This is a genomic window from Clostridium simiarum (assembly GCF_018919175.1).
Taxonomy (GTDB): domain Bacteria; phylum Bacillota; class Clostridia; order Clostridiales; family Clostridiaceae; genus Clostridium_L; species Clostridium_L simiarum.
Genome location: NZ_JAHLQL010000007.1, coordinates 1 through 115343, shown reverse-complemented (window position 1 = coordinate 115343; position 115343 = coordinate 1). Strand labels below are relative to the sequence as shown.

General features: G+C 30.7%; 111 protein-coding genes, 2 pseudogenes and 3 riboswitches (1 of these 116 running past the window's edge). Of the genes and pseudogenes, 85 read left to right on the top strand and 28 right to left on the bottom strand.

Features of this window, described 5'->3' with window-relative positions; genetic code table 11:
• Positions 1–319: the final stretch of a hypothetical protein gene (locus KQI89_RS15770; protein ID WP_216457894.1), read on the top strand. The gene continues 386 nt to the left of window position 1, outside the view; 319 of the gene's 705 nt are visible here — the last part of the coding sequence; the start codon falls outside the window, past its left edge; it ends in the stop codon at positions 317–319.
• A gap of 48 nt (positions 320–367) precedes the next feature.
• On the opposite strand, the gene def is transcribed toward KQI89_RS15770, so the two are convergent.
• Positions 368–820 (bottom strand): peptide deformylase, encoded by a 453-nt coding sequence (gene def, locus KQI89_RS15765; RefSeq protein WP_216457893.1) that lies wholly within the window; start codon positions 818–820, stop codon positions 368–370.
• Positions 821–1057, bottom strand: a complete 237-nt coding sequence (locus KQI89_RS15760) for a helix-turn-helix transcriptional regulator (protein ID WP_216457892.1) — start codon at positions 1055–1057, stop codon at positions 821–823.
• 340 nt (positions 1058–1397) lie between these two features.
• Here KQI89_RS15760 and KQI89_RS15755 point away from each other — a divergent pair, with 340 nt between their 5' ends.
• Genes KQI89_RS15755 through KQI89_RS15745 form a run of 3 tightly spaced genes read left to right on the top strand, consistent with a single transcriptional unit; the run spans position 1398 to position 3950 of the window.
• Positions 1398–2363 carry an ABC transporter ATP-binding protein gene (locus tag KQI89_RS15755; protein WP_246583155.1) on the top strand — a complete coding sequence of 322 codons (966 nt, stop codon included), beginning with the start codon at positions 1398–1400 and terminating at the stop codon, positions 2361–2363.
• On the top strand, positions 2360–3163 hold the full coding sequence (locus tag KQI89_RS15750) for an ABC transporter permease (protein ID WP_216457890.1): 804 nt from the start codon (positions 2360–2362) through the stop codon (positions 3161–3163). The genes KQI89_RS15755 and KQI89_RS15750 overlap by 4 nt, the downstream gene beginning before the upstream one ends.
• A 4-nt stretch (positions 3164–3167) precedes the next feature.
• The gene (locus tag KQI89_RS15745; RefSeq protein WP_216457889.1) at positions 3168–3950 is read left to right on the top strand and encodes an ABC transporter permease; all 783 of its coding nucleotides are present in this window, start codon (positions 3168–3170) and stop codon (positions 3948–3950) included.
• A 163-nt stretch (positions 3951–4113) separates the two neighbouring features.
• Here KQI89_RS15745 and KQI89_RS15740 read toward each other — a convergent pair whose 3' ends face one another.
• On the bottom strand, positions 4114–5469 hold the full coding sequence (locus KQI89_RS15740; protein ID WP_216457888.1) for an aminotransferase-like domain-containing protein: 1356 nt from the start codon (positions 5467–5469) through the stop codon (positions 4114–4116).
• A gap of 134 nt (positions 5470–5603) precedes the next feature.
• Between KQI89_RS15740 and KQI89_RS15735 the strand changes: the two genes are divergently transcribed.
• From KQI89_RS15735 to KQI89_RS15720, 4 genes are all read left to right on the top strand, one after another.
• A complete protein-coding gene (locus KQI89_RS15735; RefSeq protein ID WP_216457887.1) occupies positions 5604–6539 on the top strand; it encodes a DMT family transporter in 936 nt (311 codons plus the stop codon).
• 648 nt (positions 6540–7187) lie between these two features.
• Positions 7188–8057, top strand: a complete 870-nt coding sequence (locus KQI89_RS15730; RefSeq protein WP_216457886.1) for a methionyl aminopeptidase — start codon at positions 7188–7190, stop codon at positions 8055–8057.
• A 232-nt stretch (positions 8058–8289) separates the two neighbouring features.
• Positions 8290–8613: a hypothetical protein gene (locus KQI89_RS15725; RefSeq protein ID WP_216457885.1), complete on the top strand. Its 324-nt coding sequence runs from the start codon at positions 8290–8292 to the stop codon at positions 8611–8613.
• A 140-nt stretch (positions 8614–8753) separates the two neighbouring features.
• Positions 8754–9263 carry a hypothetical protein gene (locus KQI89_RS15720; protein ID WP_216457884.1) on the top strand — a complete coding sequence of 170 codons (510 nt, stop codon included), beginning with the start codon at positions 8754–8756 and terminating at the stop codon, positions 9261–9263.
• 63 nt (positions 9264–9326) lie between these two features.
• Here KQI89_RS15720 and KQI89_RS15715 read toward each other — a convergent pair whose 3' ends face one another.
• Positions 9327–10331 (bottom strand): hypothetical protein, encoded by a 1005-nt coding sequence (locus KQI89_RS15715; RefSeq protein WP_216457883.1) that lies wholly within the window; start codon positions 10329–10331, stop codon positions 9327–9329.
• A gap of 571 nt (positions 10332–10902) precedes the next feature.
• Here KQI89_RS15715 and KQI89_RS15710 point away from each other — a divergent pair.
• Both KQI89_RS15710 and KQI89_RS15705 read left to right on the top strand, forming a co-directional pair.
• Positions 10903–11079, top strand: coding sequence for a hypothetical protein (locus KQI89_RS15710; RefSeq protein ID WP_187117423.1), 177 nt, complete (start codon positions 10903–10905; stop codon positions 11077–11079).
• A 727-nt stretch (positions 11080–11806) separates the two neighbouring features.
• Positions 11807–13135, top strand: a complete 1329-nt coding sequence (locus tag KQI89_RS15705) for a family 4 glycosyl hydrolase (protein ID WP_216457882.1) — start codon at positions 11807–11809, stop codon at positions 13133–13135.
• A gap of 264 nt (positions 13136–13399) precedes the next feature.
• Here KQI89_RS15705 and KQI89_RS15700 read toward each other — a convergent pair whose 3' ends face one another.
• On the bottom strand, positions 13400–13843 hold the full coding sequence (locus KQI89_RS15700; protein ID WP_216457881.1) for an OsmC family protein: 444 nt from the start codon (positions 13841–13843) through the stop codon (positions 13400–13402).
• Between the two features lie 311 nt (positions 13844–14154).
• Positions 14155–14406, bottom strand: coding sequence for a hypothetical protein (locus tag KQI89_RS15695; protein ID WP_032123037.1), 252 nt, complete (start codon positions 14404–14406; stop codon positions 14155–14157).
• Between the two features lie 497 nt (positions 14407–14903).
• Between KQI89_RS15695 and KQI89_RS15690 the strand changes: the two genes are divergently transcribed.
• The 11 genes from KQI89_RS15690 (at position 14904) to KQI89_RS15640 (ending at position 24663) form a co-directional block, all read left to right on the top strand.
• Entirely contained in the window at positions 14904–15380 is a 477-nt protein-coding gene (locus KQI89_RS15690; RefSeq protein ID WP_216457880.1) for a GNAT family N-acetyltransferase, read from the top strand.
• 45 nt (positions 15381–15425) lie between these two features.
• Positions 15426–16421, top strand: a complete 996-nt coding sequence (locus KQI89_RS15685) for a DUF4003 domain-containing protein (protein WP_216457879.1) — start codon at positions 15426–15428, stop codon at positions 16419–16421.
• A gap of 341 nt (positions 16422–16762) precedes the next feature.
• Complete coding sequence (locus KQI89_RS15680) at positions 16763–17302, top strand: GNAT family N-acetyltransferase (protein ID WP_216457878.1); 540 nt, start codon at positions 16763–16765, stop codon at positions 17300–17302.
• A gap of 129 nt (positions 17303–17431) precedes the next feature.
• Positions 17432–18247, top strand: coding sequence for a GNAT family N-acetyltransferase (locus KQI89_RS15675; RefSeq protein ID WP_216457877.1), 816 nt, complete (start codon positions 17432–17434; stop codon positions 18245–18247).
• 688 nt (positions 18248–18935) lie between these two features.
• Positions 18936–19241: a CD3324 family protein gene (locus KQI89_RS15670; protein ID WP_216457876.1), complete on the top strand. Its 306-nt coding sequence runs from the start codon at positions 18936–18938 to the stop codon at positions 19239–19241.
• Positions 19242–19604: 363 nt separating this feature from the next.
• Positions 19605–19754: a hypothetical protein gene (locus KQI89_RS15665; RefSeq protein ID WP_216457875.1), complete on the top strand. Its 150-nt coding sequence runs from the start codon at positions 19605–19607 to the stop codon at positions 19752–19754.
• 1098 nt (positions 19755–20852) lie between these two features.
• The gene (locus KQI89_RS15660) at positions 20853–21125 is read left to right on the top strand and encodes a PqqD family protein (RefSeq protein WP_216457874.1); all 273 of its coding nucleotides are present in this window, start codon (positions 20853–20855) and stop codon (positions 21123–21125) included.
• Complete coding sequence (locus KQI89_RS15655) at positions 21118–22152, top strand: radical SAM/SPASM domain-containing protein (RefSeq protein ID WP_216457873.1); 1035 nt, start codon at positions 21118–21120, stop codon at positions 22150–22152. Before KQI89_RS15660 ends, KQI89_RS15655 begins: the two co-directional genes overlap by 8 nt.
• Positions 22136–23767 carry an ATP-binding cassette domain-containing protein gene (locus KQI89_RS15650; protein ID WP_216457872.1) on the top strand — a complete coding sequence of 544 codons (1632 nt, stop codon included), beginning with the start codon at positions 22136–22138 and terminating at the stop codon, positions 23765–23767. Before KQI89_RS15655 ends, KQI89_RS15650 begins: the two co-directional genes overlap by 17 nt.
• A gap of 19 nt (positions 23768–23786) precedes the next feature.
• On the top strand, positions 23787–24020 hold the full coding sequence (locus KQI89_RS15645) for a radical SAM protein (protein WP_216457871.1): 234 nt from the start codon (positions 23787–23789) through the stop codon (positions 24018–24020).
• Positions 24021–24171: 151 nt separating this feature from the next.
• The gene (locus KQI89_RS15640) at positions 24172–24663 is read left to right on the top strand and encodes a helix-turn-helix domain-containing protein (protein ID WP_246583147.1); all 492 of its coding nucleotides are present in this window, start codon (positions 24172–24174) and stop codon (positions 24661–24663) included.
• A gap of 1036 nt (positions 24664–25699) precedes the next feature.
• Here the strand turns inward: KQI89_RS15640 and KQI89_RS15635 are convergent.
• The 5 genes from KQI89_RS15635 to KQI89_RS15615 all read right to left on the bottom strand — a co-directional run bounded on the left by KQI89_RS15635 (position 25700) and on the right by KQI89_RS15615 (position 31140).
• A complete protein-coding gene (locus KQI89_RS15635) occupies positions 25700–27616 on the bottom strand; it encodes a BglG family transcription antiterminator (RefSeq protein ID WP_216457870.1) in 1917 nt (638 codons plus the stop codon).
• A gap of 122 nt (positions 27617–27738) precedes the next feature.
• Positions 27739–29181: a glycoside hydrolase family 1 protein gene (locus KQI89_RS15630; protein ID WP_216457869.1), complete on the bottom strand. Its 1443-nt coding sequence runs from the start codon at positions 29179–29181 to the stop codon at positions 27739–27741.
• On the bottom strand, positions 29181–29549 hold the full coding sequence (locus KQI89_RS15625; RefSeq protein WP_216457868.1) for a PTS sugar transporter subunit IIA: 369 nt from the start codon (positions 29547–29549) through the stop codon (positions 29181–29183). Before KQI89_RS15625 ends, KQI89_RS15630 begins: the two co-directional genes overlap by 1 nt.
• Before the next feature lie 25 nt (positions 29550–29574).
• Complete coding sequence (locus KQI89_RS15620; protein ID WP_216457867.1) at positions 29575–30798, bottom strand: PTS sugar transporter subunit IIC; 1224 nt, start codon at positions 30796–30798, stop codon at positions 29575–29577.
• Between the two features lie 30 nt (positions 30799–30828).
• Positions 30829–31140 (bottom strand): PTS sugar transporter subunit IIB, encoded by a 312-nt coding sequence (locus KQI89_RS15615; protein ID WP_032123028.1) that lies wholly within the window; start codon positions 31138–31140, stop codon positions 30829–30831.
• A gap of 467 nt (positions 31141–31607) precedes the next feature.
• Positions 31608–31787: riboswitch (cobalamin riboswitch) on the top strand.
• A 241-nt stretch (positions 31788–32028) separates the two neighbouring features.
• On the opposite strand from KQI89_RS15615, the gene KQI89_RS15610 reads away from it, so the two are divergent.
• Genes KQI89_RS15610 through KQI89_RS15590 form a run of 5 tightly spaced genes read left to right on the top strand, consistent with a single transcriptional unit; the run spans position 32029 to position 36995 of the window.
• On the top strand, positions 32029–33609 hold the full coding sequence (locus KQI89_RS15610) for an ABC transporter substrate-binding protein (protein ID WP_216457866.1): 1581 nt from the start codon (positions 32029–32031) through the stop codon (positions 33607–33609).
• A gap of 3 nt (positions 33610–33612) precedes the next feature.
• Positions 33613–34557, top strand: a complete 945-nt coding sequence (locus tag KQI89_RS15605) for an ABC transporter permease (RefSeq protein ID WP_216457865.1) — start codon at positions 33613–33615, stop codon at positions 34555–34557.
• Positions 34554–35381, top strand: a complete 828-nt coding sequence (locus tag KQI89_RS15600; protein WP_216457864.1) for an ABC transporter permease — start codon at positions 34554–34556, stop codon at positions 35379–35381. Before KQI89_RS15605 ends, KQI89_RS15600 begins: the two co-directional genes overlap by 4 nt.
• On the top strand, positions 35375–36319 hold the full coding sequence (locus tag KQI89_RS15595; RefSeq protein ID WP_216457863.1) for an ABC transporter ATP-binding protein: 945 nt from the start codon (positions 35375–35377) through the stop codon (positions 36317–36319). The genes KQI89_RS15600 and KQI89_RS15595 overlap by 7 nt, the downstream gene beginning before the upstream one ends.
• A complete protein-coding gene (locus KQI89_RS15590; RefSeq protein ID WP_216457862.1) occupies positions 36312–36995 on the top strand; it encodes an ABC transporter ATP-binding protein in 684 nt (227 codons plus the stop codon). The genes KQI89_RS15595 and KQI89_RS15590 overlap by 8 nt, the downstream gene beginning before the upstream one ends.
• Here the strand turns inward: KQI89_RS15590 and KQI89_RS15585 are convergent.
• A complete protein-coding gene (locus KQI89_RS15585; RefSeq protein WP_216457861.1) occupies positions 36963–37295 on the bottom strand; it encodes a hypothetical protein in 333 nt (110 codons plus the stop codon). The genes KQI89_RS15590 and KQI89_RS15585 overlap by 33 nt on opposite strands.
• A gap of 156 nt (positions 37296–37451) precedes the next feature.
• Here KQI89_RS15585 and KQI89_RS15580 point away from each other — a divergent pair, with 156 nt between their 5' ends.
• Together KQI89_RS15580 and ade are read left to right on the top strand one after the other, a co-directional pair.
• Positions 37452–38024: a restriction endonuclease gene (locus KQI89_RS15580; RefSeq protein WP_246583152.1), complete on the top strand. Its 573-nt coding sequence runs from the start codon at positions 37452–37454 to the stop codon at positions 38022–38024.
• 188 nt (positions 38025–38212) lie between these two features.
• Positions 38213–38314: riboswitch (purine riboswitch) on the top strand.
• Between the two features lie 31 nt (positions 38315–38345).
• Positions 38346–40082 carry an adenine deaminase gene (gene ade, locus KQI89_RS15575; RefSeq protein WP_216457859.1) on the top strand — a complete coding sequence of 579 codons (1737 nt, stop codon included), beginning with the start codon at positions 38346–38348 and terminating at the stop codon, positions 40080–40082.
• Positions 40083–40168: 86 nt separating this feature from the next.
• Here the strand turns inward: ade and gap are convergent, their stop codons facing one another.
• Positions 40169–41215: a type I glyceraldehyde-3-phosphate dehydrogenase gene (gene gap, locus KQI89_RS15570; RefSeq protein WP_216457858.1), complete on the bottom strand. Its 1047-nt coding sequence runs from the start codon at positions 41213–41215 to the stop codon at positions 40169–40171.
• Between the two features lie 405 nt (positions 41216–41620).
• Between gap and KQI89_RS15565 the strand changes: the two genes are divergently transcribed.
• Positions 41621–43054: a Mur ligase family protein gene (locus tag KQI89_RS15565; RefSeq protein WP_216457857.1), complete on the top strand. Its 1434-nt coding sequence runs from the start codon at positions 41621–41623 to the stop codon at positions 43052–43054.
• A gap of 295 nt (positions 43055–43349) precedes the next feature.
• On the opposite strand, the gene KQI89_RS15560 is transcribed toward KQI89_RS15565, so the two are convergent.
• Together KQI89_RS15560 and KQI89_RS15555 are read right to left on the bottom strand one after the other, a co-directional pair.
• Positions 43350–44384 (bottom strand): ribonucleotide-diphosphate reductase subunit beta, encoded by a 1035-nt coding sequence (locus KQI89_RS15560; protein ID WP_216457856.1) that lies wholly within the window; start codon positions 44382–44384, stop codon positions 43350–43352.
• 16 nt (positions 44385–44400) lie between these two features.
• Positions 44401–46656, bottom strand: coding sequence for a ribonucleoside-diphosphate reductase subunit alpha (locus KQI89_RS15555; protein WP_216457855.1), 2256 nt, complete (start codon positions 46654–46656; stop codon positions 44401–44403).
• A gap of 376 nt (positions 46657–47032) precedes the next feature.
• Here KQI89_RS15555 and KQI89_RS15550 point away from each other — a divergent pair, with 376 nt between their 5' ends.
• The 3 genes from KQI89_RS15550 to KQI89_RS15540 all read left to right on the top strand — a co-directional run bounded on the left by KQI89_RS15550 (position 47033) and on the right by KQI89_RS15540 (position 49712).
• Positions 47033–47638 carry a histidine phosphatase family protein gene (locus tag KQI89_RS15550; protein WP_216457854.1) on the top strand — a complete coding sequence of 202 codons (606 nt, stop codon included), beginning with the start codon at positions 47033–47035 and terminating at the stop codon, positions 47636–47638.
• Between the two features lie 374 nt (positions 47639–48012).
• On the top strand, positions 48013–48906 hold the full coding sequence (locus KQI89_RS15545; RefSeq protein WP_216457853.1) for an ABC transporter ATP-binding protein: 894 nt from the start codon (positions 48013–48015) through the stop codon (positions 48904–48906).
• A complete protein-coding gene (locus KQI89_RS15540; protein WP_216457852.1) occupies positions 48903–49712 on the top strand; it encodes an ABC transporter permease in 810 nt (269 codons plus the stop codon). The genes KQI89_RS15545 and KQI89_RS15540 overlap by 4 nt, the downstream gene beginning before the upstream one ends.
• A gap of 37 nt (positions 49713–49749) precedes the next feature.
• Here the strand turns inward: KQI89_RS15540 and gltS are convergent, their stop codons facing one another.
• Positions 49750–50931 (bottom strand): sodium/glutamate symporter, encoded by a 1182-nt coding sequence (gltS, locus tag KQI89_RS15535; RefSeq protein WP_216457851.1) that lies wholly within the window; start codon positions 50929–50931, stop codon positions 49750–49752.
• A 687-nt stretch (positions 50932–51618) separates the two neighbouring features.
• Here gltS and KQI89_RS15530 point away from each other — a divergent pair.
• Complete coding sequence (locus KQI89_RS15530; protein WP_216457850.1) at positions 51619–52287, top strand: hypothetical protein; 669 nt, start codon at positions 51619–51621, stop codon at positions 52285–52287.
• A 586-nt stretch (positions 52288–52873) separates the two neighbouring features.
• Here the strand turns inward: KQI89_RS15530 and KQI89_RS17805 are convergent.
• Positions 52874–52975 (bottom strand): annotated as a pseudogene (locus tag KQI89_RS17805) (GNAT family N-acetyltransferase); the annotation flags it as partial.
• Positions 52976–53340: 365 nt separating this feature from the next.
• On the opposite strand from KQI89_RS17805, the gene KQI89_RS15525 reads away from it, so the two are divergent.
• The 24 genes and pseudogenes from KQI89_RS15525 to KQI89_RS15420 all read left to right on the top strand — a co-directional run bounded on the left by KQI89_RS15525 (position 53341) and on the right by KQI89_RS15420 (position 72069).
• The gene (locus KQI89_RS15525) at positions 53341–54222 is read left to right on the top strand and encodes an acyl-CoA thioester hydrolase/BAAT C-terminal domain-containing protein (RefSeq protein ID WP_216457849.1); all 882 of its coding nucleotides are present in this window, start codon (positions 53341–53343) and stop codon (positions 54220–54222) included.
• A gap of 116 nt (positions 54223–54338) precedes the next feature.
• On the top strand, positions 54339–54815 hold the full coding sequence (locus tag KQI89_RS15520) for an ASCH domain-containing protein (RefSeq protein ID WP_216457848.1): 477 nt from the start codon (positions 54339–54341) through the stop codon (positions 54813–54815).
• A gap of 445 nt (positions 54816–55260) precedes the next feature.
• Positions 55261–55455 carry a hypothetical protein gene (locus KQI89_RS15515; RefSeq protein ID WP_216457847.1) on the top strand — a complete coding sequence of 65 codons (195 nt, stop codon included), beginning with the start codon at positions 55261–55263 and terminating at the stop codon, positions 55453–55455.
• A gap of 1 nt (position 55456) precedes the next feature.
• Positions 55457–56437, top strand: a complete 981-nt coding sequence (locus tag KQI89_RS15510; protein WP_216457846.1) for an ATP-binding cassette domain-containing protein — start codon at positions 55457–55459, stop codon at positions 56435–56437.
• A 10-nt stretch (positions 56438–56447) separates the two neighbouring features.
• Positions 56448–57230 carry an ABC-2 family transporter protein gene (locus KQI89_RS15505; protein ID WP_216457845.1) on the top strand — a complete coding sequence of 261 codons (783 nt, stop codon included), beginning with the start codon at positions 56448–56450 and terminating at the stop codon, positions 57228–57230.
• A complete protein-coding gene (locus KQI89_RS15500; protein WP_216457844.1) occupies positions 57220–58020 on the top strand; it encodes an ABC transporter permease in 801 nt (266 codons plus the stop codon). The genes KQI89_RS15505 and KQI89_RS15500 overlap by 11 nt, the downstream gene beginning before the upstream one ends.
• A gap of 82 nt (positions 58021–58102) precedes the next feature.
• The gene (locus tag KQI89_RS17955; protein WP_281418335.1) at positions 58103–58237 is read left to right on the top strand and encodes a hypothetical protein; all 135 of its coding nucleotides are present in this window, start codon (positions 58103–58105) and stop codon (positions 58235–58237) included.
• A 215-nt stretch (positions 58238–58452) separates the two neighbouring features.
• Positions 58453–59523, top strand: coding sequence for a GNAT family N-acetyltransferase (locus KQI89_RS15495; RefSeq protein ID WP_216457843.1), 1071 nt, complete (start codon positions 58453–58455; stop codon positions 59521–59523).
• 257 nt (positions 59524–59780) lie between these two features.
• Positions 59781–59948: pseudogene (locus KQI89_RS17800) on the top strand (GNAT family N-acetyltransferase); the annotation flags it as partial.
• A gap of 76 nt (positions 59949–60024) precedes the next feature.
• Positions 60025–60786, top strand: coding sequence for a class I SAM-dependent methyltransferase (locus tag KQI89_RS15490; RefSeq protein WP_032123006.1), 762 nt, complete (start codon positions 60025–60027; stop codon positions 60784–60786).
• 182 nt (positions 60787–60968) lie between these two features.
• A complete protein-coding gene (locus KQI89_RS15485; protein ID WP_216457842.1) occupies positions 60969–61886 on the top strand; it encodes an ABC transporter ATP-binding protein in 918 nt (305 codons plus the stop codon).
• Positions 61887–61904: 18 nt separating this feature from the next.
• Entirely contained in the window at positions 61905–62699 is a 795-nt protein-coding gene (locus KQI89_RS15480) for an ABC transporter permease subunit (RefSeq protein WP_216457841.1), read from the top strand.
• A 555-nt stretch (positions 62700–63254) separates the two neighbouring features.
• Complete coding sequence (locus tag KQI89_RS15475; protein WP_216457840.1) at positions 63255–63431, top strand: DUF6440 family protein; 177 nt, start codon at positions 63255–63257, stop codon at positions 63429–63431.
• Between the two features lie 145 nt (positions 63432–63576).
• Positions 63577–63951, top strand: a complete 375-nt coding sequence (locus KQI89_RS15470; protein ID WP_216457839.1) for a VOC family protein — start codon at positions 63577–63579, stop codon at positions 63949–63951.
• A gap of 262 nt (positions 63952–64213) precedes the next feature.
• Positions 64214–64657 (top strand): hypothetical protein, encoded by a 444-nt coding sequence (locus KQI89_RS15465; RefSeq protein WP_216457838.1) that lies wholly within the window; start codon positions 64214–64216, stop codon positions 64655–64657.
• Between the two features lie 108 nt (positions 64658–64765).
• Positions 64766–65242, top strand: coding sequence for a GNAT family N-acetyltransferase (locus KQI89_RS15460; protein WP_246583150.1), 477 nt, complete (start codon positions 64766–64768; stop codon positions 65240–65242).
• Between the two features lie 175 nt (positions 65243–65417).
• Positions 65418–66041 (top strand): chloramphenicol acetyltransferase, encoded by a 624-nt coding sequence (locus KQI89_RS15455; protein ID WP_216457836.1) that lies wholly within the window; start codon positions 65418–65420, stop codon positions 66039–66041.
• A gap of 200 nt (positions 66042–66241) precedes the next feature.
• Entirely contained in the window at positions 66242–66697 is a 456-nt protein-coding gene (locus KQI89_RS15450) for a GNAT family N-acetyltransferase (protein ID WP_216457835.1), read from the top strand.
• Positions 66698–67095: 398 nt separating this feature from the next.
• Positions 67096–67815 carry a phosphatase gene (locus KQI89_RS15445; protein WP_216457834.1) on the top strand — a complete coding sequence of 240 codons (720 nt, stop codon included), beginning with the start codon at positions 67096–67098 and terminating at the stop codon, positions 67813–67815.
• A gap of 511 nt (positions 67816–68326) precedes the next feature.
• Positions 68327–68770, top strand: coding sequence for an NUDIX hydrolase (locus KQI89_RS15440; protein WP_216457833.1), 444 nt, complete (start codon positions 68327–68329; stop codon positions 68768–68770).
• Positions 68771–69353: 583 nt separating this feature from the next.
• The gene (locus tag KQI89_RS15435) at positions 69354–69833 is read left to right on the top strand and encodes a hypothetical protein (protein ID WP_216457832.1); all 480 of its coding nucleotides are present in this window, start codon (positions 69354–69356) and stop codon (positions 69831–69833) included.
• A gap of 456 nt (positions 69834–70289) precedes the next feature.
• A complete protein-coding gene (locus tag KQI89_RS15430) occupies positions 70290–70856 on the top strand; it encodes a GNAT family N-acetyltransferase (RefSeq protein WP_216457831.1) in 567 nt (188 codons plus the stop codon).
• Between the two features lie 33 nt (positions 70857–70889).
• Positions 70890–71438, top strand: a complete 549-nt coding sequence (locus KQI89_RS15425) for a GNAT family N-acetyltransferase (protein ID WP_216457830.1) — start codon at positions 70890–70892, stop codon at positions 71436–71438.
• A 52-nt stretch (positions 71439–71490) separates the two neighbouring features.
• Entirely contained in the window at positions 71491–72069 is a 579-nt protein-coding gene (locus tag KQI89_RS15420; RefSeq protein ID WP_216457829.1) for an NUDIX hydrolase, read from the top strand.
• 61 nt (positions 72070–72130) lie between these two features.
• Here the strand turns inward: KQI89_RS15420 and KQI89_RS15415 are convergent, their stop codons facing one another.
• On the bottom strand, positions 72131–72700 hold the full coding sequence (locus KQI89_RS15415) for a hypothetical protein (protein WP_216457828.1): 570 nt from the start codon (positions 72698–72700) through the stop codon (positions 72131–72133).
• Positions 72701–73320: 620 nt separating this feature from the next.
• Here KQI89_RS15415 and KQI89_RS15410 point away from each other — a divergent pair.
• From KQI89_RS15410 to KQI89_RS15385, 6 genes are all read left to right on the top strand, one after another.
• Positions 73321–74280 (top strand): helix-turn-helix transcriptional regulator, encoded by a 960-nt coding sequence (locus KQI89_RS15410; protein WP_216457827.1) that lies wholly within the window; start codon positions 73321–73323, stop codon positions 74278–74280.
• 197 nt (positions 74281–74477) lie between these two features.
• Entirely contained in the window at positions 74478–76277 is a 1800-nt protein-coding gene (locus KQI89_RS15405; RefSeq protein ID WP_216457826.1) for an ABC transporter ATP-binding protein, read from the top strand.
• A complete protein-coding gene (locus tag KQI89_RS15400; protein ID WP_216457825.1) occupies positions 76270–78015 on the top strand; it encodes an ABC transporter ATP-binding protein in 1746 nt (581 codons plus the stop codon). The genes KQI89_RS15405 and KQI89_RS15400 overlap by 8 nt, the downstream gene beginning before the upstream one ends.
• Before the next feature lie 301 nt (positions 78016–78316).
• Positions 78317–78937, top strand: a complete 621-nt coding sequence (locus KQI89_RS15395) for a nitroreductase family protein (protein ID WP_216457824.1) — start codon at positions 78317–78319, stop codon at positions 78935–78937.
• A gap of 378 nt (positions 78938–79315) precedes the next feature.
• Positions 79316–79537, top strand: coding sequence for a hypothetical protein (locus KQI89_RS15390; RefSeq protein ID WP_216457823.1), 222 nt, complete (start codon positions 79316–79318; stop codon positions 79535–79537).
• 179 nt (positions 79538–79716) lie between these two features.
• On the top strand, positions 79717–80277 hold the full coding sequence (locus tag KQI89_RS15385) for a nitroreductase family protein (protein ID WP_216457822.1): 561 nt from the start codon (positions 79717–79719) through the stop codon (positions 80275–80277).
• A 145-nt stretch (positions 80278–80422) separates the two neighbouring features.
• Here KQI89_RS15385 and KQI89_RS15380 read toward each other — a convergent pair whose 3' ends face one another.
• The 4 genes from KQI89_RS15380 to KQI89_RS15365 are packed head-to-tail and all read right to left on the bottom strand — an operon-like array spanning position 80423 to position 83356.
• Complete coding sequence (locus KQI89_RS15380) at positions 80423–81268, bottom strand: cysteine ABC transporter substrate-binding protein (RefSeq protein ID WP_216457821.1); 846 nt, start codon at positions 81266–81268, stop codon at positions 80423–80425.
• Positions 81268–82026 carry an amino acid ABC transporter ATP-binding protein gene (locus KQI89_RS15375; protein ID WP_216457820.1) on the bottom strand — a complete coding sequence of 253 codons (759 nt, stop codon included), beginning with the start codon at positions 82024–82026 and terminating at the stop codon, positions 81268–81270. The genes KQI89_RS15380 and KQI89_RS15375 overlap by 1 nt, the downstream gene beginning before the upstream one ends.
• A gap of 12 nt (positions 82027–82038) precedes the next feature.
• Complete coding sequence (locus tag KQI89_RS15370) at positions 82039–82716, bottom strand: amino acid ABC transporter permease (RefSeq protein WP_216457819.1); 678 nt, start codon at positions 82714–82716, stop codon at positions 82039–82041.
• Positions 82697–83356, bottom strand: a complete 660-nt coding sequence (locus KQI89_RS15365) for an amino acid ABC transporter permease (RefSeq protein WP_216457818.1) — start codon at positions 83354–83356, stop codon at positions 82697–82699. The genes KQI89_RS15370 and KQI89_RS15365 overlap by 20 nt, the downstream gene beginning before the upstream one ends.
• A gap of 198 nt (positions 83357–83554) precedes the next feature.
• Between KQI89_RS15365 and KQI89_RS15360 the strand changes: the two genes are divergently transcribed.
• From KQI89_RS15360 to KQI89_RS15330, 7 genes are all read left to right on the top strand, one after another.
• On the top strand, positions 83555–84001 hold the full coding sequence (locus KQI89_RS15360; RefSeq protein ID WP_216457817.1) for an RrF2 family transcriptional regulator: 447 nt from the start codon (positions 83555–83557) through the stop codon (positions 83999–84001).
• Positions 84002–84917: 916 nt separating this feature from the next.
• On the top strand, positions 84918–87374 hold the full coding sequence (locus KQI89_RS15355; protein ID WP_246583145.1) for an HAD-IC family P-type ATPase: 2457 nt from the start codon (positions 84918–84920) through the stop codon (positions 87372–87374).
• 585 nt (positions 87375–87959) lie between these two features.
• A complete protein-coding gene (locus KQI89_RS15350) occupies positions 87960–88742 on the top strand; it encodes a Cof-type HAD-IIB family hydrolase (RefSeq protein WP_216457816.1) in 783 nt (260 codons plus the stop codon).
• A 248-nt stretch (positions 88743–88990) separates the two neighbouring features.
• A riboswitch (cobalamin riboswitch) is annotated at positions 88991–89180 on the top strand.
• A 260-nt stretch (positions 89181–89440) separates the two neighbouring features.
• A complete protein-coding gene (locus tag KQI89_RS15345; RefSeq protein ID WP_216457815.1) occupies positions 89441–90577 on the top strand; it encodes an ABC transporter substrate-binding protein in 1137 nt (378 codons plus the stop codon).
• Between the two features lie 70 nt (positions 90578–90647).
• Positions 90648–91727 (top strand): FecCD family ABC transporter permease, encoded by a 1080-nt coding sequence (locus KQI89_RS15340; protein ID WP_216457814.1) that lies wholly within the window; start codon positions 90648–90650, stop codon positions 91725–91727.
• A 14-nt stretch (positions 91728–91741) separates the two neighbouring features.
• Positions 91742–92533 (top strand): ABC transporter ATP-binding protein, encoded by a 792-nt coding sequence (locus KQI89_RS15335; RefSeq protein WP_216457813.1) that lies wholly within the window; start codon positions 91742–91744, stop codon positions 92531–92533.
• A gap of 204 nt (positions 92534–92737) precedes the next feature.
• A complete protein-coding gene (locus tag KQI89_RS15330; RefSeq protein ID WP_216457812.1) occupies positions 92738–93577 on the top strand; it encodes a class I SAM-dependent methyltransferase in 840 nt (279 codons plus the stop codon).
• 82 nt (positions 93578–93659) lie between these two features.
• Here the strand turns inward: KQI89_RS15330 and KQI89_RS15325 are convergent, their stop codons facing one another.
• Positions 93660–94613: a 2-hydroxyacid dehydrogenase gene (locus tag KQI89_RS15325; RefSeq protein WP_032122977.1), complete on the bottom strand. Its 954-nt coding sequence runs from the start codon at positions 94611–94613 to the stop codon at positions 93660–93662.
• Positions 94614–94888: 275 nt separating this feature from the next.
• Between KQI89_RS15325 and KQI89_RS15320 the strand changes: the two genes are divergently transcribed.
• Positions 94889–95047 carry a hypothetical protein gene (locus tag KQI89_RS15320; RefSeq protein ID WP_216457811.1) on the top strand — a complete coding sequence of 53 codons (159 nt, stop codon included), beginning with the start codon at positions 94889–94891 and terminating at the stop codon, positions 95045–95047.
• Positions 95048–95286: 239 nt separating this feature from the next.
• Here the strand turns inward: KQI89_RS15320 and KQI89_RS15315 are convergent, their stop codons facing one another.
• Positions 95287–95712, bottom strand: coding sequence for a hypothetical protein (locus KQI89_RS15315; RefSeq protein WP_216457810.1), 426 nt, complete (start codon positions 95710–95712; stop codon positions 95287–95289).
• Positions 95713–96002: 290 nt separating this feature from the next.
• The gene (locus tag KQI89_RS15310; protein WP_216457919.1) at positions 96003–96320 is read right to left on the bottom strand and encodes a YmaF family protein; all 318 of its coding nucleotides are present in this window, start codon (positions 96318–96320) and stop codon (positions 96003–96005) included.
• 342 nt (positions 96321–96662) lie between these two features.
• Here KQI89_RS15310 and KQI89_RS15305 point away from each other — a divergent pair, with 342 nt between their 5' ends.
• The 6 genes from KQI89_RS15305 to KQI89_RS15280 all read left to right on the top strand — a co-directional run bounded on the left by KQI89_RS15305 (position 96663) and on the right by KQI89_RS15280 (position 102396).
• On the top strand, positions 96663–96845 hold the full coding sequence (locus KQI89_RS15305; protein WP_216457809.1) for a hypothetical protein: 183 nt from the start codon (positions 96663–96665) through the stop codon (positions 96843–96845).
• Positions 96846–97933: 1088 nt separating this feature from the next.
• Positions 97934–98569, top strand: a complete 636-nt coding sequence (locus KQI89_RS15300; protein ID WP_216457808.1) for a metal-dependent transcriptional regulator — start codon at positions 97934–97936, stop codon at positions 98567–98569.
• Between the two features lie 14 nt (positions 98570–98583).
• Entirely contained in the window at positions 98584–99525 is a 942-nt protein-coding gene (locus tag KQI89_RS15295; protein WP_216457807.1) for a metal ABC transporter solute-binding protein, Zn/Mn family, read from the top strand.
• A 27-nt stretch (positions 99526–99552) separates the two neighbouring features.
• Positions 99553–100293 (top strand): metal ABC transporter ATP-binding protein, encoded by a 741-nt coding sequence (locus tag KQI89_RS15290; protein WP_216457806.1) that lies wholly within the window; start codon positions 99553–99555, stop codon positions 100291–100293.
• Positions 100294–100302: 9 nt separating this feature from the next.
• Positions 100303–101268, top strand: a complete 966-nt coding sequence (locus KQI89_RS15285; protein ID WP_216457805.1) for a metal ABC transporter permease — start codon at positions 100303–100305, stop codon at positions 101266–101268.
• Positions 101269–102396 (top strand): metal ABC transporter permease, encoded by a 1128-nt coding sequence (locus tag KQI89_RS15280; protein ID WP_216457804.1) that lies wholly within the window; start codon positions 101269–101271, stop codon positions 102394–102396.
• A 250-nt stretch (positions 102397–102646) separates the two neighbouring features.
• On the opposite strand, the gene KQI89_RS15275 is transcribed toward KQI89_RS15280, so the two are convergent.
• Positions 102647–103237, bottom strand: a complete 591-nt coding sequence (locus KQI89_RS15275; protein ID WP_216457803.1) for a serine/threonine-protein kinase — start codon at positions 103235–103237, stop codon at positions 102647–102649.
• 68 nt (positions 103238–103305) lie between these two features.
• Positions 103306–104205, bottom strand: a complete 900-nt coding sequence (locus KQI89_RS15270; protein WP_216457802.1) for an AraC family transcriptional regulator — start codon at positions 104203–104205, stop codon at positions 103306–103308.
• Between the two features lie 350 nt (positions 104206–104555).
• Here KQI89_RS15270 and KQI89_RS15265 point away from each other — a divergent pair, with 350 nt between their 5' ends.
• The 7 genes from KQI89_RS15265 to KQI89_RS15235 all read left to right on the top strand — a co-directional run bounded on the left by KQI89_RS15265 (position 104556) and on the right by KQI89_RS15235 (position 111655).
• The gene (locus KQI89_RS15265) at positions 104556–106019 is read left to right on the top strand and encodes a UDP-N-acetylmuramoyl-L-alanyl-D-glutamate--2,6-diaminopimelate ligase (protein ID WP_216457801.1); all 1464 of its coding nucleotides are present in this window, start codon (positions 104556–104558) and stop codon (positions 106017–106019) included.
• A 5-nt stretch (positions 106020–106024) separates the two neighbouring features.
• The gene (locus KQI89_RS15260; protein ID WP_216457800.1) at positions 106025–107260 is read left to right on the top strand and encodes a dicarboxylate/amino acid:cation symporter; all 1236 of its coding nucleotides are present in this window, start codon (positions 106025–106027) and stop codon (positions 107258–107260) included.
• 409 nt (positions 107261–107669) lie between these two features.
• Positions 107670–107975, top strand: coding sequence for a CD3324 family protein (locus tag KQI89_RS15255; RefSeq protein ID WP_216457799.1), 306 nt, complete (start codon positions 107670–107672; stop codon positions 107973–107975).
• 357 nt (positions 107976–108332) lie between these two features.
• Complete coding sequence (locus tag KQI89_RS15250) at positions 108333–108818, top strand: 50S ribosomal protein L7ae (protein ID WP_216457798.1); 486 nt, start codon at positions 108333–108335, stop codon at positions 108816–108818.
• Positions 108819–108924: 106 nt separating this feature from the next.
• Complete coding sequence (locus KQI89_RS15245; RefSeq protein WP_216457797.1) at positions 108925–109464, top strand: GNAT family N-acetyltransferase; 540 nt, start codon at positions 108925–108927, stop codon at positions 109462–109464.
• 248 nt (positions 109465–109712) lie between these two features.
• Positions 109713–110129 (top strand): NUDIX hydrolase, encoded by a 417-nt coding sequence (locus KQI89_RS15240; RefSeq protein ID WP_216457796.1) that lies wholly within the window; start codon positions 109713–109715, stop codon positions 110127–110129.
• 380 nt (positions 110130–110509) lie between these two features.
• The gene (locus KQI89_RS15235) at positions 110510–111655 is read left to right on the top strand and encodes a L,D-transpeptidase (RefSeq protein ID WP_216457795.1); all 1146 of its coding nucleotides are present in this window, start codon (positions 110510–110512) and stop codon (positions 111653–111655) included.
• A 376-nt stretch (positions 111656–112031) separates the two neighbouring features.
• Here KQI89_RS15235 and recQ read toward each other — a convergent pair whose 3' ends face one another.
• Positions 112032–114170, bottom strand: a complete 2139-nt coding sequence (gene recQ / locus KQI89_RS15230) for a DNA helicase RecQ (RefSeq protein ID WP_216457794.1) — start codon at positions 114168–114170, stop codon at positions 112032–112034.
• 210 nt (positions 114171–114380) lie between these two features.
• Here recQ and KQI89_RS15225 point away from each other — a divergent pair, with 210 nt between their 5' ends.
• Complete coding sequence (locus KQI89_RS15225) at positions 114381–114803, top strand: MarR family winged helix-turn-helix transcriptional regulator (RefSeq protein WP_032122957.1); 423 nt, start codon at positions 114381–114383, stop codon at positions 114801–114803.
• Positions 114804–115343: the final 540 nt, after the last annotated feature.

Here is a 115343-nt window from a genome sequence, read left to right as displayed (position 1 = left end):
TTTTGGACCAATGAGTTCTTTAAAGGTATTATTAAAAACCTTACCAACAATTTTTTTTATGGGATCCTTTACTTTATTAGTAGTAGTTATCACAAGAAAGATTTTTTATACCTTATCAATTGCTTTAGGGTATTACTTTTTTGAACTTCTATCAAGAGGCATGTTTACAAAGAAATTCATGCTTTTTATAAATAACTTTAGTGGCTATAGTGATGATACTATTATAAGAAGTAGGATGGTACTTTTTATAATAGGGGTGGTTTTCTTGATTGTGAGTTTAGGGGTTATTAAAACAAAGAAATATGTAATATCAGGTTAAAAATAAGGAGGTAAACAAACTTGTATAAAACAAATTTGTTTACCTTTATTATTCTACATATTCAGTAACTAGATCAGTAAAAAGAATACCTTCTAAATGGTCGATTTCATGGCAGAAACATTTTGCTAAATCTCCTGTAGCTGTTAACGTAATCTCTTCACCATTTTCGTTTAATGCTTGTACAGTGACCTTTGCTGGTCTTTTTAGCTTTCCCCATGTATTTGGTATACTTAAACATCCCTCTAAGACTTCTTGCTGACCTTCCTCTTTGATTATCTTTGGATTAACTAGTTTTATAAGTCCTTCACCCATATCTATTACAACTAATCTTTTTAATATACCTACTTGTGGAGCTGCTAAGCCTGCTCCATTTTCTGCATTATACATAGTATCCGCCATATCATTTAGTATTTGCCTTATTCTATCATCTACCACTTCAACTACTTTACTCTTTTTCCTCAATATTGGATCATCAAAAAGTCTAATTTGTCTTAATGCCATTTAAACCACCCCTTTACTTCTATTAGATCTTGATTTTCTTTCACTTTGTTCAAAAAGAAAAACTTCCTCTATAGAACAGTTAAATACTTTAGAAATATCATAAGCTAACCATATGGAGGGTTCAAATTTTTCAGTTTCAATAGCATTGATAGCTTGCCTTGAAGCCCCCACAAGTTCCCCCAGTTGCTCTTGGGTTAATCCAAGAGATTCACGAAATTCTTTCAACTTATTTTTCATTAATAATCACCTCTGTAAAGTTTACCTTACACTATAAATATATTATTATTTCATTTGCCTGTCAAGTAAACATTACATAAGCAGAGAACCAAGATCTACGATCTTGTGTGAGTCACTTAAGCAGGTACTCAAATTTATGATTTGGTGATAGTCGGTTAAGCAGAGAACTAAGATTTTAAATCTTGTGTGAATCGCTTACTCATCTGAAGACATGGAGATGAGTTTCCTATAAAACACTAACCAAGGAATAAAAACTCTTTATTAATAATTAAAAAAATGGTATAATGAAGTTTCGACCCAAAAATTAATAAAAAGTAATGAGGTGATGAAAGTGATTGCAATGAAAGGCATATCAAAATCTTTTAAGGTCTCTAAAAGAAGTCCCGGACTTACAAAGGCAGTTAAAGCTCTGTTCAAGCGAGAGTATGAGGTGATTAATGCTTTAGATGACGTATCCTTTAATATTGATGAAGGGGAGATGGTAGGGTACATAGGACCTAATGGAGCAGGAAAAAGCACTACTATTAAAATAATGAGTGGAATTTTGTATCCAGATAAGGGACAGTGCATTATAAATGGTAAAACTCCTTGGAAGGATAGGATAAGCCATGTAAGGGATATTGGCGTTGTCTTCGGTCAAAGAAGTCAATTGTGGTGGGACGTTCCTGTTGCAGACTCCTTTGAACTTTTGAAGGACATATATAAAATACCAGACAATAAATTTAAAAATAACCTAAACATGCTTACCGAACTACTCAATATTGGAGAAATCATTAAAGTTCCTACAAGGCAATTAAGTCTTGGCCAGCGTATGAGATGCGAAATAGCAGCCTCTCTTATACATAGTCCTAAAATATTGTTTTTAGATGAACCAACCATAGGACTAGATGCAGTATCTAAAATTGCAGTTAGAGATTTCATAAAAACCATTAATAAAGAAAATAAAACTACAGTTATACTTACAACTCATGACACTCAAGATATAGAGGCTTTAACAAAAAGGATTATTCTTATTGGACGGGGTAAGGTTCTACTTGATGGTAATTTAGATGAGCTAAAACAAAGATTTAATAAATCTCGTACAATAACTGTAGAATATTCAGGGCATATTAATGAATTACCAAAGGGAATGTGTATTATAGAAAAGTATACAGGCCGTGCAGTTATTTCTGTTAATACAGAGGTACTTTCTATTTCAAAAGCTATATCTCATCTAGCAGAAAAGGTTGAAATTAATGACTTTAGTGTAGGATCTGTTACAGCAGATGAAGTAGTTGTAGGGCTTTATAAGGAGTATGAGATATGAGAGCCTATGTATCTTTTTTTAAAATGAAATTTATACATGGACTTCAATATAGAGCAGCTGCTTATGCTGGAGTTGCAACACAGTTTGCTTGGGGTTTTATGTATATAATGCTATATAGCACTTTTTATAGTAGTAATCCTCAAAATGCACCTATGGAATTTTCACAGCTTTCAAGCTATATTTGGCTTCAACAAGCTTTCTTGGCACTTTTTATGACCTGGTTTTTGGATAATGAAATCTTTGATTTAATAACCGAAGGAAATGTGTCTTATGAATTGTGCAGACCTCTTGATATTTACAATATGTGGTTTGCTAAAAACTGCGCTAATAGACTTTCAAAAGCAATTTTAAGATGTTTTCCAATACTGATTATAGCCTATCTTCTACCAAAACCATATAAATTTAATCTACCAAGCTCCTATGCATCAGGCATTTTATTTATTTTGTCTATGGTTTTAGCTTTTATAGTAGTTATTTCCTATAGCATGTTAATATATATTTTAACTTTTTATACCATCTCGCCTATGGGAGTTAGACTTACCCTTGTTATGATAGCAGATTTTCTTTCAGGAGGTCTTGTACCGCTACCTTTTTTACCAGAATGGCTTACTAAATATATTTATCTTTCACCCTTTGGATCCATGCAGAATGTTCCATTTAGAATCTATAGTGGCAATATTTCTTTAAAGGAAGCCTCTTTTGCTATGGTCTTACAAGTATTTTGGGCAGTAGTACTTATTGTGATAGGTAAAGTTATGATTTCTAAAACTTTAAAACGTGTAGTGGTACAAGGAGGTTAGAAAAATGAAGTTATATATGAAATATTTTTCCATTCATTTACGTTCGGCTATGGAATATAAAACATCATTCATACTTACTGCCATAGGTCAAGGATTAACAACATTTTTTTCCTTCTTAAGTATGTATTTTCTTTTTAATAGATTTGGAAGCATTAAGGGCTATACTTTTAATGAGGTTTTATTATGTTTTAGCACCATGTTCATATCCTTCGCATTGGCAGAATGCTTTGGAAGAGGGTTTGATACATTTTCAAGTATAATATCTAATGGTGACTTTGATAGAATTATGGTAAGGCCCCAAAGTGAAATACTACAGGTACTTGGGTCAAAAATTGAACTTACTAGAATTGGAAGGCTTATACAAGCAGTTGTTATATTTGCTTATGCAATAATTACCTGCGGTGTTGAGTGGAACAAAGAAAAGGTATTAACCCTTACTTTAATGATATTAGGAGGGGTTTGCGTATTTTTCTGCCTGTTTGTGATATATGCTGCTATATGCTTTTTTACCCTAGAAGGACTTGAATTTATGAACATATTTACTGATGGAGGCAGAGAGCTTGCTCAATATCCTTTAGATATATATAAGGACTGGGTATTGAAATTTTTCACATTTGTTATTCCGCTTTCATTTATAAACTACTATCCATTTTTATTTATCATAGATAAGTATGAAGGAAGTAAGAGTTTTCATATGCTATCTCCTTTGGTTTCTTTTTTATTCTTTATTCCAAGTTTCCTTCTTTGGCGCTTTGGTGTAAGGCATTATAAATCAACAGGATCTTAAAATAAGACCCTTGGGATAATGACAATTCCCAGGGGTCTTTAAATTTACATTTAGTCAAGTGGTTTTTAGATTTTAATGGAACTTTAACTTAAGTAATTTCACGATGTTGTTATTTGAAGTTATGAAGATGAGTTTCATTTAAAAATAATATTATGGCTTTTAATTAAGTAATCTTTCCCATACTTACAATCTCTTTAATTATAAGAGTGATTCCTTCCTCAATATAATCTTCACCTAGATTTGATACATTTAACTTTAGCATTGGCTCCTTTTCAAAGGAGGTTAAATAATGCCCTTTTTCTGTGGCAACCATAATGGATTTCTTTTTTAAGCTATTTACAAGTTTTTCGCTGGATAGGTTATCAGATAATTTTATGTATGTGTGAATACATGGAGTTTTAGGCATTTTATATTGAAAAATATCCCTATGGGTTTTAAATTGTTTTTGTAAGGAAGAAGCTAAAGACTTGCTTCTTAAAGCATAAGAATATTTAATCTTTTCTTTGTGACGCTGAAACATACCACTTTTAATATATATTTCTAAGGCGGCTTGTGAAATCATAGAACTATCTATGGACATAAGTGTTTTATACTTACCAAAAGTTTCAATGAGCAGGCTAGGTATAACAGCCATACCAATGCGCAAGCCTGGGAACATGATTTTTGAATAGCTCTTTAAATAAATAACTTTAGAGGAATCATCATAGGAATATATGGGATCAGCCTTAGAATCTTCTTCTAAATCAGCTAAGTAGTCATCTTCTACAATAAACACATCATATTTTGATGCTAGTTTTGCAATTTTCTTTTTTTCCTTTTGAGAATAGGAAGTTCCTAAGGGATTATGAAATCTTGGCATGGTATAAAAAAATTTAATACTTTCTGTTTTAAATAATCTCTCAAGTTCAGATAAATCAATCCCTTCACCGGTTCTTTTTATACCTATGGTAGGAATTTTATAAGTTTCTAGATAATCTATAAATAAATGATAGCTAGGTTGTTCTATTAAAACAGTTTCTTTTTTATTTGGAAAATCCATTGTGGTTAATATTGATAGTGCCTGCTGAACTCCAGATGTAATAAATATGTTATCTTTATTAGTAAAAACTTGATAATTAGCCAGTTTCTTTTGTGCCACATCAATTAAAGAGGGCAATCCTTTAGAAGTTCCATATATAAATAAATCATTTTTATATATGTCAATTGCTTGATTAATGCAATGCTGAAAATCTAAATAGGGAAAAATCTCTGGGTCAGGTGAAGATGATTCAAAGTCCAGTAAGGTTTTTTTATTACTATTTTTATTACTTTTTCCATTCACAACATAATATCCACTTTTAGGAATAGAATAAACCATATGTTGTTTTTCTAATTCCTCTAATGCTCTTATAACTGTGCTTTTATTACATTTATAGTGTTCAGTTAAATTACGAATAGAAGGGAATTTATCTCCAGATTTGTACTCTCCGCTTTTAATTAAGTTCTCCATATTATTTAATAGCTCTAAATATTTGTACATATCATCACCTCTTCATTGAAATCTGTCCCGGTATAGATGTAGTTTATTTATATTGTATCATATTTTACAATCCACTAATATATAAGTGTACCTTATGGTAAGTTTAAAAGATTTTCTTTAGGAGGAATGTATAAATGGAATTTTCACATAAAAAAAAGGCTTACATTGCCGCTATAATATACGCTTTTATTATAGGTTTTTCATTTTTATTTGCAAAACTAACTTTAACTGTAACAGAACCTCTGGATGCATTGGCTCATAGGTTTACAGTGTCCTTTATATTTATTTCTGTGCCGGTTTTATTAGGTTGGATAAAGGTAGATATAGATAAAAAGGATATACCTGTTATTCTTCTATTATCACTATTTTACCCAACTATGTTTTTTACTTTTCAAATCTTTGGACTAGTCTATATTTCATCTTCAGAGGCAGGTATTATTCAAGCAACAATTCCTATTTTTACAATGATATTTGCAGCAGTTTTTTTAAAGGAAAAATCCAGTACTTTACAGAAAGCATCACTAACCTTATCTGTAGCAGGAGTTATCTATATCTTTTTTATGAAGGGTATAAATCTTAAAAGTGATGTTTTTATGGGGGTAGTATTTATTGTTTTATCTGCTCTTTCCTCTGCTTTTAATACTGTACTAGCAAGAAAAATGACGAGAAAATATAAACCTATATGCTTAACTTATATGACCACTGTTATAGGATTTTTATCTTTTAATGTGATGTCTTTTATTAATCACAGTTTAAAGGGAACCCTCAACCTTTATTTTAAACCCTTCACAAGTCCAGTATTTGTGGGATCCATACTCTATCTAGGCATATTGTCATCCCTTGTTACTTCACTACTACTAAACTATTCATTATCTAAAATAGAAGCATCTAAGATGAGTGTGTTTAGCAATCTTTCTACATTAATAACTATGATGGCTGGTGTAATATTTTTAAAAGAGAAGCTAGAGTATTTTCATATTATTGGAGCAATCATGATCATTCTTGGAATAATCGGGACAAACTTTTTAGATAAGAATAAAAGCTCTTTAGGTAACAAGAACACTCTTTAGATAGCGGTAAACTCTTTAGCTAAGAGAGGAAATTTTTCACATAAGAGAATAACTCTTTTAGGTAACAAGCGGAATTCTTAGGATAAGAAAGTAATTTTTTAGATTAAGAAGGTAAACTCTTTTAAATAAAAAGGAAACTCTTTAATTAACAGAAGAGGCTCCTTACATAAGATGAAAACCTTTTAGTAAACAGGATAAGTTTTTAGGTATATGTAGGAAGGGAAGCTTTTTAGGTAAGAAAACAACTCTTTTAGATGAGAAGAGAAAGTCTTTAGGCAACAGGAGAGGTCCTTTTTAGATAAAAAAGAACTATTGAGATAAGCAGGGGAACTCTTTTAGATAAGAAAAAACTTTAAGCAACAGGAGAAGTTCTTTTTAGATAAGAGGAAAAAAATTTTCAGAAGTTAGAATAGGTTTATAATAGATAGATAAAGAACTCAGGGATTCAGGGATTCAGAGGTTCAGGTGGAGTTTCATTATAAAAATTATTTTTATTTGTCTAAACAGGGTACTTTAAAAATTATTAGAAATGGTAGCAATGGGATAAAGCAAGTTCCAAAATCATATCTAAAGGTGTATAATAAAAAGTATAGTAGTAAAACTACTATAAATAGATAAGTAAAGAGCATTAGATTAAGGAGAGGTAAAATGACTTTAGATAGAAATAGCAAGTGTTGGTGCGGAAGTGGATTAAAATATAAAAAGTGCCATTTAAACTTTGATGAGAAACTAGAATCTTTAGAATTACAAGGCTATGAAGTGCCTTCAAGAGATATTATTAAAAATAACGAGGATATTGAGGGCATAAAGAAAAGTGCCGAAATTAATAACGGTGTTTTAGATTTAGTTGCTGAAAATATTAAGGAAGGTATGAGCACTGCAGAAATAGATAAGTTAGTTTATGAGTATACAGTATCACACGGTGCAATACCAGCTCCTCTTAATTATGAAGGTTTTCCAAAGAGTGTTTGCGTATCAATTAATGATGTGGTATGCCATGGAATACCAAGTGAAGATAGGATTCTTAAAAGTGGAGACATAGTAAATGTTGATGTATCCACTATACTTAATGGATATTATTCAGATGCATCAAGAATGTTTATGATTGGTGATGTGAGCGAAGAGGCTAAAAAGTTAGTTGAAGTTACTAAAGAATGCTTAGAGAAGGGGATAGAAGCAGTTAAACCTTGGGGGTTCCTAGGTGATATAGGAGCAGCTATACAAGAGCATGCGGAAAGCCACGGATATTCTGTAGTTAGAGATTTTGGAGGTCATGGAGTTGGACTTCAGTTCCACGAAGATCCTTTTGTCTATCACTATGGAGAAAGAGGACAGGGAATGATTTTAGCTCCAGGGATGGTATTTACCATTGAACCTATGATAAATGCAGGTAGATATGAAATATTAATCGATGCAGATGATGACTGGACAGCTTATACAAAAGATGGATCTCTTTCAGCCCAATGGGAGCACATGTTGCTTGTAACTGAAGAGGGAGTAGAAATAATAGCTAAATAATTAAAGCCCTTTAAAGGTAATTTCAGAGTGTGGACAATAAAGTCCACACTCTACTTTTTTCGTTATTTTAAGCACGAATTTTGTAGAAATACATAATATGTATAGAGGGGCTTTAGCTAATTATTAATATACTTTCACATTTAATTTAGTAGTTGTGTATGTTATTTCATTATATTATTAATTAGTGCTACCTTATTTAGATTTAATTTAAATTTAGAGAGGTGTATTTATTATGACATGCAATCAAGCAAGACCAAGTAGAGGTTATCCACAACAAAATGATGAAAATTCAGCAAAAGTAATAGCAAAAAACATGGCAGAGCAAAAGAATGAAGCTACCAATTCTAATTTTAATAATTGTGCAATGGCTCAATTTAATAATTCTACTCAAAGTATTAGTCAGGCAGGCATTGCTCAGGATCCAGATATATATGCTTATAGAACCATGAATGGTTTAAAAGATATGGCAGTGGAAATAACAAAGGATGGTATTAAGGTTAATGGTAAGCCAATTGATTTAAAAGAGAATATGGAAGATGTAAAAGATAAGGAATAAGTTTATTAAACCTGAAAGTATAAGCTCTTTATATTAAGTTTCAAGATTAAGCTTTAGGTGGTTGTACAATTGTGCGCCACCTAAACATTATTTAATAAATATATTAATAGATTATTTATAGTAAGAAGAGGTGTTTATGTATGTCAGTATCTTCAGATGGAAGGCGTACAAATAATTTGTCAAAAACTGATAGGGATTGTGTAATTAATATTGGAGGAGCTTTAGCTGAAAACTCTGCAAAGGGAAGTAATGAAGCTAATTATAGTAATTTTAATGAATGCGATGGTCAGAGAATTGAAATTGCTCAGAGTGCTACTGCTATTGTTAATAATTACACAGTAGTTATGATAGGTACACAAGCTCAGGCTAATTTAATATTAAATGATGCAGACAAGGTGATAAATATTGAAGTTACAGAAGATGGAGGGGTAAGTCTAAATGGAGAAAAGATGGATATAAAGGAATTAAAAAATGGGGTTAAAGTAATGCTTATAAACAATGAGTTTAAACAAGAAACAATTAATAAAAAACAGTTTAAAAATGAGATTAATGGTGATAAGGAAAACAAAGAAAGCATAGAAAACAAAGAAAGCATGGAAAATAAAGAGAGTAAGGAAAATGGTGGGGGAAGTAAAGAAAATACAAATTAAAAATATATCGGGAAATACACCCCCGGGGGTCATTTCCCGATATATTTACCATTGTTAATTCACTTAAATTTTTGTACCAGTTGTATCTCTCACTTCTATTTCATCTACTATATCTAGTATTATTTTAGCATCTTTTCGACCTATTATATGAATTTTGTAGCTTCCTTCTGGCAGGAGTATATCCTCATCTATAGCATAACTCACCTGAAAGTATTGATCTACCACTTTTTCATCAAAGTAAACAGGAACTTCAGCAAAGGCTTCTCCTTCAAAGTACCAAGTGCATATGAAGTCTGTACCTTTAGAAAGATTATTTATTTTAAATGAATAATACATTATGTCTTCATCTGAATTAAAATGATCTACTTTTTCTAAGGGTTCAAAAGTATTTATGTCTATTTTTGTTGCAAAAACGCCTTTTTCTACAGAGATGGAATCATTAGTACTTACATTATATTTAATATTTTCACTGCTGCTATCGGTATCTTCATCTAAAGAAGTCAATACAGGAACTGAAGTTGTAATCAAAAATGTACCTAATAAAGCAAATATAAGTAAAGCTTTATTGACATAAAGTTTTTTTCTTAGAACTATTAAAAGAATAAAAATTATAATAGATATTACAGCACCAGAAATGCTTTTGCTACCAAGTAAAAGTAGGAAATTAAAATTTGCTATTACCACAAAAAGTATCCAGAAAATCACAGCTGAAATGGTTGTTTTAGATTTTACATTCATATTTCTACGATAAAACCCGTTAGTAGGGCTATTTCCTGGAAAGTTATAACCTTTATATTGATTATTTTTTTCGTAGTTAAGATTATTAGGTTGTCCGCTATTTTCATAGTTAGAATTATTAGCTTGTTCATTATTTTTATAGTTAGAATTATTGAAGACATTACTTCTTTTAGAATTGATGGTATTATGCATATTTGTTTTAGTAGCAGCATTATCATAGCTGGAGCCCATTGAGTTATTTTTTATATATTTATTCCCTGAGTTTTCAGAGTATCCTGGTACGCTATTTTCGGTATCTTGTACATTGTTATGTTGAAAAATTTTACTCACGCTATTACCTCCTCTAGTAAATTAAAGTATATTGTTAGGTTTAGTTTATGGACTATATGTGTATATATGAATCTAAAAAACTTTATGTAAATAATATAAATTCTTAGTCTATATCTAAGTACATATGAAGTATATTTAGTTATGATTATTATAAGGATTATACCACAAAAACCCCCATATATCACCAAAATTTTACTTTTAATATGTAGAAATTTATATAAACAGAGTTCTTGCCTTTAGAGGGAGTTTTTTCTCCTTCTAAAGCTTAGAAATCGTTATTCAGGGAGGTAGCCGCTCTTTATTCCCACTTTGAAGAAGATGGGGGTATTAGAGCTGGTAGTCATGGGATAAAAAATAGTTATATGGTATATTGCTTAAAGATAAAAATATGTGTATAAAACATAGTTTTATCACTGGAGAATTTAAGCTTTGTAAAACCTTAAAATATCCTTACAGAATTGTTATATATAATTGTTATATTGTAATCTACTTCAATGGTTGAAAAACTTACAAACCACTATAATTAAAGCATAAGGTAACAGAACAGAAAAAAATTAGAGGAGTGGTTTAGATGTTAAAGAGATTAGGAAATATTATAGATAGATTATTTGAGGCAAGAGAAGAGGACTTAATTGCTATAGAAAACTTAACTAAAATAGATGGAACATATGAAAGAATGGTTTCTGAAATGGAGCTTTCAATGCAAAATAGTCTAGCTTTTCAAGAGTTAAACAGTGTAGCTTGGTAATTTTAGAAAAGAAGAGTTAGCAGGTAACCAATGGTTAGATATTCAAGATTATTAAGGAAAAAGTCTTATATTAACTGAGAATTAATAGTTAAATAGTCTTTACGTAGAAGGTTTAAAGGTATAATTACAATTAGGTTTTCCTATAGTATTAATAAATAAAAATTGAGGATAGTGAGTTAGGTGAAAAAATGATTTTAAAAATTAAGTCATAGATAAGTGTGTGGTAGACATGAGCCATGCACTTTTTTTATTTATAAAAACTATTTCTAAATAATTATTCTAAAGGGCTATTTTTAAAGGAATGCTCCTAAGTGATCATTTTTTATGAGTAAAAATGGTGAAAGTACATTTTGGTCATAAAAACTTACCTAAGTAGAGAAACTATTATATGGTAGGAAACAAGCCATTTCTATTGAAGTTTAAGTTTCTAGGTGTGATACTAATAAGTAATGAAAGCAATGATAGACCCCCGGGGGTCATTTCCCAAATATATTTCCCAAAGTTATTTATAGTGAAACAAAAATAAAGTAACATCAAGTTATTCTAGGGTTAAGATGGAGTTTGGCTATGAGGAATATACCTTTAGCTGAATCTTATGAGAACTTATCTAGCTGTAGATATCAAATATTATCCCTCGGGGTAGTATTATGGATTATAGCCATGGAACAGATATGAGGTTAATTAGAAAATATATAGTATAAATATTTATTGAAAGGAAGTAATTTAAATGGAACGAAAAAAGCAAGTGGTAACCATAGTAGGGGCAGGGAGCACTAGAATTCCAGCCTTAATAGGTAGCTTAATACATTACAAGAAAGAGTTTCCTTTACAGAAGTTAGTACTATTTGATATAGACATGAATCGTATAGAGGCTCTAAGACATTACATTGAGTTAACTATGGAAAAATATTATGAGGGTGTGGAGTTAGTATTTACAGATAAGGAAGATGAGGCTTATATTGGAACTGACTATGTATTCTGTAACATGCGTGCTGGAAATTTTGAAATGAGGAGTCTAGATGAAAAGATTCCATTAAAATATGATTTAGTTGGACAGGAAACTTGTGGTCCAGGAGGCTTTGCTTATGGTATGAGATCCATAGGTGCTATGATAGATATGGTTAAGAAGGTTAGAGAGCATTCAAAGGATGCTTGGATATTAAACTATACTAACCCTGCAGCTATAGTGGCTGTAGCTTTAGATAAGGTATTCCCAGAGGATAAAAAGATATTAAATATCTGTGACCAACCATACTCTATGATTAGATCCTTCGCTAAAATTTTAGAAGTAGACATGTATGATATAGAGCCTAGATACTTTGGATTAAACCACTTTGGATGGTTTACTAAGCTATATTATGCACCAACAGGAGAGGATTTAATTCCAAAGCTTAAAGAGTTTTTAATTGGAAATGAGTTCAGACCTTATAACGCAGAACAAAGGGAGCAATCTTGGTTAGATACTTATAAAAATGTAAATAAGATGTTATCATTTTTCCCAGAGTATCTGCCAAATACATATCTTCAATATTATTTCTTCCCAGAGGAGATAGTTAAGGGAAGTAATCCAAACTATACTAGATCTGATGAGGCTTTAAATGGAAGAGAAAGAGAAGTACTTGAATTATGCAAAAAGGCAAAGGAGCAAAATTCTTTAGATGGAATTCCTTTATTAGCTGGTGCTGTTCATGGAAATATGATGGTAGAGGTAGCGGAGTCTATAGCTTATGACTTAAAGAAAGTCTTTGTTATAATGACAAGAAACGAGGGTATAATACCAAACCTTCCAAAGGATGCTATGATTGAGGTTGCTGGAGAATTAACTAAAACAGGTATAGATCCTTATGAGGTAGGGGAAGTGGATACTTTCTACAAGGGATTAATAGAAGGACAATATGCTTATGAAAAACTAACTGTAGAATCTGTTTTAGAGTGTAATTATGAAAAGGCACTACAAGCGCTTACTCTTAACCGTACAGTAGTGAATCCAGTTAAGGCAAAGGCTGTACTAGATGATTTAATGGAAGCTAATAAAGACTATTGGTATTTAAAGTAATGATAGACCCCCGGGGGTCATTTCCTAGATATATTTCCCAAGGTTTTTTAGCATATTGCTAGAAGCATTAATATTCCCATCTTTTATAAAAGTGGGAGAGGAGCACTGCTATGCATCTTTATAAGTTGTTCTAAGGATGAGGAATATCAACTTTATTTATGATGATATTTCTTTGCCTTAACCTTGGAAAAAATTATACAATGAGTATTACAGCCGTAATATCCGACTAAAGTTAGATATTACGGCTGATATTAGTTGTATAAATTACTTTTCTACTACTATCTCAGAAGACATACTTGGAGCGCTTGTTATGCTATCATATACAGGACAAGTAGCTTCTATGAATTGAATAAATTTTTCTATGTCTTCCTTTGAGGAAGTTGATTTTATATGTATTTTACTTCTTATTGATTGAAATCCAATTTTAGCATCTTTGTTTTTACCTAAAAATCCATCTGGATCAAGGTCGCCTTCAAGTTCTATCCAGAAATCTTGAAGATCTATTCCTTTTGCTTTTGCAAAACATTTAGCTACGATACATTGGCAAGCACCTAAGGAGCATAATAATGCTTCCACAGGATTCATACCAGTATCTGATCCACCTAAAGGTTTAGGTTCATCCATTATTATTTTGTGATTTCTAGATGAACATTCAATTCTCATGCCTTCTGTTACTTTAGTAGTACTTTTGAAAACTTCTATTGCCATTTTAATACCCCCTTGTAAAATTAATGTAAATGTATACATCTTCATTATAATATTGTTAAAAATTTAATCAACACCCCCGGGGGTATATTTCCCACTGGGGGTTTGACATAGGATGAGTGAAATTCAGGGGTTATCTGGGATTTTGTTGCGGGAAATAAAAATATAAAAAATAAAAATATAAAAATATAAACTATAAAAATATAAAATATAAAATATGCAAATATGACTTCAAATGATTTTTACATTTAGATGTAAGTGGTTTAAACCTAGTATTAGGTGTGTTAGTTATTGGATAAAGGATAGTTATTGAGCTATTTACTTAATTCTTCCAATATTTTTTTAGCAATAGCATCTTCATCAATATTTTCATCCACTTCTAACCTTACATATTGGCTTTTTCCGGCGGCTTCTCCTGTAAGATACAAAATCTCTCCAGTAGTATCATCAATTTTCTTTAATACTTGAGCTCTATCTCCTTTTCTTACAAGAGCTGTACCGCCACTTTTAACATTTATTTTATGATCAGTTTTGAATGTTATTATCTGTCCTATTTTTGCTTTCATGTAAGCATCTCCTTTATTGTTTTTTCCTCTGTTAATTATATCGATATTAATTAATGTAGCTGTAGTGTTTAAATTAATAATTCTTTCAATGATGTAAGACCTTGATTAAGTCTTTCCTATCCTAAATTAAGTTTAAACTAAAAATGCTCTTTTAATAAAGTAATTTTTGAATGAAAAATCTAATAAAATAATCCCTATAAATGTCTAAAAAACCCCAATGGTCTGTTGAAAAATTTTCATAGGTTTTTAAATTGTTAATTAAGGTTTATATGGATAGCTATTTACATAAAAGATTTAATGTGCTATTATAAATATATAAACAGTATAAAATACTACATAAAGCAGTTTATAAAATGAGATAACTTGTAGATTTTTATTAAAAAGATATAGATTTAGATTTAGATATAGATATAGTGTTAAGAAGATTATTATAAGAAGTTTGTATTATGATTTTCTTATAGGTTCATATAATGATATAAAAGGGAGATAGGTTTAGTATGGATAAGAAAATAGTATATTTAAAGATAAGTCCCAGTGATTATGAAATATTAACAAAGATAATGACTTTAGCCTTTAACGAAGATACATCTATGCATACTGATCTAAAAGAAGACGGACCTACAGGGTACAATGATGGTAGCCTAATTAAATGGCTTAATGAACAGGAGAATTTTGAAAGCTATAAAATAGTTTATGGAGATAAAACCATTGGGGCTTATACTGTTGAAATTAAGCCTAACAATGAATACAGCTTGGAGATGTTATTTATTAATCCAGAGTATAGAAAATATAATTTAGGAAGCATAGTATGGAAATACATAGAAGAAAAATATAAAGATGCAAAAAAGTGGACAGTTGAAACTCCTGATTATTCAAAAAGAAATCATCATTTTTACACAAAAAAGTGTGGATTTGTATTTCAAAGGGAAAATATACATGACAACGGTTCTAAATCTTTTGTTTTTGAGAAATAGAAGTAATGTAATAAGAATTATTTATTAGAAAAAGGGGATATAATTATGGATGTTTTATTAAAGAAAAAGGTAGACTTAATGGTAGAAAATTATTATGAACTTAAAAAAGCTTTCAAATGGGAATATACTTTAGTGCATCATTTTGGGGCTATGGTTAATGCCATGGGGGAAAAGGCTGTTGACAAGGATAAAATTGAGGAAATAAAAAAGTATATAAAAGCAGAAACTAAGTGGTCATCATACTTTAGGGGAGTTAATAGTTATATCATTGCTAATCTTTTATGCTCTGAAGAGGATTATATGAGGACTTTTCAAAATATATTAGAGGTGTATGAGTATATGGAGAGGATAGGCTTTAAGAATAGCAACTACTTACCTTTAGCTGCCTATACCTTAGTTAAAGAAGTTCCAAGAGATCAGTGGAATTATAGGATTAAAAGGATGAAGGAATTTTATGAAAGCATGAAAAAGAACCATTTTTGGTTGACTTCTCATGATGATTATGTTTTTGCGGCAGTATTAGCTACTACAGATTTAGAGGTAGCTAAGACTTCAGAAAAAATAGAGGACTGTTATGGTACTTTAAATAAAAAAGGTTTTTACAAAGGAAATGATCTTCAAACCCTTTCTCATATACTAGCGCTTGGAGAGGAAGGAATAGAGGAAAAGTGTAGTAAAGCTATAAAATTGAATGCTGCGCTATTGGATAAGGAATGTAAATTAAAATATACTGGATTAGCTACTTTAGGAGTACTAACCCTTATAACCACTGATATAGATAAGATGGTTTATGAAATAAAGGAAGTTTATGATTATTTATATGAAAAGGATGGGTATGGTTTCTGGAGCCTTGATAAGTCTATGAGAACAGTATTAGCGGCAAACTTAGTGGCTGACTTTTATGTAAATGGCATTAAAAATGGAATTTTAAAAGTTACTTTAGGTAACAGTATAAATGCCATAATAATCGCTCAGCAACAAGCAACTATAGCGGCAGTTTGTGCAGCAAGTGCGGCGGCTGCTTCATCTTCGAGTTCATAATGCTTATTAAAGAAAAATAGAGCTTCGTATTAAAGATATCAAGAAAAAACAATTATAAAAATTCTTTCCATTGAGAATATATACCTTATATGAAATAATATAGTTGACCGGTTAAATAAATGGAAAGGGGATGATCGTTTTGAATAAAAAGTGGAGGTGTCTATTAGCCTAATAAGGGTTAATGGATGACTATAAGAAGTGAGAGGGCATAGCCCTCTCATATTATTTTATAGGATCACCCTAGAAATGTAGAAATTAATATTATAATTATCATATAGATAATCTGTAATTTGATATATAATTGAAAAATATTTAAGAGGGTTATGAGGGGGAATAAAATAATGAAGATAGGGTTTAAAGAATTTAAAGATGAAATTGATATTCTTGTAGAGTTTTTAACATCAGATACTTGGGAGTTTTATGGAACACCCAACTTAAATCCAGAAAGGATTAGAGCAAGTTATGAAAACCAGTATTATACTGGGGATGACTGCAAAACATTTTGGATTATTTTAGATCAGGATACAAAAGTGGGAATGATGAGAATTTATGATTTACAAGATGGTACACCATTGTTTGATATAAGAATTTTACGCAAGTACAAAGGTATGGGGATTGGGACAAGTGCTATAAATTGGCTTACTGATTATATATTTAATAATTACTCTGATAAGGATAGGATAGAAGGTAATACAAGGCAGGATAATTATGCTATGAGGTGCGTATTCCATAAGTGTGGTTTTGCTAAAGAAGCACACTATCGAAAAGCATGGGTGGGTCAAGATGGGAAACCATATGATGCAATTGGCTATGGCATTACAAAAGAGGATTGGCAAAATGGAAAAACTACTTCAGTAAATTGGAATGACTTTAAGTGTTAAGTATATAGAAAGAGTTCTTGCTCAATTAAACAGTGTTGCAATATCAACACTGTTTTAAAGCATAGGCAGACTAATGATATAGATGGCACAGGACAGTATTTAATAATTTATTGAGATGGAGTGAGAAGAGTGGAGAAAGTATTTAATAAAGCACAAAGTTATAAATATAATTCAGTTATGTATAAGGACTTAGAAGATATAGGGGATATTCATGAAGAAAATATAGTAGAAATAGCGGATGCAGTATTTATTATTAAAGAAACCTTTAAGGAAGTAATAATCTATTGGGGAGCTCAAACAAAAGAGAGCTTTTTTCATGGTTTTAATAAAGTTATTAACATTATAAGTAATAAAAATATTAAACAAAATAGACTTTTTATAGAATTTATTCCTGAAGATTTTATTGAAGGAATGGAAGATTTAGGATTTAGGGTGGTTAGTGAATGGACTGATTACTGGGTAGATAATTTACAAAGCATAAAAGTGCCAGCATCTCCTTTTGAATCAGTTAGACTTTTAAATGCTGATGAGTTTCATAGTGCAGCAAAGGTACTTCAATCTTGTGAAGGATATTCTAGAGAATTTACGGGCGAAAGTGATGAGTGGGTTAAAGAGTGGAATGAGGATGAAAATTCTTGCGTACTTGTTGCAGAAGAAAACAGCGAAATTATTGGGGTATGTTGCTTAAATATATATGGGTTTTATAGTGAAAAAGGTCCAGTGTTATGGTTAAGGGAGATAGGGGTAATGCCAAGGTGGCAGGGTAAGGGCATAGGATATGCTCTTATTAATAAAGCTTTTAAGTGGGGAGAGGAACATGGTGCAAAGCGAAGTTTTTTAGCTTGTGACATAGAAAATTGCAATGGAATAAGGTTATACGAGAAGTTTGGGTATAGGAAGAAAGAAGGAAGAGGCCAAATTAATATGGCCAAAGAGAATAAGTGAGCTATCTCAGGGGTATAAAAGTTACTAGGGGCAAAATAGTAGAAAACAAAGAATTAAACTTTCTGTTGATACCATAATATAAATAGAGTTTTGCTTAAGATGGAGGTTTTACTCCATCTTAAGATAGAAAGATGAGATTTCTTAAAAAACATTAGGACAGGTAGTGGTAGTATAAAAATTAGGTTTAGAAAGGATATAACTTATTAGGATAATATTGACAAAAACAGTATTATAGCATAAAATTAAATTGTATAGAAAATTCAGATGAAGGAGGAATTATATAATGATGCATTTAATATTTGATTTAGAGGTAAGTAATAAATAATTGAATATCTTCGAAAGTGACATAAATTTATATGATAACTTGATTATTTTGAGGCCATAAAGTTTAAATTATGTACTTAGGGCTGTTTATTTGTTGTGCTTTCGAAAAATGGTAAAAATAACCGTCATCTGAAACATTAAAATGGATTTAAAGTGTGGAATTATGCAGGAGGTTATCCTGTATTTTTTATTGCTTTTTTAAGATCCCGTGGATGGTTACTTGTCCACGGGATTTTTATGTCCAAATTTAATATAATCACAGATTATAATGTGTATTTTAATAATTAATAGGGGGGTGTATTTTCAATGAAAAATTCTGAAATTTTGGTAAAGAACATTGAAAATAAAGGAGAGGATTTTAACATTGTGTTACAAGAATGGGAAGGATATATTACCAGCAAAGCTGTTAAAAGAACTTCAAAACTATATTCAAGGGGAGATAATATATATACCTAAGTCTGAAGGAAGAAAGGCTTGGGGGGAAATGAACGGAACCCGTGAGGCTATTAGGAAGCGAAATTTAGAAATATATAAGCTCTATAAAGATGGTTTTAAGGTTATGGAGTTGTCAGATAAGTTTAATCTTTCCGAGGACAGTATTAGAAAAATAGTATTTAAAATAAATACTATGATTAAAAGAAATGATGAGGAAAGAAAGATACTAGAATAATTTAATTGATAGAATTCTAGTAAGGAAAACTTTTACTTTAAGTTTTATAGTGAAGAATTAATGTCATTCATAAGCATTGATATAGATTTCATAATTATTAGAGATTGTATTTAGGGTATTTCAAAATAAGCTTACTGCAAGGGTAAGCTTGTTTTCTTACTAAAACATTAGTAAATTCAAGTATTAGGTAAGGTAAAATTTCAAAATATTAAATAGTGATATTATCCTTACAAAACTGTAATGGTGAAATCTATAATTGTAATCTAAAGAAATGGTTAAATCACATTATAGGTACTATAATTAAATCATAAGGTGAAAGCAAACAAAAACAAAAACAAAAACAAGATTAAAGGAGTGGTTTCAATGTTAAAGAAATTAGGAAATATAATAGATAGATTATTTGATGCAAGAGAAAATGAAATAATAATAGAAGATGGATTCATAATGGACAAGGACTATGAAAAAGAAGCTTGTGAAATTTTAACTTCAATGCAAAGTAATATAGTTATGTAGGCAATAGTTATAAGTATTATATAGTAGGGCTTATTATAAATATAGCTAAGTATTATTTAATATACTAAGCATTATATGATGGATATATATTGTAGAGTAAAGAAGCAATAAATCTGTTAAAAATTTATATAATTTAATAATTCATAAAGTGAGGAAGTTAAATTGAATAAAGAGTTATAAAAAAAGTCTGTGGTAGAAGATTTGCCATGGGCTTTTTATTTTTAGTTAATATAGTTTCTTCTAAATGTCTTATTTGTGGCTTAGTTAGTTATAAATCAAAAATTAATTCCTTAAAAAAATTGTATATTGATAATTCATAAATGTTTTTTTATTTTACTCAACTGTAAAATTATTCAAGCATTTTTGCACTATCATAGTAATATAAATATACTTATGCAACTATCTCACATTATGGTATTGCTATGAACTTTATAGTATTTTAGACCATGCTAGTTATATGGATAATATGGACTTAAGCAAAGATATATTCAAAGGTAAAATTTTTACGGAAAATAATTGATAACTTAAGTATATAGATTAATGTTTGATTTGGTTTAATAATGTATATTTATAGTGATTAAATTATTATAACTCATCTATAATCATATCTTGAGAAAATAGAAATAATGTATAAAACTGTCTAGGGAAAATGTTTCTAAAAATTATATATAATAGCATATAATGTAAATATACACTTTCAACTTGGAATAACAATGCATGGGTTTAACTTTATATGAGCAATGTAAAAAGATTATTAAAAAGAAAGTAGCGTTAATATTACTGCTATTTACCATAGTTTTAGTACTTACAATAAATTCTCGATAACCTGTTAAGCGCATTGTTGAGAAGTATCTTACCAGGTTGATTAGACACTGATTACAATAAACATACACAATTGATTTTATAGTATTCCTTTAAGAATGATAGAGGCGTAGTAAAAAGGAAAAACATTAATCAAGAATATGAAATCTGATTTATATTTTTAAAAACAGTGTTATGCTTTTTACTATATTTATTTTCATATAAGTCAAATAAATATTAAAATATAAAATTTATGAGGTATATGAATTAATAAAACAAGTTTTAGGGGGAGTTTTGATGTCATCTTATAAATTAGCGAAAAATATTGCATGGCAGATACAACCAACAATAGAATTAGTTTATATATTAAACATTACTACTAATGAATTTATATATTTTGACGGGGTATCTAAGGATATTTGGCTTCTTTTAGCCAATAACTATCATACGGACTATATAGCAGATAAAATAAGTAACGATTATAATGTTGATAAATCTATGGTATACAATGATATTCATGATTTCTATAATCAGCTATTAGAAAAGGGGGTAATAATGCAAAATGATTAACTCTATAGATGATATATACAATATATCTAAGGAAAATAATGATTTAACTAGAGCTACAATAGAGTTGTTAACTAAATGTAATTGGAGATGCAGACATTGTTACATACCAGAGCATAATAATAGTGGATTAGAGATTGAAATTATATTTGAATTATTTTATAAATTAAGAGATATGGGCTGTTTTGAACTTGTTTTTACTGGGGGAGAGCCGTTCTTTAGAAAAGATATACTAGATATTTTAAGAAAGGCACGTGATATGCATTTTAGTGTAATAATATTTACCAATATATCTTTACTTAATGAAGAAATTATAAAACAATTATCTTCGTTGAATATTTCATTGATTTCCTGTAGCATTTTTTCACTAGATAATAATATCCATGATTATATCACAGGTGTTAACGGATCATTATTAAGTACACTAATGAACGCTAACTTATTAAAAAAGTATAATATTCCCTTGCAAATTAAAACAAGTCTAATGAAAGACAATTATAAATCATATAGGGATTTGAAATGTTATTGCGATAAAAATGGTTTTTTCTATAAAGCAGATCCAGTAATATTCAATAAAATTAATGGAAATTCAGAACCTTTGAATTTTAGGATGTCCACAGAACAGCTTAGTAGTGTTTTAAAAGATGTAGATACTTTAAGTGGAGTTGAAACAAGAAAACATAATAATCAGAATTTAATTTGCAGTGACACTAAACATTCTATTTATATCGATTCTAAAGGGGATATATATCCGTGCAATCGTTTACTGATAAAGACAGGAAGTGTATATAATAATGACCTATCTGATATTTGGAACAATTCACCCATATTAAAGATCTTTCAAGAAATGACATGGTCTAGTTCTCCAGATTGCGTTGATTGTGAGTATGAGAGTTCGTGTGTTCGATGCCCAGGCAATGCACTTTTTGAAAATGGCTCAATATTTAGCAAATCAAATATTTCTTGTGACATTGCTAAAGAGCGATTTAATTACCATAAGGAGATATACAGTAATGAAGAAATATATTAAAAGCATAAAGAAGTATTTATTTATTCAAATAATCTGTAGTACAATAGCTACTTTGTCATTGGCGTTATTGCCATATATACAAAAGGAGCTATTTGATTCTATTATACTTGAGGAACAATTTAATGTTTTTTTCTATGTACCAATATTTATTATAGCAACTATAATAAGTTTATTATTTGATTATTTAGAGACAATTGCTACATGGAGAGGGAATATCAAATTTGAATTTAATTTGAAAAAGGATTTTTTTTCATCAATAATAAATCGTGATTATGAAGATTTTATTAGTAGAGATATTGGGGAATATATCTCTTTACAGGGAAATGAAATAACACAACTAGAGATGGATTATTTAAATCCAGCAGTTGCCATTATAAAAACAATTATTACAGTACTTATTTATTCTGTCATATTATTTGTTTTAATAGATTGGAGAATAGCTATTACAATTATAATAACTTCAATTATGGCAACTGTTATCTTCCCAAATATTACAGCTAAGGAGTTATCCAAACGTAGGAAAAACTATACTACTAAAATTGGAACCTATGTAAGTTTAATAACAGATCTACTTCAAGGATTTAATTTAGTAAACCAAAACACCAAATACAATATTTCAAAAAAACATAATAGAGTGTTGCAACAAACTGCTGATTCTAGATATACCTTTGGACATTTAAAAACAGTTACTGGAATAATCAATGGTTTTTCTATTTACTTAATAGATATAATATCTTTTGGATTAATTGCATTTTTATTGGTTCAAAAAGAAATTACTATTGGTACTGCTGTTGCTACTTTAGGATATGTTGGTTCTTTTTTAGATCCAATCCAGTGTCTGATTGCTGATATTAATACTGTCAAGTCAACAAAACATATTAAAGAAAGAGTATTATCTATTATCAATTATAATGATTCTAAGGATTTAATAGATAAAAGCACTTTTGATTCTAATATCGTTTTTGATAATGTTAATATTCATTATGATAATTTCAAAATAAATAATTTTTCTTTTACCTTTGAGAAGGGAAAAAAATATGCTTTAATAGGACATAATGGATCTGGAAAATCTACAATATTAAAGGCTTTGGCTAAACGCAAATTATTTTATGAAGGTGAAATTAGAATTGATAATATAGAGATTTCTAAATTAGATACTGATAATATTATTTATTATATGCACCAAATAGACCATATATATAAAGATGATTTTCTTAATAATGTAACAGTATTCTCATCCTATGATTATAGTTTTGAAAATATTAAAAATCTAGAGATAAAGAAAGAGAAATTAGATAAGATCATGGATATAAAAGATACCACATTGCTTAGTGGAGGTGAAAAACAAATAGTTTCAATCATTAGACTATTGTTATCTAACGCAGATATATGGTTATTGGACGAACCATTCTCGGATGTTGATAAATCTACAACTCAAAATATCATTAGAAAATTGCCTCAAACTGACAAAACTGTAATTATGGTTACTCATGATATTAGTAGCAATTTGTCTTTATTTGATGAGGTAATTTTGTTGGAGAATGGATCAATAGTAGCTACTGGTACGTATGATACCATCTGCAATTTAAATTCTTTTAAGACATTAGCATCATAAAAAATGGAGGGTTTAGATTTTGAAAGTAGACTTATATCAATTGGCTAAAGATAACAACATTTTAAATAATGCGACTATAGAGTTGTTAACTAGATGTAATTGGAGATGTCAGCATTGTTATATACCAGAGCATAATAATAGTGGACTTAGTACGAATGAGTGGTTTAACATTTTGCATCAACTTAGAGCTATCGGATGCTTTGACATATTATTTACAGGAGGGGAGCCATTTTATCGTGATGATATAATTTGAATAAAGAGTTATAAAAAAAGTCTGTGGTAGAAGATTTGCCATGGGCTTTTTATTTTTAGTTAAACTTTTATTACCTTTGCATATTTAATGGGCGAAAGATATTTTTTATCTTTACAAAAGCCTAATTAAGTATAGTAAGGAGAGTTTTATAATGGGTTACACAAATATAGATAATAATATAATGAATTATAATATATCAGGGGGAGCTTTTAAGCTTTATTTCTTGCTTCAAAGCATGTGCTACAGTGAAAAGACTCAATGTTTTCCATCTCAAAAGTATTTAGCTGAAAGGTTAAACAAATCTGTTAGAACTATACAAAGATATTTAGATGAATTAATAAAGGCAAGGCTTATAGAAAAAAAGAGAAGAGGCAGTATCTCTAATCTTTATACTGTAGCTTTAAAGGTTATATCTCAAAAGACAAATGACCTGCTAGATAGGGTAAAGAAGATTAAAGATAAGAATTCAAATCAAAATAATGCTTATAATTCCAGCAATAATTCAAAGGGTTATAGATCTTACAATTCCTATAATAAAAATACAAATAATTGGAATATAGAAAGTAGAAATTATGATTTTCAAAACTTAGAGGACATGCTTCTAGGTTATGAAAGATATGATGCCAATAGATTATATAAATGAATCATATAAATAAATTAAGAATTAGCACCCAAAAGATTTTTAAAGGAAGACACATTACTAATCTCCATAGAAAATAGGTTTCTATGATTTTAGTGATTAACAAGGTTTGAAGGATATAGGTACTTTGAGGTTATTGACAGCCAAAGTAGCAATATTTTTTACTTAAAGCTTTTCCTTTAATCAAAGTGTTTTCATCGGTGAATCTTAACCTAGTGGAGCTTATGCTTTATATTACTAAATATTATTTTATCTAATAAGGTTGTGAAGCTTAACCTAGTGAGATTATGCTTTATATTATAAGGCGTTATTTTATCGAATAAGATTGTTAAGCTTAAACCTAACTGAGGTTACCTCTTAGATAGGTAAGTTCTGGTGCTTGACTTTAAGGGTGCAGGTAAAAAATTCTTGGTTAAACTTTAATTTAAAAAACCCATTGATGGGTTTATTTCTGATTCCTAAAATCGCTGAGATTTTTTAAGGTCTTGGTGATTTTTTATTTTTGCCTATTAAAATACCAAGTTATTAGTTATGAACTGTCCCTAATCTTAAGTAATAGTTATGAACTGTCCCCTAAATTTTTAAATTAGAGTTTTAGAGGTGAGATTTGAACCTATATTAGTGAGAGATCTTTAACAGAGGGCTTAATTATTAAAGGGATGTCGCATTAGATGAGACATCCCTTTAGTTTGTTATAAGACAGGGCAGGCCGCCTAATAACTAAAAGATAAAGAAATAAAAGAATAACAATATTATAAATAGTAACTTCTCTTGCAAGTTGAAGGTTACTATTGTTTATATGATAAAATATAGTAATACCCTTTATATAAGAAACTAGAATTATATATTATGGAATATTACTAAAGCTCTATTTTTAATTTAATTAAATCCATAGTGGTAATACCTTTAGATAGAAAAAGTAAAGTCTTCATATTTGCTTATAACATTTCATTAGCTTTAAACCATCTTAAATATCACTATAAAATATCACTTAGCTTATTTTTTAGATTTTAATCTCATCTACACTAATCTATTTAACTTAAAGGCAATTAATTATACTATTAATACACTGCTCATAACTTTCACTTTTAAGGATATTATTAGCATTGTTCTTTTCTAGTAAAAGAGTAATTAAATTATCAAATACATCATGAAAAATATTTAAGTCATCACTATTAATTGCAAAAAGAATAACTATATTAACATGGCTACCACCCCAATTTATGGGTTTTTCGTTTAATAATATAAACATACCCGTTTTTAATGAATTTGCCTTCATTCCATGAGGTATAGCTATATAATCAAAGGCTGTAGAGGAGCTTTTTTCTCTTTCTATTACATTATTATAAAAATCTTCATCTACATAACCAAGACTATGCATCTTATGGCTCATATACTTAATGGCTTCCTCTTCATTATAAAACCCATAATTTTTAATAAAAAAATCTTTACTTGATATCTGTAATAGTTGCTTTTTTAAATGGATCTTCTTTTTATTAAGCTTTATAGCCTCAACTTTGCTACTTATAATGTTTTTATCCTTTGTGAAGAAAAATGGATTTATTAAAACATATTCCTTCTCTATTTTACTAGCTAATGGAATAGTAGATATTACTAAGTCATAATCTTTTATAAATTGAAGCTCTTCAAAGGTAGTTATTACTCTTGTAATATTTAAACTAGCACTAAACTCTTCTTTTATTTGCATTGCAAGCTTAGAGGCAAAATCATAATATTGAGGAAATAATAATACAGCTTCCACTTTGTCATCCTCTGCCTTTTCGTGAACTAAAGCACTTCCTATATGTAAGGCTATAAAGGCTATTTCATCATCATTTACCTTATAGCCCACTAGCTGTTCTAATTTATAGCTTATTGCCACTGCACAATCAAAAATTAAAGGACAAGAGTTCCTAATTTGTTCTACTAATGGATTTCTAGTGCAATTCATACTTTTTAATCTTAAGATTAAGTTTTTAATATGGAGAGCAAATCTAACTATAAAATCTGAATTACTAACATCTAAAAAGTGATATTGCTTTAATTCTTTAATTAACTGATTTATTATATCTAAGTCTTCTTTATTTATGAATTTGTGTATATTAGCTTCATTTATTAACTGAAAATCAGCCTGTAATAAGTATCCTATAAGCATTACCTTAAACTGTTCTAGCTCTTCACTATTATAATGAATACCATACTCAGCTTCTATTTGGTTTGTTATATCTATAGAGAGCTCATTTTCTCTAAAACCAAAGCAAGATTTAGACTCATCACTGATTTTAAAGGTAAAGTTTTGCTTTATTCTATCCATACTAATCATTATGGAAATTATTAAATTATTTAAAGAATATTCATTTATAGTATAATTGTATCTTTTACAAGAATCTAATAAGATATTTTTAATTACATCAAAATCATAATCTGGGAAAGGCTTTTTTAGGAACTCTACATTTAAAATATTATTACTAAATTCTTTATAAAGTATATGGGCAAGGAGCTCTCTTTTATTTTTTTCAGAACCTAATAGATATACTTTATTTTTTTCAATGACTATTTCTAAGCCATATTCTTCAATGACCTTTTTTGCTTTACTTATATCCTTTTTAATAGTTTCATAGCTTACAAAAAGCTCTTCACTTAAATCAAACAACTCTATTTTATCAGAAGTATCACTACAGTTTGCTAATCTTTTTACTATATAATTTATACGTTCTCTTGGACTTTCAGGCACTGATGGATTTAAGTCTTTAATTAGCTTTATAGCCAATGCCTTGTCTATTTTATAGCCGTTTTTAGAGGATTCTATTAGATTTTTATAATTGTCATTAATATCATTTATATAACTTTTAATACTTCTTGTAGATATATTCATTCTAATAGCTAATTCACTACTTTTTACCCAATGTTCTTCATTTATCAATATATTAATTAAACTTAAAGCATTCTCCTTCACTAATATTTCCTCCAATTATCTTTAGTCTATTTTAAATGTAATGTTATTATACGTATATCAAACTAGAATCATACAATTCCTATTGGAAAAGAGACTCCTAAAAAGGAATCTCTAAAATTTATTTATAACTTTTCACCGTTAGATGCTATTACTTCCTTATACCAATGGTAACTATCCTTTAATATACGGTTGCCTGTGCCATTACCATAGTCATCTAAGTCCACATAGATAAAGCCATATCTCTTACTCATTTCTGAAGATGAACAGCTTATAATATCTATAGGTCCCCATGCATAATAAGCTCTTACATCTACACCATCTAAAATTGCTTCTTTTATTTCAGCTATATGCTTGCTTAAATAGCTAATTCTCTCAGTATCATGAACGGTACCATCTTCATTTAAAGTATCAAATAAGCCTATACCATTTTCCGTTACCATAATAGGTTTTTGCCAACGATCCCAATAGTTATTTAAAGCGGTTCTTAAACCTAAGGGATCTATAGCCCAGCCCCAAGGATTAGCTTCTAAGTAAGGATTTTTATAACAAGTCTTGTTTTTCTTTACGCTTTCAGCATCACTAATGGATGTGTAATAGTAGGAAAAGGACATGAAATCAGCTGTATTTTTTAATATTTCCTCATCACCTTCATAGAACTTTATATTTAAATTATTATCCTTGAAGAATCTAAGGGCGTATCCTGGGTAATAGCCTCTAAGCATGACATCTCCAAAGAAGTATTCCATTTGATTTCTTCTCATAGTAGCAAATACATCTTCTGGCTTGCAGGTAGCCGGATAGCTTACAAAGTCACAAAGCATCATTCCTATTTCCATGTTTTTATTTATTTCATGAGCGATCTTAGTAGCTTTAGCACAAGCTACCATCTCATTGTGAACTGCTTGATATTTAGCTTCTAATAGATTATCTACCTTATCGGCACAAATACCTAGATGATTGAAGGATTCATAAACTATTAAGTTTATTTGGTTTACTAAAATCCAATACTTAACCTTGTGACCATAACGTTTAAATAATACTTCACAGTATTTCACAAAGAAATCTATAGTTTCTCTTGAGTACCAGCCTTTATAGTTAAGAGTTAAATTTAATGGAATTTCATAATGAGATACTGTTATTAACGGTTCCATACCATTTTTTATAATTTCATCTATTAAGTCATCATAAAATTTTAAGCCATCTTCATTAGGTTCTTTATCATCACCATTAGGGAAGATACGAGACCAATTTATTGAAGTTCTAAAGGTTTTAAAACCCATACCAGCGAGTAACCTTAAGTCCTCCTTGTAGTTATGATAAAAATCTATGGCTGTTCTTTTAGGATAAACACCTTCTGTATCCTCCATAGCTTTTAAAACATCTTCAGAGGTCATTTCTTCATTTGATCTTTTTTCAAGAGGTATATCTCCTCTGAATTTATTTATATCTGCTACACACCAGCCTTTTCCACCTTCTTGCCAAGCACCCTCTAGTTGATTAGCCGCCACTGCACCTCCCCAAAGGAAATTATCTGGAAATCCTTTTATATCATTAAAATTCTTCATTACATCCCCTCCATTTTCCTTTCTAATATAGAAATTCTATCTTCATAGCTTTTAAATACCTTAATTAATTGTTTTGCCATATTAAGCTCGCTATTTATAGTCATTAAAGTGTCTTGTGCATGAGCGAATAGCACTGAATATCCAGTAGATTGTCCATTTGCTTCTTTTTGCAGTACACCTGTCTGAGCCCCATGAGCTAAAGTTATCTCTTTATGAGCTAGCTGTAACTTTTCATTAGCAAGGTCTATATTGCCCTTTGCTACCTCTTGTAATGCTTCAGTTATATGAACTCTAGCATCACCAGCATTCATTATAATTTCCATAGCAACTGCTATTATTTCTTCATTTATATTTGTATTTTCCTCCATATGCTTTTCTCCTATATCTTTATTATTAATCTTCCATAGCAGCTTCTAAAGCCACTTGTTCTTTTTCATATAATTTAAAGAATGGATACCATATTAAACATGATAATACAACAATTACAGCTAATAGTATTAAACCTCTTAAGTCTTTAGATACAAGCCAAGTGGAAATTGGGAAAGGACAATACCATAGGCCAAATACACTGCTAGGAATAGTTACCATACCCATACTTAATACTAAATAAGTGATAATAGGGATTATAATACCTTGTAACCACATTGGAATCATAAGTATTGGATTCCAAGCTATACAACCAAATACAACAGGTTCATTAATGTTTAATATACCTGGAATCATACAAGCTGCGCCTAGGGATTTAAGTCTCTTTGATTTTGATGTAGCTAACATTATTACTAAAGGTAAGGTAGCTCCGATACCTCCAATAGCTATCCAACCTGAGAAAATAACCTCGTTTGTTGCTATGTTAGTAGATGCATTACCTGCTAAAATTGCAGCAGCATTAGCTGTGATTCCTGCAAGGAATATAGGCTGAGTTACTGGAGTTAAAACCCAAGTACTTATACCCATAGAATATAGGAATACACATAAGAAGTTTATTAGAACAAAACCTGGTAAGGACTGAGCAAAGTTTGCTATAGGTGCGAACATACCAGATATAAGCACAAAAATATCAAAATTTAATATATAAACTAAAAGCCAACCTGATGTTATGATTAAAGCTATTGGTAGCATAGAGTCAAACCAAGCTCTAACAAAGTCAGGAATAGCACTATCTTCCTTAAAGAAAGAGAATTTACCAAACAGACCCATTATTATAGAAACATATACTCCAACTATAATAGCCACAAACATTCCACCGGCTCCAAGGAAAGCAAAATCTAAGGTAGCCGTTTCTTGCATTTTAACTACTATAGCAAATAGTGATACTCCCCCCATACCAGCTACTATTCTCATTTTATTTAGTTTTTTCTTTTCCATATAGTTAAATGGTACTAAGAAGGAAATAAATAAAGATATAAGTCCCATAGAATAACTACTTATTGTCCATAAATTAGGCATACTTGGAATAAAGTCTTGCAGTATAGCGAGTATTGTAACTAAAGAACCTACAAGTATCATTGGCAATGTCTGCATTATGGAATCTTTTAAGGTTAAAATCCAAACGTTTCTGTTGATTTTATTCATTTTAGGGGCAAAATTCGTTTCCATCCAATTTAAAAATTTTTGCATAAACTCACTACCTTTCTTTTCTTTTGTTTTTTATTCAAATAAAGATAAAATATGCTTTAAAGCTTTTTCGCCATCTAAAAGTGAGTAATAACTTCTATCCATTAAAGCTACCTTTATATCTTTTCCTTGAACCTTTTCTTGAACCTCGTCCACTAGGTACTGTAAATGTGGTCCAATCATTAAACAATCTATGTCGTTAATATAGTTTTCAATTTCAGCTTCACTTCTAGCTAAAACTGAACATTGAACACCTTTTTTAGTGGCAGCCTTCCTTATATTAGTAGCCATAAACCCACTTGACGCACCGGACCCACAAACTAATAAAACTCTTATATTGTTCATAATGAAAACCTCCGTTTATTATTTAATCTTTTGTTTTTCTTTTAGTAAGTTTATTATAATTTCTCCTGAAATCCTTTACAAATAATTAGTTGCACTTTAAAGGTGAATAAAATTACTTATGGTAATTTATTTGCCCTGTGGCAAGATGATATTCTACAAAATACCATTAGCAATGTTGGTAATCAGATAAATAAAGTTATCCGAAGAACTAGAATACTTAGAAAGACTAAAAAAGGCAGGGTGGGAAAGGAATATATCCTTAATAAATTTATATACAGAGTAAGGTTTTAATTTTTGTCTTATAATTATTTTTGCCAATAATAAATTAAAAGGATATGTATTATAATACCAATACAGGTGTTTTGGTTCTAAATTATACTTTATTTTGTCGTTTATCCTGTTATTTGATAATTTTATGTATACAAATGGAGAAAAAGGTATTATAATGATAAGCATGACATTTTTAATTGAATATATGGGCGAGAGAAGATTTTAAAGCAAAATCTTACAGGGGAAACGGGTAAAAGCCCGTGCAGAGCCGCTACTGTAAAACATATCTTATTTTAATAAGTACCTAGGGTATTCTAGGAAAGTAAAAATAAGAATTAATGTTAAGCCAGAACACCTGACTTTCGTTTACGCACAACAAAACTTCTTCGTCACTAGGAAGGTGCTTTAATGAAGATTTCTTTTACAAAAGGAAATTGTTATTGTGTGCTGCGTTCGAGAGGATGGCAGCTTTTTTGTTTTTTTGAAATGTATGATGGAGATGAAATGTGATATTTTTATATCTTCAAATGTGTATTTAGGGCTGATTTAATTCCCTGATATAATTAGGCGGTTTTAAATTTATTTTAAAATATATATAAAATAAGAGGAGGATTTAATATGAAAATTTTTTCTAAAATCAAGCTTAAAAGGATGGTGCCCTTTTGTTTAGCTATGCTAATGGTATTGTCCTTTGCTGGATGCACTAAAACTGATGGTAAATCAGATTCTAAAGCTGTTTCCACTGTAGATATGGATGCAGAGATTGTACTTGGAGGTTATAGAAATCTAGCTCCAGGTGAAAAGGACGGCTACTATTGTAGCAAAATTATGTATGTTTGGGAGCCACTAATTACTCAAGATGATAATGCAGAACCTATTCCAGCCCTTGCAGAAAGTTGGGAGATGTCTAAAGATGGCAAGGAATGGACTTTCAATTTGAAAAAGGGAGTAAAATTCCACGATGGAGAGCCATTTAATGCTGATGCAGTTATTGCTAACTTTGATCGTATGAAATTAGGAGTAAAAAAGTCTTCCTTTTACCCATTGGATATTAATTCTCACTATCCTGAATTGAAGGAGTATTTAAAAGTTGATAATGACACTATTAAACTTACTTTCAATAATCCAGCACCTACACAAATCTTTAATATGGTTAACTTTGGTAGTGCTATATATAGCCCAAAATGCTTTGATGCAGAAGGAAACTTTAACGGTATTGCTCAAGGGACAGGCCCTTTTAAAATTGTAGAAAATGTAAAGGATCAGTATGTTTTATTAGAGCGTAATGAGGATTATTATGGTGAAAAAGCAAAAGCTAAGTCCATGCGTATCAAAGTTATTCCTGATGCAGATACTAGATTATCAGCTCTTAAATCTGGAGAAATTATGGGTGTAATAGACTTAAATGCAATTCCTGTATCTTTGGCAGTGGAACTTAAAAACAATGAAGATTTTGCTTTAACTACTTCAAAATCTACTATGATTCGTTTCCTTGGTGTTAATGGTACTAAATTCCCATTTAACGATGTGCGTATGCGTCAAGCAGTTAGCTTTGCTTTAAATCGTCAGTCTATAGTGGATGATTTATACTACGGTTTTGGTAAGCCAACTACTAATATCCTTAACTACGGCACACCTTTTTATAAGGATATAGCAGTTGAAGAAAATATGGACAAAGCTAAAACCCTTGCGAAGGAAGTACTTGGTGAGGAAAGATGTGAAATTACATATTTGATTAATGGTGCTGAGACTTCACAAAAGACTGAAGCGGAATTAATAGCAGCTACTCTTTCTGAAATTGGTTTAGATGTGAAGATTCAACCTATGGAATATGGGGTTATGAGAGAAGAGATGAAGTCTGGAAAATATAACCTTTCTCGTTTGCAACAAGGGCTTTCTAATAGTGAGCCAGCAACTATTTTCCGTCGTTTTATGCTTACTGCTGGTGATCATAATAAAAACTACAGTCTTGGATATGAGAGCAAAGAAGTACAAAGTCTGATGGATGAAGCTTCAGAAACTCTTGATATGGAGAAACGCAGCAAAATCTATAATGAGCTTCAGGAAATATCTTCAAAGGATTTACCGGTAATTCCATTGTTTAATGATGTGACTTTGTTAGCTTATAATAAAAAATTAACTGGATATCAAGCAAAACTTTACGGGTTAGATCTACCAAATGTTACTTGGGTAAAATAATCTATGTATAGATATATCCTTAAAAAAGTAGCATCACTAATTCCAGTTCTCATAGGTATTTCTTTAATTGCATTCATACTTGGGGTTATCTCTCCTGGAGATCCAGCAGAGATAGCCTTGAGCCAAGGAGGGATGTCTCAACCTACAGCTGAGCAGATTGAAAGCTTGAGGGAGGAAATGGGGCTTAATGACCCACTACCAGTACAATATTTAAGTTGGATGAAAAATGCACTAAGAGGTGACCTTGGAGTTTCTTATGTATCCAATGAACCAGTAGGGAAGGAATTAAGAAGACGACTACCAGTTACCCTTAAGCTTGCTTTATATGCTATGGCTATTACTTGTAGCTTTGGCATATTGCTAGGCATAGGCTCTGCAGTATGGAAGGATAAACTGATTGATAACTGTATCAAGGTGATTACTAATGTAATGCTTTCATTTCCTGGGTTTTGGCTTGGAATTTTGATGATACTACTATTTGCAGAAACCTTAAATTGGCTACCTACCAGTGGAACTGGAGGGGTAAAGCATATGGTGATGCCGGCCGCTGTACTTTCTTGTGCTACTACTGCTACAGTAGCAAGATTAACCCGTTCTGCACTACTAGCGGAGTTTGGAAAGCAATATTTTATAGCAGCAAATGCTAAAGGAATAAGCAAATATAGACTAATTATACGCAATGCTCTACCTAACGCTATAATTCCTGTGGTAACGTTACTTGGAAACTATTTAGGAGGTATCCTTGGTGGTTCGGTGGTTATAGAAACCATATTTGCTCTTCCAGGGGTAGGGAGCTATGCTATTAATGCTATTAGTGGCAGAGACTATCCTGCTTTACAAGGATATGTTTTGCTTACAGGCTTCCTGTACGTTGGAATTTCATTGGTAGTGGATATGATTAACATAGCTTTAAATCCAAGGATTAGGATTGGAGGGAGTAACCTATGAAAAACAAGGGAAAGGTTCAACTTGTAATAGCCTTATTAATTCTAGGAATTATTATAATTTCTAGCATCTTGGCACCTTTATTAGCTCCTTATGACCCAAATCTTACTAATATGGCCTCACGCCTTCAAGGACCATCTATAAAGCATTTATTAGGAACAGATGCCCTAGGGAGAGATATGCTTAGTCGTGTGCTGTACGGTGGTCGAGCTTCCATGTTACTAGCTCTAACGGCAACAACTTTGTCCATGTTAGTTGGTATGGTACTAGGGGTTATTGCAGGCTATTATGGTGGCGTTATAGATTGGTGTATAACCATTTTAGCTAATATTTTTCAAGGGATTCCTGGGACTTGCTTTATGATTGCCATTGCAGGAGTATTAGGCCCTAGTATACAAAGTTTATTGTTGGCCTTGGTGCTCACATCTTGGGCAGGATTTTCACTTATTGTGCGTACTGAGGTGTTGTGTTTGAGGGAAGAACCCTATATTGAAGGGATGCGTTGCCTTGGTAGCAGCGATTTACGATTAATTATTTATCACATTATTCCTAACATGATAAATAACACTATAATTCTTTTTACTACAAGGGTTGGGAGATGTGTTCTCTCTATTGCATCTTTAAGTTTTTTAGGACTAGGTGTACAGCCACCTACTCCAGACTGGAGTGTTATGATTAATGATGCTCGTATGCATTATCGTAGTGCTCCTCATCTGATTATTGTACCAGGACTTTGTATATTTTTTCTATTACTATCTATTAACATGTTAGGAGATGCATTGAGGGACCGACTTGACGTTAAGAACCAGGAGGTGCTTGAATGTTAGATGAATCTACCTATGATATAGTTTTGCAGAATACTACAGTAGAATTTGATATTTCTTCTGGTGCTGTAAAGGCAGTAGACAATGTTACTGCCACCTTTTATGGAGGACAGATTACTGGATTGATTGGAGAGAGTGGTTGTGGAAAATCAGTATTAGCCCATGCAATTTTAGGAATGCTTCCATCTTATGCAAAACTAGAGGGTAATATCTTATATGGAGATAAAAATATAGCTAGTGCATCTACTAAAGAAATGCGTTCTTTAAGAGGAAAAGAAATAGGCTTGATTCCCCAAAATCCAGGTGATTCTCTAAACCCGGTGAGGAGGATTGAAGCTCAATTAGATGAGGCATTGCTTGTAGCAGATGAAAATTCTAAAAGGCGTAAGAATAAAGCAGAAAGCTTACTAAGAAGTTTTGGATTTGATAATGTTAAGAGAATTTTTTCATCATATCCCTTTGAATTAAGTGGAGGTATGCAACAACGTGTGATATGTACCATTGGGGTTGCTTGTTCCCCACGGTGGGTACTAGCGGATGAACCCACTAAAGGTCTTGATATTGATCTTAGGAAGCAGGTTTATGATACTCTAGAGATGATAAAAAATAAGAGTGTTCAAGGAATGATAGTTATTACCCATGATCTTGTTTTAGCAGAAAAATTATGTCAGTGTATAGCAGTGATGTATAGTGGAGAGATTGTTGAAATGGGTAAGGATGTTTTAAAAACACCACTACATCCCTATACTAAAGGGTTTCTTGCATCCCTACCGGAGAATGGTATGCATCCTATGAAAGGTATTTCTCCAAAACCTGGTGACAAATCCTTTGGGTGCAAATTTGCTCCTCGTTGCAGTTACTGCACTGAACGATGCATAAATGAAAAGCCAGAGCAATATGAATATGAGGGAAGGACTGTGAGGTGTTTTCTATATGCTTGAAGCACGTGAAATCTGTAAAACATTCCGTAAAGGGTGGCGGGGAAAGTCCTTTTCTGCACTTCAGGATGTGAGCCTTACAATTAAAGAAGGAGAAACTCTTGGCCTCATGGGACCCAGTGGATGTGGCAAAAGCACTCTAGCACGTATTTTGTTAAGACTGATTCCCGCGGACAGTGGTGAGGTATTATATAAAGGGAAGAACTATAGGGGACTTAGCGGAAAACAAATGCTTCCTTTTAGAAAAGAGGTTCAGCTGATTTCCCAACGACCACAGTCATTTTTTGATCCTTCTATGAAATTGGGGAAAAGTATGATTGAGCCTCTAAAGATTTTTGGACTTTATGAAAAAACATATTCTGAAGAGATTATTGCACAGACCTTATATAAGGTAAAACTGAATGATTCCTTATTGGAACGTTACCCTCATCAGGTTAGTGGTGGTGAAATCCAGCGTCTTTCTATATGTCGAGCACTGCTATTGAATCCTAAGGTTCTAATCTTGGACGAGGCAACATCTATGCTAGACATTTCAGTACAGGCACAAATTTTACATATATTAAAAGACTTAAAGAAAACCCAATCTATATCTTACCTTTTTATTTCCCATGACCGTAAGGTTGTAGAGTGGATGTCCGACAGAGTACTAGAGATGAAGCAAGGGAAGATTATTAAGTGATTTAGAGGATACTAATGCATTTTCTAAAGAAGAATGTTTTAGTTTAGATAATGAATTTTCTAGTATATCTAAATCTAATTTATCCACATCAATTGAACATTTATACATAATTGATGTGGATAAGTTTAGCATTGATTCTTGAATAGAGTAAATTTGTTCTGCAGTTGCGGTTTTTATTAATAAGCTTAATCCAGATTCTATATTTGATATGGATAAATCATCATATTCAATAAGGTCATTTAACTCATCTATTAGAAGCTCATTTCTACCTACTTCTAATATTTTTTTGTATAGATCCATTATTACTCTCCTTTAATTTCAAAATAATCATTTTTAACTGGGATATAATTATTTTATACCATTCAATCAGGAAAAGAAAATCACGAAAAGAAATTATCATGGAATTAAAAAAGCTTAACTTGGCAATAATTGCTTATAGAGGTGATAATTTTGAATATGTTAAAAGGTACAATAATAATGTTACTCTGTATCTACGCAGTTAAGGGCATAGAATATATAGTTAGTAAAATAAGTAAATACAAACATAAGGATGAGCAGATTTTAATAGACATAACTAAGGAAAGAATTGAAAACATGACAGGGTATGAGTTTGAGGCATTTTGTAAGTGGCTATTTGAGGCATCTGGGGATTATTCAAGTGTTGAATTAACTGAATATAAAAATGATGAAGGAAAAGATTTAATTCTTACTTGTGATGATGGTGAAGAAATATTTGTTGAATGTAAGAGATATAATTCTGAATCAGAGGAAGAGTTAAAACATGTGGAGGAAGAGGATTTTGTTATAGGGAGAGTTATATGCCAGAAGCTTGTGGGTGCTATGGTTTCTGAAAGCATTAAAAAGGGAATTATAATTACTACTGGTAGCATACACAAAAACGCTACTGAGTATATAAATAAGTTGCATAAAAATAGTGATATAAGGATTAGCATAATGACTATGGAGGATATAGTTAAACTTATGGAAGAAAACAAAGAAAAGGGAGCAAGTGTTACTATTACCGTATAATGTTTTTTGAAAGGTACTTTATCAAATAAAAATCCAAGTGTGTTGCCTTAAAGATCTAAAATAAATATATATCAACTGATTATATTTTTGGAAGTTATTATTTAAATATCATAAGAATATGAAGGTGTTTTAAGGGTTATTTAGTTATAATCATAGAATTAGCTTTGACATAAGGCTAGTGCTTAAATATAATATATAACAATAACCTTCGTATAAGCTAAGCAATATGGGTTTAGCGTTTCTACTATACTACCGTAAATAGTATAACTATGAAGAATTTAGTCCACGGAGGTTAAATATTTTTACAAGGTGGATTACTAGATGAATAAAAAAACTTTTATGGAACAAATAAGAGCAGCGGCAAAGCATGAAGTATGCGATTTAGTTATTAAGAATATAAATATTGTGGATGTATTTCAAAGTGATATATTTACTGGTGATGTAGCCATAAAGAATGGATACATTGTAGGTCTTGGAAATTATAATGGGCAAGTTACTATAGATGGTACGGATAAATATATATGTCCAGGCCTTATTGATGCTCATGCTCACATAGAATCTTCTCTAACAACCCCTAATGAATATTATAAAGTAGCACTTCTTCATGGGATAACTTCCATGATTACAGATCCTCATGAGATAGCAAATGTTTTAGGTACTAAGGGTATAGAGCTTATGATGAATTTAAGTCATAAGCTGCCTTTGGATTTTTACTTTATGCTCTCTTCGTGTGTTCCTGCTACAGCTTTTGAAAGCTCAGGTGCAAAGCTAGAAAGTGAAGATTTATTGCCTTTATATGAAAGAGATAGGGTTTTAGGACTAGCAGAGGTTATGAATTCTCCAGCAGTTTTAAATTGTGATGAGAATATGATTAATAAGATATGGGATGCAAGAGAAAAGGGATTAGTAATAGATGGACATGGTGCAGGATTTAGTGAAGATATGATTAATACTTATACTACGGCTAATATTACTACTGATCATGAATGTCATAATGCAGAGGAAGTTATAGATAGATTAAGAAGAGGTATGTATGTACTTATAAGAGAAGGTACTGTGGCGAAAAATCTTAAAGAATTAATTAAGGCTACTAATATAGCTAATTCTAGAAGGGTTTGTTTTTGTACAGATGATAAACATATAGATGACTTAATTGAAAATGGAAGTATAGATCAATCAATTAAAATGGCTATTGAACATGGGTTAAAACCTGAAACCGCTATACAAATGTCTACACTTAATACGGCGGAATGTTATAATTTAAAACATAAAGGTGCCATTGCTCCTGGATTTATAGCTGATTTTATAATATTAGATGACTTAGAGAGTTTTAAAATAAATTCTGTTTATAAAAATGGCCAGTTAGTGGTAAAAGATAATAAGCTTTTACATAAGATGGAGAAAAATAATTATATATATGATTTTAAGAATAGCATAACTCTTCCAAAGATTGATAAGGAGAGTTTTAAAATCAACTTAAAGCATAAGAAAAAGTTAAATGTTATTGAGATTATACCTAATAAATTAGAGAGTAACCACTTAAAGATTAATATTGATGAATTAAATAACACTGAAGAATTCATTGGAGATATAGAAAAAGACTTAATTAAAATAGCAGTTATAGAAAGACATAAAGGTAATGGAAACATTGGACTTGGAGTTATTAAGGGATTAAATATTAAATCCGGTGCCATAGCCACCACTATAGCCCATGACTCTCATAATATGATTGTTAGTGGATGCAATGATGAGGATATGGTTTTTGCAACAGAGGAACTTCAAAGGATAGGTGGAGGAATAATAGTAGTTAAAGATAAGAAAGTTCTTGCATCTATACAACTAGAGATTGCAGGGCTTATAACAAGCAGAGGCTTAAAGGAAGTAGTTTCAGAACTTAATAAGTTACATGAAGCTATAGGCGAAATAGCGCCTAGTATTAACTTTAATCCATTTTTAACTTTATCTTTTCTGTCTTTACCTGTAATTCCAACCTTAAAGATAACTGATAAGGGTTTGTTTGATGTTACTAAGTTTGATTTTATAAATATTGTAGAATAATAAGGTTAAATATAAATGGCTTCCAGTTTTTGTTTTGCTGAGGTTTAAACAAAAACTGGAAGTTTATTTAGGTTAGAGAATTGCTGTTATCCAGCCATTTCAATGTTACCTTCTGAATTTTTCTGTATTTGTTCTGCCAAGTAGTTTACAAGATCTACGATTCTACAAGAATATCCCCATTCATTATCATACCAGGAAACCACCTTTACCATATTGCCTTCCATAACCATGGTGGAGAGCCCGTCTATTATTGAAGATCTTTCATCACCTTTGTAATCTATAGATACTAGAGGTTCTTCTGAATATCCAAGTATGCCTTTCATAGATCCTATAGAGGCTTCTTTGAAAGCGTTGTTAACTTCTTTTACAGTTACTTTTTTTGAAAGTTCACAAACTAAATCAGTCATTGAAACTGTGGCAGTAGGTATTCTTAAGGAGAATCCATTTAGTTTACCATCAAGGTTTGGAAGAACTTTACCTACAGCTTTTGCTGCACCTGTAGTAGTTGGAATTATTGACTCTGCTGCAGCTCTTGCACGTCTTAAATCCTTATGATTCTTGTCCAATAGTTGTTGGTCGTTTGTATAGGAATGTATGGTGGTCATTAACCCCTTAACTATTCCAAATTTATCATCTAAAACCTTTGCAAAAGGAGCAAGGCAATTTGTTGTACAAGATGCATTGGAAATTATAGAATGTTTTTTTATATCCAAATCCTCTTCATTAACCCCCATAACTACAGTTATATCTTCATCCTTTCCAGGAGCTGTTAATATAACCTTTTTAGCTCCGGCCTTTATATGCTTCATAAGGTTTTTCTTATCCTTGAAAACTCCTGTGGATTCTACAACTATATCTATATCCATGTCTTTCCAAGGTAAATTTTCAGGATCACTTTCTCTACATATTTTTATGCTTTTACCGTTTATTATCATTGAGTCTTCTTTAGTGTCTATGTCACCGTTAAATCTTCCGTAGCAAGAATCGTATTTAAAAAGATGAGCTAGAGTTTCGCTAGTGGCTCTTGCATTAATAGCAACTATCTCCACATCATCACAAAGCCTATCCTGAGCGATCCTAAGCACCGACCTTCCTATTCTTCCAAATCCATTAATAGCAACTTTTATAGACATATTTTTTCCTCCCATTAATATTAATTAACATTATGTAAAAATATAAAACAATCATATTGGATTAATTAGTGTAGCACATATATATTATATAATATATATGTGCTACACTATATATAACAATAATATGCATATATGTCAATAGAGGTTACAGTATAATTAAAAGCATTTAGCTTTGATTTTCACAGACTAGATAACGTTTACAAGGTTTTTCTAAATAATCTAGTATGGAAAAATTTTAGTGAATCTTAATGGTAATTGAGGTGTATTTATTATGTTTATTAATGTATAAAACAACACTTTTCAAAGGATTTGTGGATCTAATTTTTTTATCTTAGGTATAAATTTTCTATTTTTAGAGATTTATATAACTAAAGGGTTATATATAAAAGCAAAGAAGGTGTAGCTATGACACTTAAAAATAGAAGGGTTTTTGAAGAAAAAGGTAATAAATCTATATTTATTAAGGGTAATAAGATTATTAAAGAGGATCACTTATATAATGTTAAGGAGCAATGTGAATTAGAGGGAATACCGGTGATTGAAAGTGAAGATAATTCTTTAATTATTGGTTATGGAAAAAACTCTATCTTCTTAGATGAGAACATATTTAAATGCAAATATAGTGGTGATATAGATAAGATATTAAGTGAATTTAGCGGCAAAGATAAAGGATTTATTCCAATAATATCTGTCACAGGAACCAATGGGAAAACTACTACGGTAAGATTAATTCACTGTATATTAACTAGACTTGGCTATGTATCTGGATTAGCCTCTACAGGAGGCATATTTATAGGAGATAATAAAATAAAAAGTGGAGATACCACAGGTTATTATAGTGCCAGAATGGTTTTAAGTAATGAAGATGTTCAGGTTGCGGTACTTGAGACTGCCAGAGGAGGAATAATTAAAAGGGGGCTTGGATACAAAAAAGCTAGCGTAGCAGTATTTACATCTATTTCAGAGGATCATATAGGTATGCAGGGAATTAACCATATAAATGATCTTATAAAAATAAAGACCTCCATATTTGATGAGCTTGATCCTAAAGGGAAGATAGTTTGTTTTAATAGCCCTTTGTTATTAGATTCTATAAAACATAGAAAAAGAGTATGTCTATTTGGTATAGATTTTGATGTTAATATGAAAAGTCATATGGATAGAGGGCAGGAAGGGATGTTTCTAAAAAATAATCATATTATTTATTTTAATAAAAATGAAGTCAGGAGCATAGCAGATGTTAGAGATATTCCCTTTACTCATAATGGGTTTTCTAAGAGCAATGTTAAAAACCTCATGGCAGCCATAGCAGCTGTAATGGAAGTACATGATGAATTGGATGACATAATAGACATATTAAAGAGTATTAAATGTGACTTATATAATAACCCAGGAAGGCAGAATATATTAAACATAGGAGAGTTTAATTTATTATTAGATTATGGACATAATTCAGAAGCTTTTACTGAGGTTTTTACTATAGTTAAATCCTTTAATCCTAAGAATATAACAGCTATAATAGGAGCGCCAGGAGACCGGCAGAACAAATACATAAGGGAGCTTGGATATATAGCTACAAAATTTAGTGATAGCATAATAATAAGAGAGCAGGAGGATTTGAGAGGGCGAATAAAAGGAGAGGCGGCTAGACTTCTCATGGAAGGAGTTATGGAGAATAAGGACTTTGATATTTCTAAAGTGAAGGTTATATATAAAGAAGAGGATGCTCTTCTTTATGCTCTGAAAAGTGCTAGAGCAGGAGAATTTATAATATTATTTACTCAATGTCTTGAGGTTGTAATCCCAAAGGTGGAGGAGTTTAGCTCTATAAAAGGATAAAATAAAAAAGGTAAATTAATATTAAAAGCCATGGAATTTAGATTTATTTATCTAAATTCCATGGCTTTTTTAGTTAAAACCATTGAGCTTTGAAAAATGATTCTAATTAAACTCTGCTTAAATTTAAGAACTATTTTATCCCATGACTTCCCGCTCTAATACTCACATCTTGTTCAAAGTGGGAATAAAGAGCGGCTAGATCCTTGTGGGATAAGGATTTCTAAGCTCTAGAGGGAGTAAAAACTCCCTCTAGAGGCAAGAACTCTGTTTATTCCATCATTAAATGACTTAAGCTTTAAAGATCGTCTTCTATTATAGCTGCTTTTGCATAAGCGGTGGATTTTGCCTCAAAAAAATCTGTCTTAACTGAGTTAGCATCTGCGTACAAATCCACCCAAGGCATTGGATTTTCTGTTATTTCATACAAAGGTTCCATATCCAAGTCCTTTAGTCTAAGGTTTCCTAGATACTGAATGTACTCTGTTATTACTTTTTTGTTCAACCCTTGGATTCTATCCCCTATTACGTATACTCCCCAATCTATTTCATTTTCAACTCCGGTTTTCATCATGTTTCTTAAGTCCTCTAAGGCTTCTTTAGTAAATAGTTCTGGTTCTTCTTTTCTTAATTCCTTAATTATATTTCTAAATAGCCATAGATGTGTATTTTCATCCCTATTTATGTATCTTATCTCTTGAACGCTACCAGGCATTTTTGAGTTTCTTTCAAGATTATAAAAGAACATAAAACCTGAATAAAAATATATTCCTTCTAGTATATAATTAGCCATTAAGGTTTTTAATAAGTTTTGTGGAACAGGGTTTTCTAAAAACTCATTATAAAGATCACCTATAAATTTATTTCTGCTTAAAAGTATAGAGTCATCCTTCCACTGGTATAATATCTCATTTCTTTTGTCTGGGGGACATATAGTATCTAGCATATAGCTATAGGATTGAGAATGTATGGCCTCCTGAAAAGCCTGTATTGTTAGGCATAGGTTAACTTCACTGGCTGTTATATAATTATTTACATTGCCGAGATTCTCCATCTGAAGGCTATCTAGGAATATTAAAAATGAAAGTATTTTGTCATAAGCTGTTCTTTCTTCTGGGGTAAGAATCTTATAGTCTTTAAGATCTTGAGCCATGTTTATTTCCTCTGGTATCCAGAAGTTGTTCATAGCTTGCCTATACCAATCTGAAGCCCAAGTGTATTTCATATTATTAAAATCATTTAAATTTGTAGTGTTACCATTTATAAGTCTCTTTTTAGAAACTTCTGTATCTCCAAATTCATTAAATAAAGGTTTCCTATTTAAAGTTTTCATAATTATAAACTCCCTCCTATACAGAACAGCTCTCGCAGTGTTCTACCACTAAAGATTTTGATCTAACATAATATATACTTTTAACTCCTTGTCTCCAAGCATCTATATAAAGATTTAGTATTTGTCTCATGGTGTATTTTGTTGTTATATATAAATTAAAGGACTGGCTTTGATCTATGTGTTTTTGCCTTGCAGCATTGGCTTTTATGCACCAATGTTGATCTATTTCATAGGCTGATTTATAAAGATGGAAGTTTTCTTCATTTATATCTGGGGCTACTTTAGGAGTTATTATCCCTCTTTTTTCTTCGAAATAAAATCTATCCATTATAGGATCTATGCCCTCTGTGGTTCCTGCAATAGTAGCTGTAGAGCCATTAGGAGCCACTGCTAAAATATAGGCATTTCTTATAGAATTTTTATTTACATCTTCTTTAAGCTTTATCCAGCGATCTGATTTGTATCCTCTTAAATCGAAGTATTCTCCAGTTTCCCAGTCAGAACCTTTGAAGTAGCTGTAGCCACCCTTTTCTTTAGCTATATTCATACTTGCTTTTATAGCAAAATAATTTATATTTTCATAGACTTTATCTACAAAGTCTATATGCTCATCACTTTCAAAATCTATATTATTATTAACAAGCATATGGTGATATCCGCTAGTTCCAAGCCCTATGGATCTATAGATCTTATTGGTAATCTTAGCGTAAGGAACTGAATAGTAATTCAAATCTATTACATTGTCCATGGCTCTAATTTGAGTTTCTACTATGTGCTCAAGTTCCTTAGTGTCTGTTACATCAACACGACCTAGCACTATGGAAGAAAGATTACATACTACAAAATCGCCAGGCTTTGTCTTTTCCATTACTATAGTATCTCCATTTTCATCTTTTATCTCTTCTTGCATAAATTCCAGTGGGCTCATGTTTTGCATTATTTCAGTACAAAGATTTGAAGAATATATCATTCCTTTATGTTTATTAGGGTTTAATCTATTTGCAGTGTCTCTATTGAAGGTAAAAGGAGTTCCTGTTTCAGAGGCACTCTTTATTATGAGTTTTATAATGTCTTTTACTATCATCTCTCTTTTTTCTATATTAGGATCTTTAACACAGTCAAGGTATCGCTCTTCCCATTCTTTCCCGTAAAAGTCGCATAGCTCATAACCTTTTACTTTCTTTATTTCATGGGGACACATCATGTACCAAGTTGCATTTATATCATTTTCTGCAAGTTCCCAAAATAAATCTGGGTAGCATATCCCAGGAAAGACATCGTGGGCTTTTTTCCGGTCATCCCCATTATTGGTCTTAAGCTGCAAAAATTCAGGAAAGTCTCTATGCCAAACGTCTAGCCATATAGAGACGCTGCCAGTTCTCATGCCCAGTTGATCTACGGCAATAGCAGTATCATTAAAAAGCTTTATCCAAGGAATTACTCCACCAGAGGCTCCCTTGTAATTTCTTATGTCAGAACCTAAGGCTCTAACCTTACCCATGTATATGCCCATTCCACCGCCAAATTTTGACACCTTCGCAAAGTTATCTAAGCTTTTATAAATTCCCTGAAGGCTGTCACCTACAGTATCTATAAAGCAAGAACTTAGTTGATTGTAAGGCTTTCTAGCGTTAGACATAGTAGGGGTTGCCATGGTAGCTTTTAGACTGCTAAGCACATCATAAAATCTTTTAACCCAGTATAATCTGTTGGATTTATCTTCCCTCATAGCTAGATGTAAGGATATGCCCATAAACATCTCTTGAGGGAGCTCTAAAACTTTCCTATCCCCACTTTGTATTAGATATCTTTTGTATACTAAATTTATACCGCTGTAGGTAAATAAATAGTCTCTTTCAGGTACTATGTGTTTTTCTAATTCATCAATTTCTTCTTTGCTATAGTTTTCTAATATGTACTTACCATATAAACCTTTCTCTGTAAGGTCCTTTATTAAAGTATATAAATTTCCGTAACCTATAGTTTCATTATTTATCCCTCTATTTTCAGCCACTTCTCTGTACATGCTATGCATATAAAGTTTTGTAGCAGCAAACTCCCATTTAGGTTCTAAGGCATTAGTAAGCTCTAAGGCGCATTGTATTATGGATTTTAATAGCTCCTTTTCGCTCATACCTTCTCTTATTATATTTTCTAGAGATTTTAAAAGCCTCTCTGGATTATATACCTCATCATTTTTATAAATATCTTCACAAGCGAATTCGCATATTTCTTTTAATCTATCAAGTTCAAAACTTATATTATAATTCATGTTTGTAGCCCCTCTCAGTAACGTGTACTACATATTGTGATGTGCTTTTATGTAAGCACAACATATAGTTGCAATTGTTATTATAAATTACCTTAGATACTTTTGTAAACTTAGGAAAAGTATAAAATAGCTGAATAGATTACTTTACCTCCATATCTTTATATAACACTCTTAAATATAATAATAATTATAAAGAAATTATTATCACCAAACTATTTTTAAAACATAGCTTAATAGACTAGAAACATGAGTTAAAGATTTGAATATTCTAAGTTTTCATAAGCAATTTTTAGAATTTTAAAATATTTTGTTACATATAATTATAAAGTCCATTATAATTAAGTTATGACAAATATTAGAAAGTGAGAGGATATACTTGAATATATACATAACAAGACATGGACAAACCCAATGGAATAAAGAGGGAAGGATGCAGGGATGCCAAAATTCAGATTTGACGGAAAGTGGGGTTTATAATGCTAAAAAGCTTGGGGAGAGTTTAAGGCATATGAACTTTGATGTAATTTATTGTAGCCCTTTAGGACGAGCTGTTGATACAGCAAAACATATTAGAGGAAATAAAGATACAGAGATAGTAATAAATGAGGCTTTAAAAGAAATGAATTTTGGAGTCTGGGAAGGTATGACTTACCCAGAAATAAAAGAAATTTATCCTCAGCAGTATGAGAATTTTTGGAATAAACCGCAGTTATTTGAAGCCATTAATGGGGAAAGCTTTGATGAATTAATACATAGAATAAAGAACGGATTAAATGAGCTCATTAGTAAAGAGTGCTATGAAAACATTCTAATAGTTACACATACCTGTGTTATAAAAGCAATTTCCTTAATCGTTAAAGATCATTCTATAGAAGGTTTTTGGGATCTTCCTTACATAAATGATACAAGTCTTACGGTACTGGAGGTAATAGATAAAAAAATGAAATTTATTCTAGAGGCTGATGTTTCGCATTTAGATTAGATGTTAGAGATTATAAAAGATGTTTTGTATTTAGATTAGACGTTAGAGATTATAAAAGATGTTTTTCATTTAGATTAGATGTTAGAGATTATAAAAAAAGATTAAAGCTTATAAAAAGGTTAGAGATTATAAAAAAGATTAAAAATTATAAAGAGGTTAGAGATTATAAAAAAGATTAAAAATTATAAAGAGATTAAAAAGTACAAAAAGAGATTAAAGAGTATAGAGAGGTTAAAAAGTATAAAAACAGATTAAATTTCCAAGAAAACATTAGAGATTATAAGAAAAAATTAAAAATGAAAGATTAGTATCCCGGGTGTGGGAAATAAGTTGGGAAATACACCCCCGGGGGTCAAAAGAATGGGGGGATTTGTATGGGTGAGATAGCTATAAAGGTTGATGGTTTTACTAAGTATTATGGAGACTTTAAAGCGGTGGATGGGATTAGCTTTAAAGTTAAAAAGGGTGAAATATTTGGTATACTAGGTCCCAATGGTGCTGGAAAGACAACTACATTAGAATGTCTAGAAGGGTTAAGAACTATTGAGTCAGGAGTTATGGAAATTTTGGGGTTAAATCCATGGAAAGAGGCTAGTAAATTAAAAAATCTTGTAGGGGTTCAACTACAATCTTCATCACTGCCGCCTAACATAAAAGTCAAAGAAGCCATGGAATTATTTTCATCATACCATGAAGTTAAACCTAGATATGGCTTGTTGAAGAGGTTAAATATTGATAATAAGCTTAACACACAATATCATGCTCTTTCTGGAGGAGAACAAAGAAGACTTGCTATAGCCTTAGCGGTAGTTCATAATCCGGAGATTCTTATATTAGATGAACCAACAGCATCCTTAGATGTGCAATCTAGAATTGTGCTTCATGATGTTATGAAGGAACTGAAGGACTCTGGAACAACTATAATCCTTGCAACCCATGATATGTCTGAAGCTGAAAAGATGGCAGATAGAATAGCAATTTTACTAAAGGGTAAGATTGTGGTTATAGGTAGTCCCAAGGAGATAACAGCTTCAGGATCAGCTTTAACAAAGGTATCCGTTAGAACTGTAGGTAATAGTCTTGAAGGAACTGAAAGTAAGGTTTCTGATGAGTATTATGTTTTTTATACAGATAATCCTGGGCATAAGGTAACTGAAATTATCAATTTAATTGATTCAAAAGAAGATACTTTGATAGACCTTAGGGTAGAGAGACCATCATTAGAGGAGAGATTTTTAGAAATAACTTCTGTAGGAGGGGTAAGATGAAATCCTTTGCAATACATTTTTTATTTGATTTAAAAACAGGCATAAGAGACAAGACTTTATTGCTTATGAATTATATATTTCCACTTGGTTTTTACTTAGCTATGGGAGGCATAATGCCTCAATTAAATCCTCAATATAAAGACATACTAATCCCATCTATGATATTTTTTACTCTATTGGTAGGTACAGTTTTAGGCATGCCAAACACATTAGTTACATCTAGAAATAATGGAATCTTTAGAAGTTATAAAATCAATGGCATACCTAAATTTTCTATGCTGGCCATACCAACCATCTCAACTATTTTTCATACAGTTATAGTGACTATAATTATACTAATCAGTGCTCCTACTTTATTTGATGCAAAGCTACCAGAAAACATTGGGGCTTTGGCACTGATATTTGCTACCATGGCAATTGCCTGTTCAGGATTAGCTCTTCTTATTGGAATGATATCAAATAATACATCTGTTACTGTAATTTATGCACAAGTATTATTTTTGCCTTCTATGCTTATTGGTGGGCTTATGATGCCCTTAGATTCATTACCTAAATCTATTAAGGGATTCAGTAAATTACTTCCTACAACCTATGCTATGGATGCCTTTCAATCCTTAGTTGTTCAAGAAAAGTCAGCTTTTAAACCAGTATATTCTCTTAGTATATTGCTGGCTACAGGTGTATTAAGCTATCTATTAGCCGCATATCTTTTTAGATTAGATAATAACAATACATCTAAATCCAAAAGTGCATTTATAGCTTTAGTAGCTATAGTTCCATTGGCTTTAGGCGCATTATTTCTTTAGAATCTGGGAAATAACCCGGGAAATATACCCCCGGGGGTCAAAGCAAATTTACTAGGATGGTTATGACTATAGAGTTGGCAAAGTCTATTAAAAAAGCACCTACAATGGGGAGGATAAAGAAGGCTTTAGGAGCTAGGCCGTATTTTTCTGTAATGGAGTTCATATTAGCTATGCCATTAGGTGTAGAGCCCATGCCGAAGCCACAGTGACCAGCTGAAATTACTGCTGCATCATAATCTTTCCCCATAAAAGTAAAGGTTATAAAGTATGAAAAAGTAATCATAAGTATTGATTGACCAATTAATATTATAAACATAGGACCTACCATGCCTTTTAATTGCCATATTTGAAGGTTGATTAGTGCCATAGATAAGAATATATTTAATGCTATATTTCCTAAGGCATCTACACATTTTTCATTTATATGCCATCTGCCACTGCTCTCTCCTAGGTTTAAAATTATAGCTGCTATTATCATGGCGTTAATGTAAGAGGGAAGGGTAAGATTTATGCTTTTTAATAGTGATTCTAATACTGAACCCAATGCCATAGAAATTGCTATTATAGAAAGGGTTCTAAAGAGTTCAGTATAATTAATGCTGTCGGTATCATCTTTCCCATGAACCATAAACTCATCAGGTTTTGGGGTTAAATTGTATTTTCCTATAAGATTTTTTGCTATAGGGCCACCTATTAAACTTCCAACTATTATTCCAAAGGTAGCAGCAGCCATAGCTACAGTTGTAGCTCCACTAAAGCCTAAATTTTTTTCAAATAAAGCTCCCCAGGTGGCACCAGTACCATGACCGCCAGTCATGGTTATTGATCCTGCGATAAGACCTAAAAGAGGGTTTGCGTTAAGAGCTTTTGCTAAAAATATTCCCAGTACATCCTGGAGAATAACTAGAACTAGAGCTAATATGAAAAATACTATTACTTGAAATCCACCTTTTTTTATAAGCTTTAAACTAGCGCCTAAACCTATAGTGGTAAAGAACATAATCATAAATGGATTTTGAAGAGTGGTATCTAAAGATAATGTAAGTAGGTTATTTTCTCTTAATATTAAGTTAAATAATGCAAAAATAATTCCTCCTATTAATGGAGCGGGTATACAAAGCTTATCTAATAATCTTATCTTTCCTCTTATCCATAAACCTAAATAATATGTTGCAATAGATAAGGCTACAGTTTGAATCATATCTAATTTTATATCCATAGCTAGCCACCTTTCAAATTTACTATATGCAAGATTATATATTAAAACTTGCAAAAAATAAATAGTTTATTATAAAAATAAATATATTTAATAACTTTAGTATTTCAATTTATTAAATAATTATTTAGATTAATAAAGATAGGTCTTATAATCAAATGATTCTTATAAAAACTCTTAGCAATATTACACATGGAATACAATGTAAGAATAGATTGTTGTGGCAAGGGTGTGAGATAAGTTTTAGTTGGAAACAAACTCAAAAGAAAGCTAAAGGAAAGCTGGTAAAAACAGAAAAATGAAAGTGAGGCATTGTAAATATGCAAAAGTGCAAGTGATGCACCAGTAGTGTTTTTGGATTCAATGATATGAGAATGACTTATAATTGTATAAGAATTCATATAAGATATGAAAGTTACAAAAACTAATGTCTAAAACTATTAGTAATAGATTTATCAATTGAGTTTTATGAAAAAAAGTCACAAAAACTAATGCCTAAAACTATTGGGATTTTTTTATATTATAGCGGCACAGCAACTTATCATTCATACTATAAAGATTCTATAATTCCTAGGAATGTATCTGATCTATTTAATTCCTTCTGTACTTTATAAAATCACGATTATATTTCATTTTCATATTATATAATTACGGGTAATACCTTAAACAACATATAACAGGAGGAAAATTATGATATGTCAGTATTATCAATGTCCTTATTGCTATTGGATGTCATTTTATTGTTATGGTAACACTTTTAGTAGACAGTCAGCGCCATTAAAGTGGTTACCAACAGAAACACACACTTGTCCTAAATTTGCATCTACTAGACAGTCATTTCTTGAATTAGTTAAATCATGTAATGGTAATTTTATTTGGGTTTGTTTTGTTAAAGAACTGCAGTTCAATAATGGTTGGTGGAGGCTTAATGGGGTTAGTAACGATGAGAAACGTATTATTCTCACACTAGAAAGACCTAATAATAACGTAGAAAACTTTGAATGGATGGTTGATATTATAAGTGCAGGACCTTGTTTTCCATATAAAGAGAAGGAAGAGGAAGGACAAATACCAGGTCCCCCAGTAGGTTCACCATCAGATCCCTGTTTGATTCCGCCTTCTGGTTATTATACAAAGGAGGATAATTACAATTTTGCCATGAAATATATAGGAAGAATTGTCTGTGTAGCTTTTTCAGATAATCAAAACAAAAATGGCTATTGGCTTTTAGGTAGTGTATCTGGAGATAAAAATAAATATGTTGTTACATTACAAAGAGCTAATAACTATACAGAGGTTTTTCAAGATGAAGATATAGATTACTTAGGATTACCTAGTACTATAAGTTCTGGTTTTTAAGATTAAATAAGGGGAATGCGCTATGTTTTTCGTGTCACAATGAATGAGATTTCCTCTTTTCATGTGTAATGGATATAGGGAAATGCCTATATGTCTAAAAAGCTCTAGAGAAGATTTATCCGTGTCCAGTTAATGGTATAATCTGGGGCGTTTTAGCTCTATGTATTAATTTGCAGGGTTTTGACTATAACTTTTATTAGTTTAGTATGAAAGATTCCAACAAAAGGTTTGGGATTAAGAAATAGATTTTTAATTATACCTAATGTATAGCTTTTATATTTTGCTATCTAATTAAAAGTTATGATGAAATAAGAATGTTATCAGATATAGCTAAGGATAAAGAAATATTTTTAATTGCTGATAAACTTTATAGAGAATTCATAAATGAATAAAAATTAAAATTACCGTATTATTCAGTATGATATGCTCCCCTTTCCAGCAACAGATTTTTATTTTTTAATCTGTCTAATTTAAGGGGAGCATACCAGTAATGAGTTTACGGTATTTTTTAGTTCATAATTTCCTTATTATCATCATTATTTCATAGCAATTTTTCATATAGTCTAAACAAATTCAAGTCGTAATTTCAAAGTTCCAAGTCAACTGTATCAATATATTTAAAACCACATTTTTCATAAAGGCTGATGGCAGGTATATTTTTTTCGTAAACATCCAAAGGAATTGACTTAAAATAATGGAACCAAGGATGTCTCAGTTATGATTTGCTTTTGCTAATTCAATAATAATATCAATATGTACTCCTTCAATCAACACAAAATACAAAATAATTTATAGATATTTTCTTTAGTGCAGTATCTTCTATTTTATTGTAATCTATATCTAAACCTTCTTTCTACTGTAAATTAACCCAATTATATAATTGGCATTGATAATGAAAAATATACAAACATACATTCAAGATATGAATATTTTTACTTAAAACTGTTAATTTCTTTTTTAATATAATTAGTAATGGTATACTAATTATAAGCGTAAATAATGGTAAAATTATAAAAAGTAGGGATAATTTATACTGAATAAAGGAGTAAAAATATGAAGGAATATAATTTCTCTCTTTCTGAGGAAGATTTAGATGTTATGAAAGTTCAGGAAGGATATTTGAATGGATTTCACCTAAAAAAGAAGGAAACAGAATGCAAAGGTAGTGTTATTACATTTGGTGGGTCAGAGGGGAGTTCAAATTACAATATGGCAAAAATGATGGCAAATAACGGCTATGAAGTTTTGTCATTATATTTTTTCGGAAAAGACAATCAACCTAGTCAAATACGCAGAATACCCATTGAATTTTTTAGTAATGTAATTACATATATAAATAAACATTTCTCTTCACTTCATCCATTAACTTTATTTGGAGGTTCAAAGGGAGCAGAATTATCTCTGATCTTATCAGAGTACTATAGTGAAATAGATAACCTAATTTTAATAGCACCATCAGCGTACAGATTTCAGGGGTGGGATATGATGAATGATGTATCATCTTGGACATACAATAATAAGGATTTATCATATATTAGTTTAAAAAATGCATCTATCATTGAGAAAGTAAAGATTAATTTACAATATGCTCTTAGGTTGACAGTAAAAGAAAAATCCTATCACGATTCCGCTATAGAAAATTCTCCAAATATTGAAGAAGCCAGAATTAAAGCAGAAAAATTCAAGGGTAATATTTTAATTTTATTAGGTAAAGAGGATGGAATGTGGAATTCTTACAGTATGGCACAGAAAATAAAAGAAGCAAAGCCTGATAATACTGAGGTTTTAGTTTATGAAGGGGTAGGACATGCTTTTGGAGTGGATAGAGTATGTGGAAAGTATTTTATGGGTGGACAGAATGACTTAAATAAAATAGCACTAACTAAAAGTTGTGAAAAGATATTAGATACTTTGCACATCTGGCATAAAAAATGAGAATTAGATTAGTTTAGTTTTTAGCAAAGTTAAATGGCAACAATTATATTATTGTTAATAAAGATTTCTTATATAATACAAAAAATCTAGTATAAAACTTGAGGGAGGTAACAGTAATGGAAAATAAAAAATATTCACAAGAAAAAATTGATATGTTTTGGAAGGCGTTTTTGAGAGAAACAAACAGAAATAAAACAACAAAGTATTTAGAGGTATTCCATTTTGAACTAACTGAAAAATGGGCAAATGAACTATTACGTTTGGTGTTAATTGGGCAAAAGAGAGCTACAGCAAGTAGTTTATTGGGGTATGAAATTGAAGGTGAGCGTATACCACAGGTTGGTGATTTAAGTATTGTCACTGATTGGGAAGGTGTACCACGATGTGTTATTGAAACTACTGAGATAACAATTATTCCATTTTCAGATATTACTTATGATATTTGTAAGCGTGAAGGAGAGGATGATACATTGGAATCTTGGGTTAAGGGTCATGTTCGTTTCTTTAAGGAAGAGGGGAAACAGCTAGGGTACGAGTTTAGTGATGACATGCCAGTAGTTTTTGAAGATTTTGAAGTAGTATATCAAGTATAGATATTGTATAAAGATAAACCTAATCTGTAATGCTATAGTTGGGATAGAACATTAATATGTGATGAGTTATTAAAGCAAATTGATTAATATGTTATATATAAAATAGTATAACATGAAAGGATGTGGAATCTAGTGGGAGTCTAGTACTTACGATACAATCTTTCACTAAAGATAAAATATGAAAATATATATTATGGGTTCAGTTGAAAATGATATCACGTCATAGAAATGGTAACATTAACTGAAAAAGAAAACCATCCAATAAGTTTATTTTCTAATATAAATTCATCCAAATAAGAAGTTTAGGAATCAACAAATGAGATTATTTTTAGAGGGTTGAATAAAAGAATGGGAATTTCAGGAAGCAAATGAAAATATTATTCCATGTGTTTTTCTAGATGAAGATCTAGAGAATTGCAGAATTTGTGACGAGAGTTTGAATATCATGAAAAAAAGCATAATAGATATCTGGAATAATAGTAAAATGTTTAATTATGTTAGAAGTATTGGAGTATCTGCTGAATGTGAAATTTGTGATTTATATAAAAATAATAATTGTAGTGGTGGTTGTCCGGTTTCGTCAAAATATTTTACAGGAACATTTGAAAGTAAGAATGAATTCTGTTATATAGAGGTGTAAAATGGAAATCTCATTAAATAATTTATCAAAAAAATACAGAATAATTGAAAAAGGGAACTCTCTGTTTAAAAGAAAGAAAAGAAGTATTCAAGCACTTGATGATGTTTCTTTTTCTATAAAATCAGGTGAAATATGTGGATTAATAGGACTTAATGGAGCGGGCAAATCCACATTAACAAAAATATTATGCGGAGTACTGGCAGAAACTAGTGGCAAAATTGAATTAACTTTAGATGGTAAAGAAGTTTTGGGTGAAGAATTCAAAAAAAATATGAGTGTTATATTTGGACATAGAGGACAGCTATGGGATAATTTACAGGTTGTAGATTCTTATGAAATTATCAGTAGAATATATGATATACCTAGAGATGAATTTCAAGAAAGATTAAGATGGTTAGATCAAATGTTAGAGTTAAATGATTTATTATATAGACCAGCAAGACAATTAAGTCTTGGACAGAGGATGAAATGTGAAGTAGCTGGTAATTTACTATGTATGCCAAAGTTGTTGTTATTAGACGAGCCAACTGTTGGATTAGATATTTTAACTAAAGAAAAGATACTTAATACTATTCTAGAGATACATAAAGAGATTGAGAATACTATTATCTTTACATCTCACGATTTAAAAGATGTAGGAAATTTATGTGAACGCATATTGATTTTAAATAAAGGAAAGCTAATTTTTGATGATTCAATAAGTACGCTTTATGAAACATATGCAAATGAGTATATAATAATTTTAAAACATCCTAACAAATTATTGAGTATAGATGAGTTATGGAAAATATTAGATGATTATCAAAAGAATATTAAAGATATAGAATATAAGGAAAATAGTTTATCAATACATGTTAATAAAGAAGATAATTCAATACCTTTTAAAATTATGGAATTATTAGATAAGGAATTGGCACCTAATAATTTCAAATTATCAACTACAAACTTCGAACAAATAATTCGAAATATATATGAAGGGTAATTATGATAAAATGAATACTTTTAAAAAGCATGCAATCTGGATAAAGATGGGTTGGAAAACTCAATTTCATGATATTGGAATAATATTTGATCTGATTGTAAGGGTTGTCTTTAGATATATATTTTTAAGTTTTCTTTGGAATAGTATTTTTAAATATAATGAGATAGCTAATTGGACTATGAATAGCTATAAAATTTATATAGGTTCAAGTGTATTTTTATTATGTTTAATATCATATCCAAATATTTATTTTATTAGTCTAGATATGAGAAATGGCAATATTGTAAATTATTTAGCAAAACCCACATACTATCCCTATCATGTGATTTACAAAAATATAGGTATAGCAGCAAGTAATATATTGATATTAGCTCCTGTTTTTATTATATATTTATCTTTTTCAAATACAAATATAACAGGTGAGAACTTATTTTGGTTTGTTTTATTAGCTATTATGGGAGTTTTTACTTATATACTATTTGATATATTAATGGGGATATTAACTTTTTGGTTTGAGAATAGCTGGGGACTTAACATTGTAAAGCAATCGATTTTCACATTTTTTTCAGGAAGTATGCTTCCTTTAGACTTTCTTCCAAGACAATTAAATAATATTTTAAAATATAGTCCTTTCCCAGGAATCATTTATAGACCTACCACTATTTTAATTAATGGCAGTTATAATAATCTATTTTTCTTATTTTTACAAATAGCTTGGATTTTAATATTTCTTATACTAATTAGAGTAATTTTTAGAAGTTGTGAGAAAGATGTGATAATATATGGTGGTTAAAAAAGTATTATATAATATAAGAATAATATTTGCTTTAGTTAAATATAATTTCAAAAGTTTAACCAATTATAGAAAAGATTTCTGGATTGGACTTTTTATGGTTATAATAAATATGGCAATTAGCTTATCTTATATAGAAATTCTTTATAATAACATAACTAATATAGCTAATTGGGGTAAATATGAGGTAATGTTAATATATGCCGTATCATCTTTAAATATGGCCATTTATAGTATTTTATATGGAAACTATAGGAATTTAAAAAGATATATTTTTAATGGAGAATTGGAAATGATGCTGACTAAACCATTAGATATTGTTCTACATTTAAGAATGAGAGAAGTTAGTGTACAACCACTTGTAAATATCATAGTTTATATAGCTTTATTCTTTTTTTGTTTAAAACAACTTAATAAAAGCATTACTTATATTGTATTATTAAAGATAGTAGGGTTGTCTATTTTAGGAATTTTATTTATATCTTCAATTGCATTAACTTCGCTTAGTATATTATTCTATACAAGATATACATATACCCCCTATGATTCTATAATGATTACATTAGAATTGGCAAACTATCCAATAAATATTTTTTCAGAAATAGTAAAAAATATAGTGTTGACAGTTTTTCCAATTGCTCTAATAGGATATTTACCAGCTAATACTATATTATTAAAAGATAATGTAGTTATTAATAAAATAGTAGTTATTATCATATTAATATATTATTTTATATCAAAATCAATATTTAAAACTTCAATAAAAAGATATGATGGGTTAGGTAATTAAGAGAGTAAATAAAACAAAGGCATCATAATATAAAACAATGTATTTATAATCCACCATACGAAATGCTTAGGTGTATGTTTAAATGGCAAAAGAATACGATAAAGGAAAAGATAAATTGAAGGATAGAATTTCTCCATATAAAGAAAAGGTTATTATTTTAAGAAACAACAGAGATATTAATGAATTTATTGAAACATGTATTAATTCAAGAAAATAAGTATAATTTTAGTGTTTATTTTTATTATATCATGACGAAATAGTAAACTAATACGCTATAAAAAGGGAAAGTTTTAATTTAAAAATACTTTCCCTTGAAGTGTTGTAAATATAGAGTCATCATAGAATAAGATTTACTATTATTATTTTTATAAGACAAAAATAATTTAGAGTAAATCATTCATAATAAGAATAAATAAGTATAGGAGAGATTCAGTGATTAAATTAAATAGTAAAGAATTTAAAAAAATCGCCCATTTAGTTAAATCTCAAGATGAATTGTCTGTATTTTCTGTTATAAGTGGTGTTATCTCTGGTGAAATCTATGTAAACAACATTAATAATCCAACGGCTGCTTTGATACAGTCTAGTGAGTGTAATCTGATTGCTGGTAGTCCAAATGATGAAGTTTTTAATTCAGAGGTGTCTTCAGAATTGGATTTTTGGGATCAATTAACCCCCGATTCTCATGAATGGATTGATAAAATACCAGGTATCCACAAGAATCATTTTGTTAGAAAATATAAAAGAAGACATTATGTATTGGCTAGTGATGATTTTATGGAATGCCATGCTAAGTTGAAAGAAGGATATATCTTAGAAAAAGTAGATATATCTTTATTAAGACAAAACCTCTTTGAAAACTCAGAGAAATTACTAGAGTGGATTGAGGGCTGGGGTGATGATAAAAAGTTTCAAAAATACGGTACAGGCTATTTTGTACGTAATAACAAGACAATTGTGAGTTGGTCGTTGAGCGATTGCAGTTTTGAAAAGAAAATTGCAATTGGAATACATACAGATGAGAGATACAGAAATAATGGCTTTGGAAAAATAGTTGTATCTGCCACCGTTAAAGATTGTTTTTATAAGGGATACGAAAAAATTGATTGGCTTTGTGTAGATTCTAATAAAGGTTCTATAGCAATAGCTGAAAAGTTAGGATTTAAATATAACAATGAATATTATTCTTTTTCCTCATATCCTCCAATTGAAAATTTAAAGGATTTATCTGAAGTTGAATGGCATGAATGGGGAGAATATTTAGAAAATGCATCTAAAACTGAAACCCCTTTGCTATGGGAATGTCTTTATTGTTATATAAAATCTAATGATGTTGAAAAAACCATTGATATTATGACAACTATGAAGCAGAAGAAAATTACCATAGATTATTCAAGATTTAAAGATTATATTATTAAACTTCAAGACTATGGTCTGTGCTCTAATTTTACTAAAAAGGTTTGGATTGATTTTTTAAATGAAAATATTCCTTGTAGTGATTAATGAATAAACCATACTGTTTTTGCGGCATAATATTTTTAAAATGTGGATTCAAGGAAGGCAACTTTGGCTTCTCTTGAAAAGTGATATAAACTTTACTTTATATTAAAAGAGCTAATAGTATTTGGCTCTTTTTGTTTACAGTTATAACCAGTAAAAGGTATAATATTTATTATATAAGGCGTATTTGTAAGAGATGATAAAGATTATTTATATAGTATTTTGATTGAAAGGATACATAGATGGACATTACTATTGAATACAGTATTAAGTCACAGGATAAGTAAGTTCCCTTGGATGCTTATGAAAGAAATATACCTGTCATCATGCTATATGAAAAATGAGACTTTAAGTATATTGATACAGTTGACTTGGGACCTGGAAACTATGGGTTGGATTGGTTTAGACTATATGAAAAATTACTATGAGATAATAAACATAATATTTAGATATTATTAAGCAGAAGTTAATTATATTAGTTTTAGTATAGGAGGGGAATATGAAATGAACAAGCAAAGTGAAATTAATAAAAAAGCATGGGAATACAGAGCATATGAATACTGGTTAAAAAATGATGGATTACCAGAAGAACGGGCTAAAATTATTATGGAAAATCCAATGGCAAGACTGAAGCAACATGGAAAATACTTCTCTAATATAAATGGTTTGAAAATTGCAAATCCTTGCGGCTCCAATGGTAGACGAGCGGTAGCATTAGCACTTTTGGGAGCAGATGTAACCATATTTGATATATCAGAAGAAAATAAAAAATATGCTTTGGAATTAGCGGATTGTTCTCAGGTTAAACTTGATTATATTGTTTCTGATTTATATGATGTGGATATGAATGTGTATGGAAATTATTTTGATATGCTATATCTTGAAGGTGGAATACTTCATTATTTTCATGATATAGATAAGTTTATGGAAACACTATTTTCTATGTTGAAACCAAATGGGAAAATTATATTAAATGATTTTCATCCCTTTAGAAAAGTAATGCCAATTAATTTTTTTAAGTCATCAGTTGAGGATTACTTTGAAACAAATATACATAATAGTAATGTAGCATATAAAGATTTTTTGGATAAAGCAGAAAATGAAGAATTTCCTAGTTGTTCTGTCCGATTATACAATATTAGTGAAATTCTTAATTCAATGATTAAGAGTGGATTTACAATTAAAGAATTTAATGAAGAGCCTAGTTGGACAAATAAAAAACTACCAGGAGAAATTACTGTTTACGCAATTAAAGAGGAGTTTTAAAGATTACTGGAGCAATGAGTAACTCACAATGTCAAAAGAAAAATCCATTAGGAAAGTGCTGCCATGAAATAATCCAGGATGCAATAGATATAGGACTATCAATGAAATAGTGAGAATTTTATAATAACACATGTTTTGAAGTTTTTACCTGATTATACGTTTAATAATTGCGAGGTGAAAAAATGAATGCAATAAATATAGAAAACCTTAAAAAATCCTATGATGGAAAGACTAATGCTTTGAACAATATAAGTCTAAGTATACCAAAAGGTGAGATCTTTGGATTTCTTGGTCCTAATGGTTCAGGGAAAACCACTACAGTTAGAATTCTTAATGGAGTTCTTTCAGCAACATCAGGATATGCTGAAATTTTAGGCATACCTGTGGGAGAAAATAATCTTGAGATTCATAGATTATGTGGAGTTATGACCGAAAGCTCCTCTTGTTATGAAAACCTTACTGCTAAGCAAAATCTAATGTTCTTTGGAAAAATGCATGAAATGGATGAAAAATCCCTTAATGAACGTACTAATTTTATATTGGAAAGACTAGATTTACTAGATGTAGGAAATAAAAAGGTAAAATCCTTTAGTACAGGAATGAAAAAGAGACTTTCCTTAGGCTTGGCATTAGTTCACAATCCTAAGGTTTTATTCCTTGATGAACCCACTTCTGGTTTAGACCCAGAAAATGCAGTGAATGTTACAAGGCTTATCAAAGAGCTTGCAGAGGAAAACCAGGTTACAATCTTTCTTTGTACCCATCAATTAAAATATGCTGAAGATATTTGTACACTATATAGCTTTATAAATAAGGGCAAAATCCTTGGACTAGGTACATTTGATGAACTTGCTTCAAGGAAAAATGCCACCCTTCTATTAAAAATTAGAGGGAAAAATATATCTAAAGAATTTGGATTTATTCATGAAGGTAATGATATATATAGCAAATCTATTTTAGGAGACAAAGAGGTAAATACTCTAATGCAAGGCATACTGACAAATGGTGGAGAAATTTATGAGGCTGTACAGGAGAAATGGTCTTTGGAACAACTGTATTTTAAATATATAAAAGGTACATCTGATGATGTAACTTTATAAGTCTGGAGTGGTTAGGATATGAATAGAAACGAAAAAGCATTGATATATAAAGATATAAATGAAATAACAAGTTCGAAACGGGTTATTATGCCTATGACTATTGTACCCATTGTTCTGACTGTAATTATACCCATAGGAATATTGATAGGTGCGAGCTTTATTACAAATGATTCAAGTATGCTTACAAAGATGGATCCTCTTTTAAAAAAATTACCTTATGAATATACAGCATATACTCCAGCCCAATTATTAATAAAAGTAATGATAAACTTTATGTTTCCATCATACTTTCTTATAATTCCAATAATGTGCTCAGGAGTTATTGGAGCCAGTAGTTTTGTGGGAGAAAAGGAGCATAAAACTCTAGAGTCTTTGCTTTACACACCAATATCCATGGAACAACTGCTTAGAGCTAAAATTTTAGGCGTTTTTGTGCCGTCTTATCTCGTGACTTTGATTTCATTTATAGCCATTGGCATCATATTTAATATAGGTGGTTTTATGTATTTTGGAGGATTTATTTTTCCAGATATAAAATGGCTCATAATCATATTTTGGATTTCACCTGCAATCAATTTATTGTCCCTAATATTTACTGTGATGGTATCGGCAAAGTCAGAAACCTTCCAAGAAGCACAGCAAGTAAGCGGCCTTCTTGTTATTCCAGTGATTCTTGTATTAGTGGCTCAAATGACAGGTGTATTTTTGCTCAGCAAAGGTGTAATGTTTATAGGCGGCAGTGTTCTCTTTATACTTGATTATATATTAATAAAGAGGGTTTCCTCTAAGTTTATTCCAGAGAAACTGATTTAAATATCTGTTATGGACATTTCAATTTTCTTCCTCAGGTAATGAATTTTTATGGTTTTGACCACAGAGGACTAGTGAATATATTGTATAGATATTATGGGATGATTTTCATGAAAATTAGATAGTAAAGAATCTAATAAAATAGCCCATTTAGTTAAATCTCAAGAAGAATTATCTGTATATTCTGTTATATACGGTATTACCTCTGGTAAGATATATGTAAGCTTTTTATATAAGTAATTAAATTAAAAAGGGGAATGTAAATCTGCTTACGGAAGAAGAAAATTTAAGAGTAGCAATACATGGTGAAGATGATTCACACTCATTTGAAGGGGTTGAAAAACCACTATCAAGAGTAATAAAAGATTTTAAATTTATATTATTAAAAGATTGTGGTCACATTCCTTGGAATGAGATTTATGCAAAAGACGAATTTTATGAAATAATTTTAGAAAAATTGGCATTAAAATAATCTTCACATATAAAAATTAGAGACTTTAACAGGGGATTGCAGAATAGCAAATCAATATAAAACATTTAAATTTGGGAGGTAGAATTATGGGAAAAGATAAAAGATTTGAAGTTGTATCTACACAAGGAACTTTAGAAAGTTATAGAGTAATAGTTGACAAAGAAACTGGAGTAAATTACCTATATGTCAGCAATGGAACTTCTGGTGGACTTACGGTGTTATTAGATTCAGAAGGAAAACCGATTATAACAAAGGATAAATAAGAGATATTATTATAAAATTAATGAATAATTTTATTATGCTGTGACTTAATAGTGAAATAAGTCAAAGAAAAAATTATTTGTATAATATATAGATAAGTAGGAGTTTGAATAGAAGAGTATTTATATATGGTAATGGAGGTATATTATGAAAAGAGCAATGATGCAAATTTATGTAAAAGGTAGTGGAGAGGCTGTAGAACTTTATTTAAAAGCTTTTAATGCCATCTTGGGGTTTAACGTAAAAAGCTCTGAGCACACATTTTATCATGCAGAACTTGATATTTGTGGTCATATCTTAGCAATAGCTGAGGCTAATGATGACATGCATAAAAGTATTACAGGCAACACAATGCAGTTTTGCTTTCATTACGGCGAAGGAAATGAGGATATGGTCAAACAAGCTTACGAGATACTTAAAGAGGATAGTGAAATCTTATTTCCGTTAGGTCCTTGTGATTTTAGTCCGTTGTTTGTAGATTTTATTGATAAGTTTGGCGTTAGATGGTGTCTTTTTGTATAACTGATACTACAGGTTATAAGCATAGCATAAAAGAGACAAATTCCAATCTATAGATTTGAGGTAAAATAATTTTAGTTTCAATTCAGTGATATCTTTCTTAATTAGTGACGGAGTTGTGAGAGTATGTTTAGTAAAGATTATTTATTAAATATAATAATATTATTAATCAAGCCTTTAAAAGCAAGTATCCAATAATTAGATCACTAAATGAATTGACCATGCTATAAATTTAAAATAAATGATTATAGAAAGGAACATTTTTATGGGAGTAGATGTTAGTAAACTAGAGGAATTATTAAATAAATGGCAAGAGATTTTAAGATTAAGAGATTGGGATATAAAGCTTAAAATTGTAGATAAAGAATGGAGAAAATCAGGAGATATAAAAATTGATATGGATGACAAAAAAGCGGTTATGTTGATTAATAATAATCCCAAGTTTGAAAACATGGAAGAGTTAGTAGTACATGAGTTATTGCATCTAAAATTATGGGGAATGGATCAAATGCTTGAAGGATTTATAAATCAAGTGTTTGGAGAAGATGAAAAGGATTTAAAAAAAGAATTTGCAATGAATCAGTTCTTTATTATGCTTGAATCAACAGTGGAGGATTTAACAAAAGGTTTTTTAAAAGCCAATGGATGCAAGGAAGAATTAAGTTTTGGAAGATTGCAGAAATTGATAGATGATGAAATAGGTGGTTAGCATGAGCTAAATTATTATGGTAAAAAGCATCAAAGAACAGATGAGATGTAAAGATATGTTTTACTGCAAAAAACACTATAGTTCAAAACGGAAGGAAATATCAGGGTGATGTGTGAGATTAGATTAGCAGAGAAAGATGATATAGGAATAATAGTTGAATTACTAAACAAAGTAACATTAAACTTACATCAAAAAAGTATAAATCAATGGAAATATCCTTGGCATTTTGAAGAAATAAATATAGAAATAAAAAATAGAAATGTCTATGTGATAACAATAGACAAGCTCATAGTTGGAACATTTTCTTTAAAAGATATGGATATTAATGAGGGGTTTCATATCAGCAACTCAAATAATTTGTACTTTTATAGAATAGCAGTACTACCAGAGTATCAAGGAAAAAATATAGGAATTAAAGCTATTAATTATGCTTTGGAGATTTCAAGAAATTTAAAAAGAACACTATATTTGGACTGTTGGGCTGGAAATATAAAATTAAAAAATTTTTATTCTAAAGCTGGCTTTAATTATTGTGGAGATTTTAAGGAAGAGGATTATATGATTAGTGTTTTTAAATACTTATAATATTTTTATACTTTGTGCCTGAATTTTCATATATTATGAAGTAAGTTTTATAGTTATTTAATGAGTTCCCGAAAACATCTGTTTTTGTGGAAATATTAAAATTATTATATCTTATTGTGTAGAAGACTATTAAGTTATTCTATAATAATACTTAAAAGTTATTTAGGAGGTAAGTATGCAGTATATTAACTTTGATACTTGGAAGAGAAAAAATCATTATAGTTTTTTTGAAAAAGTAGATAATCCACAATTTAATATATGTTCAAATATTGATGTGACTAATTTTCTGAAATTTGTAAAAGAAAACAAAATTTCATTTTACTATAGTATGGTTTATGCCTCTACATATGTAATGAATGAAATAGAAGATTTTCGTTATAAAATTAGAGATGGAAAAATTATTCTTCATGATAAGTTACGACCATCTTTTACAGACATGAGTCCTGGTGAAGATTTGTTTAAAATTGTGACTTTAGACTTAGGAGAGTGTATTATTAAATTTTCAAATAATGCAAAAGAAATGTCAATTAATCAAATAGAATATTTTACTGAAACTGATGTTGAACAAGATGAATTAATATATTTTTCTTGCATTCCTTGGATATCTTTCACGAGTATATCAAATGAGATTGTAATGAATAAAGAGGACTCTATTCCAAGGATATCTTTTGGAAAATACTTCAGTCAGAGTGATAAGATCTTATTACCATATTCTATACAAGTTAATCATATGCTTTTGGACGGTGTTCATATTGGAAGGTATATGGAAAGATTGCAACAATTTCTTAATGAATTATAAAAATAAAAGAAGGAATAAGCCTGTTTTGTTAAGGACAGTTGTTTTAGGTAAATCTCATTTTTATAAATATAGTTAACTAAATAAAGTATTGTTTAAGAAATTAAAGTGAGATTTTCCTTAACAAAATATTGGGGATACAATTCACAATTTTATTATTCTGGGACACAATGGTAAGATATGAGGAGATTAGGGGGATAAGGATGTTTCAGTTCAAAGATTTTGATTTTTTAACAGATGGTGAGATTGATTTAAAGATCGAAGATAAAATACCGCCTAACGAGAAAAAAGGTTATGTACCTGCATACAAATATAGGATTACCATGCACAATTCAAATGAGAGTATAGGTAATATTGATATTCGTATTGGATATAATGAGAATACATATTATGGTGGTAATATTGGCTATAGAATTGAAGAAGATTATAGAGGAAATAATTATGCGGCAAAGGCTTGTAAAATTATCAAACAGATAGCCATTGCTCATGGAATGGATAGATTGATAATAACTTGCAATCCAAATAATTTTCCATCTAGAATGACCTGTGAGAAAGCAAGTCTTAAACTTAAGGAAATAGTAGATTTACCACTTCATAATGATATGTATCAAAAAGGGGAAAGGCAAGAGTGCATATATGAATGGATTTTAAATGAATAGTTCTTCATGGTCTTCTTATATAATACAAAAAATCTAGTATAAAATTATTTAGTATAAATTATTAAAAAAAGCACAACTATTCTTGCTGGGATGGAGTGCTTTTTTCTTTGCCATTAAGTTCTATATCAAGACCTAAAAAGCATAGAACTTCACTTTGATAAGAAAATACAGAAATAGTTCATAAATTAAGGAGGGAGAGTCCTCTGATGATGGGGTTCTTCTTCTTTTCTGTTTTTATTATAAGAATATAGTGATTAGGAAAATCAAAGAGATTATAAAAATAACCACAAATTGAAATATACAAATTTATAATATATACTATAATTATTCTGGCAAGTAGTAATTACGGTTAGCTGTTACGCTTTAGTAAATTATAAATAAAAATATGGAGGAGTAACATGAATATAGAGTTAGACGTTCATACACATACCGTAGCAAGTGGTCATGCATATAGTAGTATTCGCGAAATGGCTAAAGAAGCTTCAAAAAAGAAGTTAAAGCTTTTAGGTATTACAGAACATGCTCAAGGTATCCCAGGAACATGTTCTAATATATACTTTGAAAATCTTCGAGTAGTTCCAAGAGAGATGTATGGAGTAGAATTAATGCTAGGTGCAGAGATAAATATTTTGGATTATAGTGGAAAACTTAGTATGGAAGATAGATTAATTGACAAATTAGATATAAGAATCGCAGGAATCCATAATCATTGTTACACACCTGGAACAATAGAGGAAAATACAAATGCTGTAATACAAGCTATCAAAAATCCAAGAATTGATATAATTAGCCATCCAGATGATGGTTCATGTCCATTGGATTATGATTTAGTTGTACAAGCTGCAAAAAAATATAATACATTATTAGAGATAAATAATAATTCTATAAACCCCATAAACCGCCGCATAAATGCACGTGAAAATAGTATTTATATGTTAAAGTTATGTAAAAAATATAATGTACAAATTATTCTAGCAAGTGACGCACATGTTGATACAGATGTTGGTAGATTCAACCTTGTTTATGAAGTATTACATGAAGTGGATTTTCCTGAAGAACTTATTATTAATAACTCACTAATAGATTTTAAAAATAGAATTAAACTAAATAGATTTTAAAATCTTACAGTATTTTTAATTCATAATCTTCTTATTTGACGTCGTAAACTTCTTCAATGAAAATTTTATAAATATAGTGTGCAAGTTGGCTTACATAAAATAGTGTAAGCTTATATTTATTTTCAAGATAGTTTAAAAAGCTACGTTATACCCGTTACGGTGAACCGTACAATAAGTAAGCCTCCAAATTTTATATTTGGTTAGGCGAACTTACTCCTTCGAACAAATGTGAGAAGGAGTTTTCTTATAAATAAATGCGGTTTTTAGCCTTGGGCATTGATATAACTTGTCTAGGGCTATTTTTACAGGTGGAAATACCGTAACATAAGTAAGTAGGTAAAATAATTTTAGTGTACAATATTTATAAAAAAATATTAATATATACGATAAGTAGCGTGAGGTTAATATACATTATAAATAGTAAATTTGACTATAAGGTTATTTTGAGTTGGAAATGGTTGCATTGTTTTGTGCAATAAGTAATGATTAATACAAGAAAGTAGGTGAGTTTATGAGAGCGCCGTATCAAGTTTTAGTATTTCCTTATCATATTAATGATAAAGGTATAGAATATGCGATATTTCATAGAAGTGATTATGACTGTTGGCAGGCTATTTCTGGTGGAGGAGAAGATGGAGAAACTACAATTGAATCTGCTAAAAGAGAAGCATGGGAAGAAGCAGGAATTTCTATGGAGTCTCTTTACATTAAGTTAGATACAGTTAATTCAATTCCTGCTGAAGAGTTTGCAGATAGCATATATTGGGGAGAAGATATCTATGTTATACCAGAAAATTGTTATGGAGTTGAAATTTCAGATAAACAATTAAAGATTTCACATGAACATACAGAATATAAGTGGATGAATTATACTGATGCTATTTCATATTTAAAATGGGATGGAAATAAAGTAGCACTTAGTGAACTTAACAAAAGATTGAATAAGAAAATTTAATCATAACCAAACTATTAATAGATTATAAAACAAATTCTAATTCATATTATTGAGATTAAAATTTAAAATATAAAAAATTATATGGGTTTAATTTTTATAAAAGTTTGATATAATATAAGGAATACTCTAAATCTTTGATTTAGTAAATCGAACTTACACTGTAGGTGTAAATAAGAAAAGCTTAGTGTTGATAACACTAAGCTGAGTCTTAGAACATTTATTTTGTTTTAGGGCTATTGGATGAATTTAAATTAATATTTTATTCTAGAGTGAAGCACTAGTCTTTGGCGGATGGGTGCTTTTTTTCTTTGCCATTAAGTTCTATATTAACAAGGATAAAATGGAAAAATATGATTTAGAATAGTTATGGTGAACCGTATCACAAATAAATGAGGTTTATAGCCTTAGCCAAGTAAAATCAAAGGCTAAGGCTATATTTATAAATAAAAATACCGTATCGTAAGTAATAAAATATAATAAGTTTAGCATTGGATATTTACAAAATATGTTATAATAAAACAGTAAAGAAATTTTTAATGAAAGATAAAATAGGAATTTGTTGAGAAAATAAAGGGGGATAAAAATGGAAAACAATAATACTAGTTTAAAATGGCTACATAAAAAAACAAATATTTTTCTTGATGAAAGAATTGAAGATACTAGTAATCCTGTTAGAGGTATTTATGGCATTTTTATAAAAGATGAAAATAAAAGAGATGAAAATAAAAGCTGTGTATATGTAGGTCGTTCAAAGAGTGTCTATGGAAGAATGTTTGACGCTAAGAATGGACATGTAGCTATGATGAAGGAAAAACAACATTTTATTCCAAAATTAAATGAAGCAAGAGACCACGAAAACATAAAAGTATTTATAAAAATATTAGAAGAAGTTCCTTTTGAATTTGATGATTATTATAAAGATATGCAACGTTTAGCATCAGCAGAAAATTATCATATCAATAAATATCAAAGTATAAATCAGTGCTTAAACCAAGTCCCTGAAGGTAGAAATACGAGTAAAGAAGATTGGGAAAGTAGGAAATATAAAAATTATAATCAATAAATTGGGATTTAGAAAAGTTGCAACAAATGTGGATGCATGGAAGAACCAACTTGGTGAGTGGCAAACATCAATTGATTATGAAATGTCCTTAGAGGATTATAGAAAAGCGTGCTTAATTTAATTCACAATGTTCTCATATTATGAGTTAATAGTTAAATGTGAGAAACTAACAATTTTTATTTATCCGATGACTACCCACTCTAATACTCCCATCTACTTCAAAGCGGGAATAAAGAGTGGTTACGCCCCTGGATAACGATTTCTAAGCTTTAGAAGGAGTAAAACTCCCTCTAAAGGCAAGAACTCTGTTTATCCCATGACTACCCACTCTAATACTCCCGCCTTCTTCAAAGTGGGAATAAAGAGTGGTTACGTCCCTGGATAAGGATTTCTAAGTTCTAGAGGGAGTAAAAAACTCCCCCTAAAAGCAAGAACTTTATTTATAAGGAGGAAACCATGGATAAGGCGATTTTATTTTCAAAATTTCCCTTCATTCAAACAAGTGAGATAACCCTAAGAAAAGTAGAAATAACTGATTTAGATGATCTTTACTCAATATATAGTAACGAAAAATTATTTAAATATAGACCAGGAATAGTAAAAAAGAATAAATCTACAGTTGAAAATATGATTTCTCATTTTGAAAGAGATTTTGGTAAAAAGAAAATCATATATCTTGGAATTTGTATTAATGAAGATTTAAAAAGAATTATTGGTGTTGCTGAAATATTTGATTTTGACGAAAAGGTAAATATGGCTACCATTGGATACACTTTAAATGAAGATTATTGGGGACATGGTTTTGCTACCAAAACAGTAGAGGTATTAAGGGATTATTTGTTAAATGCTATAGGAGTAAATCGGGTACAGGCATTTGTTATGCCTGATAATATTAAGTCAAGAAATGTGTTAGAAAGAAATAGATTTACAAAAGAAGGAACAATAAGACAAGGAGCAGTTTGGACAGGAAAAGGTATTGTTGATTTAGATTTATTCTCATTTTTAAAATCGGATAACGCTTAGAATTTATTTTAATAATACTACTGGAGGTAATATATGATTATTGACAACATAAGAATAGAAGGTAAAAGTCTAGCATGGATACTTCGCTGTCCAACAAAACATGATGCAATTGAGTTGTCTCAATTAAGGGTTAAAATTGATGGAGAAACAGAAAACCTTGATAGAGAATCCGGTGAGGATCTATTAACACCAAAAGACTTTGAAAAACTTATTTATGAAGATTCAATAGCGGAAAAAACTCTATTTTTAGTGGCAGAAGTTGAAGGTAAGATTGTTGGATTTACTCGTTGCAAAGGAAGTAATCTAAGTAGATTTAGGCATAAAGCAGAATTTGGAATATGTATATCAAAGGAATACTGGGGTCATGGAATTGGTAAAGTATTACTAGAAAATATTTTGATGTGGGCAAATACTGTGGGGATTGAAAAAATTTCATTAACTGTGGTGGAGACAAATACAAAAGCAATTCAACTATATAAAAAATATGGATTTGTAGAAGAAGGATTATTAATAAAGGACCGTATTCATAAAGACGGAAACTATTATAATACAGTTATAATGGGAAAATTATTAGATAAATAGATAGTAAGTGGGGAATAAAAGAATAAACAAGTAGATAGCAGGGGGGATATACATGGATTATATAAATCAGATTATGGATTTTATTCCTGCCAATGAACAAGAAAGTCAAGATAAAAAGATAATTCTTGATTATATAGAAAAGTTTCCACATAATATTTTGTTAAGAGAAAATGAATTTGCGCATATTACAAGTTCAGGATTTATAATGAACAAAGAACTAGATAAAGTGCTAATGGTTCATCACAATATACGAAATACTTGGGCTTGGACTGGTGGACATGTTGATGGAGATAGTGATTTTTTGCAGGTTGCAATTAAGGAAGCAAAAGAAGAAACAGGTATAAATGATGTGACAGCTCTTACAAAAGATATTGTGTCTATTGATATTTTACCTGTATATGGCCATGTGAGAAGAAATAAGTATGTTAGTGCACACCTGCATCTTTCGGTGGCATATATTCTTATGGCAAGTGAAGAAGAAACACTTATAGTAAAGGAAGATGAAAATAGCGATGTAAGTTGGTTTTCTTTGGACAAATTTACTGAAGAGTATTTTGATGATAGAGATGTTTATTTATATAATAAGCTAATTCATAGGGCTAATCAGATTAGAAAACTAGATGATATATAGATAAATGAAACCTAAATCAGATGGAATTTTTATGCCATCTGATTTTTTAGATATATGTAGATCATTCATTTATTTTAAGTAGATTTAATAATTTTTGAGAGTTTTCTTTTGATTGTAATACTTGTAATGCTGGAAAATTTGAGTCCTTATTTTCTATGAGAATCATATTATTATTAATACCTATATTAAATGCATCATTTAGAGGATAAAGGATTCTTGTATATGGAATCTCAGATGTGATTTCAAGTTCCGTATACTTTAGTATTTGATCTTCATTAAATAAAATTTCTAATATGCTATTGCTATTCTTATATGAATTTAAATTATCTTCAGAAATTAAAGTCTTCACTTGTCCTTCAGTTTCAGAATTTTTTAATTCTGTAAGTTTCAGTAATTCTGAATAGTTTTCTTCAGAAATTTCCTTAACATTACCCTTTGTATGTAATATTATACTTTTTACATTAAGGTCATTACTTATAGACTTCTCATTATTTAAATGGCTTGAGTTAGGTTCAGCTAGTACATCTTTATTGTTACTGGTTTTAGAATTGACTATATAGTCGTTAAATGCAATTAATCCCATTAAAATCATTAATGAGCTTGCAAATATCACAATTAATTTCCTAGTCATATAACTATTTCCTCCTAATTCTTTATTAGACTATCCCATGATTACATAATTTCACCTTATAATATAATCATATCATAACAAAGATGGTACGTAATCCTATATATATTCAATATTTATAATTGTGTTTACAGGAGAACTATGACTCTAAAATAATTTACTTACTTCAGGAATTCTTTTTATTCACCTTTTTAAAATCCTCTATTATTCTGGCTTATGAATAGTAGGGGATTTTTATGTTGTACTGTAATGAAACAGAGTCAAAATATAAGATTGTAAACACTTTTAGACATAAGGATTCTATTGTGCTAAGAATAGTTGATATGAAAGACCAAGGGAATATTCTAAAGCTGAGGAACCTAATTTAAAACAGGGTTTTTCTTTAGCGTTTTAATGAAAAGGCAGAAGTGTTATGATAGAGTTAGTTAAATTTGAATTTAAGAAAATTGATTATAATACTGGTCATATTAGTTATATTACTTTTTAAGTGCTTAAAGAAATATATATAAAGAGTTCTGCTTTTAGAGGGAGTTTTTACTTCCCTAAAGCTTTTTGCAAAATTAAAAGGAGAGTCCTTTGTTGGCAAAGCTGATTATTATGGTAGGAAAGGGAGAAGAGCAAGATTGAATATATTGTGGGAAGAAAAGGCCTTTTATGGTAATAATATCACTGTGATAAAAAGAGATGAAGAGTGTACTGTATATAAAATGAAAGATAGCACTGGAGAGGGTACCATGACATGCTATAAAGTGTTTCCTGGCATTGATTTGATGTATAATGACTTTCATTTAGAGAATTGTTCTTCGGAATTTTTGCCAAAGGTGGAGATGATGGGTATTGATCATTGCAGGGAGGGGCGTATTGAATGGGAATTTCAAAGTGGGTCATATATGTATTTGAAAGAGGGAGATTTGCAGATTAATTCAAGAAATCATCATGCCATTGGATTTGGACTTCCTCTAAAGCATTATCATGGAATTACAGTTGCAATATATATTGAGGAAGCATCAAAGAACTTATCCACTATTTTTCAGGGGCTTTCCATTGATTTGCCAGCATTATATGATAAATTTTGTTCTGGGAAGTCTCCATTTATCATGCGTGCAAAGGATTCTATTGAGCATATTTTTTCTGAGCTCTATACTGTACCTGATAATATACGTATAAATTATTGTAAAATTAAGATTTTAGAATTGCTTTTGTTTTTAACTGTAGTAGATGTAAAGACAAAGGGGGAAGAGAGACCGTATTTTCCTAAAAATCAAGTTGAAACAGTAAAAGAAATTATGATGCATATCACTGATAATGTAGACAAGAACATAACCTTAGAAGAACTGTCTAACCAATTTGAGATATCACTTACCTCTATGAAAAAGTGCTTTAAGGGGGTATATGGGGCATCAATACATACCTATATGAGATCTTATCGCATGCAGATGGCGGCGCTAATGCTACGTGAAACCAATGAAAGCATTACCGCCATTGCAGGGAAAGTGGGTTATCAAAATTCTAGTAAATTTGCCTCTGCATTTAAAAAAGTCATGAATGTCTCACCTTCTGAATATCGAAAAACATTTGTCTAATTGGAGCAGGTTTAACCTTTGTGGAGTGGCAGGCATACTTTTCAGCCATTAAAATAGGGATTAGTTAGTTATAACTAATCCCTATAATTATTATTAAAAGACTAATGTATACAATAACTTTTCCCCTTAATAGGAGAAGGATAATAAGAATATATAGTCTTTAAAATTTAAAAATCGTTGAGAGGTGAAAGTATAAAATGAAAGAAAAAAGTTGGGTAGGAACAGTCTTCTCCTTTGCCACGGAATGCAGGTCAAAAATGATCCTTTCAGTAATATGTGCAATAATAAGTGTTGCAGGTGGAATTGTGCCCTATGTGGGAGTTTATCAAATCATCATTTCGTTTTTTGATGGAAAGCAGACGGTAAAAGGAATATTATTTTGGTCAGCAATATGTCTTATAGGGTATGGGATAAAACTTATCTTTTATGCTATATCTACTATGTTAGCCCATTTTTCTGCATATACCATATTAGAGAATATGAGGCTTAAAATAGCTGATAGATTAATGAAAGCTCCACTTGGAACAGTGTTAAATCAGCCTGTAGGAAAGTTAAAAAGTGTAATTGTAGATCGAGTGGAAACTGTAGAACTTCCACTGGCTCATCTAATTCCAGAGGGAATCTCAAATCTACTTTTACCTATAGGCGTACTTATTTATATCATTATGATAGATTGGCGTATGGCACTTGCATCAATGGTTACAGTACCTATTGCACTTGTAGCATACTCAATTATGATGAAGACCTTTAGTAAACAGTATGCAGATTATATGGAGTCTAGCAACTACGTTAATAGCGTTATTGTAGAATATGTAGAAGGAATCGAAGTTATAAAGGCCTTTAATAGATCTTCCTCTTCTTATGAAAAGTTTGAAAAGGCAGTAGAGTCTTTTAAAGCATATACATTAAACTGGTTTGAAAGTACTTGGAAACTTATGAATTTTGGTGGAGCGGTTTTACCATCCACTATACTTGGTACTATGCCTATGGGAATGTATTTGTATATGAAGGGCACCTTAACTCCGGCAGATCTTACAATGTGTATTATATTATCTTTAGGAATTGTAGCGCCATTAACCACCTTTACGGTGTTTATTAATGAGATTAAAGCTATAGAATATGCTGTAAAGGATGCAGATGAGTTTTTGAATTTGAAAGAGCTTGAAAACCAGTTAGAACCGGTAAACATTCATAACTATGGTATTGAACTTAAAGATGTATCCTTTTCCTATGATACTGATAATGATGATAATTTAAATAGTACAGAAAATCATGTGTTAAATAACATTAATCTAAAACTTCCTCAAGGAAACTTTGGGGCACTAGTAGGTCCTTCAGGAGGAGGAAAGTCTACCGTTGCAAGGTTAATTGCACGATTTTGGGATGTAAAGTCTGGAGAGGTGAAAATTGGAGGTATTAATATCAAAGAGATTCCTTTATCACAGCTTGCTGACACAGTGAGTTTTGTAACTCAGGACAACTTCCTTTTTAACTGCTCAATTATGGAGAATATAAGACTTGGTAATCCTAGTGCAACGGACAAAGATGTAATTAATGCAGCAAAAGCAGCTTGTTGTGATGAGTTTATTCAAAATCTTGATAATGGATATGATACCAATGCTGGAGAGGCTGGAGGAAAATTATCTGGAGGGGAAAAACAAAGGATTGCCATAGCAAGAGCCATATTAAAAAATGCACCTATTGTTATTATGGACGAAGCAACAGCCTTTACAGATCCAGAAAATGAAGATAAACTTCAAAAATCCATTGCAGCCCTTGCTAAAGGGAAAACCTTATTGGTAATTGCTCACAGACTTTCAACTATAAAAAATGCAGACCAAATTATAGTTATGGAAAAAGGGACTGTAGTAAATACAGGTACACATGAGGAACTACTTAAGGGATGTAAACTTTATAAAGGTATGTGGGAGGCTCATATTGGTGCAAAGAAATGGGCAGCTAACAATGAGAGAGGAGGCATGAAGAAAGATGCTTAAATCAATAAAACGAATCATTGAGTGGTCTGGACAGCGAAAAAAGCGTTTATATATAGGATTTATATATTCCTTCTTTAATACTATGTTTACAGCCATGCCTATTATGGGAGCTGCATATGGATTGAACCTTATTATAGAGGACATGAAGGGTAATAACCAGATAACAATAGATCAGGTATTTTATATGTTAGGATTTATGATTTTTACTGTAGCAGGCAGATTTTTATTTTCTTATCTTCGAGCATCCACTCAAGAGAGTATTGGACATGAAGTATCTGCAGAACAAAGAATTGAAATTGGTGACATATTAAAAAGGGTATCTTTGGGCTTTTTTAGCAAGAAAAGTGCTGGAGAAATTGCATCAGCTGTAACAACAGATCTGTCCTTTATTGAAATGTATGGGATGAAGATGATAGATGTTGTGGTAAATGGATATATTAGTGCACTTACCATGGTACTTTGCCTAGTGTTTTATGATTTACGCATTGCCCTCATTGCAGTAGCAGGTATCTTATTATCCGCTCTATTCTTAAAATTACTTGGTAATAAGAGCAATGAAAATGCACCTATACATCAAAAGGCTCAAGATAGCATGGTGACATCCACTATTGAGTATATAAGAGGAATGCCTATAGTTAAAGCATTTAAACGTGATGGAGTTTCAATAGAAGGTATTCGTAGTGCTTATAAGATGAGCAAGGATATAAATATAAAAATTGAAAAGAATTATGTACCTTATAATTGTCTCCATTTATTTGCCCTTAAGGCGGCATCTGTGGGCATTGTTCTTGCATCAGCAATAATGGCTACAAATGGAGAGATGGATATACCAACTATGCTTATGATGGCTATCTTTTCTTTTGTTATCTTTGGACATATAGAAGCTATAAATAATGCGGCTCATGTATTGGAAATTATTGATGTCACACTGGATAAACTAGATGGTATAGAAGAGGCAGAATTTATTGATAGAAACAGCAAAGATATAGAGTTATCCGCATATGATGTTCAGTTTAAGGATGTTACCTTTGCCTATGAAAAGCGGGAAGTATTAAAGGATGTGTCATTCACTATACCAGAGAATACCACTACAGCAATTGTAGGTCCTTCTGGAAGTGGAAAAACCACAATATGCAGTCTCATTGCTAGATTCTATGACGTTGATAAGGGAAGTGTAATGGTAGGAGGTGTGGATGTAAAGGAAATGACTTGCGACAGCCTTCTAAAAAACATCAGCATGGTGTTTCAAAATGTATATTTATTTCATGATACGGTGATTAATAATATTCGATTTGGAAAACCAGAGGCAAGCTTTGAAGAGGTGGTAGAGATAGCTAAAAAGGCTTGCTGCCATGACTTTATTATGAGCCTTCCTGATGGATATGAAACAGTGATTGGAGACGGTGGGTCAACCCTTTCTGGAGGAGAGAAACAACGTATATCTATAGCTAGAGCAATGCTGAAAAATGCTCCTATCGTTATTTTAGATGAGGCAACTGCCAGCGTAGATCCAGAAAATGAACATGCAATACAAAAGGCAATAAGTGCCTTGGTACATGGGAAAACTATAATAATCATTGCACATCGTCTTGCTACCATTGAAAATGCAGATCAGATACTTGTAGTGGATGAAGGGCGTATTGTACAGAGAGGAATTCATGAAGAGTTAATAACTCAGAAGGGGGTTTATAAGAGATTTTTAGACATAAGAAAAACAGCAGAAGGATGGAGCATTTGATAATATTTGTGATGCAATTTTAGGGATACTTGTGATGCAATTTTGGGATATCCTTTGACATAATAAAATAACCCACCTATGAGTGAAGTACGCAAAGCTATTTTCATATATTCTAAACAAGAAGCTATATCAGTAATTGCCCTTTACTTTGCTAATGTTTGAGGAATATAATGATAGATGTAGGACAAGTTAAAGATTAACTAGTTTAAGTAAAGATATTTTTAAAAAATAAAAAACATTAATAAAGTAAATAGAAGTATCTATTTATTTCGTATAAATGTAATAAAATGGGGGTTATTTAATGAGTGATTTTTTAAAAACTGTTAGAGAGAGAAGATCAGCTAATAAATTTATTGAAAATATTAAAATACCTAGAGAAGATTTTAATGATATATTTAGAGAACTATCATTGGCACCATCTGCATTTAACCTACAACATGCTAAGTACTATGTTGTAGAAGATAAGGATCTTACAGAAAAAGTTTATGAGGCTTCCTTTAAGCAATATAAAATTAAAACTGCCTCAGCAACCATAATAATTACAGGAGATAAAAATGCTTACTTATCAGCAGATAAAATTTACGAAGGATCTATGATGCTAGGAATGCTTGATAAAACTCAGTATGAAATTATGATTAATACTATTAATAATCTTTATGAAGGTTGGGGAGAAGGATTTAAGCATGATGAAGCCATCAGAAATGCATCTTTATCAGCAATGTTATTTATGTTACTAGCTAAAAATAAAGAATGGGATACATGCCCAATGATATATTTTGAAAAAGATAAAATTAAAGAATTATTAAATATACCAGAAAGTGAAGTGCCAGTTATCATGATTACAATGGGTAAAATGGATAAAAGCAGTAGTAAAATAAGAGGTTACAGAAAACCAACTGCTGAATTTGTGAAGTTTTATTAATTTAAACTGATAATAATTAGAATCTGTTAAGCTGATATGAAAAACAGTTTAAAAGATTGGGATTTGAGATAGTAGATAGATTTGTAAAAAGAAGCATCCGTAGATTTCTATAAAAAACCTACGGATGCTTCTTTTTTAAATATATAGCCAATAAACGTAAAAATAACACATACCATTTACTCACTATAAATGGTATAATTTGATAAATTCTGTAAAGTTATTTTTATATGTGCAATTGCAATATTGATTACGGCTATTATAGCTGGATATTTTAACGAAATCATATTTTGGACTTTAGTAGGATGTAGCTTGTTCTTGTTCATTACAAGAAAAGTATTAATGCTATATTATTCTCACAAATTATAAGGAGGTAAGGATATGAAAACAGAAATGAGAAAAGAGCTAAAAATAGGTTGGGGAGCATTTACTATATCTCTTATACTTAACTGCTTTTTTGATGTACCCAAGATGGTAATGGGTATATTAATGGGGTTATCCATTAGTTTTTTCATTGTTGGTGCATTGCAGGAGAGAGTATATCAGGGATTAAAGCATCGGAAAAAATCTTTTGTAGAAAATACACTAAGTAAAAAAAGCTAAGAGTTATTAAGTACATTTCATGTTAATAGTTAAAAACTCCATTCATATGTTTTTTCATAATATCTTACTTAAAAGTGCGTACTTATAACTTCACATCATATTAGGTTATAATAAATGTATAATATAACATACATTTAGAGTGGAATTAAATAAAAGTAAATTAATAGGGAGAGTTTAATATGAATGAAGTTTTAAAAACCATAAGAAATAGAAGAAGTACTAGAAACTTTTTACCAGAGCAAATCAAAGAATCAGAGCTAAATGCTATATTAGAAGCTGGTATTTATGCACCTAGTGCCACTAATAAGCAGCCTTGGCATTTTACAGTAGTTCAGAATAAAGATCTAATAGATAGATTAAATTATAGCTTTAAAGAGTTTGGCAAAAAATCCGATAATGAATATCTTAGAAAATTTGCAAACAATGAGAACTTCCATGTGTTCTACAATTCACCAACGGTAATTTTAGTTTCTGGAGAAATAGATAATAGATATTCTCCAATTGACTGTGCAGCAGCGGTAGAAAATATGTTAATAGCTGGAGAGTCTTTAGGGATTGGTTCATGCTGGATTGGATTCATTGAATACCTATTAAACAGTGAAGAAGGAAAAGATTTTCTTTATGAACTGAAGATACCAGAAGGATTTAGACAGATACACGCAGTAGCACTTGGATATAAGAAAAATAATTCAACTAATGGACCTATAAGAAGAGAGAATACTATTACCTATATAAAATAGAACACCATAAGAAAAATAAGATGTAGCCTATGATAAAATAGAGCATTATAAATAAAAATAAAATGCTACCTTATAAGTTAGGTAGCATTTTACTTTATAGAAAGACTAGATAATTTTGTATAATTAATAATCTTACTTTAAGATCTTACTGAAGTTTACCGCCTTCAATAATAACTTCTTTAGGATCAATATCCTTTCCATAAGCAGGAAGCAATGTTTCATCGTAAGCCTTTTGCATAAAATTTTCTTCTCCAAGCTTTGTTAATTCATCATTTACCCAATTAAGAAGTTCTGTATCTCCTTTTTTTACAGCAGGTGCAATTGTATCTAGGTTTCCAAGGCTAGTGATACCTGTTGTGTAGCCTTTGTTTTCTTTAGCCCAAGAAAAAAGTAATGTGTTGTCATGGGCAAGTGCTACACCACGACCATCTTTTAAGGCCTGGAATGCTTCTGTGTTTTGTTCGTATTTTAGTAATTCAATATCAGGATGGTTTTTTGTAAAATATGATTCAGCAGTTGTACCTTTATTAACAATAAGTTTTTTACCTTTTAGTTGATCTATATTAGTTATAGGTTCACTATCAGGAGAAACAATACCTAAAGATACTTTCATGTAAGGGTTAGCAAAGTCAACTTTTTCTTTTCTTTCATCGGTTACGGTAAAGTTTGCAAGAAGGATATCAACTTTGTTTGATTGCAAATATTCAACTCTACTTGCAGCTTCTACTAATACAAACTCAACTTTGTTTTCATCACCAAGTAGATCTTTTGCAAAACGCTTTGCAATGTACACATCAAAACCTTGGTTATTGCCATTAGAATCTACATATCCAAAAGGTGGCTTGTCACTAAATACTCCAATTTTAATCTTATCATTTTTCTTAATTTCATCAATCTTACTTGAAGTATTAGGCTTTGAGCAAGCAGCTAATACACCCATTGTAAGAATAAGGGTAGACAGTATGTACAAAATTCTACTAGATTTTTTCATTATAAAGCACCTCTTTCAAAATTAAATATATTTAAAAATCTTTGTGCACGCTCCGTTTTAGGGGTAGCAAAAAATTCCTCTGGACTTGATTCTTCTGCGATTTTTCCGCCATCAATAAATATAATGCGGTCAGCTACAGCTTTAGCAAACTCCATTTCATGGGTAACAATAATCATGGTCATTCCTTCTTTTGCAAGTTCTAACATAACATCAAGAATTTCACGTACCATCTCTGGATCTAAGGAGGCAGTTACCTCGTCAAATAGCATGATTTCTGGGTTCATACAAAGGGATCTCACAATAGCTACTCTTTGCTTTTGTCCACCAGAGAGCTGTCTTGGGTAGGCATCTTTCTTATCTAGTAGCCCTACTCTTTCTAAGAGCTTTAATCCTTGACTAGTAGCCTCTGATTTGTTTCTTTTCTGTACCTTTAAAGGACCTAAAAGAATGTTTTCCATTACAGTCATGTGAGGGAATAGGTCATAGTTTTGAAAAACCATTCCAATTTTTTGTCTAACCAGATGCCATTTTGTATCATTTTCATTAATTATTTCACCATTTAATTTGATTTCACCTGATTGGATTTCCTCTAGCCCATTGATACATCTTAATAAGGTACTTTTACCACAACCGGATGCTCCTAAAAGAACAACAACTTCTCCCTTATGTACATTGAAAGAAACATCAGATAACACCTTTGTATCATCATATTGTTTATTTAAATTTTGGATTTCTAATAATTTATTTTGGGATGTCATAACACCACCTCCTTAGTTTTGCCACTTTTTTTCTAGTGTTTTTGAGAAAAGGGATATAGGATAACAGATTATAAAATACAGAAAAAATATAAATCCATAAATCCAAAAGGAAGCAGATGGATTCTTAATAATTGATGCTTCTATTATCTGTTGACCAACTTTCAGTACCTCAACAACTCCGATAAGTACCACTAAAGATGTAGTCTTTATCATACGAGTAGCAAGATTGATAGCTGTAGGGATTAGTCGACGTAATGCTTGAGGGATAATAATATAAAAGTAAATTTGATTATCGGTAAGACCGATAGATTTACCACTTTCCTTTTGATGCTTTGGAAGAGAGGTAATAGCACCTCTTACAATATCACCCATTTCCGCTGTGCCCCATAGGGTGAACACGATTATAGAAACAAGTTCACCAGCTAAGTGAATGTTCAATACTTTAGTAAGTCCAAAGTAGAAAATAAATAGCCATACTAGTATAGGAATAATTCTTACAGCTTCCAGATAAACTCTAGATAGGACTCTTATGAGTTTATTATTAGAGGTCATAATAATTCCAAAAATAATACCCAGTATACAAGAAATAGTAATAGAAATAAGTGCAATTCGTGCAGTTACCCATAGTCCAGAAAAAAGTCTAGATAAATTATTTCCTTCAAAAAGTATATTAATTCCCAAGTTCTGCATAACGGACCCTCCTTTCAATTAATGTAAGTAGGAATGATAATGGTAATAAAATAATAAGATAAGCTCCTACAAGCATAACTAGGGCTTCCGTTGTTTTATAATACATTCCAATTAAATCCTTAGCTACAAACATTAAATCAGCAAGGGCAATGGCACTGACAATTGATGTTTCTTTTAATATAAAAATTGCATTAGCACCTAGGGCAGGCACTGCAACTGAAAAGGCTTGTGGCAATATTACATATCGAATCAGTTGTATCTTTGTAAGTCCAATACTAAGACCAGATTCAATTTGAATTTTGCTTACTGCTTCAAATCCACTACGAAATGCCTCAGCCATATAACTTCCACCAAGAAAGGCAAGACTAATTATGGCACAGGTGTAGGATTCTAGCTTTATACCCATCTTAGGCAACCCATAATAAAGGAAAAACAGTTGAATTAAAAGAGGGGTATTTCGTGAAAGTTCAATATAAAAACTAACAATATGCCTTAAAATTTTTACTCTATAATAAATGATTAAGCTACAGATAAATCCTATGAAAACTGATAGTAAAACGCCCCAAAAAGCTAGAGTAAGAGTAAGCTTTGTAGCTTTTATGTAAAGAGGGATGTTTTTTAAAATAAAGTTAATATCCATATAACTTAGCTCCTAACGTTAAAATATACAATACATATATGTTTAGTATGATATAGATTGTAGCTCCGTATAAGTAAAAAGTCAATAGATTTTCAAAAACTATTTTCAATACATATATGTTTAGTATGATATTGACTTTAATATTATTTATATGTAACATATAAATAATATTAAAGAACTATGAAATGGGTGAGTATAGTGAGAGTATCAGCAAAGGGTCGTTATGGTTTGGCAGCAGTGATTTATATGGCACAACTTCATGACAATGGAGAATATATTACAATTTCAAAAATATCAGAATCACTTGGCATATCAAAAATTTATTTAGAACAGACATTTTCTTTGTTAAAAAGAGCAGAAGTAGTTACTTCTATTAAGGGTGCACAAGGAGGATACAGGTTGGCCAAAATGCCTAAATATGTAACAGTATTTGATGTTTTGTCAGCTATTGAAACTTCTTTATTTGAGAAAGCAGAAGAAACTGTTCAAAGTAAACTACCACAACTAGAATCTACCATGCAGATATCTGTTTTTAAACCCCTTGACAATGTGATTGAAACCAGATTAAAGGAGATCACATTATATGAATTGGTAAATCAATATGAAAAGCAAAAGGAAGATGGAGATTATATGTTTTTCATTTAATTATGGAATAAAATAAAGTTTTAACAGACGTATGATGGAGGTTATATGTCTGTTTTTTTATTACACATCAAATCTAAAGTTTTTCTTAAATATTCTAATAAGCCTTGATTTTACCTTCACTGTTGATAGTATAATATGGTATTACCGTAGATAATTAGATGGTTTATGTAGTATTAGGTAATGTGCTTATAGGATAAAAAATATCAATCCGCTAAAACTAAAATTAAACCTTATGATTAACATTAACTCTTACAATATTGTAAGATAAAAAACAAGATTGTAATCTAGGTAGATGGATAGGAAAACTTTTAGTAGATATAATTTATATATATGAGGTGTTTAGAGGTTAAGGTAGAACTTACTTTTGAAGAATACATTTTTTTACATGAGAGAAAGCTATCTTTTATGGGAATATGTGATAAAGGTATCTCTGACATAAAGAGAGTTATTACCTTTATAGAGGTTTTTACAATAAATAAAGCTTAGAAATACTTATTCAGGGACATAGCCTTTCTTTATTTCTACTTTGAAGAAGATGGAAATAGTAGGGTGGATAGTCATGGGATAAATAGAATTCTTGTCTTTAGAGGGAATTTTTCTCCCCCTAAAGCTTATAAATCCTTATTCAGGGATGAAGCTTTTCTTTATTACCACCTTGAAGAAGATGGGAATATTAGAGCGGGTATTCATGGGATAAAAAGATCTATGTCGTAAAGAAATCTTCAGTATGGGTTTTATTTTAATTTTAAACATATTTAAAGCTGTTTAGAGATAGGACGTAATTCCATTGTTACAGTTTTTTTATAAGATAATTTAAAATTCTAATGTAGGTTATAGTAGTAACATAAGCCTATTGATGAAACTTAAAAGGATATTAGAAAAGAATAATGATTAATTATGGCTTAGAAGGAGTTAGATGGGTATTATAGAGGAACTTAGGTTAGGAGAGGATAAAATGCTTAATGATACTGCTTTATCCCTTAGAAAAGGGTTAAAGAAAAAAGCTCAAAAATCAACTGGAAAGCAGGAAGTATATTCAGGGTTAAGTGATGTAGAGGTAAAAGAGCGTGTAAAGTCAGGCAGGGTTAATAAGAGTAAAAATGCTACTTCAAAGTCAGTTAAAGATATAATAAGAAGCAATGTATTTACACTGTTTAATGCTATAAATTTAATATTATTAATATTGGTTCTTTTGGCGGGTTCTCCTAAAAATGGTCTATTTGCAGGGGTTATAATAACAAATTCTCTTGTAGGTATTGTGCAGGAGCTGAGGGCTAAAAGGATAGTGGAGAGGATATCTGTTCTTAATGCCATTACTGTTACAGTTATTAGGAATGGTATTAGAAAAGAAATTAATGTAGATGAAGTAGTAGTAGATGATATCATTTTTCTTGGAGAAGGACAGCAGGTAGTGGTTGATTCCGAACTTTTAACTGGAGATTATATAGAACTAGATGAATCTCTTCTTACAGGTGAATCTGATGCCATGAAAAAGGAAAAAGGAGATATGATTTTTGCTGGAAGTTTAGTTCTTGGTGGAGGCGGTTATGTTAGGGCTAAAATGGTAGGAGATGATACTTATGCTGCAAAACTTGCTAAAGAGGCAAAGAAGTTTAAGCTTGCTAAATCTGAGCTTCAACTGGTAACTGATAAAATATTAAAGCTCACTATAAAATTTATAATACCCATTGGAATTTTACTTATAGTTACACAGATTATTAATACAAGTAAAGATTGGAGGCAGGCTTCTGTAAGTGCCATATCTGGTATAGTTGGAATGATTCCAGAGGGGCTTGTACTTCTTATAACAGCAGCCTTTATGGTGTCTGTAATTAGATTATCTAAATGGAAGACCTTAGTGCAGGAATTACCTGCTACAGAAATATTAGCTAGGGTGGATACTTTATGTTTAGATAAAACTGGTACTATAACTGAAGCAAAACTAAAGCTAGAGGAAATAATCCCTTTAAGCAGTTATAATTTAGAGGAAATAGAAGAAATTTTAGGTTCTCTATCAAAATCTTTTGCTACCTCTAACTCTACCTTAAAAGCTATTAAGGAAAAATATGAATCTTATAAAGCTATAGAGGTAAAGAAAACTATTCCCTTTAATTCTGCTAGAAAGTGGAGCGGAGTTGAATTTTCTACAGGAGAAAAATGGGTAATAGGAGCTCCTGAGGTTATATTAAGAGATTCTTATGATAGATTAAAAGATCAAATAGAAATTGAAGCTAAAAAAGGTAGAAGGGTTTTAATTCTTGCTAAGATAAACAGTGGAGAATTAGCTGATGAATTACCAAAGGATATGGAAGGTGTGGCTTTAGTTTTATTTGAAGATATAATAAGAAAAGATGCAGCAGAAACTTTAGGCTATTTTAATAAACAAAAGGTGGATATAAAAATAATTTCAGGAGATAATGCTGTAACTGTTTCTTCTGTGGCTGAAAAAGCAGGGGTAAAGAATGCTGAAAACTATGTGGATGCTAGATATCTACCAGAAGATGAAGAGGAACTTTTAAAAGTAGTAAGAGAAACCACAGTATTCGGGAGAACCACACCTCATCAAAAGAAAGCTATAGTTAAAGCCTTGCATAGAGATGGAAAAACTGTGGCTATGACTGGAGATGGAGTAAATGATGTATTAGCTTTAAAGGAAGCAGATTGTGGTATTGCAATGGCTTCAGGAAGTGATGCTACAAAGGCAGTGGCGCAGTTGGTGCTTTTAGAGTCTAATTTTAATGCTTTACCCCATGTGGTAGCCGAGGGCAGACGAACCATTAATAATATAGAAAAGGTTTCTAACCTATATTTAAGTAAGATGGTATATTCAATTATAATGTCTATAGTATTTTGCTTATTGCTTTTACCTTATCCTATAATGCCTATACAGCTTACATTAATTGGAACTGTAGGTATAGGAATACCTTCTTTCTTTTTAGCTATGGAACCTAATGAGAATATCGTAAAAGAAGGATTTCTAAAAAGGCTTTTAGAAGAAACTGTGCCTAATGGAATAGTAATAGCCATAAGTACTATTATTATATTTCTTTCCGCTTATTATAATAATCTATCCATAGAGCAGGCAAGAACCTTAACACTTATGGTTATGGGCGGAATTAGTTTAATAGTTTTGATTAAGGTTTCTATGCCCTATACAAAATTTAAAGCCTTATTAAGTGGAACTATAATAGGAATTTTCATATTAAGTTTTATAATTCCTATTTCAAGAAAATTCTTCATCATATATGCTGTGGATTTTTATTATTTAGCTATGGCATTAGGTCTTATAGCGCTATCCCCACTTATGATGAGATTTACAAAAGTTATAATGAAAAAACCTTTAGATAAGTATTTTAACAAAAGAATCCATTAAAATTTTAAAACATCTATGATATATTGTATTTATAATATATCATAGATGTTTTAGTAAAATTTAGATTACTTTGCATTAATATATAGAAGAAAAATTATTAGGTATTATAGAATAAATAACTAGTTAAAGATCCCTAAAAATTATTAGGTAGAGCCACTGCTATTAACTTATCTTAGTTATGAGTTAAAGTAGAATGTCTGTTATTATCTGATGTTACTCGGGAATTAAAGTAGAGCTGCTGCTATTAGCTGATGTTACTTGGGAATTAAAGTAAAACTGCTGTTATTAAATGATATTACTTAGAATTTAAAGTGGAACCGCTGTTATTAGATGACATTACTTGGAATTTAAAATGGAACCGCTGTTATTAAATGATATTACTTAGAAGTTAAAGTAGAACAGCCGAGAATAACTGATCCTACCTAGGAATTAAAGTAGAACTTCTATTAATAAGTGATTGTACTTAGGAATTACAATAAAATTACGGTTATTAGATAATTCTACTTAGAGAGGATAGTAAAAAAAGGAAAGAATACTTACTAGTTATTTATTTGAAGGTACCTTAAAAGGAGTAGGATAAAATATATGATAAAACTTATAGCAACAGATATGGATGGAACTTTATTAGATGAAAATGGAGAAATGCCTAAAGAGTTTTATAAGGTTTTTCAAGATATGGTAGATAAAGATATAAAATTTGCTGTGGCAAGTGGAAGGCAGTATCATCAATTAAAGTATTCTTTCAGAGAACTTAATCATGATATAATTTATATAGCAGAAAATGGAACTATAGTAATGTATGAAGACGAAGAGCTTTATGCTAATGTTATTGATAAAAGCTATGTAAGTGAGATAATAGAAGATGTTAAGCCTATAAAAGATGCTTATTTAGTTCTTTGTGGTAAAAAATCTGCTTATACAACCACAGATAGAGAAGATATACTTAAAGAGATGCATAGATATTACCATGAACTTAAAGTGGTGGAAGATTTGCATAAAGTAGAGGATGATATATTAAAAACTGCCATATTAGACCTTAAAGGCTCAGAAGATAATATAAACAAGATTCTTTCACCTAAATGGAGTGATAGGCTTAAGGTTACAGTATCTAGCTTTGAGTGGCTAGACATATATAATAAAGATGCTAATAAAGGAGAAGCTGTAAAGCTCATACAAAAAAAATTTAATATAGACGAAATAGAAACTGCTATATTTGGAGATTACTTCAATGATGTAGAGATGTTAAGTGCAGGATATTATAGTTATGCCATGGAAAATGCCCCAGAAGGAGTTAAAAAACACGCTAGATTTATAGCTAAAAGCAATAAAGAAAACGGAGTTTTAGAAAAAATAAAAGAGTTAATATAAAAATCTGTGGCTAGGTTTTGGGAAATAGTAAAAGGTAATCAAAGTTTAAAATAAAGTATTAGAGATTTAAAAGTATATAAATATTAGTATAGATATAGGATGATAGTTTGATATGACTATTATCCTATATCTTTTTATATATAAAGATAAGCTTATAATAATTAATACATAGTTGGGAAATAACACCCCCGGGGGTCCAGTTTTCTATTGCTATTGTTCTCAATTGAATATATAATAAATTGGAAAAGAAAATATTGTAAGTTTTAGGTGCTTTCTGTTGAAAGCTTAAAAGGGAAAGTGGTGAAAAGCCATTGCAGCCCCGCTACTGTATACGTGGACGAAATTCTATTGCCACTGAGGATATTATTATATATCTTTGGGAAGGAGGATGGAGGATGAAACGTGAGCCAGGAGACCTGCCTAGAGACTTTTCGATTAACCTTCGAGGGGAGGGGAGATCATGCTTTTTATTAATATTAGAAATGGCTAGTATCTTCCAAACTTTTTGTGTTGGAAGATTTTTTGTTTTGTAATAAATCTAGTTATTTAATTTATTGCAAATTAAAAAATCATTAAAGTTTAAGCTATTTAAAGATATTTATCACAAGCAATGGTTATATTTAATGCATATTATTATCAAAATCATAGAAATTCAATGAATTTTATTACTAAAACCACAGAAAATGGAGGGACTAGCTATGAAAAAAAGTAAAAAACTTTTATCCTTATTTTTAATATTTATATTGTCAGTAACCTTTTTGTACGGATGTGCCAAAAATGGTGAAACTAAACCCGCGGGAAATAATTCTAAAGAGGAAACTAAGATATCTATAAAAGATTCCACAGGAAAGGACATAGAGATTAATTTACCCGTAAATAAAGTAATAACCTTAAATAGACAAACTTCTGAAGCTTTAAAGGTATTAGGAGTAGGAGAGAAGGTAATTGCAACTGGAGATAATACTGTTAAATATAATCCTTATCTAGGTTTCAATGAGCTACCTGATCTTGGTGTGGATAAGATAAATATAGAGGAAGTGTTAAGTCTAAAGCCAGATATAGTCTTTGCTCACACAAATAGAAATACGGAAGTTTTAGAAGAAAAGCTTGAACCTGTAGGCATAAAGGTGGTTAGAATAGATAACTATCTACCGGAAAAAATGGATGAAGAGATGAGATTATTAGGGAAAATATTTAATAAAGCTGATAGGGCAGAAGAGTACATAAAGTGGAAAAATGATCTTGAAAAATTGACAACTGAAAGGGTAAAGAGCATACCAGATAATGAAAGAAAAAATGTTATGGCTCTTTCTTCAGGAGCATTAAATTCTAAAAATACCTTTAACATATTTCCAAGTAAATCTCAAGGAGGAAAGCCTGGTGTAGGGGAAGGGTATGCCACTATACTTGCAGGAGGAATGGACGCAGCAGGTGAACTAGAGTGGGACCCAACTAAGAAAAGTACTACAATAAATGTTGATAGTGAGTATGTTATAAGTAAAAATCCACAGGTAATTACTCTTAATGGAACTTGGCTTGGTGGATATAATGAAACTGATCCAGGTAAATTCAAAGAAGTTGTGGAAAACATAATGAAAAATGAAACTATAGCAAAATTAGAGGCAGGAAAAAACAAAGAAATGTATATTTTCCATACAGATATGCTTGGGGCTAATAAAAGATCCATAGGATTACTACAATTAGCTAAATATTTATATCCTGAAAAATTTGAAGATGTAGATGCTTTAAAATATGCTAAAGAATACTTCGAAAAGTGGATAGAAACAGACTATAAGGGCATATGGTTTTACTCTGTAAAGGATGATTTTAAATAGGAATTAGATTAATGGAAATGGGGTTCTTTCAAGAGAGCTCCATTTCAAAATAATTATTAGAGGGGCGCATATGGAAAATAAAAATAATTACTCTATAGAAAGTTTTTATAAGGAATTTATTAAAAAGAAAAAATTTATATTAGTTATATTAATAGCATTAACCTTATTTACTATGACGTTTTCTATAAGCATAGGATCTATGAAGTTTACCTTTAAACAGGTTTTAGTAGCCATATTTGGGGATATATTAGGACTTCAAAGTGAGGAAATGACCCAATATGTTATATTATCTATAAGATTTCCAAGAGTTATGTTAGCAGTAATTTCAGGTATGGCTTTAGGGGCTGCTGGGGCAGTTATGCAAGGGATATTAAGAAATCCTCTAGCAAGTCCCTATACCTTAGGAGTTTCAAGTGGAGCGGCCTTTGGAGCGGCCATAGCCATTGTTATGGGAAAAAGTATATTTGGGTTAAAGCTTGTACAGACCTCTCCTTTTCTAATTGCTTTTAATGCCTTTGTATTTGGAGCCTTGTCTCTAGCCTTAGTATATTTGATAGGAAAAATAAAAGGAGCAACTACAACTATACTATTATTATCAGGAGTTGCTGTAGGAAGTCTTTTTTCCGCAGGAATTTCTGTGCTTAAATATTTTTCCAATAATGAGGCTTTAAGAAATTTAGATCTTTGGCTTATGGGAGGATTTTGGGGTGCTAATCTTAAAAACATAAAGATATTATCACCTGTAATACTTCTTTGCTTTATAATTCTCATTAAATATTCTTCGGATATAAATGCTTTGTCCATGGGAGAGGACATAGCAAAGACCCTAGGGGTAAATGTTAAAAGAACAATACTTTTAACCCTTATTACGGTGACATTTATGGCTTCAGCAACCATTGCTTTTAGTGGGGTAATTGGTTTTGTAGGTCTCATTGCTCCACATATTAGTAGAAACATTTTAGGTTCAGATAATAAGTACCTAATTATTGGCTCAGCTTTTGTAGGGGCTTTGCTTTTACTACTTTCAGATACCTTAGCAAGAACCATAATATCTCCTATAGAAATTCCAGTAGGTATTGTGACTTCATTAATTGGAGCGCCATTTTTTATCTATATATTGGTTAAAAAGGATAAAAAACATTGGGAGTAAAAGGAGAGAGCATAATGAAACATAAGAATTTAGAAAAGCCGCTACTTGATATAAAAGACTTAAGCTTTGCTTATTCTTCAAGGGAGATATTGAAGGATATAAATATGGAGTTATTTAAAGGGGATATTGTGAGTATAATAGGGCCAAACGGGGCGGGTAAAAGTACTTTATTAAAGGCCATTGCCAATATTTTAAGTGTGAAAAAAGGCAACATAACTATAAAAGATATGAATTTAAAGGACATACCTCTAAAGGAACTAGCAAAGATTCAGGGGTATGTACCCCAGAATTATAATAGCTCTTTTAAGATAAATGTAATGGAAGTTATGCTTATGGGGAGAAAGCCTCATGTGAGTTGGTCTGTTACTAAAGAGGACTTGAAAGTAGTGGAGAGGGTAGCTGAATATTTAGGACTTCAGTCTATGATTCAAAAGGATATAACAGAGCTTAGTGGAGGAGAAAGACAAAAGGTTATGATGGCTAAAGCTCTAGTTCAAGAACCAGATATATTATTGTTAGACGAGCCTACCTCAGCTTTAGATATAAAATATCAGCTTGAGGTATTAAACCTTTTAAATAATCTATCTGAAAAGGAAAATAAATTAGTGATAATGGTTATGCATAACTTAGAAATGGCAGCTAGGTTTTCTAATAAACTAATACTTTTAAAGTCCGGAAAAATCCATTCTTTTGGAGAGGCAGAAGAGGTTTTAACAGAAGAAAATATTAGGGATGTATATGAGGTTGAGGTTAAAATCTTAAAGGATGATTTAGGGTTTAGAGTGGTTCCTTTAAAGGGTATTTAAAAATTTATATAATAGAGTTTTCGCCTTTAGATGGAGTTTTTACTCTCTCTAAAGCTTAGAAGTTGTTATTCATGGACGTAGCCGCACTTTATTCCTACTTTGAAAAAGATGGGTCTATTAGAGCGGTTAGTCATGGGATAAAGCCTATTTAAAAAACTTAAGTTTTCTAAATAGGCTTGGGAAATACACCCCCGGGGGTCAGAAATGGAGATAAATATGTATTTAGGTTGCAAGTTTAATTTAGATTTTAATAAGCTATGGTTAGAAGGAATGAAGGATGGAGAGGGACAGCTTTCAGAAAGGATGAAAAAGGACGAAGAAGAGGAAAAGTTCTGGCAGGACTTTTTTAACAAAAATCGAAAAGGTGCCTTGGGTGATAAGGAAATAGCTCCTTTAAGAGAGAGATTAGTAGGACTTCTTAATAAAGACTATAATGTGTTAGAGATAGGACCTGGGTGGGGTAATTATAGTTATGCCATTGCAGAAAAAGTAAAGAAGTTAACCTGTATAGATATATCTAAAGCTGTAATTAACTTTGTAGGCAGTGAAGCTGAAAAAAGAAATATTTTCAATATGGAATTTATACATTCTAAGTTTGAAGATTTTCATGCTAAAGATAGTTATGATGTGGTTCTTGGGGTAAATTGTTTCTACAGGATGAAGGATATGAGAAATGTGATTCAGAAAATGACTAGCTGTGGTAAAAATTTACGTATAATAGGTATGACCTCAGGGCCAGATAGACCACACTATTTAGAGTTACATGAAAAGGTTGGATACGAAATTGATTCACCTAGAAGAGATTATATCCACATATATAATATACTTTACGAAATGGGGTTATATCCCAATGTAGAAGTAGTTGATTTAAAGAGAGATTTTGTTTATGAAAGTCATGAAGAATTAATCAAAGATAATGTAAAGAAAATTCTTGGGAAATATGATTTGAAAGAAGTAGAAAAATCCATATTGAAAAGGGTTAAAATTAATGATGGCAAGTATGTATATGCCCATGAATTCAAAGGTATACTTATTTATTGGTAAGAAGATTTAGACAGGAAACACGGGAAATAACACCCCCGGGGGTCTTTGCCCCCCGGGGGTGTTATTTCCCGTGTTTTCAGGGTTATTTCATCAAGTTTTGTGGAGTTCCTTGTAGCCATTTTGAAATATTTTCAAAGGTTATGTTTGCTCTTCTTACAATAGCTTCTTTAGTAGCAAAGGCTATATGTGGTGTAACCACAGTATTTGGAGCTTTTAGCATTGGATGATCTTCTGAAAGTGGTGGTTCTATGTCGAACACATCTACGCCAGCGGCAGCAATAAGCTCATTTTCAAGGGCTTCACATAAAGCTTTTTCATCTACCACAGGACCTCTAGCTGTATTTATAAGTATGGCAGAAGGCTTCATAAGAGAGAGCTCTTCTTTTCCAATTAACCCTTTGGTTTCCTCTGTCAAAGGAACATGAAGAGATACTATATCACTTTCGGAAAGAAGTTCTTTAAGAGTTACATATTTAACTCCTAAGTCAGAAGCCTTGTCTCTTTTACTTCTACTATAAGCTAAAATATTGCAACCAAATACTTTAGCTATTTCCGCTACCTTCATTCCAATAGCACCAGTTCCTACAATACCTAAAGTTTTTCCATAAAGCTCATTTTGACTAAAGCCATCCTTAGTTTTGCTTTCACGAGTAGCTTTGTCCAAAGGAACTATATTTCTAAGAGTTGAAAGTATAAGTCCAAAGGTTAGCTCAGCTACGGAAAATGTGCTATATCCAGCAGCATTACAAACTACTATGTTATTTTCTCTGCAAGTTTTCATATCTATATGATCAACTCCTGTAAAAGCAACAGAAATCATCTTTATATTAGGATTTGAAGCTATAGCATTTCCGCTAAGAGGCATATTAGCAACAACTAGTATCTCAGCACCTTCAATCCTTTCAAGAAGCTCTTCTTCGTTACAAGGTCTACTTGCATAAGATATTATTTCATGACCTAAATCTGTTAAAGAAGATCCAATTTCTAAAAGTTCTTCTCCTGATATTCCTAAAGGCTCTAACACTACGATTCTCATTAAAACGTACCCCCTATGTTTTATTAATAAAAAGTTTTACACTTAACATTATAACCCTAAAAAATAAAAAATGAAAAGATAACAAAGGGTAAATCATGGACAAAATATTTAATTTGAAAGATTAAATTGAAAGTTTAGTATAGATTGAAAACTTATGATTAACATTGTGTAAAATTTAAGAGAAACTATTACATTTCATATAAGCTTAGGGTATAATTGTTGCTATAGTAATTTACGGTATGAATTAATTTACCTCAAGAATAGGAGGGGCAATTATGAGAAACAAAGAATATAATTTAATTCAAAAGATAGGGCTTGGTATTTTAATACCTGCAGCATTTGTTTTCTTTACAATCTTGGGAGATCCAGTGGCCTTTAAGGATTTGGTTATGGAGATTTACGGTGTAAAACAGCCTGTTAAAAATAAAAGATAAGAAGCTTATGAATTAGGAGTGCATTTTAGCGCTCCTAAAATTTTAGGGAAAATTATCATTAAACCTAATCCTAGAAGAGTAGTATGTTAAAATAAAATCTTAAATATGAATTCCTTAGTAGGTGAATATTTCCTTAAAGTAATATTAATATTTAAGTATCTAACGAAGAAAAAGGTTCTTATGGGTAGAGTAGTTAACATTAAAGATGGGAAATAAAGATTTTAAGGACTTTAAATATTTTAGCTAGTATTTAGCTTGAATTTTAAATGCTTTAATAACAAGTCTGTATTACCTTTAAAACTTAAAAATATAGTTCTATCCTTATTATCAAAAACCAATAGGTAAGGGTCTTCCTGCTCTGGAAAGATAACAATAATTTCATCTACAAAGGCATTTATCCATTGATTCTTTATCATTGCAGGTGTTTCAAAAGGAATTTTAATCATATAGCCACTATTAGGAATGGGATTAAATTTGGCATATACTCCTGTTATTCCTTTAATATAATTTTCGGCTTCTCTTTGTATTTTGGAAGTTAGGGGAGTTCTTTTTACAACGGATTCTTGATTTATATGAAAGATTTCAACATGTATACTTTCTGCAGCTGAAACCTTCATAGAAAATAAAAGTAAACTAAATAAAACAATAGCTATTTTTTTAAACATAAACACCACCTCATAACTAGTGTTCCCAAAAGGTTATCAAGCTATTTTAAAATAAGCCTTTTTAACAAAGAATATTTTGCCATAACATTTTGGATAATTATCACATTGTTTATATACAGTAAACAGGGTGTGAATAATATGTGAATGTAACTGTGGACAACCTGTTGATAAGGTCACTTTTCTGTGGATAAGTCTTTATATTTGGAAATACATCGGGAAATACACCCCCGGGGGTGTATTTCCCAAAAAGGGAAGGCAATATGCCTTCCCTTGATATATTAATATTTAGTTTAAACAAGTGGACTATTTATTTGAGTAGTAAATTGGAACTGATGGAAGTGACCATCGTCAATAGTAGTTACGCCATTTACAACGTGAACATGCTTATTAGTACCAGGGATAGGGATATCAGGACCAGTTGTTACACCTATCTCATGGTGATGATCAAGAAAATCTGTATTAGATAATATAGCATGAACGTGTCTACCATTTCCTATTGGAATGACTTCACTAGTAACGCCTGCAAGACGATGATTATGTCTATCGTCTCCAGTTTCAGCTAATTTAGTGCTTTGCTCAAATTCGTGTACGTGAGTTTGTGTTGGCATGCATCTTTTATTATTTGAGTTTACGCAATTATCCAAACCATTCACCTCTTTATAAATTTAGAAAGGCTATATTCTACCTTTCTTCTATATAATATGAGAAATGTCGAAAAATGCTCATAATTTTTACTAACCAATACCTTAATATTTATCTTTGATACTAAAACTTTTATTTAGAATTGTGTATTTTTCTAACTTAATAATATAATATAAAGTAGACAGAATTTCTGGTTTGAGCTGAATTTTAAATTTCATTTGAAATTTAGGCTTGGTTATTCAGAATATTAGGATGGCTACGCTAGAGTGATAGTCCTGTCCTAAAACAGACAAAAAGGGGATGAATAAATGGAAGTACAGGTTTTTTTAAAAGGTAAAAAGGAACCCATTATTTACAAAGGTGATAGAATAGATGTATTAGATTTTGAGATGAATGGAATTAAGTATAAGCAGATTCGTTTCTTTCGAAAGGGATTTAGCAAAAGCGAATTAATTGAAGATACTATAATTAATAAGATAGTTAAAAAATAATTTCAAATAAACAGAGTCATTGGGTTAATAAATAGCTTTGCCACATTTTGAACCTAGAAATCCTTATTCAAAGATGTAACCGCTCTTTATATTTACCCCCACCTTGAAGAAGAAGGGAGTATTAGATCGGGTAGTCACGGGATAAAAAAAGTTTTGATTAAAATGTATTTTTTAGATTATTAACATAAAAATAAAAACAATCCACAGCTAAAGCTATAAAATTAGCAAGACTGTGGATTGTTTTATATTTGTGAAATATTTTTCTATTTAACTATATAGGATTTCTTTTCTCATATTTTGTGCATAGATATACTAGAATAAGAATCTTGGATTAATCATAACAACTTCATTAAAAATATGGATTGTAATAATTCTACGTAAACACAGTGAAACTTTAAAATCTTCTATGATTTTGCAGTTAATTCTAATAAGGGGGGTTCTTGACTTAAAGTGGAGTTTTGGCTCTTGTGAACCTTAGAAATCTTTATCTAGAGCTGTAACCTTTCTTTACTCTAATCTAAGCAGATACACAAATCTACTCTGCTGATTGAATTGCTTACTCTTCTAATACTCTTCCAGCACTCTTCAAGTATTTTTGACTACTCATCTCAGATTATTAAGAGGAATTTCATGAACAGATACCATCAATCTATGAATTGGTGATAGTGGCTTAAGTAATTAGCAAAACTTATCATGTTTTGTGAAGTGCTACTCTTTTAATATTCATATGAGGCTATTAAGAGGAATTTCCTAAACCGATATCCTCAACCTATGACTTGGTGATAGTGCCTTAAGTAGGGAACCAAGATTTGTGATGTTGTATGAGTCTTTTAAAAGGAGAACCAAAATTTATAATCTTGTGTGAAGTCCTTACTTTTTAAATACTATTCCAGTGCTCAGCTGAAGCTATCAAGATGGGTTGCTTTTAAAAAACTATTAGGATGAGACTTGTAGGATTAAAATTTATTAACAATCTATTAATAATGATAATTATTATCAGTTAGTATTCACATTTTTGTGTTTAGGTGATATTATGAATATAAGTTAGGCATACCTAAATTAATTTTGTATGATGTTTGGAGGAAGTTATGACTAGAAATAAAGAGGATTATTTAAAGGTAATTTATGAGCTTGGAGGCCATCTTACTCAGGTTAATAATAAAGATATAGCTAATGTTTTAGGAGTTTCTGCTCCATCTGTTAGCGAAATGATTAAAAAACTTTTAGAAGAAGGATATCTTGAATACACGCCTTATAGAGGAATAAAGCTTACGGAATACGGTATAGAAGAAGCTGTAAAAATACTAAGAAGGCATCGGTTATGGGAGGTTTTTCTTGTGGAACATCTTGGATATAGCTGGGATGAGGTTCATGATGAAGCGGAAAAACTTGAACATGTAACTAGCTTGGAGTTAGAAAAACGTCTTGATAAGTATCTTAATTACCCAAAGACTTGTCCTCATGGTGGTCCTATTATGCGAGATGAAATAGGTGTCTCTAAACATAGAACATTAGATTCAATATCTGTTGGAGAGAGTACCACTATACGTCGTGTGGTGGATGAAAAAGAACTTTTGAAATATATATTTAATTTAGGGTTAAGTATAGGAGCGGAAATTACGGTTATAGATCTAGCGCCTTATAATGGGCCTATTACTTTAAGGAATAATGGAAAAAATATAATTATAGGGCGAGAGGCTGCAAAGAATATTTTTGTGGATTAAAGGAGGAATTTTTAATGAAAAAATATATAAGTTTTGTACTTATTTTAGTTATTACAACAATTTTTATTGCAGGTTGTGGTTCACCAAAGGATAAGAGCGTAAATTCTAACAAGGGTGAAAAATTTAAGGTAGTTACTACTACTACAATGCTTGCTGATGTTGCAAAGCATATAGGTGGGGATTATGTAGAAGTTAAGGGATTAATGGGACCTGGAGTAGATCCACATTTATATAAGGCTAGTGCTGGAGATGTTACATTAATGCAAAAGGCTGATATGGTAGTTTATAATGGCCTTCATTTGGAAGGGAAAATGGGAGAGGTATTTGAGAATTTAACAGGTAGTGGAAAGTTAATTGTATCTGTGGCTGATGGAGTAAATAAAGAAGCTTTAATGAAATCAGAAGACAGTGCTAATGCCTATGATCCTCATATTTGGTTTGATGTGAACATTTGGAAAGATGCAGCGGTAGAGCTTACAAAAGGTCTAAAAAATTTGGACAAAGATCATGCTGATGAATTTGATAAAAATTTAAAAGCTTATTTGGCAGAGTTAGATAAACTTAATGAATATATAATGCAAAAAACAGCAGAATTACCTGAAAAGAGCAGAGTACTTATAACTGCACATGATGCATTTAATTATTTTGGAAAAGCCTATGGATTTGAAGTTAAAGGGCTGCAGGGAATAAGTACAGCCTCTGAAGCTGGTACTGCTGATGTTCGTGAACTTGCAAACTTCATTGTAGATCGTGAAATTAAGGCAGTATTTATTGAATCTTCAGTACCTAAAAAAAATATTGAAGCGCTTCAAGAAGCAGTAAAAGCTAAAGGTTTTGATGTGAAAATTGGAGGAGAGCTTTATTCAGATTCAATTGGAGATGCAGGTACAGAGGCAGAAACCTATATAGGAACATTTAAAAGTAACATTGATACAATTGTTAATGCTTTAAAATAACCACAGTAGGGTTAGGAGGAATTTAACATGGAAAATAAACAGGATTATATAATAGAAGTTGAAGATATGACAGTAGCTTATCAAGTTAAGCCAGTTTTATGGGATGTGGATCTTAAAATCCCAAAGGCTGTTTTAATGGCAGTAGTAGGACCTAATGGAGCGGGAAAGTCCACATTAATTAAGGCTATGCTAAATTTAATAAAGCCTATTTCAGGAAAAGTCTTATTTAATGGACAGTCTTATAAAGAGCAAAGACGTCATATAGGTTATGTGCCTCAAAGTGGAAGTGTAGATTGGGATTTTCCAACTAGCGTATTAGATGTAGTTCTTATGGGACGCTATGGAATGTTAGGATGGATAAAAAGGCCTTCATCAGAGGATAAAGCTAAAGCTATGGAGGCTTTAGAAAAAGTAGGCATGAAGGATTTTGCAAATAGACAAATAAGTCAATTATCTGGTGGGCAGCAGCAAAGGGTATTCCTTGCAAGAGCCTTGGTTCAAGAGGCGGATATATACTTTATGGACGAACCCTTTCAAGGAGTAGATGCTAAAACAGAAAAGGCTATAATTTCTCTTTTAAAGGAATTAAGAGAAAGAGGCAAAACTGTAATAGTTGTTCATCACGATCTTCAAACTGTTCCAGAGTATTTTGATTGGGTAACTTTATTAAATACTCAAGTTATAGCTAGTGGTCCTGTAAGTGAGGTCTTTACAGAAGAAAATCTAAATAAAGCTTATAAAAGTACAGGACAAATTTTGAAAAGGTAGGTGAGGAATTTGAATGTGGTAAAGCTTATTTTAACAGATTATACTTTGCAGATAGTAGCTCTAGGCGCTGCAATTTTAGGAATAATAAGTGGAGTTCTTGGAAGCTTTGCAGTTATTAGAAAAGAGAGCCTTTTAGGGGATGCGGTTTCCCACTCTGCTCTACCAGGTATTGCATTAGCATTTTTAATAACTCAAAGTAAGAAAACAGAAGTTTTACTTTTAGGAGCGCTAATATCTGGACTTTTATCTACCTTTTTAATTCTTTCTATAGTTAAATACTCAAGAGTTAAATTTGATAGTGCACTGGCACTTATATTATCAGTTTTTTTTGGAGGAGGAATTGTCCTTTTAACCCATATTCAAAAGATTCCTAACGCAAACCAGGCTGGGCTGGATAAGTTTATATTTGGGCAGGCCTCCACTCTTCTTAAAAGAGATGTTTGGATAATGGGGATTTTAGGAATTATATTAATAAGTTTAGTTATAATTTTCTGGAAAGAGTTTAAAATGGTGTCCTTTGACTCCGAATTTGCTGAAAGTCTTGGATTTTCCGTAAAAAAGGTAAACTTATTGTTATCAATTATGATAGTAACAGCCATTATTGTAGGGCTTCAAACTGTAGGGGTTATACTAATGAGTGCGATGCTTATAGCACCAGCGGTGGCCGCTCGTCAGTGGACAGATAAACTTTCTCTTATGGTGATCCTTTCATCAGTATTTGGGGCTGTATCAGGTATTATTGGAACAGTTCTAAGTTCAGTAGTATCTAAGCTACCTACAGGGCCTATGATAGTAATAGTTATAAGTATAATTGTAATTTTTAGTTTGATTTTTGCACCTAATAGAGGCTTATTGTGGAAGGTCTTTAGAAATTACAAAAATAAGAAGGAAATAAAAAGTTACTTTAATAAAAGAAATAATGGTAAAAAAGATATAATATCTTTAGAAGACTATACTAGGAAGGAGGGGGTATAAATGTCTCCACAATTAGAAATTCAAATTATAGCAGTAATAGTAGCGGTAGCTTGCTCACTTCCAGGAGTGTTTTTAGTTTTAAGAAAGATGTCTATGATGTCTGATGCAATAACCCATACTATCTTGCTTGGAATTGTAATTGCATTTTTTATGACACAGAATTTATCATCGCCTCTTTTAATAGTAGGGGCAGCTGTGGTGGGAGTGTTAACTGTATTTTTAACTGAAATGCTTAATAGCACTAAATTAGTTTCAGAGGATTCTGCTATAGGAATTGTGTTCCCACTGCTTTTTAGTATAGCAATAATAATAATTTCAAAATATGCAGGTTCAGTGCACTTAGATACTGACTCCGTACTATTAGGAGAGTTGGCATTTGCCCCTTTTAATCGTATGAAGGCATTTGGAATAGATATAGGAGCTAAGGCTATTTATTCTATGGGGGCAATACTTATTATAAATTTATTATTCATAATAGTATTCTTTAAAGAACTTAAGATAGTAACCTTTGATCCAGCCTTAGCAGCGGTTTTAGGCTTTGCACCTGCTCTTATACACTATAGCTTAATGACTATTGTCTCAATAACTGCTGTTGGAGCATTTGAATCTGTAGGTTCTATTTTGGTAATTGCCTTTATGATAGGACCACCAGTAACAGCGTATCTACTTACAGATGACCTAAAATCCATGATTATTTTAAGTGCCTTAATAGGAGCAATAAATGCTATAACAGGCTATCAGTTTGCAGCATTTTTAGATGTTTCAATAGCTGGTTCCATGGCACTTATGACAGGAATAGCATTTTTAATAGTATTTGTATTTGCTCCTAAGAGAGGGCTTTTAACAACTATAAGAAGACGTAACTTCCAAAAGGTAGATTTTGCAGAAAAGTCTATGGTTTTTCATATATATAATCATGAAGGCACTTATAATGAGGAGCTAGAGTGTGGATTAAGTACTATTCATAATCATCTTCATTGGGAGGATAAATTTTTAAATTCCATAGTAGAAAAACTTAAAGAAGAAGGAAAAATCTATATAGAAAATGACATTATAAAACTAACAGACTCAGGAAGAGAGTATGGAATAAGAAGCTATAATGAAATAGTCTCTGGATTAGAGCATTAAAGATATAGAATTTAAGGTTACTTTAAAATATTCCCTATAGAATAGACCATTTTTAAAGTGTCTATTATATAGGGGATATTTTTTAATTTGTATAAATTTTGTATTTTTTTACCTTTGTAAATTTCATGTCTTTTTTATCTAATCTCATTAATTTTTGGTGGAATCCATTTGCCACAATCTTAGTTAAAGCTTACTTTTGAACATGGAGAAATTTTTTACTTGAAGCATGAAAAAATTTTGTATTATTTACTTAGCTCTCATATGTTTCTTTTATATATTTATCTATTTCAGGATACCAACTTTTATAAAACTTAGGTTCGTTATCCTTTAGAGCCTGAAGGAAAGTATCCAATACTCCTAATTTGTATAGACCCTTTGAGAGATGCCTTGGAAAGGATCTTTCTTTAGTGTAAAATTTCTTAGGATCAATAACCTTTAATATGCCATTTGGTTGCACGAAAATATCTTTACAGCGTATATCGATTTTTGTAAAATTAAGAGATATAAATTCTTTTAAAAGTTCTATAATCTTTAATGAAAGTTCTTCATCTAGCCCATTTTTGGCTATGTAGTGACTTAAAGACTCACCAGGCACACATTCTCTTATCATGTAATTCCCGCCAACCTCATAGAGTCTTGGAAAATATTTATTACCATTTACCGCCTCTAAGATAGCATACTCACGTTCAAAGCTTTTATGCTCAAAACAAATCTTAATAACATTTCCATCTGGTAGTAAGTATACTATCCCATTATTCCCCCTGCCTAAAAATTCGCAATCCAGCAAGTTTATGTCGAAATTATGGTATGGACCTTTTACACTCTTATGGTCTGATGACATATATACACCTTCCAAATATTAATCTTTTATAAATACTATGAATATAGCCATTAATATAATACGAGTTCTTAGCTATGTTTATGAATATTATAGGAATTTTCTAGCTCCAATATGGTTTTATAGTACTTTTTAGGAGATAGACCGAAGCTTTTTTTGAAGGCGCGTACAAAGCTAGAATAATCTTTAAAACCGCATTCTATAGAAACCTCTGTTATAGATAGCCCTTTTTTTATAAGAGCTATGGCGGAAATTAGCCTCTTTTGCTGTATATAGCTATGAAGTGTATAGCCCGTTTGATCCTTAAATTTGTGCATTAGATAATACTTGTTTATATAGAACCTTGAAGATATACTTTCTATAGATAAATCTTCAGTAAGATTTTCATTTATATAACCTAAGATAGCTTCTATAGTATGATCATATTCTACATCTATTTCATTTTCATTAATATCTCTTGTAAGAAAAAGCCTATTAAGATAAACCATAAGTTCAATAAATAAGGCATTTTTAAGTATAGAACTTCCAAAATCTTTACTATTAATTGCATTTTCAAGAGAAAATAAAGTGTTTTTTATGATTTTAATATTTTCAGCATTTAAACGAAGAAGATTAAGTTTTTCTTTAGAAGACAGCTCAAAGCAGCTAAGCAAGTTGCTGTTACTACTATTATGCATCTCAAGAAATCTAGAGTTTACCCATAAAACTATCCTTTCATAAGGTTCTTTGGCACTTATTACAGGCCTGTGAACTTCATTACTACTTATAAAAAGTAGATCCCAAGGTTTAAGTTTATAGGATTTCCCTTCTATAAAATAAGTTACAGCTCCAGATATAAATACAACTATTTTATTAAATTCATGATAGTGTGATTCAAAATCCATAACCTTTTTATCTTTTAAATGGAAAAATTCAAAGTCACCATGGAGATATCCTCGCTTGATATTTAGAATTTCTTCCTTATGTTTCATTTTATCAACTCCTTTTATCCAAGGTCTAACAGCTCTATCACTTCATCTTTTATAAGATTGACATAAGAGACAGAATAACCCTAGATAAGTTCTTTTAACATCCAGCGGAGTAAGATATTAATCTTAATCAAACTCTACCTGAGGCTCTGAATTACTTAATAGGTTGTAAATTATAAGCTAAATCTATGATTTTACTTGTTTTATCCTATGGATACATGTGAAGTAGTTCAAGCCATAATTTTACTACATTTACATTATAGCAGTTTTTGCAATATTTAAAGCAGTTTTAGCTATAAACATTGTAAAAATTATAGATATAATAATATTAACTACTAAAAGGAGTGAAGTAAATGAAACTATATGAACTTTTAAATGAATTATCTTATGAAATTATTCAAGGAAGTACAGATAAAGATATTAAAAATCTATGCTGGGATTCAAGAAGAATTAAGGAAGAATCCCTATTTATAGCTGTGAAAAATAAAAATGTTGATAGACATGTTTTTATAAAAGAGGCAATAAAAAAGGGAGCTATAGCTCTTATTGTAGAAAATGAAGTGGAGGATATCCCTAAAGATATTACAATAATAAAGGTTAAAAACTCCAAAAAGGCAATGGCCATTATTGCAAATAAGTATTATGGTGAGCCTTCTAAAAATTTTAATCTTATTGGAGTTACAGGAACCAATGGAAAAACCTCTGTAACCTATTTTATTTCAAAGATTTTTAATGGTTTAGGCAGGAAGTCAGGAATCATAGGTACCGTTGAAAATAGTATAGGGGGAAAGAAGCTCACAGTAGAAAAACTTAATCCTACAACTCCAGATTCCATTGAGCTTCAAGAATCCTTTTATGAAATGCTAAAAGAAGGTGTAGAGCATGTAGCTATGGAGGTGACATCATCAGCCCTTGGAGGAGAGAGGGTATATAAATGTGATTTCAATATTGGTGTGTTTACTAATTTTACTCAGGATCACCTTGAAGAGCATGGAACCATGGAAAATTATAAAAAGGCAAAGATGAAATTATTTAAAATGTGTAAAAAAGGAATTATTAATGCAGATGATTCAATTGCAGAAGAAATAAAGGAAAACGCAACTTGTGATATTGTAACCTATGGCATAGATAAGGAAGCGGATTTTAGGGCTTTTGATATAAAATATTCCGCTACAGGAGTTAATTTTTCTCTGAACTATAAAGGGCTTATAAAAAATATAGTTCTTAATGTTCCAGGAAAATTTAGTGTGTATAATGCACTAGCAGCAATTAGTGCCTGCTATTTATCAGGACTTAATTTAGATGAAATAATACTTGCCCTTCAAGGGATTCATGGGGTACCAGGTAGATTTGAAGGGGTACAAAATAATGAAGGTATCTTGGCAGTTGTAGATTATGCTCATAGCCCAGATAGTCTTGAAAATATTTTAACCTCTTTAAGGGAAATCTCAAAAGGAAATATAATAACTATATTCGGATGTGGAGGAGACAGAGATAAAACTAAGAGACCTATAATGGGGGAGATAGCAGGGAATTTATCTCACTTTTGCATTATAACCTCTGATAATCCTAGAAGAGAGAATCCTATGACGATAATTAACAATATAGAAGAAGGTATGATAAAAACCCAATGTGAATATAAAAAGATTGAGAATAGAAGAGAGGCTATTTTTATGGGACTTAGAAGAGCAAAACCTGGTGATGCAGTTATTATAGCCGGTAAGGGACATGAAACTTATCAAATAATTGGAGATGAAACTATACATTTTGATGATAAAGAGGTTGTTAGAGAATTCTTTGAAGGATTAAAGAGGTAATTGATATGAAATTATTAAAAGCATACAGATCCTCTATTATATTATTAGGTTCTATAATTATGGGAGGAATTATAGGAAGTGTTATGGGACCTAAAGCCGTGGTACTTCAACCATTAGGAGATTTATTTTTAAATTTAATGTTTACTATAATTGTTCCCTTAGTATTTTTTAGTGTTACTTCAGCAATTAGTAATATGTCTAACATTAAAAGACTGGGCAAAATTATGCTAAGTATATTTTTAGTGTTTACTATTACGGCTCTCATAGCTGCAGTAATTAGTGTTATAGGTGCCTTAGTTATAAATCCTACTAAAGGGGTGGAGATATCCACCATAAAGACATTAATAGATCAATCAATAGGTGAAGCAGAGCAAATAAAGCAAAAGGGATTATTAGAGCATCTTGTAAATACTTTTACAGTAAATGACTTTATGGCTTTAGCTTCTAAAAGAAATATGCTTCAACTTATTATATTTTCAATAATCTTTGGTATTTCTACAGTAATGGCTGGAGATAAGGCGAGGCCTCTTATTAATTTTTTAGAGGCTGGATCTAAGGTAATGATGAACATGGTGAAAATAGTAATGTACTATGCACCTATAGGATTAGGAGCTTACTTTGCTTCTATTATTGGGCAGCTTGGTTCTCAAATACTTCAAGGATATATCAGAGCTTTTATTCTTTATTTGGTTCTTTCTTTAATTTATTACTTTGGATTTTTTACTATATATGCCTTTATAGCAGGAGGAAAATCTGGCATTAAAATATTTTGGAAAAATGCCATATCACCTTCTGTAACAGCACTTGCCACTTGTTCTAGTGCTGCATGTATACCTTCTAATTTAGAATATACAAAGAAAATGGGAGTTACAGATGACATAGCAGAAACCGTAGTGCCACTAGGAGCCAATATTCACAAGGATGGTTCTGTTATGGGAGGGGTAATAAAAATTACATTTCTTATGGGCTTGTTTGGACAGGATATAATGAGCTTTAAAGCCATACTTGGCATAGTCCTTGCATCCTATTTAGTTGGAGCTGTAATGGGAGCTATCCCAGGAGGAGGTATGATCGGGGAGATGCTAATTATAAGTGTTTATGGTTTTCCACCAGAAGCATTACCTATAATGGCAGTTATAAGTACTATTATAGATGCACCTGCAACTGTACTTAATTCTGTAGGAAACACAGTGTGCGCTATGATGATAACAAGGGTAGTTGAAAGGAAAAAGGTAAGTTAAAGATCAAATATATAGGTTGAGGTTTTCATGAAAATATTTTATAATATCTATATTACAAGTCATATGGAAGGAAAATTATTATGATTTATAAACATGAATTAGGATCTCAAGTTACTCCGTGCGAAGGCCATAAGAATAATGTCGGCTATACTTTGGGCGGAGACTGTTTATTAAAATAGCTGATGCTAGAAAGATATGGCTACATTTGGCTCCTTTATAATTTCCTTAAAAAAGCATTATAAAGAGCTTGGTTTAGTGTACCTATTTTTAAGCATCATGTGTTTTAATAAAATGGGATTGTAGATTTGTTTCTTTAATATAGAATCAGAGCTGCCACAAATATAGTTTTTGTGGCAGCTTTTTTATGGTTTTTGCTTCAAACCAAAATAAGTTTTGGAGGAGTAAGACTATGAAATATATTAATGCGAAAAATGTGCTACCGGATGAAATAATAAAAATAATTCAAGAATATGTGAATGGTGAATATTTATATATACCTATAAAAAATGGAGAAGAAAAGTCTTGGGGAGAAAAAAGCGGTGCAAGAGAGAGTTTAAAGAGAAGAAATGCTGAAATTTATAGTAGATATAATAATGGTGCTACAGTTTTAGATTTGGCAGAGGAATATTATCTTTCAGATAAAAGTATAAGGAGAATTATTGGTGCAGAGAAGAAGTTATATGAAAAAACTCTAAAGAATAAAAAAATAGATTAATTAACTTTTGATAAACATTATACTAAGATTAAAATTTAGAATAATACTTTTTATGAGCCTCAGACTAAGATTTAGAATAATATTCTTGATGAACCTCAGACTAAGATTTAGAATAATATTCTTGATGAACCTCAGACTAAAATTAAAATTTAGAATAATATTACAAAGGAGCTAGTTCTATTTGGCTCTTTTTATTTATCTTAAAAACCAATAGGGGTATAATTACAATATAAGGCATATATTGATTATATTGATAAATATATTAAGACCGTGTTATAGGGGAATCAGCTACTATTTATAGCTTTAAGACGATTTAGTTACTTAGCATTTTTCATATTAAATGAAGGGGGCAGGAAAATGAATTATAAAAAAAGAATGGTATTAATAACTATGACAATTATGATAATTAGCTTACTTATGGGATGTGGTAATAACATTATGGATAAAGTTTACAATAATAACAGTAAAATAGCTAATGAATCTGATAGTTTTGGATTAGATAAAAGTGAAGAAACAGTAAAAGAGGAAAGATATAAGGGAAAGCTGAAGTTAAGTGGCAGTGGAACTATTTGGACATATGAAAGTGATGAGGATTTTGATTTACAAATTCCATATACCTTATCAGTAAAAAGTGGAAAGGCAAAGATTGTTTTAATATCACCTGACAATACAGTGGTCACTCTTGTAGAGAATACAGCTAAAGCTAATGTAGAGGGAAAAACAACTATAACTGCACCAATTAAAAAGGGTACTAATCGTATAAAATTAATAGGTTATGAAAAAGCAGATATTGATGTTGAATTAAATATAGATAAAGGCACATTTAAAAAAATAAGTTTTTAATAAGATCTTTAAAAAAGTTTAAATTAAGTGCTCTATAAAAATTAAAATGAAGAACAGTAAAATAAAAGAAATATAATTTAAAGTTAGTAATTAGGGGGGATATAGGATGACTATTTTAGACACAGAAAGATTAATATTAAGAAGGTTTTCTTATGATGATTGGAAAGATATACATGAATATTTATCCGATGAAAAGGTAGTTCGCTTTGAACCTTATGAACCCTTTTCAGAAGAAGAAAGTAAAGAGGAAGCCTATTACAGAGCAAAAAGTGAAGCATTTATAGCAGTATGTTTAAAAGAATCTGGAAAGGTAATCGGCAATCTTTATTTTGAAAAGCAGGATTATGAAACTTACGAATTAGGATATTTATTTAACACTGATTATTGGAAAAATGGTTATGCCACAGAAAGTGCCAAAGCTCTTATAAATTATGCATTTAAAGAATGGAAGGCACGACGAATCATTGCAATGTGTAATGCAAAAAATGAACCATCCTGGAAGTTGCTTGAAAGACTGAACATGAGACGTGAGGGACATCTACGTCAAAACATATATTTTAAGACTAATAGCAATGATGAGCCTATATGGCAAGATACCTATGAGTATGCAATTCTTGCATCAGAATGGGAAGAACTTGGGAAGTAATATTATTATTAAGTAAAGGGTCGGGGAGTAAACGGTGTTAATAACAAGAAATTATAGTATTTCGGCTGAAGATTATGTAAAGGTGAAGAGGTTGTGAGGTAATGGTTATATATTATGAATCATAGGTGAGATAAAAATGTTGTGAGGTAATGGTTTTATATTATGAATAAATAGGTGAGATAAAAATATTGTGATGGAACAGTAATTTTAGAGGAACTAAAGATTATTCATATAATAGGAGAGAGAAAATGAATATAGAATTTAATGTGATTGCTGCTTTTCACAGCAATAGAGAGCATATTCTCATGTGCAAGAGAAGAAAGAATCCCTATAAAGGGTTATACAATTTAGTGGGAGGAAAGATTGAAAATGGCGAAGATGGACTGAGTGCCGCTTATCGAGAATTGGAAGAGGAAACGGGTATTTCTAAAAATGATATTATATTAACACATTTAATGGATTTTACATATTATTTACACGGTATTAAGGTTGAAGTGTATGTTGGGCGTTTAAATAAAGAGATTGCTGTATATGGAGATGAGAATGAGTTGGAGTGGGTAGGATTAAATCAGAATTTCTTTGATGCTTCAAGGTTTGCTGGAGAAGGCAATATAGGGCATATAATGGAACATATATATTTATCTAAACAGATACTTTTAAAATAGATTTTATTAAATTACAAAATTATAAAGGAGATTTAAAATTTTGATAAATTATGATTTTATTAAAAATTTTTATTGTTTACTATAGTAGGAATAATATTTATTAATGTAACACATATTTTATTCTCTTCAAAAGACACACGTCAACTAGGTGCAATTACATCTGCTATCTTATATTTAGCATCAATATATGGCTCTATTAATCTAACAAAAAATAGAAGTAAATTGTGAATTAAACCATATTCTTTTGTACTTAAAAAATAATGAACCAAATTAGGAAGATGATTTCTGTATTAAGCAGGAGTCATCTTTTTCGATGTTTATTGATTATTTTTTTATAAGTATGGCAATAATTTAAACAGCGATTCAAAAGGAGAGGAAACATGGTTAAATATTTTCAAAAGAAAAATTTAATTATTATATTTTTAATTTTAATTATTGTAGTATACAGTATTCTTTGTTTAAATTTTTATAATAACAACTTGTTAAAATTCAAGAAATGTTTTGATAATGGGGAGTATATAAAAGCTAATTCAATTATTTTAAATGAAGGAAGTTTTAATCTTATAAAAAAAGTTAAAATTAATAATGATTTGAATGTATATTTTTCGGATTTTATTGAAGAATTAAAAACTAATCATGAGAACAATATGGTTTCGGAAGAGCATGTAGCTTATATACTAAAAGAAATTGAGAGATATAACAGAGATAATTCTAAGGTTAAAGAGTTAGAAGAAGCGCTCCCTTTATTAACAAATTCAAAAAATGAGTTTGAAAAAGGGGTAGAGTTATTTAATAATAAAGATTACGCAGATGCTATGAAAAGTTTTAATAAAGTAAGTCCATTTTTCCCTGAATATCTAGAGGCTTTAGATTACGAAAAGAAATGCCACCTTTCCATAAAAGAGGATACTTTGACTAAAGCTAATGAATTAGCAAGTGGTAAATACTACTCTAAAGCTATATCCTTAATTAAGGATAATTTAGATTTACTTAAAGAGGATAAAGAATTATCAGATAAAATTAGAGAATATGAAGATGAAAAAAATAAATATATTACTTCAAAAGACAACGAAGACTCGCAAGCTGTATTTAAAAACCAGAGAGCTTTTTCAAAGGATACCATAAACACTTTTGGTATAGAAAGTGGGACTAATTATCTTGTTTTTGTGAGTATAAATAATCAAAAAACCTATGTGTACAAGGGAAGTAAAAATCAATGGTCTTTAGTTAAAGAGTTTTTATGTTCTACTGGAGTAAAAGGAAATGAGACACCTAAAGGATCATTTACCGTAAAAAATAAAGGGGATTGGTTTTATACTCCTAAATATGAGCAGGGAGCTAAGTACTGGGTAGGATTTAAGGGAAATTATCTTTTTCATTCTTTACCCTTTGATAAAGAAAAGAAAAATGTGGTAGACACTACCCTAGGTGAACCAGCCTCTCACGGGTGTATTAGGTTAAAGGTTGATGAGTCTAAATGGCTATATGATAATATACCTATAGGATCAAAAGTTGTTGTTAATTAAAAAGTAACTACTGGATATTAAAAATAGTAATTATAAATAATTAAATATCCCTAGGTACTACAAATTTACTTGGATAGGTAATCAGTAAAATAAGTCTATAAAATAATAGGATAGAAACTTTTAGTTTCTATCCTATTATTTCTCTGATGTATAGCAACACCAGAGAACTTTTTTTAAATATTAGAAGTAGTCTCTAATCCCATATCAAATATACCCTAGTATACAAGGAAAACTTTTTCTAAACTTTAGGGGTAGGACTTAAATTTTTAAGTAAACACCATTTAAAGAATTATTGATTTTATGAAAAATACTATTATCTTCTACAAGCTAAATGTATGTGAGAATTGGATAAAGTAAGTTATACAGTGATTAAATATTATATCAAGTTGTGCTTGCAGATAACAGATTTTATTGCCATATAGTCTATATCCTCTGGCAATATATCTTTTATAGGTCTCAACTTTTCAGCGCCTACTTTTTTTATGGCTTCTAATATGGCTTCTTCACTATGCTTGGGTATGAAGTCATCTAGATTTACATCTAATCCTTCTAGGACACAGTCCATAATATGTTTTTGTATAGTGGTGGAAGTTAAATTTCTTGACTTAGCTATTTCTTCTAAGGTCATGCCTTCTTTGTATAAATTATAGGTTTCATAGTAGCTTTTTACCTTCTCACCCATAACAGTTTCCTTAGCAGATGATTTTGATGAGGCAGTGCCTGGATTTCTTATAATCCCATTTTCTCCAACATAATTTTTTATTACTTCTAAAAATCTATCTCCGTACTTTTCTAGTTTGTTTTTACCTACACCTTTTATCTCTGAAAACTCTGTTTCTGTTAAAGGCAATCTACTGCTTAATTCCTTAAGAGTGGAATCAGGGAAAATAACATAAGGTGGAAGATTTAGCTCTTGAGACATAGATTTTCTTAGAGCTCTTAGTAAATTAAATAGGGTTTCATCTTCTTCTCTCACTTTTTCAGCTTTTCTTATTTGAATAAATATGCTTTCTTTATTTTTTAGAGCTATTTTTGCTTTAGAGGTTAACTTTAATAGGGGGTATTGCTCACTAGTCATTAATAGATATCCATCTGCAATGAGTTTATTTACTACTTCCTCTAAAAACTTTCGATCATAATTTACCATTAAGTTATAGGTAGATAATTTATTTAAACCTAGTCTTAATATCTTTTGGTTTTGAGAGCCCTTTAAAATATCTATAATGGTATTAACTCCGTAACGCTCTTCAGCTCTATATACACAGGAAAAAATCATTTGAGCCTCTGTGGTTATTTCCTTTAATTCATTTTCATTTATACAGTTACTACAGTTATTACAGCTGTCTTCTGTTTCTTTTTCTCCAAAGTATTCTAATATAAATTTTCTAAGACATTTTTGTGTGTAACAATAGTCCACCATGGTTCTAAGGTTATTATAATCCTGAGATTTTTTGTATTCATCCATGGGCGAGTTATCTATGAAATATTTTTGAGTTTGAATATCTTTGTTATTAAATAATAAAACACATTCACTAGGCTCACCATCACGACCAGCACGCCCGGCTTCTTGGTAGTAGGCCTCTAAGTTTTTTGGAATAGCGTAATGTATGACATAACGCACATTGGATTTATCTATACCCATGCCAAAAGCGTTGGTAGCAACCATTATATTAAAATTATCATACATAAAGTTTTCTTGCATTTCGGCTCTTGTGCTTTCATCTAACCCAGCATGATATATTCCAGATTTATATCCCTTTTTGTTTAATAAATTAGATAACTGCTCTGTCTCTGCTCTAGTGGAGGTATAGATTATTCCACTTTCATCTTTCCTATTATCAATGTAATCTAAAATAAAGTTATCCTTATTTTCTCCCCTAAATACTTTAAGGGTTAGGTTTTCCCTGTTGAATCCTGTAAAAAATACATTAGGACTATTTAGGGCTAGTAGATTTATTATATCCTTTTGAACTAAATCTGTGGCAGTAGCTGTGCAGGCTAATACTGTAGGTCTTGGGTTAATATTATTTATAAAATCATTGATTTTTCTATAGCTAGGTCTAAAATCATGACCCCATTTTGATACGCAGTGAGCCTCGTCTATTGCTACTAAGGGAATTTTTATATCTATATTTCTAAATAAATAATTTATATTATCTAATCCTTCAGGAGCTAAGTATACTAATTTATATTTATCGTTAGATATATCTATAAGTCTTTCAGAAACTTCAGCTTTACTAAGGGTGCTGTTTATAAAGGTGGCTCCTATGCCTAAACTGTTTAGTCCATCAACCTGATCCTTCATAAGGGAGATTAATGGAGATATTACTAAAGTTACACCATCTAAAAGTAGTGCTGGAATCTGGTAACATAAGGATTTACCTCCACCTGTAGGCATAATTACAAAGGTATCATTACCAGATGCTATGCTATTAATGGCCTCACCTTGACCTTTTTTAAAGTTTTCGTAGCCAAAATAATTTTTTAATAAACTTAGGGTTTTTTCTCTGTACATTTATATTCCTCATTTTAATTTATATTTAGTTTAATTATTGACCTGTTTTAATAAAGTAATTCTTTTTGTAATTGATTTTTAAAATCACTATATTCATTTTACCACAGTTGCAATTTTGTAAAAGACACATTTTAGCATCAAACACATTACGTTTGCCCTTTTAATAATTTAAATGTATAATTTATGTAAAATAAATTAGGGGGATATTTAATGTTTGATTTGGATTGTTGTATTGGATTTTTAACTAATGTTCAAGCAAAAAAGCTTTCTGATGCCTTCAATAATAGATTGTCAGACAGAGGGATTACTAGAGTTCAGTGGATTACAATGTACTATTTAAATAAATATAAAACTTTAACTCAGATGGAGTTAGCAGATAAACTTAACATAAAACCTTCCTCTGTGGTTAGGCTTATGGATAGGATGGAGAGAGACAACTACATTCAAAGGCTCAAAAATCCAGAGGATAGAAGATCTTATAATCTTACTTTAAGTGAAGAAGGTAAAAAATTTTGGAGTGAAGTAGAAGGTGAAGGAGAAATAATGAATAAAATATTTACAGAAAATATTTCTCAAGAGGACCTAGAGGTTTTTAAAAGGGTATTGGAGCAGATGGTGGAAAATACAAAATAAAATTTTTAGGGAAGGCTGTTTCATAGAGGAGATATGGGTTAGCATTTGAACCTTCCCCAAGGGATATCATTAGGGCTTACACGAAATTATATAAAGCAGTTAAAGCTATAAAGGTTTATTTATAGAAGATATAAGAAGACCTAGGGTCTTAATTAAGGGTTATTTATAGAAGATATAAGAAAATCTAGGCTCTTAATTAAAGGTCTATTTATGGAACAGATAAGAAAACTAAGCTCTTAATTTAAGGTAATGAAGATACTTAAATCAAAATAATATACATGATTTAGCAGGATGAAAGCACCTAGAGTAGAAGAATATACATATTAAGATAAGAAAAATAGCTATAAGGCTATTTCTTTTTTTGCCTATTTTATCATAGATAATATTTAAAGTCATAACATATGAAATAAACAGAAATTTTGTCTTAAAAGGGGGCAGTGCTCTCAAAGGTTTAAAAATACTTACCAAGGTTATAGGTTATAGGTTAGGGGTTAGGGGTTAGGGGTTAGGGGTTAGGGGTTAGGGGTTAGGGGTTAGGGG

Bases quoted from the DNA above. Each gene is read 5' to 3' on its own strand.
- KQI89_RS15335 (WP_216457813.1), top strand. From the start codon at position 91,742: ATGAAACATAAGAATTTAGAAAAGCCGCTACTTGATATAAAAGACTTA.
- gltS (WP_216457851.1), bottom strand. From the start codon at position 50,931: ATGGATATAAAATTAGATATGATTCAAACTGTAGCCTTATCTATTGCA.
- KQI89_RS15435 (WP_216457832.1), top strand. From the start codon at position 69,354: ATGGAAAACAATAATACTAGTTTAAAATGGCTACATAAAAAAACAAAT.
- def (WP_216457893.1), bottom strand. From the start codon at position 820: ATGGCATTAAGACAAATTAGACTTTTTGATGATCCAATATTGAGGAAA.
- KQI89_RS15680 (WP_216457878.1), top strand. From the start codon at position 16,763: ATGAAGATAGGGTTTAAAGAATTTAAAGATGAAATTGATATTCTTGTA.
- KQI89_RS15735 (WP_216457887.1), top strand. From the start codon at position 5,604: ATGGAATTTTCACATAAAAAAAAGGCTTACATTGCCGCTATAATATAC.
- KQI89_RS15330 (WP_216457812.1), top strand. From the start codon at position 92,738: ATGGAGATAAATATGTATTTAGGTTGCAAGTTTAATTTAGATTTTAAT.
- KQI89_RS15505 (WP_216457845.1), top strand. From the start codon at position 56,448: ATGAATACTTTTAAAAAGCATGCAATCTGGATAAAGATGGGTTGGAAA.
- KQI89_RS15465 (WP_216457838.1), top strand. From the start codon at position 64,214: ATGGGAGTAGATGTTAGTAAACTAGAGGAATTATTAAATAAATGGCAA.
- KQI89_RS15580 (WP_246583152.1), top strand. From the start codon at position 37,452: ATGTTAAAAGGTACAATAATAATGTTACTCTGTATCTACGCAGTTAAG.
- KQI89_RS15705 (WP_216457882.1), top strand. From the start codon at position 11,807: ATGGAACGAAAAAAGCAAGTGGTAACCATAGTAGGGGCAGGGAGCACT.
- KQI89_RS15720 (WP_216457884.1), top strand. From the start codon at position 8,754: ATGTCAGTATCTTCAGATGGAAGGCGTACAAATAATTTGTCAAAAACT.
- KQI89_RS15395 (WP_216457824.1), top strand. From the start codon at position 78,317: ATGAGTGATTTTTTAAAAACTGTTAGAGAGAGAAGATCAGCTAATAAA.
- KQI89_RS15370 (WP_216457819.1), bottom strand. From the start codon at position 82,716: ATGCAGAACTTGGGAATTAATATACTTTTTGAAGGAAATAATTTATCT.
- KQI89_RS15320 (WP_216457811.1), top strand. From the start codon at position 94,889: ATGAGAAACAAAGAATATAATTTAATTCAAAAGATAGGGCTTGGTATT.
- KQI89_RS15500 (WP_216457844.1), top strand. From the start codon at position 57,220: ATGGTGGTTAAAAAAGTATTATATAATATAAGAATAATATTTGCTTTA.
- KQI89_RS15470 (WP_216457839.1), top strand. From the start codon at position 63,577: ATGAAAAGAGCAATGATGCAAATTTATGTAAAAGGTAGTGGAGAGGCT.
- KQI89_RS15475 (WP_216457840.1), top strand. From the start codon at position 63,255: ATGGGAAAAGATAAAAGATTTGAAGTTGTATCTACACAAGGAACTTTA.
- KQI89_RS15560 (WP_216457856.1), bottom strand. From the start codon at position 44,384: ATGAAAACTTTAAATAGGAAACCTTTATTTAATGAATTTGGAGATACA.
- KQI89_RS15380 (WP_216457821.1), bottom strand. From the start codon at position 81,268: ATGAAAAAATCTAGTAGAATTTTGTACATACTGTCTACCCTTATTCTT.
- KQI89_RS15385 (WP_216457822.1), top strand. From the start codon at position 79,717: ATGAATGAAGTTTTAAAAACCATAAGAAATAGAAGAAGTACTAGAAAC.
- KQI89_RS15605 (WP_216457865.1), top strand. From the start codon at position 33,613: ATGTATAGATATATCCTTAAAAAAGTAGCATCACTAATTCCAGTTCTC.
- KQI89_RS15350 (WP_216457816.1), top strand. From the start codon at position 87,960: ATGATAAAACTTATAGCAACAGATATGGATGGAACTTTATTAGATGAA.
- KQI89_RS15415 (WP_216457828.1), bottom strand. From the start codon at position 72,700: ATGACTAGGAAATTAATTGTGATATTTGCAAGCTCATTAATGATTTTA.
- KQI89_RS15595 (WP_216457863.1), top strand. From the start codon at position 35,375: ATGTTAGATGAATCTACCTATGATATAGTTTTGCAGAATACTACAGTA.
- recQ (WP_216457794.1), bottom strand. From the start codon at position 114,170: ATGTACAGAGAAAAAACCCTAAGTTTATTAAAAAATTATTTTGGCTAC.
- KQI89_RS15515 (WP_216457847.1), top strand. From the start codon at position 55,261: ATGAAAAAAAGCATAATAGATATCTGGAATAATAGTAAAATGTTTAAT.
- KQI89_RS15325 (WP_032122977.1), bottom strand. From the start codon at position 94,613: ATGAGAATCGTAGTGTTAGAGCCTTTAGGAATATCAGGAGAAGAACTT.
- KQI89_RS15290 (WP_216457806.1), top strand. From the start codon at position 99,553: ATGGAAAATAAACAGGATTATATAATAGAAGTTGAAGATATGACAGTA.
- KQI89_RS15540 (WP_216457852.1), top strand. From the start codon at position 48,903: ATGAAATCCTTTGCAATACATTTTTTATTTGATTTAAAAACAGGCATA.
- KQI89_RS15510 (WP_216457846.1), top strand. From the start codon at position 55,457: ATGGAAATCTCATTAAATAATTTATCAAAAAAATACAGAATAATTGAA.
- KQI89_RS15480 (WP_216457841.1), top strand. From the start codon at position 61,905: ATGAATAGAAACGAAAAAGCATTGATATATAAAGATATAAATGAAATA.
- KQI89_RS15525 (WP_216457849.1), top strand. From the start codon at position 53,341: ATGAAGGAATATAATTTCTCTCTTTCTGAGGAAGATTTAGATGTTATG.
- KQI89_RS15275 (WP_216457803.1), bottom strand. From the start codon at position 103,237: ATGTCATCAGACCATAAGAGTGTAAAAGGTCCATACCATAATTTCGAC.
- KQI89_RS15445 (WP_216457834.1), top strand. From the start codon at position 67,096: ATGAATATAGAGTTAGACGTTCATACACATACCGTAGCAAGTGGTCAT.
- KQI89_RS15235 (WP_216457795.1), top strand. From the start codon at position 110,510: ATGGTTAAATATTTTCAAAAGAAAAATTTAATTATTATATTTTTAATT.
- KQI89_RS15730 (WP_216457886.1), top strand. From the start codon at position 7,188: ATGACTTTAGATAGAAATAGCAAGTGTTGGTGCGGAAGTGGATTAAAA.
- KQI89_RS15600 (WP_216457864.1), top strand. From the start codon at position 34,554: ATGAAAAACAAGGGAAAGGTTCAACTTGTAATAGCCTTATTAATTCTA.
- KQI89_RS15270 (WP_216457802.1), bottom strand. From the start codon at position 104,205: ATGAAACATAAGGAAGAAATTCTAAATATCAAGCGAGGATATCTCCAT.
- KQI89_RS15425 (WP_216457830.1), top strand. From the start codon at position 70,890: ATGATTATTGACAACATAAGAATAGAAGGTAAAAGTCTAGCATGGATA.
- KQI89_RS15240 (WP_216457796.1), top strand. From the start codon at position 109,713: ATGAATATAGAATTTAATGTGATTGCTGCTTTTCACAGCAATAGAGAG.
- KQI89_RS15615 (WP_032123028.1), bottom strand. From the start codon at position 31,140: ATGAACAATATAAGAGTTTTATTAGTTTGTGGGTCCGGTGCGTCAAGT.
- KQI89_RS15485 (WP_216457842.1), top strand. From the start codon at position 60,969: ATGAATGCAATAAATATAGAAAACCTTAAAAAATCCTATGATGGAAAG.
- KQI89_RS15625 (WP_216457868.1), bottom strand. From the start codon at position 29,549: ATGGAGGAAAATACAAATATAAATGAAGAAATAATAGCAGTTGCTATG.
- KQI89_RS15455 (WP_216457836.1), top strand. From the start codon at position 65,418: ATGCAGTATATTAACTTTGATACTTGGAAGAGAAAAAATCATTATAGT.
- KQI89_RS15345 (WP_216457815.1), top strand. From the start codon at position 89,441: ATGAAAAAAAGTAAAAAACTTTTATCCTTATTTTTAATATTTATATTG.
- KQI89_RS15420 (WP_216457829.1), top strand. From the start codon at position 71,491: ATGGATTATATAAATCAGATTATGGATTTTATTCCTGCCAATGAACAA.
- KQI89_RS15585 (WP_216457861.1), bottom strand. From the start codon at position 37,295: ATGGATCTATACAAAAAAATATTAGAAGTAGGTAGAAATGAGCTTCTA.
- KQI89_RS15655 (WP_216457873.1), top strand. From the start codon at position 21,118: ATGATTAACTCTATAGATGATATATACAATATATCTAAGGAAAATAAT.
- KQI89_RS15250 (WP_216457798.1), top strand. From the start codon at position 108,333: ATGAATTATAAAAAAAGAATGGTATTAATAACTATGACAATTATGATA.
- KQI89_RS15710 (WP_187117423.1), top strand. From the start codon at position 10,903: ATGTTAAAGAGATTAGGAAATATTATAGATAGATTATTTGAGGCAAGA.
- KQI89_RS15530 (WP_216457850.1), top strand. From the start codon at position 51,619: ATGATATGTCAGTATTATCAATGTCCTTATTGCTATTGGATGTCATTT.
- ade (WP_216457859.1), top strand. From the start codon at position 38,346: ATGAATAAAAAAACTTTTATGGAACAAATAAGAGCAGCGGCAAAGCAT.
- KQI89_RS15740 (WP_216457888.1), bottom strand. From the start codon at position 5,469: ATGTACAAATATTTAGAGCTATTAAATAATATGGAGAACTTAATTAAA.
- KQI89_RS15490 (WP_032123006.1), top strand. From the start codon at position 60,025: ATGAACAAGCAAAGTGAAATTAATAAAAAAGCATGGGAATACAGAGCA.
- KQI89_RS15725 (WP_216457885.1), top strand. From the start codon at position 8,290: ATGACATGCAATCAAGCAAGACCAAGTAGAGGTTATCCACAACAAAAT.
- KQI89_RS15255 (WP_216457799.1), top strand. From the start codon at position 107,670: ATGAAATATATTAATGCGAAAAATGTGCTACCGGATGAAATAATAAAA.
- KQI89_RS15440 (WP_216457833.1), top strand. From the start codon at position 68,327: ATGAGAGCGCCGTATCAAGTTTTAGTATTTCCTTATCATATTAATGAT.
- KQI89_RS15405 (WP_216457826.1), top strand. From the start codon at position 74,478: ATGAAAGAAAAAAGTTGGGTAGGAACAGTCTTCTCCTTTGCCACGGAA.
- KQI89_RS15310 (WP_216457919.1), bottom strand. From the start codon at position 96,320: ATGCCAACACAAACTCACGTACACGAATTTGAGCAAAGCACTAAATTA.
- KQI89_RS15620 (WP_216457867.1), bottom strand. From the start codon at position 30,798: ATGCAAAAATTTTTAAATTGGATGGAAACGAATTTTGCCCCTAAAATG.
- KQI89_RS15750 (WP_216457890.1), top strand. From the start codon at position 2,360: ATGAGAGCCTATGTATCTTTTTTTAAAATGAAATTTATACATGGACTT.
- gap (WP_216457858.1), bottom strand. From the start codon at position 41,215: ATGTCTATAAAAGTTGCTATTAATGGATTTGGAAGAATAGGAAGGTCG.
- KQI89_RS15630 (WP_216457869.1), bottom strand. From the start codon at position 29,181: ATGAAGAATTTTAATGATATAAAAGGATTTCCAGATAATTTCCTTTGG.
- KQI89_RS15460 (WP_246583150.1), top strand. From the start codon at position 64,766: ATGTGTGAGATTAGATTAGCAGAGAAAGATGATATAGGAATAATAGTT.
- KQI89_RS15650 (WP_216457872.1), top strand. From the start codon at position 22,136: ATGAAGAAATATATTAAAAGCATAAAGAAGTATTTATTTATTCAAATA.
- KQI89_RS15640 (WP_246583147.1), top strand. From the start codon at position 24,172: ATGGGTTACACAAATATAGATAATAATATAATGAATTATAATATATCA.
- KQI89_RS15590 (WP_216457862.1), top strand. From the start codon at position 36,312: ATGCTTGAAGCACGTGAAATCTGTAAAACATTCCGTAAAGGGTGGCGG.
- KQI89_RS15450 (WP_216457835.1), top strand. From the start codon at position 66,242: ATGTTTCAGTTCAAAGATTTTGATTTTTTAACAGATGGTGAGATTGAT.
- KQI89_RS15280 (WP_216457804.1), top strand. From the start codon at position 101,269: ATGTCTCCACAATTAGAAATTCAAATTATAGCAGTAATAGTAGCGGTA.
- KQI89_RS15225 (WP_032122957.1), top strand. From the start codon at position 114,381: ATGTTTGATTTGGATTGTTGTATTGGATTTTTAACTAATGTTCAAGCA.
- KQI89_RS15700 (WP_216457881.1), bottom strand. From the start codon at position 13,843: ATGGCAATAGAAGTTTTCAAAAGTACTACTAAAGTAACAGAAGGCATG.
- KQI89_RS15690 (WP_216457880.1), top strand. From the start codon at position 14,904: ATGGATAAGAAAATAGTATATTTAAAGATAAGTCCCAGTGATTATGAA.
- KQI89_RS15295 (WP_216457807.1), top strand. From the start codon at position 98,584: ATGAAAAAATATATAAGTTTTGTACTTATTTTAGTTATTACAACAATT.
- KQI89_RS15430 (WP_216457831.1), top strand. From the start codon at position 70,290: ATGGATAAGGCGATTTTATTTTCAAAATTTCCCTTCATTCAAACAAGT.
- KQI89_RS15660 (WP_216457874.1), top strand. From the start codon at position 20,853: ATGTCATCTTATAAATTAGCGAAAAATATTGCATGGCAGATACAACCA.
- KQI89_RS15755 (WP_246583155.1), top strand. From the start codon at position 1,398: ATGAAAGGCATATCAAAATCTTTTAAGGTCTCTAAAAGAAGTCCCGGA.
- KQI89_RS15520 (WP_216457848.1), top strand. From the start codon at position 54,339: ATGGAAAATAAAAAATATTCACAAGAAAAAATTGATATGTTTTGGAAG.
- KQI89_RS15315 (WP_216457810.1), bottom strand. From the start codon at position 95,712: ATGTTTAAAAAAATAGCTATTGTTTTATTTAGTTTACTTTTATTTTCT.
- KQI89_RS15555 (WP_216457855.1), bottom strand. From the start codon at position 46,656: ATGAATTATAATATAAGTTTTGAACTTGATAGATTAAAAGAAATATGC.
- KQI89_RS15375 (WP_216457820.1), bottom strand. From the start codon at position 82,026: ATGACATCCCAAAATAAATTATTAGAAATCCAAAATTTAAATAAACAA.
- KQI89_RS15365 (WP_216457818.1), bottom strand. From the start codon at position 83,356: ATGGATATTAACTTTATTTTAAAAAACATCCCTCTTTACATAAAAGCT.
- KQI89_RS15610 (WP_216457866.1), top strand. From the start codon at position 32,029: ATGAAAATTTTTTCTAAAATCAAGCTTAAAAGGATGGTGCCCTTTTGT.
- KQI89_RS15305 (WP_216457809.1), top strand. From the start codon at position 96,663: ATGGAAGTACAGGTTTTTTTAAAAGGTAAAAAGGAACCCATTATTTAC.
- KQI89_RS17955 (WP_281418335.1), top strand. From the start codon at position 58,103: ATGGCAAAAGAATACGATAAAGGAAAAGATAAATTGAAGGATAGAATT.
- KQI89_RS15685 (WP_216457879.1), top strand. From the start codon at position 15,426: ATGGATGTTTTATTAAAGAAAAAGGTAGACTTAATGGTAGAAAATTAT.
- KQI89_RS15340 (WP_216457814.1), top strand. From the start codon at position 90,648: ATGGAAAATAAAAATAATTACTCTATAGAAAGTTTTTATAAGGAATTT.
- KQI89_RS15565 (WP_216457857.1), top strand. From the start codon at position 41,621: ATGACACTTAAAAATAGAAGGGTTTTTGAAGAAAAAGGTAATAAATCT.
- KQI89_RS15745 (WP_216457889.1), top strand. From the start codon at position 3,168: ATGAAGTTATATATGAAATATTTTTCCATTCATTTACGTTCGGCTATG.
- KQI89_RS15665 (WP_216457875.1), top strand. From the start codon at position 19,605: ATGTTAAAGAAATTAGGAAATATAATAGATAGATTATTTGATGCAAGA.
- KQI89_RS15265 (WP_216457801.1), top strand. From the start codon at position 104,556: ATGAAACTATATGAACTTTTAAATGAATTATCTTATGAAATTATTCAA.
- KQI89_RS15245 (WP_216457797.1), top strand. From the start codon at position 108,925: ATGACTATTTTAGACACAGAAAGATTAATATTAAGAAGGTTTTCTTAT.
- KQI89_RS15760 (WP_216457892.1), bottom strand. From the start codon at position 1,057: ATGAAAAATAAGTTGAAAGAATTTCGTGAATCTCTTGGATTAACCCAA.
- KQI89_RS15545 (WP_216457853.1), top strand. From the start codon at position 48,013: ATGGGTGAGATAGCTATAAAGGTTGATGGTTTTACTAAGTATTATGGA.
- KQI89_RS15260 (WP_216457800.1), top strand. From the start codon at position 106,025: ATGAAATTATTAAAAGCATACAGATCCTCTATTATATTATTAGGTTCT.
- KQI89_RS15695 (WP_032123037.1), bottom strand. From the start codon at position 14,406: ATGAAAGCAAAAATAGGACAGATAATAACATTCAAAACTGATCATAAA.
- KQI89_RS15300 (WP_216457808.1), top strand. From the start codon at position 97,934: ATGACTAGAAATAAAGAGGATTATTTAAAGGTAATTTATGAGCTTGGA.
- KQI89_RS15390 (WP_216457823.1), top strand. From the start codon at position 79,316: ATGAAAACAGAAATGAGAAAAGAGCTAAAAATAGGTTGGGGAGCATTT.
- KQI89_RS15400 (WP_216457825.1), top strand. From the start codon at position 76,270: ATGCTTAAATCAATAAAACGAATCATTGAGTGGTCTGGACAGCGAAAA.
- KQI89_RS15355 (WP_246583145.1), top strand. From the start codon at position 84,918: ATGGGTATTATAGAGGAACTTAGGTTAGGAGAGGATAAAATGCTTAAT.